General features: G+C 35.4%; 104 protein-coding genes and 1 pseudogene (2 of these 105 cut by a window edge). 6 read left to right on the top strand and 99 right to left on the bottom strand.

What is annotated here, in order from left to right; genetic code table 11:
• The 81 genes and pseudogenes from HZI73_RS13670 to lgt form a co-directional block, all read right to left on the bottom strand.
• On the bottom strand, window positions 1-915 hold the 5' portion of the coding sequence (locus HZI73_RS13670; RefSeq protein WP_212693948.1) for a polyprenyl synthetase family protein. Its footprint begins 48 nt before the window's first position; the window shows 915 of its 963 coding nt (coding positions 1-915); the start codon lies at window positions 913-915; its stop codon lies beyond the left edge, outside the window.
• 137 nt (window positions 916-1,052) lie between these two features.
• Window positions 1,053-1,538 carry a ribonuclease HI gene (rnhA, locus tag HZI73_RS13665; RefSeq protein WP_212693947.1) on the bottom strand — a complete coding sequence of 162 codons (486 nt, stop codon included), beginning with the start codon at window positions 1,536-1,538 and terminating at the stop codon, window positions 1,053-1,055.
• A gap of 263 nt (window positions 1,539-1,801) precedes the next feature.
• A complete protein-coding gene (locus HZI73_RS13660) occupies window positions 1,802-1,909 on the bottom strand; it encodes a MetS family NSS transporter small subunit (protein WP_212693946.1) in 108 nt (35 codons plus the stop codon).
• Window positions 1,899-3,413 (bottom strand): sodium-dependent transporter, encoded by a 1,515-nt coding sequence (locus tag HZI73_RS13655; RefSeq protein ID WP_212693945.1) that lies wholly within the window; start codon window positions 3,411-3,413, stop codon window positions 1,899-1,901. The genes HZI73_RS13660 and HZI73_RS13655 overlap by 11 nt, the downstream gene beginning before the upstream one ends.
• 418 nt (window positions 3,414-3,831) lie before the next feature.
• Window positions 3,832-8,166, bottom strand: a complete 4,335-nt coding sequence (locus tag HZI73_RS13650) for a PolC-type DNA polymerase III (protein WP_212693944.1) — start codon at window positions 8,164-8,166, stop codon at window positions 3,832-3,834.
• Between the two features lie 116 nt (window positions 8,167-8,282).
• The gene (gene ispG / locus HZI73_RS13645) at window positions 8,283-9,359 is read right to left on the bottom strand and encodes a flavodoxin-dependent (E)-4-hydroxy-3-methylbut-2-enyl-diphosphate synthase (protein ID WP_212693943.1); all 1,077 of its coding nucleotides are present in this window, start codon (window positions 9,357-9,359) and stop codon (window positions 8,283-8,285) included.
• A 555-nt stretch (window positions 9,360-9,914) separates the two neighbouring features.
• Window positions 9,915-10,943 carry an RIP metalloprotease RseP gene (gene rseP / locus HZI73_RS13640; protein ID WP_212693942.1) on the bottom strand — a complete coding sequence of 343 codons (1,029 nt, stop codon included), beginning with the start codon at window positions 10,941-10,943 and terminating at the stop codon, window positions 9,915-9,917.
• A 4-nt stretch (window positions 10,944-10,947) separates the two neighbouring features.
• Window positions 10,948-12,105 carry a 1-deoxy-D-xylulose-5-phosphate reductoisomerase gene (locus HZI73_RS13635; protein ID WP_212693941.1) on the bottom strand — a complete coding sequence of 386 codons (1,158 nt, stop codon included), beginning with the start codon at window positions 12,103-12,105 and terminating at the stop codon, window positions 10,948-10,950.
• 120 nt (window positions 12,106-12,225) lie between these two features.
• A complete protein-coding gene (locus HZI73_RS13630; RefSeq protein WP_212693940.1) occupies window positions 12,226-13,032 on the bottom strand; it encodes a phosphatidate cytidylyltransferase in 807 nt (268 codons plus the stop codon).
• A gap of 31 nt (window positions 13,033-13,063) precedes the next feature.
• On the bottom strand, window positions 13,064-13,771 hold the full coding sequence (locus HZI73_RS13625) for an isoprenyl transferase (protein ID WP_212698802.1): 708 nt from the start codon (window positions 13,769-13,771) through the stop codon (window positions 13,064-13,066).
• 267 nt (window positions 13,772-14,038) lie between these two features.
• Window positions 14,039-14,593 carry a ribosome recycling factor gene (gene frr / locus HZI73_RS13620; protein ID WP_212693939.1) on the bottom strand — a complete coding sequence of 185 codons (555 nt, stop codon included), beginning with the start codon at window positions 14,591-14,593 and terminating at the stop codon, window positions 14,039-14,041.
• A 60-nt stretch (window positions 14,594-14,653) separates the two neighbouring features.
• Window positions 14,654-15,358: a UMP kinase gene (gene pyrH, locus HZI73_RS13615; RefSeq protein WP_212693938.1), complete on the bottom strand. Its 705-nt coding sequence runs from the start codon at window positions 15,356-15,358 to the stop codon at window positions 14,654-14,656.
• Between the two features lie 258 nt (window positions 15,359-15,616).
• Window positions 15,617-16,537, bottom strand: coding sequence for a translation elongation factor Ts (tsf, locus tag HZI73_RS13610; RefSeq protein WP_212693937.1), 921 nt, complete (start codon window positions 16,535-16,537; stop codon window positions 15,617-15,619).
• Window positions 16,538-16,710: 173 nt separating this feature from the next.
• Entirely contained in the window at window positions 16,711-17,442 is a 732-nt protein-coding gene (gene rpsB / locus HZI73_RS13605) for a 30S ribosomal protein S2 (RefSeq protein WP_212693936.1), read from the bottom strand.
• 151 nt (window positions 17,443-17,593) lie between these two features.
• On the bottom strand, window positions 17,594-18,211 hold the full coding sequence (locus HZI73_RS13600; protein ID WP_212693935.1) for a hypothetical protein: 618 nt from the start codon (window positions 18,209-18,211) through the stop codon (window positions 17,594-17,596).
• Window positions 18,212-18,258: 47 nt separating this feature from the next.
• Entirely contained in the window at window positions 18,259-18,792 is a 534-nt protein-coding gene (locus tag HZI73_RS13595; protein WP_212693934.1) for a DUF6115 domain-containing protein, read from the bottom strand.
• 98 nt (window positions 18,793-18,890) lie between these two features.
• Entirely contained in the window at window positions 18,891-19,196 is a 306-nt protein-coding gene (locus tag HZI73_RS13590; RefSeq protein WP_212693933.1) for a hypothetical protein, read from the bottom strand.
• Window positions 19,197-19,252: 56 nt separating this feature from the next.
• On the bottom strand, window positions 19,253-20,854 hold the full coding sequence (locus HZI73_RS13585; RefSeq protein ID WP_212693932.1) for a DUF342 domain-containing protein: 1,602 nt from the start codon (window positions 20,852-20,854) through the stop codon (window positions 19,253-19,255).
• 12 nt (window positions 20,855-20,866) lie between these two features.
• Window positions 20,867-21,634 carry a sigma-70 family RNA polymerase sigma factor gene (locus HZI73_RS13580; RefSeq protein WP_212693931.1) on the bottom strand — a complete coding sequence of 256 codons (768 nt, stop codon included), beginning with the start codon at window positions 21,632-21,634 and terminating at the stop codon, window positions 20,867-20,869.
• A 20-nt stretch (window positions 21,635-21,654) separates the two neighbouring features.
• The gene (locus HZI73_RS13575; RefSeq protein ID WP_212693930.1) at window positions 21,655-21,960 is read right to left on the bottom strand and encodes a hypothetical protein; all 306 of its coding nucleotides are present in this window, start codon (window positions 21,958-21,960) and stop codon (window positions 21,655-21,657) included.
• Between the two features lie 14 nt (window positions 21,961-21,974).
• On the bottom strand, window positions 21,975-22,460 hold the full coding sequence (locus tag HZI73_RS13570; RefSeq protein ID WP_212693929.1) for a chemotaxis protein CheD: 486 nt from the start codon (window positions 22,458-22,460) through the stop codon (window positions 21,975-21,977).
• A gap of 3 nt (window positions 22,461-22,463) precedes the next feature.
• On the bottom strand, window positions 22,464-23,087 hold the full coding sequence (locus tag HZI73_RS13565; RefSeq protein ID WP_212698801.1) for a chemotaxis protein CheC: 624 nt from the start codon (window positions 23,085-23,087) through the stop codon (window positions 22,464-22,466).
• A gap of 75 nt (window positions 23,088-23,162) precedes the next feature.
• Window positions 23,163-23,606: a chemotaxis protein CheW gene (locus HZI73_RS13560; RefSeq protein WP_212693928.1), complete on the bottom strand. Its 444-nt coding sequence runs from the start codon at window positions 23,604-23,606 to the stop codon at window positions 23,163-23,165.
• 14 nt (window positions 23,607-23,620) lie between these two features.
• Window positions 23,621-25,705 (bottom strand): chemotaxis protein CheA, encoded by a 2,085-nt coding sequence (locus tag HZI73_RS13555; RefSeq protein WP_212693927.1) that lies wholly within the window; start codon window positions 25,703-25,705, stop codon window positions 23,621-23,623.
• A 1-nt stretch (window position 25,706) separates the two neighbouring features.
• Window positions 25,707-26,834: a protein-glutamate methylesterase/protein-glutamine glutaminase gene (locus HZI73_RS13550; RefSeq protein WP_246552150.1), complete on the bottom strand. Its 1,128-nt coding sequence runs from the start codon at window positions 26,832-26,834 to the stop codon at window positions 25,707-25,709.
• Window positions 26,791-27,462, bottom strand: a complete 672-nt coding sequence (locus HZI73_RS13545) for a flagellar brake protein (protein ID WP_212693926.1) — start codon at window positions 27,460-27,462, stop codon at window positions 26,791-26,793. Before HZI73_RS13545 ends, HZI73_RS13550 begins: the two co-directional genes overlap by 44 nt.
• A 12-nt stretch (window positions 27,463-27,474) precedes the next feature.
• Entirely contained in the window at window positions 27,475-28,362 is an 888-nt protein-coding gene (locus HZI73_RS13540; RefSeq protein WP_212698799.1) for a MinD/ParA family protein, read from the bottom strand.
• Entirely contained in the window at window positions 28,346-29,524 is a 1,179-nt protein-coding gene (flhF, locus tag HZI73_RS13535; RefSeq protein ID WP_212693925.1) for a flagellar biosynthesis protein FlhF, read from the bottom strand. Before flhF ends, HZI73_RS13540 begins: the two co-directional genes overlap by 17 nt.
• Window positions 29,521-31,563 carry a flagellar biosynthesis protein FlhA gene (flhA, locus tag HZI73_RS13530; protein ID WP_212693924.1) on the bottom strand — a complete coding sequence of 681 codons (2,043 nt, stop codon included), beginning with the start codon at window positions 31,561-31,563 and terminating at the stop codon, window positions 29,521-29,523. The genes flhF and flhA overlap by 4 nt, the downstream gene beginning before the upstream one ends.
• Window positions 31,564-31,568: 5 nt before the next feature.
• Complete coding sequence (flhB, locus tag HZI73_RS13525; protein WP_246552148.1) at window positions 31,569-32,702, bottom strand: flagellar biosynthesis protein FlhB; 1,134 nt, start codon at window positions 32,700-32,702, stop codon at window positions 31,569-31,571.
• Window positions 32,699-33,487, bottom strand: coding sequence for a flagellar biosynthetic protein FliR (gene fliR / locus HZI73_RS13520; protein ID WP_212693923.1), 789 nt, complete (start codon window positions 33,485-33,487; stop codon window positions 32,699-32,701). The genes flhB and fliR overlap by 4 nt, the downstream gene beginning before the upstream one ends.
• Window positions 33,488-33,497: 10 nt before the next feature.
• The gene (fliQ, locus tag HZI73_RS13515) at window positions 33,498-33,770 is read right to left on the bottom strand and encodes a flagellar biosynthesis protein FliQ (protein ID WP_212693922.1); all 273 of its coding nucleotides are present in this window, start codon (window positions 33,768-33,770) and stop codon (window positions 33,498-33,500) included.
• Window positions 33,771-33,808: 38 nt separating this feature from the next.
• The gene (gene fliP / locus HZI73_RS13510; RefSeq protein ID WP_212693921.1) at window positions 33,809-34,600 is read right to left on the bottom strand and encodes a flagellar type III secretion system pore protein FliP; all 792 of its coding nucleotides are present in this window, start codon (window positions 34,598-34,600) and stop codon (window positions 33,809-33,811) included.
• A 25-nt stretch (window positions 34,601-34,625) separates the two neighbouring features.
• On the bottom strand, window positions 34,626-34,991 hold the full coding sequence (gene fliO / locus HZI73_RS13505; RefSeq protein WP_212693920.1) for a flagellar biosynthetic protein FliO: 366 nt from the start codon (window positions 34,989-34,991) through the stop codon (window positions 34,626-34,628).
• A 3-nt stretch (window positions 34,992-34,994) separates the two neighbouring features.
• Window positions 34,995-35,357, bottom strand: a complete 363-nt coding sequence (locus HZI73_RS13500; protein ID WP_212693919.1) for a response regulator — start codon at window positions 35,355-35,357, stop codon at window positions 34,995-34,997.
• A gap of 23 nt (window positions 35,358-35,380) precedes the next feature.
• A complete protein-coding gene (gene fliY, locus HZI73_RS13495) occupies window positions 35,381-36,547 on the bottom strand; it encodes a flagellar motor switch phosphatase FliY (protein WP_212693918.1) in 1,167 nt (388 codons plus the stop codon).
• Window positions 36,548-36,549: 2 nt separating this feature from the next.
• Window positions 36,550-37,533: a flagellar motor switch protein FliM gene (fliM, locus tag HZI73_RS13490; RefSeq protein ID WP_212693917.1), complete on the bottom strand. Its 984-nt coding sequence runs from the start codon at window positions 37,531-37,533 to the stop codon at window positions 36,550-36,552.
• A gap of 61 nt (window positions 37,534-37,594) precedes the next feature.
• Window positions 37,595-38,116, bottom strand: coding sequence for a hypothetical protein (locus HZI73_RS13485; protein WP_212693916.1), 522 nt, complete (start codon window positions 38,114-38,116; stop codon window positions 37,595-37,597).
• A gap of 12 nt (window positions 38,117-38,128) precedes the next feature.
• Complete coding sequence (locus HZI73_RS13480) at window positions 38,129-38,941, bottom strand: flagellar motor protein MotB (RefSeq protein WP_212693915.1); 813 nt, start codon at window positions 38,939-38,941, stop codon at window positions 38,129-38,131.
• The gene (locus HZI73_RS13475) at window positions 38,934-39,731 is read right to left on the bottom strand and encodes a motility protein A (protein ID WP_212693914.1); all 798 of its coding nucleotides are present in this window, start codon (window positions 39,729-39,731) and stop codon (window positions 38,934-38,936) included. Before HZI73_RS13475 ends, HZI73_RS13480 begins: the two co-directional genes overlap by 8 nt.
• Window positions 39,732-39,857: 126 nt before the next feature.
• Entirely contained in the window at window positions 39,858-40,067 is a 210-nt protein-coding gene (locus HZI73_RS13470) for a flagellar FlbD family protein (protein WP_212693913.1), read from the bottom strand.
• A gap of 87 nt (window positions 40,068-40,154) precedes the next feature.
• On the bottom strand, window positions 40,155-41,468 hold the full coding sequence (locus HZI73_RS13465) for a flagellar hook protein FlgE (RefSeq protein ID WP_212693912.1): 1,314 nt from the start codon (window positions 41,466-41,468) through the stop codon (window positions 40,155-40,157).
• Window positions 41,469-41,547: 79 nt separating this feature from the next.
• Window positions 41,548-41,931: a TIGR02530 family flagellar biosynthesis protein gene (locus tag HZI73_RS13460; protein WP_212693911.1), complete on the bottom strand. Its 384-nt coding sequence runs from the start codon at window positions 41,929-41,931 to the stop codon at window positions 41,548-41,550.
• A gap of 41 nt (window positions 41,932-41,972) precedes the next feature.
• Window positions 41,973-42,536 carry a flagellar hook capping FlgD N-terminal domain-containing protein gene (locus HZI73_RS13455; protein WP_212693910.1) on the bottom strand — a complete coding sequence of 188 codons (564 nt, stop codon included), beginning with the start codon at window positions 42,534-42,536 and terminating at the stop codon, window positions 41,973-41,975.
• An 11-nt stretch (window positions 42,537-42,547) separates the two neighbouring features.
• Entirely contained in the window at window positions 42,548-43,867 is a 1,320-nt protein-coding gene (locus tag HZI73_RS13450; RefSeq protein WP_212693909.1) for a flagellar hook-length control protein FliK, read from the bottom strand.
• Window positions 43,868-43,884: 17 nt separating this feature from the next.
• Window positions 43,885-44,646, bottom strand: a complete 762-nt coding sequence (locus HZI73_RS13445) for a MotE family protein (protein WP_212693908.1) — start codon at window positions 44,644-44,646, stop codon at window positions 43,885-43,887.
• A 47-nt stretch (window positions 44,647-44,693) separates the two neighbouring features.
• The gene (gene fliJ / locus HZI73_RS13440) at window positions 44,694-45,140 is read right to left on the bottom strand and encodes a flagellar export protein FliJ (protein ID WP_212693907.1); all 447 of its coding nucleotides are present in this window, start codon (window positions 45,138-45,140) and stop codon (window positions 44,694-44,696) included.
• 9 nt (window positions 45,141-45,149) lie between these two features.
• Window positions 45,150-46,462, bottom strand: a pseudogene (fliI, locus tag HZI73_RS13435) (flagellar protein export ATPase FliI).
• Between the two features lie 10 nt (window positions 46,463-46,472).
• Window positions 46,473-47,240 carry a FliH/SctL family protein gene (locus tag HZI73_RS13430; RefSeq protein WP_212693906.1) on the bottom strand — a complete coding sequence of 256 codons (768 nt, stop codon included), beginning with the start codon at window positions 47,238-47,240 and terminating at the stop codon, window positions 46,473-46,475.
• Entirely contained in the window at window positions 47,221-48,237 is a 1,017-nt protein-coding gene (gene fliG, locus HZI73_RS13425) for a flagellar motor switch protein FliG (RefSeq protein ID WP_212693905.1), read from the bottom strand. The genes HZI73_RS13430 and fliG overlap by 20 nt, the downstream gene beginning before the upstream one ends.
• 4 nt (window positions 48,238-48,241) lie before the next feature.
• Window positions 48,242-49,834: a flagellar M-ring protein FliF C-terminal domain-containing protein gene (locus HZI73_RS13420; RefSeq protein ID WP_212693904.1), complete on the bottom strand. Its 1,593-nt coding sequence runs from the start codon at window positions 49,832-49,834 to the stop codon at window positions 48,242-48,244.
• 59 nt (window positions 49,835-49,893) lie between these two features.
• Window positions 49,894-50,193, bottom strand: a complete 300-nt coding sequence (gene fliE / locus HZI73_RS13415) for a flagellar hook-basal body complex protein FliE (protein WP_212693903.1) — start codon at window positions 50,191-50,193, stop codon at window positions 49,894-49,896.
• Between the two features lie 24 nt (window positions 50,194-50,217).
• Window positions 50,218-50,655, bottom strand: coding sequence for a flagellar basal body rod protein FlgC (gene flgC, locus HZI73_RS13410; protein ID WP_212693902.1), 438 nt, complete (start codon window positions 50,653-50,655; stop codon window positions 50,218-50,220).
• 78 nt (window positions 50,656-50,733) lie between these two features.
• A complete protein-coding gene (flgB, locus tag HZI73_RS13405) occupies window positions 50,734-51,108 on the bottom strand; it encodes a flagellar basal body rod protein FlgB (RefSeq protein WP_212693901.1) in 375 nt (124 codons plus the stop codon).
• 643 nt (window positions 51,109-51,751) lie between these two features.
• Window positions 51,752-52,522, bottom strand: coding sequence for a GTP-sensing pleiotropic transcriptional regulator CodY (codY, locus tag HZI73_RS13400; RefSeq protein ID WP_212693900.1), 771 nt, complete (start codon window positions 52,520-52,522; stop codon window positions 51,752-51,754).
• A 198-nt stretch (window positions 52,523-52,720) separates the two neighbouring features.
• On the bottom strand, window positions 52,721-54,820 hold the full coding sequence (gene topA, locus HZI73_RS13395) for a type I DNA topoisomerase (protein ID WP_212693899.1): 2,100 nt from the start codon (window positions 54,818-54,820) through the stop codon (window positions 52,721-52,723).
• An 11-nt stretch (window positions 54,821-54,831) separates the two neighbouring features.
• A complete protein-coding gene (gene dprA, locus HZI73_RS13390; protein WP_212693898.1) occupies window positions 54,832-55,932 on the bottom strand; it encodes a DNA-processing protein DprA in 1,101 nt (366 codons plus the stop codon).
• 15 nt (window positions 55,933-55,947) lie between these two features.
• Window positions 55,948-57,180: a lipid II:glycine glycyltransferase FemX gene (locus tag HZI73_RS13385; protein WP_212693897.1), complete on the bottom strand. Its 1,233-nt coding sequence runs from the start codon at window positions 57,178-57,180 to the stop codon at window positions 55,948-55,950.
• Window positions 57,180-58,283, bottom strand: a complete 1,104-nt coding sequence (gene alr, locus HZI73_RS13380; RefSeq protein ID WP_212693896.1) for an alanine racemase — start codon at window positions 58,281-58,283, stop codon at window positions 57,180-57,182. The genes HZI73_RS13385 and alr overlap by 1 nt, the downstream gene beginning before the upstream one ends.
• A gap of 531 nt (window positions 58,284-58,814) precedes the next feature.
• Window positions 58,815-59,405: a GNAT family N-acetyltransferase gene (locus HZI73_RS13375; protein WP_212693895.1), complete on the bottom strand. Its 591-nt coding sequence runs from the start codon at window positions 59,403-59,405 to the stop codon at window positions 58,815-58,817.
• Between the two features lie 44 nt (window positions 59,406-59,449).
• Window positions 59,450-60,985: a YifB family Mg chelatase-like AAA ATPase gene (locus HZI73_RS13370; RefSeq protein ID WP_212693894.1), complete on the bottom strand. Its 1,536-nt coding sequence runs from the start codon at window positions 60,983-60,985 to the stop codon at window positions 59,450-59,452.
• Window positions 60,986-61,298: 313 nt separating this feature from the next.
• Window positions 61,299-61,754, bottom strand: a complete 456-nt coding sequence (gene nrdR / locus HZI73_RS13365) for a transcriptional regulator NrdR (protein ID WP_212693893.1) — start codon at window positions 61,752-61,754, stop codon at window positions 61,299-61,301.
• A gap of 251 nt (window positions 61,755-62,005) precedes the next feature.
• Window positions 62,006-62,269, bottom strand: coding sequence for a YlmC/YmxH family sporulation protein (locus tag HZI73_RS13360; protein ID WP_212693892.1), 264 nt, complete (start codon window positions 62,267-62,269; stop codon window positions 62,006-62,008).
• 40 nt (window positions 62,270-62,309) lie between these two features.
• Entirely contained in the window at window positions 62,310-63,086 is a 777-nt protein-coding gene (gene sigG, locus HZI73_RS13355; RefSeq protein ID WP_212693891.1) for an RNA polymerase sporulation sigma factor SigG, read from the bottom strand.
• A gap of 245 nt (window positions 63,087-63,331) precedes the next feature.
• Window positions 63,332-64,033, bottom strand: coding sequence for an RNA polymerase sporulation sigma factor SigE (gene sigE, locus HZI73_RS13350; RefSeq protein WP_212698797.1), 702 nt, complete (start codon window positions 64,031-64,033; stop codon window positions 63,332-63,334).
• 164 nt (window positions 64,034-64,197) lie between these two features.
• On the bottom strand, window positions 64,198-65,115 hold the full coding sequence (locus HZI73_RS13345; RefSeq protein ID WP_212693890.1) for a sigma-E processing peptidase SpoIIGA: 918 nt from the start codon (window positions 65,113-65,115) through the stop codon (window positions 64,198-64,200).
• A gap of 252 nt (window positions 65,116-65,367) precedes the next feature.
• On the bottom strand, window positions 65,368-66,501 hold the full coding sequence (gene ftsZ, locus HZI73_RS13340; protein ID WP_212693889.1) for a cell division protein FtsZ: 1,134 nt from the start codon (window positions 66,499-66,501) through the stop codon (window positions 65,368-65,370).
• Window positions 66,502-66,685: 184 nt separating this feature from the next.
• Window positions 66,686-67,441, bottom strand: a complete 756-nt coding sequence (locus HZI73_RS13335; protein ID WP_212693888.1) for a cell division protein FtsQ/DivIB — start codon at window positions 67,439-67,441, stop codon at window positions 66,686-66,688.
• Between the two features lie 10 nt (window positions 67,442-67,451).
• Window positions 67,452-68,708 (bottom strand): UDP-N-acetylglucosamine 1-carboxyvinyltransferase, encoded by a 1,257-nt coding sequence (gene murA, locus HZI73_RS13330; protein WP_212693887.1) that lies wholly within the window; start codon window positions 68,706-68,708, stop codon window positions 67,452-67,454.
• A 239-nt stretch (window positions 68,709-68,947) separates the two neighbouring features.
• Complete coding sequence (locus HZI73_RS13325) at window positions 68,948-70,093, bottom strand: FtsW/RodA/SpoVE family cell cycle protein (RefSeq protein WP_246552146.1); 1,146 nt, start codon at window positions 70,091-70,093, stop codon at window positions 68,948-68,950.
• A 78-nt stretch (window positions 70,094-70,171) separates the two neighbouring features.
• Window positions 70,172-71,518, bottom strand: coding sequence for a UDP-N-acetylmuramoyl-L-alanine--D-glutamate ligase (gene murD / locus HZI73_RS13320; protein ID WP_212693886.1), 1,347 nt, complete (start codon window positions 71,516-71,518; stop codon window positions 70,172-70,174).
• 12 nt (window positions 71,519-71,530) lie between these two features.
• Complete coding sequence (gene mraY, locus HZI73_RS13315; protein ID WP_212693885.1) at window positions 71,531-72,505, bottom strand: phospho-N-acetylmuramoyl-pentapeptide-transferase; 975 nt, start codon at window positions 72,503-72,505, stop codon at window positions 71,531-71,533.
• Between the two features lie 17 nt (window positions 72,506-72,522).
• Window positions 72,523-73,923 carry a UDP-N-acetylmuramoyl-tripeptide--D-alanyl-D-alanine ligase gene (locus HZI73_RS13310; RefSeq protein ID WP_212693884.1) on the bottom strand — a complete coding sequence of 467 codons (1,401 nt, stop codon included), beginning with the start codon at window positions 73,921-73,923 and terminating at the stop codon, window positions 72,523-72,525.
• A 62-nt stretch (window positions 73,924-73,985) separates the two neighbouring features.
• Entirely contained in the window at window positions 73,986-75,446 is a 1,461-nt protein-coding gene (locus HZI73_RS13305) for a UDP-N-acetylmuramoyl-L-alanyl-D-glutamate--2,6-diaminopimelate ligase (protein ID WP_212693883.1), read from the bottom strand.
• 51 nt (window positions 75,447-75,497) lie between these two features.
• On the bottom strand, window positions 75,498-77,423 hold the full coding sequence (locus HZI73_RS13300; RefSeq protein WP_212693882.1) for a penicillin-binding transpeptidase domain-containing protein: 1,926 nt from the start codon (window positions 77,421-77,423) through the stop codon (window positions 75,498-75,500).
• A gap of 113 nt (window positions 77,424-77,536) precedes the next feature.
• A complete protein-coding gene (locus HZI73_RS13295; RefSeq protein WP_212693881.1) occupies window positions 77,537-79,519 on the bottom strand; it encodes a peptidoglycan D,D-transpeptidase FtsI family protein in 1,983 nt (660 codons plus the stop codon).
• A gap of 6 nt (window positions 79,520-79,525) precedes the next feature.
• A complete protein-coding gene (locus HZI73_RS13290) occupies window positions 79,526-80,035 on the bottom strand; it encodes a septum formation initiator family protein (RefSeq protein ID WP_212693880.1) in 510 nt (169 codons plus the stop codon).
• Window positions 80,028-80,981 (bottom strand): 16S rRNA (cytosine(1402)-N(4))-methyltransferase RsmH, encoded by a 954-nt coding sequence (gene rsmH, locus HZI73_RS13285; RefSeq protein ID WP_212693879.1) that lies wholly within the window; start codon window positions 80,979-80,981, stop codon window positions 80,028-80,030. Before rsmH ends, HZI73_RS13290 begins: the two co-directional genes overlap by 8 nt.
• Window positions 80,982-81,019: 38 nt before the next feature.
• Window positions 81,020-81,451, bottom strand: a complete 432-nt coding sequence (gene mraZ / locus HZI73_RS13280) for a division/cell wall cluster transcriptional repressor MraZ (RefSeq protein ID WP_212693878.1) — start codon at window positions 81,449-81,451, stop codon at window positions 81,020-81,022.
• A gap of 427 nt (window positions 81,452-81,878) precedes the next feature.
• Window positions 81,879-82,037, bottom strand: coding sequence for a Spo0E family sporulation regulatory protein-aspartic acid phosphatase (locus HZI73_RS13275; protein ID WP_212693877.1), 159 nt, complete (start codon window positions 82,035-82,037; stop codon window positions 81,879-81,881).
• 51 nt (window positions 82,038-82,088) lie between these two features.
• Entirely contained in the window at window positions 82,089-82,946 is an 858-nt protein-coding gene (lgt, locus tag HZI73_RS13270) for a prolipoprotein diacylglyceryl transferase (protein WP_212693876.1), read from the bottom strand.
• A gap of 407 nt (window positions 82,947-83,353) precedes the next feature.
• Between lgt and HZI73_RS13265 the strand changes: the two genes are divergently transcribed.
• Window positions 83,354-83,527 carry a hypothetical protein gene (locus HZI73_RS13265; protein ID WP_212693875.1) on the top strand — a complete coding sequence of 58 codons (174 nt, stop codon included), beginning with the start codon at window positions 83,354-83,356 and terminating at the stop codon, window positions 83,525-83,527.
• A gap of 241 nt (window positions 83,528-83,768) precedes the next feature.
• The gene (gene ychF, locus HZI73_RS13260) at window positions 83,769-84,866 is read left to right on the top strand and encodes a redox-regulated ATPase YchF (protein WP_212693874.1); all 1,098 of its coding nucleotides are present in this window, start codon (window positions 83,769-83,771) and stop codon (window positions 84,864-84,866) included.
• Window positions 84,867-85,213: 347 nt separating this feature from the next.
• On the opposite strand, the gene HZI73_RS13250 is transcribed toward ychF, so the two are convergent.
• Genes HZI73_RS13250 through HZI73_RS13230 form a run of 5 tightly spaced genes read right to left on the bottom strand, consistent with a single transcriptional unit; the run spans window position 85,214 to window position 94,347 of the window.
• The gene (locus HZI73_RS13250; protein ID WP_212693873.1) at window positions 85,214-88,402 is read right to left on the bottom strand and encodes a type III restriction-modification system endonuclease; all 3,189 of its coding nucleotides are present in this window, start codon (window positions 88,400-88,402) and stop codon (window positions 85,214-85,216) included.
• Window positions 88,403-88,426: 24 nt separating this feature from the next.
• Window positions 88,427-90,280: a site-specific DNA-methyltransferase gene (locus tag HZI73_RS13245; protein ID WP_212693872.1), complete on the bottom strand. Its 1,854-nt coding sequence runs from the start codon at window positions 90,278-90,280 to the stop codon at window positions 88,427-88,429.
• Window position 90,281: 1 nt separating this feature from the next.
• Window positions 90,282-90,887: a DUF4391 domain-containing protein gene (locus HZI73_RS13240; RefSeq protein WP_212693871.1), complete on the bottom strand. Its 606-nt coding sequence runs from the start codon at window positions 90,885-90,887 to the stop codon at window positions 90,282-90,284.
• An 8-nt stretch (window positions 90,888-90,895) separates the two neighbouring features.
• The gene (locus HZI73_RS13235; protein WP_212693870.1) at window positions 90,896-94,129 is read right to left on the bottom strand and encodes a helicase-related protein; all 3,234 of its coding nucleotides are present in this window, start codon (window positions 94,127-94,129) and stop codon (window positions 90,896-90,898) included.
• Between the two features lie 23 nt (window positions 94,130-94,152).
• Entirely contained in the window at window positions 94,153-94,347 is a 195-nt protein-coding gene (locus HZI73_RS13230) for a MerR family transcriptional regulator (RefSeq protein ID WP_212693869.1), read from the bottom strand.
• A gap of 931 nt (window positions 94,348-95,278) precedes the next feature.
• Here HZI73_RS13230 and HZI73_RS13225 point away from each other — a divergent pair.
• On the top strand, window positions 95,279-96,760 hold the full coding sequence (locus HZI73_RS13225) for a right-handed parallel beta-helix repeat-containing protein (RefSeq protein WP_212693868.1): 1,482 nt from the start codon (window positions 95,279-95,281) through the stop codon (window positions 96,758-96,760).
• Between the two features lie 152 nt (window positions 96,761-96,912).
• Here HZI73_RS13225 and HZI73_RS13220 read toward each other — a convergent pair whose 3' ends face one another.
• On the bottom strand, window positions 96,913-98,505 hold the full coding sequence (locus tag HZI73_RS13220) for a DUF4489 domain-containing protein (RefSeq protein WP_212693867.1): 1,593 nt from the start codon (window positions 98,503-98,505) through the stop codon (window positions 96,913-96,915).
• A 416-nt stretch (window positions 98,506-98,921) separates the two neighbouring features.
• Here HZI73_RS13220 and HZI73_RS13215 point away from each other — a divergent pair, with 416 nt between their 5' ends.
• Window positions 98,922-99,227: a TIGR04076 family protein gene (locus tag HZI73_RS13215; protein WP_246552139.1), complete on the top strand. Its 306-nt coding sequence runs from the start codon at window positions 98,922-98,924 to the stop codon at window positions 99,225-99,227.
• Between the two features lie 102 nt (window positions 99,228-99,329).
• On the opposite strand, the gene HZI73_RS13210 is transcribed toward HZI73_RS13215, so the two are convergent.
• The 4 genes from HZI73_RS13210 to HZI73_RS13195 all read right to left on the bottom strand — a co-directional run bounded on the left by HZI73_RS13210 (window position 99,330) and on the right by HZI73_RS13195 (window position 103,431).
• Window positions 99,330-100,334, bottom strand: coding sequence for a tripartite tricarboxylate transporter substrate binding protein (locus HZI73_RS13210; RefSeq protein ID WP_212693866.1), 1,005 nt, complete (start codon window positions 100,332-100,334; stop codon window positions 99,330-99,332).
• 95 nt (window positions 100,335-100,429) lie between these two features.
• Window positions 100,430-101,902, bottom strand: coding sequence for a tripartite tricarboxylate transporter permease (locus HZI73_RS13205; protein ID WP_212693865.1), 1,473 nt, complete (start codon window positions 101,900-101,902; stop codon window positions 100,430-100,432).
• A 12-nt stretch (window positions 101,903-101,914) separates the two neighbouring features.
• Entirely contained in the window at window positions 101,915-102,373 is a 459-nt protein-coding gene (locus HZI73_RS13200) for a tripartite tricarboxylate transporter TctB family protein (protein ID WP_212693864.1), read from the bottom strand.
• Window positions 102,374-102,444: 71 nt separating this feature from the next.
• A complete protein-coding gene (locus HZI73_RS13195; RefSeq protein WP_212693863.1) occupies window positions 102,445-103,431 on the bottom strand; it encodes a tripartite tricarboxylate transporter substrate binding protein in 987 nt (328 codons plus the stop codon).
• 260 nt (window positions 103,432-103,691) lie between these two features.
• On the opposite strand from HZI73_RS13195, the gene HZI73_RS13190 reads away from it, so the two are divergent.
• Both HZI73_RS13190 and HZI73_RS13185 read left to right on the top strand, forming a co-directional pair.
• Window positions 103,692-105,479: a sensor histidine kinase gene (locus tag HZI73_RS13190; protein ID WP_212693862.1), complete on the top strand. Its 1,788-nt coding sequence runs from the start codon at window positions 103,692-103,694 to the stop codon at window positions 105,477-105,479.
• Window positions 105,472-107,028: a response regulator transcription factor gene (locus tag HZI73_RS13185; protein ID WP_212693861.1), complete on the top strand. Its 1,557-nt coding sequence runs from the start codon at window positions 105,472-105,474 to the stop codon at window positions 107,026-107,028. Before HZI73_RS13190 ends, HZI73_RS13185 begins: the two co-directional genes overlap by 8 nt.
• A 31-nt stretch (window positions 107,029-107,059) precedes the next feature.
• On the opposite strand, the gene HZI73_RS13180 is transcribed toward HZI73_RS13185, so the two are convergent.
• The 8 genes from HZI73_RS13180 to HZI73_RS13145 all read right to left on the bottom strand — a co-directional run.
• Window positions 107,060-108,079 (bottom strand): 2-dehydro-3-deoxygalactonokinase, encoded by a 1,020-nt coding sequence (locus HZI73_RS13180; RefSeq protein ID WP_212693860.1) that lies wholly within the window; start codon window positions 108,077-108,079, stop codon window positions 107,060-107,062.
• A 142-nt stretch (window positions 108,080-108,221) separates the two neighbouring features.
• Window positions 108,222-109,529, bottom strand: coding sequence for an amidohydrolase family protein (locus HZI73_RS13175; protein WP_212693859.1), 1,308 nt, complete (start codon window positions 109,527-109,529; stop codon window positions 108,222-108,224).
• 24 nt (window positions 109,530-109,553) lie between these two features.
• Window positions 109,554-110,174, bottom strand: a complete 621-nt coding sequence (locus HZI73_RS13170) for a TetR/AcrR family transcriptional regulator (protein WP_212693858.1) — start codon at window positions 110,172-110,174, stop codon at window positions 109,554-109,556.
• 217 nt (window positions 110,175-110,391) lie between these two features.
• Window positions 110,392-111,675, bottom strand: coding sequence for an aminotransferase class V-fold PLP-dependent enzyme (locus HZI73_RS13165; protein WP_212693857.1), 1,284 nt, complete (start codon window positions 111,673-111,675; stop codon window positions 110,392-110,394).
• A gap of 214 nt (window positions 111,676-111,889) precedes the next feature.
• Window positions 111,890-112,672, bottom strand: a complete 783-nt coding sequence (gene speD / locus HZI73_RS13160; RefSeq protein WP_212693856.1) for an adenosylmethionine decarboxylase — start codon at window positions 112,670-112,672, stop codon at window positions 111,890-111,892.
• Window positions 112,669-113,727, bottom strand: coding sequence for a bis-aminopropyl spermidine synthase family protein (locus HZI73_RS13155; RefSeq protein WP_212693855.1), 1,059 nt, complete (start codon window positions 113,725-113,727; stop codon window positions 112,669-112,671). Before HZI73_RS13155 ends, speD begins: the two co-directional genes overlap by 4 nt.
• A gap of 367 nt (window positions 113,728-114,094) precedes the next feature.
• Window positions 114,095-115,162 (bottom strand): sulfite oxidase, encoded by a 1,068-nt coding sequence (locus HZI73_RS13150; RefSeq protein WP_212693854.1) that lies wholly within the window; start codon window positions 115,160-115,162, stop codon window positions 114,095-114,097.
• Between the two features lie 97 nt (window positions 115,163-115,259).
• Window positions 115,260-115,343, bottom strand: the end of a protein-coding gene (locus HZI73_RS13145; RefSeq protein WP_212693853.1) for an alkyl/aryl-sulfatase. The gene runs 1,836 nt beyond the window's last position; only the last 84 of its 1,920 coding nucleotides appear in the window; its start codon lies off the right edge, out of view; the stop codon is at window positions 115,260-115,262.

The raw sequence follows: 115,343 nt of genomic DNA, 5'->3' as shown, positions 1-115,343 counted from the left end.
TTTCCCAGATAGAACATCCAATCTAGAGGCAGCTTTTTGAATGTAGCGGTTGGATAGCTGTTTGGTTTGGTTAATGGCATCTGTTTTTTTTACCATGTTAAACAGGTCATCTAATTGTTGTTTTGTGATGTCTTCTCGTAGGTCAAGGATTGCGTTAATCATTGGACCGTAGTGATTATCCTTACAGGCCAGTAGGATGGGTAGTGTATAGTAGCCCTGCCTTACATCATTACCGATAGGTTTACCAATCTTTTTTTCTTCGGATGTGTAATCCAATAGATCGTCATAGATTTGAAAGGCTACGCCATAATGAATACCGTAATGAACAAGGGCTCTGCCGATTTTCTTAGAACAACGGCTTTCACTTGCTCCAGCTGATAGACTAAGGGCAAATAGTAATGCTGTTTTACGGTGGATACGTTTAATGTAATCGTAGGTGGTTATTTTTTTATATCGGTCTTCATATTGGGATATTTCACCTTCACAGATTGCTTTTACTGTTCTGGATATATACTGCAAACGGTCAATGGATGTGCGGTCTGATAGGATACAGAAAGATTTAGACAACAAATAATCGCCTACGTACACCGCCATATCTTTACCCCATTTTTGCTGAATACTTTCTTTACCTCGACGAAATTTTGATTCATCAATAATATCGTCATGGACAAGGGTTGCCGTATGTATTAGCTCAAGGGCTGCTGCCAAAGGTATAATCACATCTGGATTGTATTTTTTCCCACATTTTGCAGCTAATATTAAAAAAGCAGGTCTTAATCGTTTTCCACCTGCATCTATAAGGTCAAGGGATATATCCGTTAATATTTTTTTCTTGGATACAACCTTCTGTCTCATATAGTCTTCAACATATCGTAGTTCATTTTGTAATGCTGGATAATGTTCCCAATAACTCATGTCAAACTCCATTTCATATAGATTATAATGAATGAAACAATTACGCTAAGATGACAATGATTACACTTTCACCTAGAATCATCGTCAATTAATCATACACTTATCTTATTATTATCATGTCTGTGGTGTTAATCTTTCTACTCACTTGAACGCTTATCCTCAATTAGATGATTACCATCTGCGGCTGTTGTAGCAAGTACATCACAACGTTCATTTTGGGGGTGAGAAGCATGTCCCTTTACCCAGTGAAAGGATACATCATGCTTATCTTTAGCTGAGAGTATTTGTTTCCAGAGGTCCACATTCTTAACGTCTTCCTTTTTTTTGCCTCTTTTCCAATTGTTTTTCATCCAGTTGTTCAACCAACCTTCATTAAAAGCTTTCACAATATATTGTGAATCCGTATATAGTTTAACCTTACAAGGTCGTTTTAATGCTTCTAAGCCTTTTAAAACACCCATTAATTCCATTCGATTATTTGTTGTATGCATGTAACCACCGGATAATTCTTTTTCATGATGATTACCCTTATCATCTGTATATTCAAGCACAACCCCAAAGCCACCTGGACCGTCTGGATTACCTCTGCAAGCACCATCTGTATAGACATTTACTTCTTGCATCACGAATCCCTCCAATTTATTTTCATTTTTTATCATAGGTATTGGCTAGCACTAGCCTTATCCCTAATATTATACTTAAAAATGAACTTTTATTCAAATAAAAATCCGATTTGTTCATTTTGATAGGTATAAACAGGGCTATCTTATAAAAGCATGTCGTCATGCATAAGGCAGACAATTTTCCATAACAACACTTTTATAGGATAGCCCAGAACTTCTTACCATTATTTTATACTTTCAAGTAGCTCACAACCATGGACAAACTAATTGTCTTGCTTTTGCTTTTTCATAGCAATTCTTAAGCAAATACCAAATCCACCCCATAAAATCATTAAACTAAGGGCACAAAATACAGCTGACTCAAAACTCATTATTTTTCACCCCTTCATCCAATGCTAATTCATAGGTTTTAGAACCTTTAACAGACGATAAAATCAAGCCCAGTACAACAGTTAATACAATAACCCCTACACCATAAACCAGTAATGCAGCTATAGGATAGCCTTCATAGGGTTGCTTGATATCATCAATGACTTTTAGCACAACCATGATACCAAGAATTAAAGGTGTAACAAGCTTAATACATAGCTCCCACCAATTACCTACACCAAAATCCGAAAGGGGATTAACATAGTTTCGAATGCTTCTAACATTGAAGAACCAACCAATTAATAGGGCTTCTATCAATCCTGCAATAGCTACACCATAGTTATTCACAAAATGGTCAACAATATCAAGCACATAGACCCCTGCACCTGTAACAAACACAACGGATACAACAAAGCCAACACCACAGATAATGGATAATGCCTTCAGCCGATGCATGTTAAACTTATCAATGACCGCTGAAACAGTGGCTTCAATGATGGACATACTGGATGATAAGCCTGCAAAAAATAAACATAGGAAAAAGAGTGCACCAAATAATTCTCTAAAATTGGGTAACCCATTAATGGCTTCTGGAAACACAATAAAAGCAAGACCAATACCACCCTCAGCAACAGCTTCCACGGTCTTTCCACTGCTTAATGCCATGTTTCCTAAAATACTAAATACAGCAATCCCTGCAATAATACTAAAGCTACAGTTACCAAATGCTGTAATAAAGGCATTATTAACAATATCTGATTTCTTGGGTAAATAACTGGAATAAGCCAACATAATACCAAAACAGATACTCAATGAGTAGAATATCTGACCATAGGCTGCTACCCATACACGCCCCTCTAATATTTTACTAAAATCAGGTTTAAATAAATAATCCAATCCATTAAAGGCGCCTGGCAACGTTAAACCACGAATGGTAATAATAATAATGGATGCAAATAAGATGGGCATAAAAATTTTATTTGCTTTTTCAATACCACCTTTAATGCCAAATGCCAAGACAATATAGTTAATACCCCATACGATAATCAGTGGTATTAACCCGCCTAATCGAATACCATCAAAATCAAAAGGTGATGCTGTTCGTTTTAAATAGGCATGTTTAAAAAAATCTGCTGTGTCTATTCCCCAAGATAAATCAAGTGAGAATATGACATAACTAAGGGCCCATCCTATAATGGCAACATAATACACTGTAATAACAAAAGCAATAGCTGTTTGCCACCAACCTAATTTTTGCCACCTTTTATTTAATCGCCCAAAAATCCCTGGCGCAGATGTCCGCATCTTGTGTCCTAGACCAAACTCCAATATAAGTAATGGAATACCTGCTGTAAATAATGCCACTAAATAGGGGATTAGGAACGCGCCTCCTCCATTTTTAGCTACAGTATATGGGAATCTCCATATATTACCCAATCCTACTGCGGATCCAATAGCGGCTAGAATAAAACCTACTCTTGAACCCCATTGTTCTCTTTTTGCCATGTTGTTCTCCTTTCACTCACCCTTTATTTTTCTCAAATAATAACACGTTTGTTTTCTACATAAGGTGGTGCATATACGTTCCATTTAAACCTAATCACTATTTGGAATAGTCCAACTTTTGACATCAGGCAACATATGTTCCTAAATAATAGCATGTAAGGTTATCATACCTTTTCATGTATTATTTTATAGCTGAAGCACATGATAAATGTTGTATATAACCGTTTCCCAGTCATGATATGACAGAGAAATTTCTTTATGTAGCATTTTTATCGATTGCGAACCATATTATACACAAACTGTAAAAAAAATGCAAGTTACATACCATACCAAATGTAACATGGTTACTTTTAAATAATAAAAAAAGAAGCCAAAAGATCGACTTCTTTATGTTTACACCATTATTTTTTGTTTTATGCTATACTTCAAATAAACTAAGTTGATTTGATTCTGGCATGCCATCTAGAATTTTATTTTGCTTCATAATTTCAATAACCGTTTTACTGATTTTGGTGCGTTGCCGCAGTTCATCAATGGATAAGAAAGTACCATTTTCTCTGGCATTAACAATATTCTCAGCAGCTTTATCACCTAAACCTTGGATTGCACTTAGGGATGGCATAATACCAGCTTCCAGGACTTGGAATAATTTTGCTTTTACTTGATACAAATCAATGGGTACAAACTGTATCCCTCTTGCATACATTTCTTGTACAATACGCATATCTTTTAGGGTATCTTTCTCTTTTTTTGATAAGTCATTTAGTCGACTCTTGTAATCGTTAATATGACCATCCACCTTTTGCTTTCCGTGACACATCAATTCATAATCAAAATCCGAAGCACGTATGCTAAAATAGGCTGCATAGTAGGCTTCTGGATAGTAGACCTTAAAATAGGCAATACGATATGCCATCATAACGTATGCTACAGCATGTGCTTTTGGAAACATGTATTTGATTTGTTTACAAGACCAAATATACCATTCTGGTACACCTTGATCCAGCATAGCCTCTTCCCACTCTGGCTTTAAGCCTTTACCTTTACGAACACTTTCCATGATGGTAAAAGACAATTCTTTTTCCACACCCATGTTAATCAGGTATACCATGATATCGTCCCGGGATGATATAACTTCACCAATGGTGGCTTTGCCATCTCGAATAAGCTCCTGAGCATTGTTAAGCCATACATCTGTACCATGAGACAGCACGGATATCTTACATAATTCTGAAAATGTTTTTGGTTTGGTATCAAGAAGCATCTGTATAACAAAATCTGTACCGAACTCAGGAATGCCTAAGGACCCTAGAGGACAACCATCAATATCATCGGGTTTAATATGGAGTGCTTTGGTGCTTGTAAATAAAGATGCCACTTGGGGTTCATCAAACTTGATAAGCTTAGCATCAACACCTGTTAAATCTTCCAGCATCCGAATCATGGTAGGGTCGTCATGACCCAGTATATCCAGCTTCAAAAGGTTGTGATCGATGGAGTGATAGTCAAAATGTGTGGTGATAATCTTGGTATTCATATCGTTAGCCGGCCGCTGAACCGGTGTAAATTTATAGATTTCTTCACTCCTAGGTACAACAATAATACCACCGGGATGTTGACCTGTTGTTCGTCTGGCACCAGTACAACCTCCTATAAGGCGGTTAACCTCTGCATTACGCACGGTTATCTCTTTTTCATCGAAATACTTCTTTACAAAACCATATGCTGTTTTCTCAGCCAAAGTACCAATTGTTCCAGCTCTGAATACATAGCCCGTGCCAAAAATCTCTTCTGTGTAATCATGGGCCTTACTCTGATATTCACCAGAGAAGTTAAGGTCAATATCAGGCTCTTTGTTGCCCTTAAATCCAAGAAACGTTTCAAAGGGGATATCGTGACCTTCTTTTTCAAGATCTGTACCACACTTTGGGCATTTCTTATCTGGTAGATCACAGCCAGAATTACCTGCATTCTTTTTAACGATTTCTGATTCAAAATCGGAATACTTACAGTTAGGGCAGATATAATGTGGCGACAAGGGATTAACTTCCGTTATACCCGACATGGTAGCCGCAAAAGAAGAACCAACAGAGCCCCTTGAACCAACCAAATAACCATCTTCAATGGATTTCCACACCAATTTCTGTGAAATAATATACATCACAGCAAAACCATTGGAAATAATTGAATGGAGCTCTCTCTCTAGGCGCGTTGCTACAATTTCCGGCAATGGGTCACCATAAATGGATATGGCTTTATCCATGCAGATTTTACGCAATGTTTCGTCTGAACCTTCTATAATGGGTGGATACTTATCAGGTGGTACTGGATCAATGTTTTCAATCATATCTGCTATCTTGCGTGTATTGTCAATAACAACCTCTCGCGCTACTTCTTCTCCCAGATAAGCAAACTCCTTTAACATTTCATCGGTGGTTCTAAAGTACAAAGGTGCTTGTTGATCGGCATCTTTGAAACCTTGACCTGCCATAATGATACGACGATAAACTTCATCATCAGGATTAAGAAAGTGTACATCACATGTCCCAACGATGGGTTTGTTATGTGCCTTGGCTAAGCGTACAATTTTCTTGTTAATGTCTTGAAGTACTTGTATACTTTCTACAGAACCGTTTCTAATCATGAATTCATTATTCATGATGGGTTGAATTTCAAGATAATCGTAGAAATCCACCAATCTGTCAATTTCCTCTTTTGGTTTATCCTCTAATACAGCCTTGTATAATTCCCCTGCCTCACAAGCTGAACCAATCAACAGCCCTTCTTTTAACTCAAGGTATACACTTTTAGGCACCCTAGGTTTTCGGAAGAAATAGTCAATATGGGATTTAGATACAAGCTCATAGAGATTGCGTAGACCCACTAAATTTTTAGCTAATATAATAGCATGATAGTATTTCAGTTTCTTCACATTTTTAGTGGCTTCATGGGCGTATGTTTCAAGTTCTTCTAGGTTACTTATGTTTTTATTCCTTAACATATGTATAAATTCCATAAATATCTTGGCTGTTGCTAACGCATCGTCAACAGCACGATGGTGATTTTCAAGCTTAACCCCTAATTCTTTGGCCAGGGTATTCAATTTATAATTCTTTAAATCTGTTAATAAAACCCTGCCAAGTTCTAAAGTATCTAATACGGTGTTGTTAACTTCTCTATCCATCTCTTTACAAAAATAGCGTATGAAACGCATATCAAAATCTGCGTTGTGGGCTACGAGAACGGCATCACCAATAAATGTTAAAAAATTAGGCAGTGCTTGCTTAAATTTAGGCGCCTCAGCTACCATCTCATCGGTTATGCCTGTTAAAGCAGTTACTTCTTGGGGTATATGCCTTTCTGGATTAACAAAGGTACTAAAATTGTCAATGATTTCACCGTTCTTAATCTTCACAGCACCAATCTCAGTTATGCCATCTTTGCCTGGATAAAAACCTGTGGTCTCCAAATCAAAAATAACATATTCATCATCTAAACTTTGATGATGGGATTGGTGAACAATGGACTTCAAATCATCTACTAAATAAGCTTCTAAACCATAAATGATCTTTATCTTTCCATGAGCTGCATGAAAGGCTTCTGGAAAGGCTTGAACAACACCATGGTCCGTAATAGCAATGGCATCATGCCCCCATGCAATAGCCTGATTAACCAGTGCTTTTGCACTGACAACACTGTCCATATCACTCATTTGGGTATGCGCATGCAGTTCCACACGTTTTTCTTTACTAAGGTCCACTCTTTTAATGCGAAAATCATGGATTTCCATAATGGCACGGGTCATGACTGTCATCTCTTTGGAGAAGGTATCAAACTGCAAGTTCCCTTTTACCCGAACAGCCTTACCTTTTACTAAACGATCCTTTACATCTTCTTCGAACTGCTCTTTCTTAACAAAACACTTAGCTGTAATGGAATCCTTCTCATTGGTTAAATCGAAAGCAACAATGTACTTATTGTTCCGAATCTCCCGACTTTCAACATGAAAAATAATACCATCAAATATTATATCATCCACGTCATGGTCAATCTCATGAATAGGCGTAATTTCACCGTTGATTTTTCGACCAATAATCATACGCTCATCCACGTTATGGTTACTGGAACCGCCATTATCCTTCTTGGTGTTCTCAGTTGTGGATGTGGTTTGGACTGGCATCGCACTCATCACTTGTGTGACAAACGCTTTTTCTTTTTCATCCCGCTTTTTAAGGAACTTTTTGTTATTCTTTTCAGCTTCTTCATGTACGATAAAAGATACTTTCGCTTCCATATCGAAACGTTTTTTCATGATCTCCTCAATGCGTTTATCCACTTTTCTGGCATAGAGATAATTATCAATACTATCTTTTAAGGTAAAGGTAATGTTTCCCTCTGCAATATTTAGCTCTGCCTTTCTCAAAATACCAAAAACTACAGGGCTATGCTGTTTCAATTCATATAAAATACTATCTTGATACAACATGATGATCTTATTTAGATCATAGGCCACCTCATATCGGCATATAATATTGACAGCTAGACCTGAATCCTCACATATATTGGCTTCTAACATACGTTCAACTTGCTGTATAAACTTCATATGAACAATGGTTTTAAATATCATATGAACTTGTAATTCTTTATCCTGAGAGTTAATCACCACACGCTCTACTGTGGCATTACTAAAATAAACATCCAAACTCTCATCAAGCTCTATGTCATGAAATACATCTACGAAGCATCTGCTCATATTCATCTTCACCTACTTCAACTCTATTCAACCAAAACCTCTTGGCAAACGACCAACAAACTCTTTTTCCAAGTATAAAGATTATAGGGAATTTCACTTATCAACGACTATTCATTTTATAAAGAAGCTTCTCGTTCATGAATAATACTCTGAATTTCCTCTGCTAAACTATCCAGTAAGGCATCTTCTGTCACCTTCTTGACCACAACACCTTTTTTAAAAATAAGGCCTACACCTTTACCGCCAGCAATACCTAAATCCGCTTCTTTTGCCTCTCCAGGACCATTAACAATGCATCCCATCACTGCAATCTTTAACGGATACTTCAAGTGTCCAAAACGTTCTTCTACCATATTGGCTAATTGAATTAAATCGATTTGAGTCCGCCCACAAGTGGGACAAGATACAAATTCTATGCTGTTACGTCTTCTCAGTCCAAGAGTCTCCAATACCTTAATACCCACACGCACTTCTTCAACAGGGTCACCCGTTAAGGATACACGAATGGTATCTCCAACACCACCATGTAAAATAACACTTAAACCAGCTGTTGACTTAATCGTTCCAGACCATATGGTACCTGCTTCTGTCACACCCACATGGATAGGATACAAGGTCTGACTGGCAATCAGCTCATGGGCTTTTATAGCCATCATCACATCCGATGTTTTGATGGAAATAACCAAGTTATCATAATCCATATCTTCAATAAGTTTCACATGATTCAATGCACTCTCAACAAGACCTTCTGCTGTTACATGACCATATTTCGCTAAAATTTCCTTTTCCACCGAACCACTGTTAATACCTATACGTATAGGTATATTATCCTTTTTAGCCCGCTCTACGACTTGTTTAACACGATCCATTGAACCAATGTTGCCTGGGTTAATACGGATTTTGTCAGCCCCATTTTTCATGGCCAATAACGCCATCTTATAATCAAAATGAATATCCGCCACTAACGGTATATGAATCCGCTTCTTAATATCAGAAACAGCTTTTGCAGCAGCCTTAGTCGGCACCGTCACACGAATAATATCACATCCCGCTTTCTCCAATGCCAAAATTTGCTTAACTGTTTCATCCACATTTTCAGTTTTTGTATTTGTCATGGATTGCACCAAGATAGGATTACCCCCACCAATGACACGATCACCAATTCTTATCACTTTCGTTTTATCACGATGCATAACATGCCTCCTATATATCATCAATCAGTGCCTTCTATTCTTCTTTTATTTTATTCTTTTTATCCCAAAAAAACAATAGGTACTATAGCACTTACTCCATATTATTTAACATATCAATCATGATATGCCCTATACTCCACAATCTAATGCACATTTAAATCCTACTAAAACATCTACTACAACGATTACCTTCTTATAATCCACTTCCTACAAAACCACCAATACCCCCACAAACAACCTAGTAGGGGAATAGGTGTTATAAATCAGTGATGTTTAAATAAGAGTTAGAAAACCTTAGCACAGTGGAAAGATAGCTTCCGTTAAAAAACTTAATTTCTGAGCTTGCGAGTTTTAAGTTTTAGGAAGTTATCTTTCCACTGTGCTTAGATTTTCTTCTATTATTTAACCTGAACAGATTTATAACACCTATTCCCCTACGGATGTCTTGTATAATCCTATAAAATAACCACCAACAAAACAAAGCAGCCAAGTAAAAGCACTTCATTCATACCAAACAAAGACCTTTACCCAGCCACCATCATTACTTAAACACCATCAAAATACATTCGTAAAATCATTAAAAAACAAAAATACCATTAAAACCATCAATAACACAAAGCCTATAAAGTGCACATACCCTTCTTTTTCCCTACTTATCGGCTTCCGTCTAACAGCCTCAATCAACAAAAACAACAACCTTCCACCATCTAAAGCAGGTATGGGTAATAGATTCATAACACCCAAATTAGCACTTAATAAAACAATATAGGATGATATGGTTAAAAATACATTACGTACACCATATTTAACACTTTCCGTATACCCTTTACTGATTTCAGACATGATCCTTATTGGACCACCAACATCTTCTCTACCTACTTCACCACGGAAAATCATACCTAAACTAATAAATACAGTTTTAATCCAAAAACCTACTTTGATGAAACCATACTTAATGACCTCAAATATATTACCTTTATTAATACGATGAAAATTAGCTATACCAATAAAGTAATTCCCTTCAGCTTCCTCTGGGGTAATGGTTATACCTTGCTCCTGGCCATCCCGCTTATATACAATATCAACAGGCTCCCCTTTTTTAAGGTTAATATAAAGGGATATTTCACTACTGGACATAATACGATGCCCATCCACCTTCACAATGGTGTCACCAGGTTTAAGTCCTGCTTCATACGCTGGGGAACCCTCGCTAATATCTGATATTCTTGTGGTAAAATCACCAGCCATACCTACTAATATGCATGCAAAGATAAAAGCAAGTATAATATTAAATGCCGCACCCGCTATAACAACAACAATTCTTGCACCTACAGATTTATTAGAAAATGCCCGTTCGTCACCTTCTACTTCTTCATCCTCACCAAGCATTTTACAAAAACCACCCAATGGTAAAATACGAATGGTGTATAATGTATCTCCTCTTTGAAACCCTACTAATTTTGGTCCCATACCGATGGCAAATTCTTCAACAAGAATGCCGTTTTTTCTTGCAGCTAGAAAATGACCTAGCTCATGAACCAGTACAAGTAACCCAAAGATAAGGATTGCCACTACTATATTCATTCAATCATTCATTCCTTTCTGACATCCACTTTTTTTCAATCACCTCATAGGTTTGTTGTTCAGCGTCAAATATTTGCTGAAGAGTTGGATGTTGTATATTCTTGTGATGATCCATTGCAAAAGCAATTACATCGTATATTTCTAAGAATCCTATCTGTTGTTTTAAAAATTTATCCACAGCCCGTTCATTTGCTGCATTAAGGACCGTTAGGATTGAACCACTTTTTTGTAAGGCTTCATATGCTAACTTGAGTCCCTTAAACGTTTCCATATCCGGCTTTTCAAATGTTAACTGAGCGACTTTTGTAAGATCAAGCCTTGGTACATCATTAGGCAAGCGATGTGGATGATTAAGTGCATACTGAATAGGCGTACGCATATCCGGTACATCCAGTTGAGCCATGACGGAACCATCTTTATATTCCACCATGGAATGAATAATACTCTGGGGATGTATAACCACTTCTACTTGAGAAGGCTTTAGATTAAATAACCATTTTGCTTCAATAACCTCAAGACCTTTGTTCATCATGGTTGCAGAATCAATAGTTATCTTCTGACCCATTGACCAATTAGGATGATTTAGTGCATCCTTTACTGTCATATGCTGTAATTCTGTTGTGGTTTTGCCTCTAAAAGGTCCACCTGAAGCTGTTAAAAGAATTTTATGGACTTCTCTTATATTCTCTCCCTTTAAGCACTGAAATATAGCAGAATGTTCACTATCGACAGGATATAGTTGGACGCCATATTGTTTTATAAGGTCCATGATTAAATGCCCAGCTGTTACCAATGTTTCTTTATTAGCTAAAGCTATATCTTTGGATGCTTTTATAGCGGCTACTGTTGGTTTAATACCAATCATACCAACAACGGCTGTCACAACCATTTCCACCTGATCTAATGTGGCTACTTGAATAAGTCCATCCATTCCGCTGAGAACTTTTACTTTTGAACCCACACGCTTCTTGAGTTCTTTCGCCTTTTTTTCATCCATAACGGCAACAACTTCTGGATGTACTTGGTGAATCTGCTCCTCCAATAAATCGATGTTTTGATTGGCTGTAAGCCCTAACACGCGAATATCACCCTGTTTTACGACAATATCAACTGTTTGTGTGCCGATTGAGCCTGTTGATCCTAGAATTGATATAACCTTCAATTGTGTTCTCCTTTTTCTTATGCATACTTGTTATATACTATATATATTTTTTGTGATGTCCTATTATTAACTGATTTATTCCATTACAAAATTTTTCTTTGATGACTTGGTACTTTTATACTAAAGAATAAAAAATTTCATAATGTAGTAAACAAATGGTGCTGTAAAAATGATACTATCAAGACGGTCCAAAACACCACCATGACCCGGCATAATAGAACCAAAATCTTTTATCTTGTTCTGTCGTTTCATAGCTGAAGCAGCCAGATCACCAATCTGTGATAATACAGACCCGATGCCTCCAATAAAAAAGAATGGAATAATCTTAGCTGAATCCGTAATATGGCCTGTTTGATATAATATAACACCGTATAGCACTGATAAGAGCGTTGCTCCTATAATCCCAGCAATGGAACCTTCAACACTTTTTTTTGGGCTTAGATGTCTAGCCAGCTTGTTTTTACCAAATTTCACACCTATAAAGTAAGCACATGTATCACTACCAAACGCCACAATGAAAATTAGCCATATAAGCCATGGACCATAGGTAGGGTCTTCACGTACCATTAAAATGTAAGATAGCAAATAGGCAACATAAAAGAATCCAATAAGGACAAGCATAATATCTTTTAAATCATATTTTGGGTAAGTAAATACGTAGCCTATTAGCAGAATCAACATAAAAATGCCAAAGAATTCTTGAAGGTAACTAGTTTTATCCCATATAATCATCATGTAAAAGATTATGTTCCCTATATAGCCTAATATTTTCATGGGCAAACTGTCTATTTTATAAGCCCTGAAGAATTCAAACATACCAATTAAAGATACAATAATTAAAGCAACTTGTAAATAAGCTCCACCCAATAGCAATACAATCATTAATAGAGGTAGAGCGATAATTGAAGAGATTATTCTTGTTCTCAATTATCCCAACTCCTTCCTTACTGTTTCGTATCTAGACCCCACCATATCGACGATCCTTATTATTATAGTAAGCAATAGCTTGCTTTAAATCTTCTATTGTAAAATCAGGCCAATGTTTATCAAGAAAATAAAATTCTGAATAAGCTATTTGCCATAATAAGAAATTACTGATTCGCATTTCCCCACTGGTTCGAATGAGCAAGTCAGGATCAGGTATTTCTGCTGTATCAAGATATTTATTTATCGTATCTTCATTAATTGCATTTATATCAATTTTATTATTTTCATAATCAGTCATGATGCGTTTAGTCATACGTACAATCTCATCTCGTCCACCGTAGTTTAAGGCAATCTGTAAATTTAATCCTGTATTATCTTTTGAGTCTTCTTCTAGACTTTCAATACTTTTAATAATATCTTGATCTAGACCCGATTTATCTCCAATAACCCTAACACGCATATTATCTTTTCGAGCATTCTTAATACTGCTCTTTAAATAATGTCTTAATAAATTCATAAGGTTATTAACTTCTGCTTTTGGGCGAGCCCAATTTTCAGTTGAAAAGGCGTAAACGGTTATATATAAGACACCTAAATCACTTGCCTGTCTACATATATGTTCCAGAGTCTTAGCACCCTGTTTATGTCCAAACTGTCTGCTTTTTCCTCTGCCTGTAGCCCATCTGCCATTACCATCCATAATAAATGCTACATGTTTTGGAATTGTATACTGTCCCATATCTGCTTTCACTTATAATCATTCCTCTCGTATGGTAAAACTAGCATTTGAACAAAGGGGCTGTCTCATTATAGCAAAACACGTCAATATCATAGGAAACGATAAGAGATTAAGCCTAAAGCGCAGCCATGGACGGCGAAGCGCAGACCCTCTAAACACCGACGTTTAGGGGTCTGAAAAGCTTAACCTCTTATCGTTTCTAAAAAACTTATAGCCAACAAAATTGTTTTAATGAGACAGCCCCTTTGTTATGAAAGCCAATTTGTCCTATACAGTTAAAATATCTTTTGATTTAGCATCTACATGCTCATCAATAATTTTTATAAATTTATCTGTTATTTTTTGTATGTCCGCTTCATAATCTTTTAAATCATCTTCTGTCATTTCATGATTTTTTTCAGCTTTTTTGAAATGATCCATGGCATCTCTTCTTATGTTACGAATGGCTACTTTTGCATCTTCACCTTTTTTCTTCACTTCTTTGGTTAAGATCTTTCTGCGTTCCTCTGTCAGTTCAGGAAATACTAACCGAATGATTTTACCATCTGTATTTGGTGTAATACCCAAATCGGATGCTAAAATAGCCTTTTCTATATCTTTGATGATACTGGAATCCCAAGGTTGAATCTGGATCATCCTTGGCTCTGGAATGGATACATTACCTACTTGTTGAATAGGGGTAGGTTGACCGTAATAATCCATCTTAATGTTATCAAGTACATGAGGATTAGCTCTTCCTGCTCTAATACTGTTATATTCTGTCTCTAATGCGTGTATTGTCTTATGCATCTTGTCTTCGTATTTTTTCATCTCTTCAAACATGTTTTCTCCTCCTATATTTTGTATTGGTATAACTTTTAAAAAATGTCTTGTTGTTATACATTATATGGTTATAAAAGTACCATTAATCTTATCTTGCATAGCATTTTTTATACTGTCTTTTTCTGAAAGAGCAAAAACTAATAACGGTAATTCTTGTTCCATACACATAATGGATGCTGTAAGGTCCATAACCTGCAAACGTTTCTCAACAACTTCCGTTAACGTTAATGTGTCAAATTTGCTGGCATTTTTGTTTGTTTTTGGATCAGAATCATAAACGCCGTCAATGTTTTTAGCCAATAATATGATGTCACACTCTGTCTCTATTGCTCTTAATGCAGCTGCGGTATCTGTTGAAAAATAAGGGTGTCCTGTTCCACCAGCAAAAAATACAACCGTATTGTTGCTGAGATGTTCTAAAGCTCTGTCTTTTGAAAATTCTTCTGTAACATTTCCTACTTTAAAAGGTGTTTGTACAACGGCTTTCATCCCAATTGTTCTTAGAATTTCAGCCATATACAACGCATTCATAACAGTCGCCATTACCCCAATTTGATCGGATTTGGTTCTATCCATATTCTGACTGCTTCTTCCACGCCAGAAATTGCCACCACCGATGACGATTTCAACCTCTGCGCCTTGATCCACAATATGTTTTATTTGTTCAGCTACTTTTAATACTGTTTCTTCGTCAAAACCTGTACCTTTATCGCCAGAAAGAGCTTCTCCACTTAATTTAAGTAATATTCTCTTATACTTTGTCATTTAAACACCTCTATCTATTAATTTATCATAACTTAGAAATTTTTACTAGTGGTAATTTGGTAATTTTTCTATAAAAGGTCACTCTCTAACTTATAGAAGCTAACGTTAGTAATTTTCTCAAAAAAAGGAAACACATCGTGTTTCCTTTTATTATCTTATAAGTAAGTCTTGCATTTAGCATTTGCGCTAAGTAAAAAGACTTCTTAACACTTACTAGCTCAGAGGTAGAACTTCTTTTGTATTATATACTATATATATTTATTGCATTTGCTTGGCAACTTCTTCTGCAAAATTCTCTTCTTTTTTCTCCAAGCCTTCACCCGTTTCAAAACGTACATAACGTTTGATAGCTAATTCAGAACCTGTTTCTTTTGCTACAGAAGCAATGTACTTAGAAACTGTTAAATCGCCATCTTTAACATAGGGTTGGTCAAGTAAGCAAATTTCTTTTAACATCTTATTTACACGACCAATAATCATTTTCTCAATAATATTATCTGGCTTATCTGGGTTTTCATTCTTAGCTTGTTGTTTGAGCACTTCTTTCTCTTTCTCAATGAAATCGGCATCTACTTCGTCTCTAGAAATATACTTAGGTGTTACTGCCGCTACTTGCATAGCAAGATTCTTAGCACACTCTAGTGTAGCATCTGTTGCTTCACCAGTCATTTCAACGAGTACCCCAATTTTTCCACCTGCATGGATATAGGATGTAATGAAGCTGTCATCAGCAACAAATTTTTCAAATCTTCTAATGTTCATGTTTTCACCGATTTTAGCAATTTGATCTGTAAGTACTTCACTAACTGTTTTGCTTGGGTCGATTGACCATTTATCATTAAGAAAGGCATCAATATCTGCAGCCTCTGTCTTAACTGCCTGCTCAGCTACGTCTTTTACATAAGTTTTAAAGATATCGTTCTTTGCAACGAAATCTGTCTCACTGTTTACTTCTACAACAGAAGCACATTTATGATCATCGGTTACACAAGTTGCAACTAAACCTTCAGCAGCAATTCTACCAGCTTTTTTAGCTGCCTTAGCTAAACCTTTTTCTCTTAAAAATTCTATGGATTTCTCCATATCACCATTGTGTTCTACTAGTGCTTTTTTACAGTCCATCATACCTGCACCAGTTCTTTCTCTCAACTCTTTTACCATACTTGCAGTAATAGCCATGTGTAGACCCTCCATCTTCTTTTATTCTTCTCGTATAAAATTCTTTCCAATCTATCATGAACTTAACGGTAATCCATGATTTTTACAACGTTTAATGGCATATATCCTTTTTTGTTTTTCTTATGTGATAATATAAATGCTTCAACCAGTAGCTGGTTGAAGCATCCGTATGCTTATTCTGCTTTTTTTGCTTCTGGCGCTGCTTCTTCTATATGATTTTGTGCTCCTTGGTTCGCTTCTACAACAGCATCAGCCATCTTAGATACGATTAGTTTAACCGCTCTAATAGCATCATCATTACCAGGGATTACATAGTCTACTTCGTCTGGGTCACAGTTTGTATCAACGATTGATACAATTGGAATACCTAAAATATGTGCTTCTTGAATAGCAATCTTTTCTTTTCTTGGATCAACAATGAACATAACATCTGGCACGTCTTTCATTTCTTTGATTCCGCCGAGATTTTTCTCTAGTTTATCCATTTGAAGCTTTAACTTAATGACTTCTTTTTTAGGTAAGACATCAAAGGTACCATCTTCTTGCATCTTTTCTAAGTCTTTTAGACGCTTAATACGTGTTTGAATTGTTTTGAAGTTCGTGAGCATACCACCTAACCATCTTTGGTTAACGTAGAACATACCACAACGCTCTGCTTCTGTTTTAATAGCATCTTGAGCTTGCTTCTTTGTACCTACAAAAAGTACATTTCCGCCATCAGCAACCACGTCTTTGATTGCATTATATGCATCGTCAACTTTACCTACTGTCTTTTGTAAATCGATGATGTAAATCCCGTTTCTCTCAGTATAAATATACTCAGCCATTTTAGGGTTCCATCTTCTGGTTTGATGTCCGAAATGAACACCAGCTTCTAATAATTGTTTCATTGAAATTACACTCATGTTGTACCTCCATCATTTTGGTTTTTTTCTTCCGCATTTATCATCTTTTTAGAAAACCAGTTAAGGCACCTTTCTAAAAATCAAAAATACGTGTTTTTTCACGACTGCTAGTATATCATAAGTCCTTCAAATAATCAAGCCATTTTACTATCTAATTTGTAAAATTTTTCATAGCTTCTTTAAAACTACTGTTAACATGGAATATGTATGTACCGGTTTTGATTTTTTGTGCATAGCCTTGCATCATGAGATATCTGTCGAATTCGTCAATATCATGAACAACACCATTGTTATACAAAAGTGTTGCCACATCTTTAGAGGTCATGCCATAGTTAATGGTCAGTTCTACCGTCGCTCGTTGATCCGTCGTAACCTCTTCATCTGCTTTTCCTTCGGAATCCTTCTCCATTAACTCATCTTGTTCCTGATTATTTGATGGATCATCTTTTTCATCTTCATTCATTTGTTGATCTTCTGCCTCTAACTCTTTCATGATTTCCTGTCTCAGGCTTTGACGAAATTCAGTTTCCCATAAAGGTTTAGCATCTTTTTCAAAGATCATTCCAAGTTGTTTAGCTTGTTCAATCACTTGCTCACTAGCCATGGTTTGATCCATAGTACTTTTAATCATACCTAAATTTTCTGCCCTGGCAATAATGTCTTCGTCACTGAGGTCTTCTGACTTATTGGGAGTGGCTAGATAAAAAATAGAGGCTGTAAGAATCAAAGCCGTACCAAAACCTCTTAAAAAATACTTGTGTTTACTCATATAAGCACCTCTTTAACGTCTATTGATACATTCCTTTTCTCGAATGATTATTTTATGCCTAAATCCAATATTAATTTTACTTCCCCTTTACCAATATTTAATGATTGTGCAATCTCTGTCACACTATGACCTTCTTTATAGAGATCAAATATTTCTTTATTATTTTCTACTATCTTATGATTAAGGGTATGTGCAGGTTCACTAATGTCCGGTGTTGCACTTTTATGGTATGATACTGCCGCTTTTTCTTCTGCCTTACTGGACTTATCTGTTATATGTTTTAAGTTTTTTTCTTTCTCTGTAATAAGTTGATACAAAAATAATAGTTCTTTATGTTGATCACTGATTTCCTTTTTTATAAAAGAAGCATAATCGTTTAATTCTAGGATTTTCTGATTCACTTCATTCATGATATCGGCTTCATCCATGGATGCCATAGGTGGTGAAATAGGTACCATTGGTTCTGGATTATGAATCATTTCTTTATCTTTTTTATCTTTAATAAAAAAGCTTATACCAATAAACATAATACCAACCAAAATGGACAATATCACCAATATACTCATAGCTGTACCTTGCATGTTCATACCTCCAACGTTCAATGATTTAAACGCCACATCATAACGAAGGTATATGATATGATGTGATCATCCTTGAAATCCATTGAACTCAATCTGACTTATATTCTTATATCAATGTGATGTCTACTTGGACTCTTTCCAGATTCTTTTTTATTTTTATGCTTCCCGTTTCTTTTACCATGATAAGTATTTTTACCTTTTTTCCTTGCATCAGCCTCGTTATTAAATTTTTCATTCTCATTTGATTTAATGACTTGTTGGTTTTTATCCTTTACCTGCTGTTTTACCGTTTGAGCAATTTGATCTTGATTCACATGCGCTTTTTGTTGTTCAAGATGACGAATGCTAGCAACTTTTTGAGTCTTAGGTATCATAACCTGCATATCTAAAGGTTTAATTGACATAAGATTCCTCCCCTTTAGGGGCAAACGCATTCTTCCTCTAGCCCCTGTATCAACTTTTATAGATTGGTTACTTTGATATCTGCACCGTCTTGGTACATGACACAGTATTTAATGGGTTCTCTTACATAGTATTTTACATTACCAATGGATACACGTACCCCTGAATGAATATTACCAATGACTTTTATTTTACCCTGATTTTTGTGGCTGAGTTCTTCCGTCAATTCTTCCAATCTTTTTTGGTTGTTTTTTAGTTTATTGCTTACAAATATTTTGCTTCGTGTTGCGGATACGAGCATTTCTTTTTTATTATCATCTAAGCTGCCCTGCATATTTTTCCTTTTGCTGAGTAACGTAATAATCTGGGTAAGCTTAATTTCTTCTTCTAATAATGATTTGACATCTTTTTGTAGCTGATTGAGTTCATCCATATAAGCTGGGTCTACACCTACATCAAGATTCGTAATGGTTTCCATATGTGAGCCAATTACTTTTGCTCGAATTTCTATTCCTGAACGGACGGAGCCACCAGAAATTAATCCTTTTCTACCTTCTACAACCACTTCACCTTTACAGGATACATCACTGTGGAGTATGGCATCGCTATGAACACACCCGCCAGCTGTTACGTTACTATTTTCTATGTACTTAGCCATGACGTTACCACCAGCTTTAATCACTGCTCGGTCCATGCCTTGAATACCTCTATGTAATATAATATTGCCTTCTGCCTCAATATAAGCACCTTCAACAACACCACTTACTTCCACGTCACCTTTAGCTTTTATGGTATATCCTGTTAATACATTTCCTCGCACAAGTACTGTACCAAGAAATTCAATATCGCCTGTGGAATTATCAATATTCCCCGATATCTCTAAATAATTAAGAACGATTACCTTTCCATCATCAATTTTAACTTGACCATCCGTTAAGGCATACAAGGTACCTTCTTTTACTTTTGTGTTTTTACCAAAAAACAATTTTTCAGGTTTTACTTTTGCTGGAGGGATATCTTGATCAAAAATATTTTTACCAGGTATCCCTTCTTCTTCAGGTATTAACTTGGCTAAAGCATCACCTTGTTTCACATTAGTGATAATATTTAATTTGTGATAATCCATTGTACCGTCTTCGTTCATATGTGGCTTTATTTTCTTTTGGGTATCAAATAGGTACTCTATTCTTCCATTTTTACCTTCAACAGGTGCTAATCCTTTGGCTACTTCAATGTCTTTACAATAAATTTTATCTTCTATTAACCTATCAATGGCTTCATGGTCGATGCCAAAGGCAATGTTTCTTTTTTCCAATTCAGATAAAATATCTTCTTTTACAAGGGCTTCACCTTCACCTATGGCTGAAAAAAGCCTCACATATGCATGTAATCTATCTGATGATATATTAATTTCCATTGTCTCATCTGTGGACACAATAACTGCTTCTGATAGCTTAATTTCTTTTTCTTCTCTTAAGGTTCTTAATGTTGCAACCAATAAATCATAGTCGTAGTCCCTAATCTTCTTATGGTCTAATGTGCGCATAATATCGTCGATTTCAATTTTTTTCCCTTGCTCCGTAGGTGGACTCAATGTAACATATAGCCCATCCTCTTTGTTTGTTAAATAAAAATACCCATCATATACTTGATCTGACATCTTATCACTCCCCTAAAAACCTGCCAGTAACTCTACATTATTCCCCAGCCTCTTCTTCATTTTTTTTAATGCTTTTGTATGAATTTGAGAAATTCTTGACTCTGATACCCCGAGTATATGACTTATTTCTTTTAGTGTTAGTTCCTCATAATAGTAAAACATAATGACTTTTTTTTCATTATCTAATAAATTTTCTATAACTTGAGTCAAAATTTCTCTTAATTCATGTTTCTCAACAACCCTTTCCGGTTGTGTATAGCGAGAATTGTTCATGGGTTCAATTCTAAGTTCGCTTCCTTGTTCAATGTATTCCTCTAAAGATGTCAAAGTAAGTAATTTGGTCTGATTCATCCATTTTATGTATTCATCATCGGTAATGTTAAGTTCTTTTGCAATCTCTTCATCTGTTGCAGGACGACCCAGTGTATTCTCTAGCTTGGTCGTTGCATGATCGATTTGCTTTTGCTTTTTACGAAGGGATCTTGGAATCCAGTCCATACGTCTTATATTATCGAGTATGGCACCTCTGATTCGTAATGAGGCATAGGTTTCAAACTTGACTCCTTTGTCAAAATTATACTTATCAATAGCATCAATAAGTCCAAACACCCCATAGCCTACTAGGTCTTCGTATTCCACATTGTTACCTAGGTACATATTAAGTCTGCCAGCAACTAATTTAACAAGCCCTGCATATTCTGTTATGATTTCTTCTTTTAGTCCTGCTGACGGGCTTTTTGAATACTTTTGCCATAACATGGCTTTGCAATTATCATCCATTCTGGCCTCCGTTTACACGCTTATAGGGTGGTTTCATCGTCAATCTTTTGGTCTTCTTTGTCTACATCTTCAGCTTCTTCTAATTCTTTTATACGCAAGATTTCTTCATCCATCTCGCTGAGCTGCCTTGCTTTTTTATTGGTTTCAACCTGAACATATATCTTATTTAGTATGCCTTGAATGATAGAACCTATTATAAAAAAGATTAATAGAACAATCATCATTGTAATCGAAAGTTTTTTAAGGTCATAACCGTTAATTAGACCTAAGATACTGACAATAATCCCTGCTACAAGCATAATGATTATGTGAAAATTTCTTACCATACTACGTACCATCCTTATATGATTTTATTCTCTTTCCCTATTGTCTTAATAAATAAGTCACCGGTATCTGTATAAAACTCGATTGTTCTACCATAATTTTTTCCCGTATCTTGACCAAGTATCTTTATGCCTAACCGTCTTAATATTTTAACAGATGCTTCTACGTTTCTATCCCCTATTCTCATTAAATCATTACTTGTTTTAAACGAGAACATTTGTGCTCCCCCAGCTAATTTTGCTACAAGTCTATTTTTACTTGCTCCTAATCTTACCATATCATCAATTAATTTATTAATTCCTGTATCTGCAAACTTTGCTACATTGCTATTGTTTTTAATTTGAGTACTATCGGGTAGCATAATATGTGCTAATCCTCCTATTTTTTTTAGAGGGTCATAGAGCACGATGCCAACACATGATCCGAGTCCTAGTGTCGTTAAAATGCCTGGAGATAAGCATGCATTTAAATCTGCCATGCCTACTTTAATTTTGTCATTCATAGGCTAAGCTGTAATACCTAGTGATGTGAGAATTGTACCATAAGACTTCACGTCAGGAATCAATATAAAATTCCCAAAAACCTTATGTTCTCCTTCACCAAAGCCAGTTTGTATTAAAAGTGCTTTATCCCCAATTTTTCCAAACTCAATAGCTGGTACGCTTAATATTGCCCCTGCCATATCAATAGCCATATGTGGAACAGATGGATGAATTCTTAAATTTGTTAATGATGATAGTGATGATAAATAAGCCCCTGTAATGATATTCCCAATTTCCTGTAGTGCAGATAAATCCATTTCTGAAAATTCTTCAAAGGTATTGAGTGCTTTTCCCATAAGAAGATTCACAAGATTATGTGCCGAAGTGGTTTCAAGAACGAACATCATCATACCCTTTATTTCACCTTCTACGGCTAATAAGATACCAACCACTTGATTTTCCGCTCCACCTAATATATCGGATAATTCTTTGAATTCCAATATTCTAACTTTTGGAACGCTCATATCCACTTTTTTATTAATCATTTGAGAAAGGGCAGTTGTTGCATTTCCTGCCCCTATATTCCCAATTTCTTTTAATACATCCAGATGTATGTTATCTAACGTATCAATATTAATATTATCCATTGCTTTACTCATTCCCTTCATATAGACAAGCATCATGCCGTATTTTTCAGAATACCTTATTGATGTCTATATTGCCTAATCGTTGGTATTGATTAATCCATCAAGGTTAAGAAGTGTTACCAATTCTTGGTCTATTTTTCCAACACCTTGCACATAGATACCTTTCTCATCATTGGCATCTTTTGATATTTTTTCAATAGCATCATCCGTGAGATTAATCACTTCTTTCACTTCATCTACAATAATACCCATAGGATTGCCATCTAATTTAACAATAATAATACGTGTATTGTGGGTATATTCATCAGCTTCTAGACCAAATTTTAGTCTTAAACTCATAACTGGAATAATGTCGCCTCTTAAATTGATAACCCCTTTAATATAATAAGGTGCTTTGGGTACTCTTGTAATGCTTAACATTCTCTCAATGTTTTGCACATATTGAATGTTCACGCCATATTGCTCATGTCCAATTGATGCAACAATAAACTTTTTAATTGCTTGATTCATTTCTTCCATATTCGGCCCTCCAATTACACTAATGTATTAATGTCCAGAATTAAGGCTACTTCTCCATCACCAAGAATGGTTGCTCCTGCAATTAATTTAATATTGGATAAGTATTTTCCAAGTGTCTTAATAACAATTTCTTGTTGCCCAATTAAGGAGTCGACGACGATACCTGCTTGTTTTTCTCCTTTATTAACAATAACAACTGTCAGTGACTGTCTATCTGGATCAATTTCTTCAATATCTAATTTTTCATGTAGCCTCACAATTGGAATAACATGACCACGAAGATTAATCACCTCTTGGTTCTGAATGTATTTGATATGCGCTACCTCTACATCTTCAATGTTCTGGATTGTGTTAAGAGGTATTGCATATTTCTCATCACCTAGATTAACCATTAATGCTTGTATAATTGCAAGTGTTAGTGGCAATCTTATGATAAACTTACTACCTTTATTGATTTCTGTTTTAACCTCAATATCGCCACCAAGAGCTTCAATCTTCGTCTTAACTACGTCAAGACCTACACCCCTGCCTGATACATCTGAGATTTTTTCTGCTGTACTAAAACTTGGTCTAAACAGCAATTGGATAATTTCTTGATCGGTCATGCTGTCTGCTTGATCTTCTGAAATTGTCCCATTTTTAATGGCTTTATTTTTAATGTGTAAAACGTCAATCCCTTTTCCATCGTCATTGACTTCAATGATAACATTGTTGCCGTCTTGATAAGCTCTAAGGTGAATATTACCCACTGGGTCTTTACCAGATTGTACTCTTACATCAGGCGTTTCAAGACCATGATCCCCTGCATTTCGAAGTAAGTGCACTAATGGGTCGCCTATTTCGTCAATAACTGTACGGTCAAGCTCTGTTTCTTCCCCTGACATATGTAATTCAATATTTTTGTTTAGCTGCCTTGATAAATCACGTATTAACCTTGGGAAACGATTAAATACACGTTCAATAGGTACCATACGCACTTTCATAACAGCATCATGTAAGTTGGTGGTGATACGTTCCAAGTACTCAATTTGCTCATTAAAGTTCTGACTTGCATTTTTTAATTCAATGGTTTCTAGACCATTTTTAATTATAATCAGTTCACTTACAAGATTCATTAAGGTATCTAATCTTTCAATATCTACTCTTACTGTTCGATTGGTTTTAGGTTTAATACCTGTTGCTTTAGCATTACTATCTTTTGTGCCTGTTTTCTTTTTACGTGTTGATTTTTGCTGATTGTCTTCTTTTGCAGCTTCGACTGGTTCTATAGGAATAATGATCTCATCGGTTAGTACATCGGTTACCTCTGCTACTGAACGTAATTCAGAAGTGATTTTTTCCATATTTTCTTTTGTCACAATAAATGTTGTAAAACGATCATCAAATTTCTCATCTTCAATGTCTTGTACTGCAGGATGAGATTTAATGACTTGTCCTAATTTTTCTAAAGTCCTAAATACAATAAATGCTCGTGCTGATTTTAATACACAACCCTCACTGATAAAAATAGTGATGCCATATACTTTGAAATTTTCTAGGTACGCTTTCTGTATGGCATTCTTTTCAAAATCAGTAAAACTCATCTGCAAATGTTGACGTTTATCAGCATCGGATACAGCTGCCTCTACTTGGCTAGGTAAGCTGTCTTGAACAGGCTCAATGGCAATGGCTTCTGCCGTTGCAGCTACCTCTGCTGTTACTGTTGTATTATCCTGTCCACCTTCTAATATAGCATTCAGTTTATTAATAATCTTATGATTATCCTTATCGCCTTCTGAACCCGATTCTATAATGGATTCCACATATTGCTCTAATGCATCAAGACATTGGAATAATATATCAAGTAATTCAGCTGTTACAGCGATATTACCATTTCTAATTTCAGATAACACATTTTCCATATCATGGGTAAGCTTCTGCATACGTTTATATCCCATGGTAGCTGCCATACCTTTTAGTGTATGCGCAACACGAAAAACTTCATTGATGAGTTCTACATTTTCTGTGTTTTTCTCAAGTTCTAATAAGGATTCATTTAGGCTCTGTAAATGCTCTTTTGATTCTTCAATAAATATCTCTAGATATTGACTTATATCCATCTTAAAGCACCCCCACTTTCTTAAGTATAGCATCAGATATTGATTCTAATGGAATGACTTCATCCGCTATGCCTCCTTTGACAACAGCTTTTGGCATTCCATAAACAACACACGTTTCTTCATTCTGCGCAATAATATGAATGGCTTTATGATCCCTTATACGTTTAAGTCCTTCACTTCCATCAACACCCATCCCTGTCATGATAACACCTACCAAATCATTCGTATGTGCATCTACCAAGGAATTCATCATCACATCTACTGCAGGTCGATGTCCTTTTAATGGTTCCTCGTTTGATAGCTTAATCATCAATCGACACTGTCTATCTTGTACAATTTTCATGTGATAATTTCCTGGAGCAATATAGGCTTTACCTTTTTCAATGATATCATTATCCTCTGCCTCTTTTACCTCTATAGCACTTAATTGATTTAACCGATCAGCTAAGGACTTGGTAAAACCTGCTGGCATATGTTGTACAATAACGATGCCCGCATCTAAATTGGCCGGTAAATACGGTAATACATATTGTAATGCTCTAGGACCACCAGTGGAACATCCAATGGCAACTAGCTTGTTCATGCCAGGACAACCACTTTTCCTCTGATTGTTTAATGAACGTGATGTTTGCTTAAGGATACGGGTAACTGGCTTATTCTGAATCATCGGTGTTTGGGTATTGGCTGCCATAAGAAGCTTGGCAATTAATACTTCACGCATTTCTTCTGTATTTACCTTGAATATATTCTGGGGTTTTGTCACAAAATCAATGGCACCTGATTCTAACGCTTTTATGGTTTCTGCTTTTCCTTCCATAGCTAATGTACTCATGACAATAACAGGCACATGTATACTCTTTTGCTTAAGTAGTTCAAGCATTTCTAACCCTGTCATAATAGGCATTTCTATGTCTAATGTCACCACATCAGGTTGTAAGGTTTGTATTTTTTCTAAGCCATCTTTACCGTTTCTTGCCGTTCCTATTACTTCACATCTTGAATCACTTGTAATTATATCAGATATAACTCTTCTCATGAATGCAGAGTCATCAATCACCAATATTTTTTTCTTCATGTCCATCTTATCACAGTCCTTTTTGGCGTTTTCGTCGTTTACGCTGCTCTTCAAATATATATTTAATGATGATTTCCCTATCTTCATTGGCTATATCATCAAACATGACTCTGGTTTCATAGCGCATGGTCTCAAAATCAATAATTCTTGAGTCCACGACTTGACCAATGATTTCTAGCCTCTTAATCTCCTCATCAATGACTAAATCAAATTGACAGGTCACTTCTGGATTCGTTTCATAGTGAATCTTCGATGTGAAACGTAAGCCACCACCACTAATATCGACGACAAGACCATGGTGCCATTCTTCGCTTTCTTTTTCAGAAAAGCTGATGGGCATAATACAATCCAATCTAAAATATTGACGACGCTGACTTTTAATTAATTCTGACTCTATGGATAGGGTAATTAGGTATAATTGATTTTTTTTTGTACGTTTACTTACTTTAGCTTTACAATTAAATAAACCGCCCTTGGTGTAGATGGAAATCATATAGGATGTTCCTATTTCAAGGGGAATAATCTTACCATTTTCTACAGGAGCTGAAATAATAAGCTCATCATCGACAATATCTTGAATAATACTCACATATATTTTTTGATTTTCATAGGGTTCATTCCTATTAAACTTACTCCTGGATATTTCAATTTTGTCACCTAATGATAATGCTTTATGAATCATCGTAATACCACCTTACTTATTTCTGAATTTCATTAAATGATTAAATACACTGCGAAGTCCAACATCTTTCTTCGTTGAATAACTATTATTGGATAACACATTGTCTGAAACAACTTCAAAAGCTTTTGCTACTTTGGATTTTGGGTATAACATGGATACAGGTTTTTGCTCAATCACCGCTTTTGTTAAATGTTGATCCTGAGGTAAAAATCCAATATTTTTTAGTTCCATGTCCAAAAATTTGTTGGTCACTTTGTTGAGTTTTTTGTATATCTCTAACCCTTCAGATTCACTGGATACACGATTAACAAGTAAGTTGATATGCGCTCCTTGGTATTCTTTTCGTTTTCTGTTTCGTAGAGCTTTTAACACGGCATAAGCATCTGTGATGGATGTAGGTTCTGGGGTTGTGACAAGTATCACTTCATTGGAAGTAATGATAAAATCAAGAACAGAATCGGATATACCTGCACCTGTGTCAATGATAATAATATCTGCCAAGTGATCAAGTTCCAACAATTTCTCATTAAGGAAATTAAGTTGCGTTTTGGATAGATGAACTAATTCTTGTACACCAGAACCTCCAGACACAAAATTAATCCCGAGAGGACCAGAGGTTAATACATCTTCCATACTCATACCGTTGTAAATCATATCAAACAGATTGTATCTTGGTATAATGCCGAAGATTACTTCAATATTAGCAAGTCCAAAATCCGCATCAAATATAACAACCTTTTTGCCCTTTCGTCTAAAATTAATGGCAAGATTGACAGAAACATTGGATTTTCCTACACCGCCTTTTCCACTCGTTACGGTAATCACTTTGGCAGTGCTTTGTGGTGTCACGGCTTTTTGTTTTTGTCGCATTAAGTTTCTAAGATTAGTAGCCTGGTCCATCACTGCTGTGTCCTCCTAAAATGGATTTTGCAATGTCATGAGGATTCAACTCTGTAAAATCATCTGGTACATTTTGTCCAAAAGTTATGTACGACATGGTTGCCCCAATCCGGTGTCTAACATTCAGTATGTTACCCATACATGTGGATTCGTCTAGCTTTGAAAAAATAAGTTTATAATCTGCAATTTCTTGATACTTGTTAGCTATATGCATTAAATCCTTGTACTTGGTTGTTGCACTAAGTACAAGAAATACTTCCTTATCTGGTATACCATTAAGCAGTGCCTTAATATCTGCCTGCCATTCATTATTCTTATGTGACCGACCTGCTGTATCGATCATAATGAGATCTTTATCTCCAAAACCATCAATGGAACCTTGAACTTCTTCATTGGTATAAACCACATCTACTGGAATATTCAAGATATTCCCATATGTTCTTAATTGCTCCACAGCGGCAATACGATAAGTATCTGCTGTAATAAGACCTACATTCATGTTTTGGTTAATGCTATAGTGGGATGCCAGTTTAGCTATGGTTGTGGTTTTGCCAACACCTGTAGGACCCATAAATACGACAATCTTAGGCGTATTTCCTTCAAGATTGATGGGTTCAATATCCCCTATCTCATCAATGATACGCTGATAAATAATAGCGATCAAATCTTTCATCTGAACAGTGCCCTTGGATAACGATTCATTCAATCCAAACATCAATTTATTGATAACTTTTTCATCCACTTCATTCTCAAGTAATTGCTCATAAATGAGATTTACCAGTGGAAAATTCTGAGTGTGTATGGATGTCTCTACTTGTTGAGGTTCTGCTGCACTTACTTCGGTATGTCTTACATCATTCTTTTTCAATAACTGTTCTATTTTTGTTATTTTTTCTTCCATTTCAGATGTTTTTGATTGATAATGATAATCACCAAGAGCTTCTAATTGTGATTTGAATGTCTCTTTTTCTTTTCCATTCCCTTTGGCCGCTTTTTCGTCAAGAGCTGCTGTAATCTGAACATATGGTTTTTTGAACAACTTAACGATACCTTTTGGTCTCACAGTTTTAACACTAACAATCAAAGCATTTTTACCAAACTCTTCTTTTACTTGAAGCATGGCTTCTGTTTCTGTCCTTGCTTCGAATTGTTTTATTTTCAACTAACACTCACCATCCCTACTGATTGTATTTCTGCCTGAGAGTCTAACTCATTATAAGATAAAATAATCAAATCAGGAAACTGCTCTTCTGTTAAACGTCTAAAGTATATACGTACAATAGGTGATGTCAGTAGAATCGGCGATCTTCCTATGGATATGAGTTTATTTATTTCTTGTTCTACGCTTTCGTATACTTTAGCTGTTATTTCAGGGTCTAAGGCTAAGTAGGTACCCTGTTCTGTCTGTTTAACACTATCCATAATCATTTGCTCTAAACTAGGGTCCAGTGTAATAACACTGTTACTGTCATTTTCGTTTAAGAAACTTGATGATATAGCCCTTTTTAAGCTTTGTCTTGCATACTCCGTTAAGATATCTGTATCGCGACTGGTCACAGCATTATCGGCTAATGATTCAAATATCGTTACTAAATCTCTTATGGTTATGCCTTCATTAAGTAAATTCATGAGTACTTTTTGAACTTCACCAACACTTAATAGTTTGGGTACTAATTCGTCCACCAAAGTTGGATGGCTCTCCTTAACATTGTTAATAAGTGTTTGAACATCTTGTCTTGTGGTAAGTTCATCCAGATGCTTCTTAATGACTTCTGTTAAGTGGGTTGCGATAATTGAGGGTGGGTCAACAACGGTATAGCCTAATGTTTCAGCACGCTCTCTTTGGGTTTCTGTAATCCATATTGCTGGCAGATTAAATGCTGGTTCAACAGTTTCTATACCATCCATCTCTTCTTCAACAAAACCTGGATTCATGGCCATATAATGGTCAAAGAGTATTTCGCCTTCTGCTACCTTTACCCCTTTCACTTTAACAATGTATTGATTAGGATTAAGTTGAATATTATCCCTAAGCCGAATGATGGGAACCACTGCACCAAGTTCTATGGCTATCTGACGTCTAATCATCACAACACGATCGAGTAAATCGCCACCTTGATTAGCATCTGCTAGTGGTATTATACCATATCCAAACTCAAGTTCTATAGGATCAACATGGAGTAAGGATACTACATTCTCTGGTCGTCTAATTTCCTCAGCTTCTATGTCTTCCGTAGAGATTTCATGTTCCACTGCTTGAATCTGCAACGTATTTTGAATTTTCCATGCTGCAACAATGACCAATACACCTGTCCCAGAAACAATAAGTGTGGGTAATGGTGTGAAAAGGCCTAGAAAGACCAACACCCCACCCGTTAAAAATAATACTTTGGGAAGGGAAAACAGTTGACTTGAGAGTTGATCACTTAGATCAACTTCTTTGGATACTTTGGTCACAAGGATACCTGTTGATAAGGAAATTAACAAGGCTGGTATCTGACTTACAAGACCATCACCTATGGTTAGTATGGTGTACGTAGTCATTGCTTCTTCAATAGGTAAATTGAGCCTTGTGACACCTATAATTAAACCACCTGCTATATTAATAACTGTAATCAGCAGGCCTGCTATGGCATCACCCTTCACAAATTTACTTGCCCCATCCATTGATCCATAGAAAGACGCTTCATCCTGTATTTTCTGTCGTCTTTCCCTTGCTTGCATCTCATCAATTAGACCCGAATTCAAGTCTGCATCAATGGCCATCTGTTTACCAGGCATGGCATCTAATGTGAAACGCGCTGACACTTCTGCTACCCTTTCAGCACCTTTCGTAATAACCATAAACTGTACAATGACTAATATAATAAACATGACAATACCTACAACGATATCTCCGCCACCAACAAAACTTCCGAAAGTTGCTATGACATCACCAGCTTCACCAGACGATAAGATGGCTCTTGTGGATGAAAAGTTTAATGCCAAACGGTAGATGGTTATAAACAGTAATATAGTTGGAAAGGTAGACATACTCAAAGCTTCTTGTGCAAATAGTGCATTAAATAATATAATAAGCGCTAATGCTATATTGAGTGTAATTAGCAAATCAAGCATCCCCGTGCTCATGGGGATAATCATAATAACAACTGCAAGTATAATAAATAGGCCTAGGATAATATCTCCTACTTTTATCTTCATTGTGTCTAGCCCTCCTTGTTCTTCTTAAGATTGTAGACGAATGCTAATACCTCTGCAACTGTTTGGTACAATTCAGGAGGTATTTCGCCACCGATATCCACCGTATAGTATAGCGTTCTTGCAAGAGGCTTGTTTTCTACAATTTCTATCTCATGGTCTTTAGCAATGCTTTTTATTTTAGCTGCTAATACATCAACACCCTTTGCTATTACCATAGGGGCTAATGATTCTTCAGAATCATATTTTATAGCAACAGCAAAATGTGTTGGATTGGTAATAATCACATCTGCACTGGGTAAATCATGCATCATTCGTCTCATAGCAGCTTCTCGCATTTTTTGACGAATTTTAGATTTTATTTCTGGGTTTCCCTCTGTTTCTTTGTGCTCTTGTTTCACTTCTTGTTTGGTCATCTTTAATTGTTTTTCAAGGGAAAATCTTTGGTAGATATAATCAATGATTGCAATAATTATAAAAAAAGCACCAACTTTTATACCAATATCTAATGCAATATCAGTCATTAATTTGAATGCCTCTAACAAAGATAATTCGTACACATATAGGATAAACCCCTCTTTACCATTAATGCTTAGATAGACAATCACAATAATAATGGTAACCTTAAGCAATGATTTAACAAGTTCCATAACCGATCGTAATGAAAACAATCGTTTAAACCCTTGAATGGGACTCAATTTATTAAATTTAGGTTTCATGGTTTTTAAGGACGGTTTCCATCCAACTTGAAGAAAGTTGCCAATTAAGCCTATCCCTACCACAATGGCAAAAAACGGAAATAATATCTCCATCATGGACATAATGGCATGTTTTAGAATCTCACCAACAAGTTTAACAGATAATTCATTAACAGCTATATCAAAATTCTGATACATGTGATGATATAGTTTATGCAGTCTTTCATATACGTAAGGTATCAATAACTTAATAGCTGTAAACATCACCACAAGCATGAGAGCCGTTGTCACTTCCATACTTTTAGCTACTTGTCCTTCTTCTCTTGCTTTTTCCCTTTTTTTAGGTGTGGCTTTTTCTGTCTTCTCACCAGAATCACCATTAGCAAAAAATTGCAGATGATAAGCTAATGTAAGATTTTTATCTGTGAAATAGGATTTCATCATAGGCTACTCATTCCTTTTACGATTGTATCCACTAGCTTTAACATACGCTCAAAAATCCAATCACTCACATGTGGAAAAACAGCTAGAGTTATCAAGAGTACAACAAGCCCTACCATTAGTTTTAGTGGAAGACCTACAACAAACATGTTCATCTGAGGTGTTGCTCTTGCTAAGATTCCCAATACGACATTTATAATAAGCATGGAACCAATCATAGGCGCTGCAATTTGTAAAGCTATGATAAAAAAGTCCCCAAAAAAGTTAATGATTTCTGTATACAGACCAATTTTAAATGTGGATGTTCCTATGGGAATCCATTCAAAACTATTAACTAACCCTTTGATTAAAATATAGTGTGTATTGGTGGCTAACATCATCAATAATAACAAATAGTAATAGAGGTTACCTGTTATGGTAATTTGCACTTGACTTAACGGGTCAAAAACATTCACCATTGTAAAGCCTATCTGATAGTCAATGAGCTGTCCAGCCAAGGTTATAATGGAAAATGCTAAATATGCACCAAATCCAATAATCCATCCTACAATGAATTCTTTAACAACCAATATGGCATAGGGTATAATCTGAGCACTTGACACATCTAATGTCATCGGTTGAATACTAATCATAATAGCGGCAGTAAAAAACGCTATGGCTATCTTTGTGGTTCTGGGAATATTTCGAATACCAAATAAGGGTACAGCAATAAAAAAACTAATCATACGTACAAAAACAAGTAAAAAAGCATCTAAATATGTAAATGGTTCCTGTAGTAGTAAATCCATGTTTTATCCCCTAATTGACAATAAATGAACCAAAGTTAGCATATAAGTTAGTTATTAAAGTCATCAATTTATTTAACATCCATGGTCCTAATAGCATAAGACCTAAAAAAACAGCAAGAATTTTGGGCACAAAGGCAAGCGTTGGTTCTTGTATAGACGTAACCGTCTGAAAGATACTCACCAGCAAACCTACCGTTAGAGCCAGCAGCAACAATGGTCCTGCCACCATGATAACAGTCATTAATGCCTCTCTTGCCATATCAATAATCATCTCTTGATTCATGAAGAATCATTCCTTTCACAAACTACTTCATCTAAATATCAAAAGCGAAAGGTTTTTACCAACTGTCCAATAATCAGATTCCACCCATCTGCCAAAACAAACAACATCAGTTTAAAGGGTAATGAAATCATGACGGGTGGTAACATCATCATACCCATGGACATTAACGTAGAAGCTACAATCATATCCACCACAATAAACGGTATGTAGATTAAGAAACCTATGATAAATGCCGCTCTAAGTTCGCTAATAATAAATGCTGGAATGAGCGCACTTGTTGGTATATCTTCTATTTCATCAACACTTCTATTCTTGGCAATGTCTAAAAATAACGCCAAATCTTTGTCATTCACTTGTTTAAGCATAAATTCACGTATTGGCTCTAGTCCCTTATCAATAGCTTCTTCTTGTGAAATTTCCCCAGCTGAATAAGGTTGCAGAGCTGAATCGTTAACTTCAAGCATAACAGGTGCCATGATAAACAAGGTCAAAAACAACGCTAAACCTATTAAGACTTGATTTGGAGGCGTCTGCTGAGTAGCTAAAGCAGATCTAACAAAATGCAATACAACAATGATTCTTGTAAAAGACGTCATCATAATTAAAATAGACGGTGCTAATGAAATCAATGTTAAAATAAATAATATCTGTAAGCTTCCTACCACATCTTTACTATCTTCAGCTGCACTTACATTAAGGTCTACTGAAAAAGGAATAGGTGTTTCTGTAGCAAGCACCTTACTTGATGAACATAAGGTTATACCCATAATTATACTAATCAGCACAATTATTTTAAACTGTTTTCTGTATTTGTCCCATATATGCCTCATTCAATCTACTCCGATATGTACATTCTTATTTCTTTTTAAGAAATCGTTCCAACTGTTTATTAAAAGGGAGCACCTGATTCTTCTTATCTGTTGTGTAATGACTCAAATCAATATGCTCTGGATCGATTTCTTTCATAAATGTAATACGATCCTTGGTAATCCCAATTAGAAGATACTCCTCTCCAACCTTAATTAATTGGAGGACTTTTTGAGGACCAACAGAAATGGACTCCAGCTGTTGAATATTTCTGCTATTGCCTTTCTTAATCTGAAAATTACCAAATAATCTGGTTGCAAAATAAGCTCCAAATAACACTAGAATAAACAGCACTAACAGAACAACTAATTGCAACCAATCATTTTGCCCTACAAGAAGTAATGGATTTTTCATTCCTTAACCTATCGCCTTCGATACGGCTTCTATAACCCGTTCGGCTTGGAAAGGTTTCACAATGAAATCCTTTGCTCCAGCTTGAATAGATTCAATAACCATGGCTTGTTGTCCCATTGCAGAACACATAATAATCATCGCTTCGTCATTATTTCCTTTTATAGACTTCACTGCTTCTATACCATCCATTTCTGGCATGGTAATATCCATAATCACTAGATCTGGTTTTAATTCTTTATATTTTTCAACTGCTTTTACGCCATTTTCAGCTTCTCCAACTACGTCATAACCGTTTTTTGTAAGAATGTCCTTAATCATCATTCTCATAAATGCTGCATCATCAACGATTAAAATATTCTTTCCCATTAGCTCTCTCTCCTCTTAATATATTAATTAATTAGGCTGTGCCCGCTGTTTTTAATGATTTCTGTAATACGTATTGCAAAATTTTCATCGATAACAACTACTTCGCCCTTAGCAACATTCTTACCATTGACTAATACATCAATAGGTTCACCAGCAAGTTTTTTGAGTTCAATAATCGTTCCAGGTGCAAACTCTAATATTTCTTTGATTGGCTTACTTGTTCGACCAAGCTCCACAGTGACTTCTAATGGTACATCCATAATCAAATCGATATTTTCCTTCTGCTGAATAACGGCATTAAAGTCAAAATTTTGGAATTGTGCTTGCTGTACATCAATATTTCTAAACTGATTACCTGAATTGTTATACATGTTGTTACCTGCCATTTGATTAAAATTAGGCATTTGGTTAGGCATCTGGTCAGGAATATCCATACGAGGTGCCTGTTGTTGCACTTGCTCAGGTTGTGGCGTAGAAGCTTGCGCTGCTACAACTTCCTCAATACTTTCTTCTGCTTCTCGACTAGCCATAAAATTATCGGAGATTTCTTTTGCAAAATCAATAGGATAGAGTTGCATCATTTCACTATCGACCAGATCCCCTATTTGCATCTTAAAAGATACCTTCAAAAAATCTTTATTTAGAAATTCGATAAACTCTTCATTTTCATCCATATTAAAATCAATAATATTGGATGATGGTGGATTAATGTCAATTTTTTTACCAAACATGGATGACATGGATGTAGCTGCTGAACCAATCATTTGATTCATAGCCTCACTAATAGCACTTAAATGAAGGTCTGTTAATTCTAAATCGGTATTATTGCCTTCTCCACCCATCATAAGATCAGCGATTATCTTTACATCATCTTCATGTAACATGAGTAGGTTGGTACCCTCTAATCCCTCTTTATAAACAATTTGGATTGCTACACAAGGTTTAACAAAATCTTGAGATAGTTTCTCCCAATTACATACCGATACCTGAGGTGTGGTAATCACGACTTTATGATTAACCAAAGAGAACAATGTTGTAGCAGCTGTTCCCATGCTGATATTGGATATTTCACCAATTGCATCTTTTTCAACTTCACCTATTTGTTTGCTTGCATCATCACTACTACTGTCTGTATCATCTAATCCCTTCAGTAGGGCATTTATTTCCTCTTGAGATAACATTTCATCCATCTTTATTCCTCCTCTCTAAGAATAGAAGTAATCTTAACTGCATTTCTATGATTAAAAATACCTGGTTTTCCATAGAATTTTTTAATATTACCTACAAAAACTTCCATTTCTGAATCTACTTTGTTGGAAAGTTTAATAATATCACCTTTTTGAAGATTCACAAAGTCATTCACAGAAATCGTTGAACGTCCCAATACTGTTTTTAAAGGTATCTTAACATTATTGATTTGATGCTCTATGTACTCTTTGTACACCTCTTCATTGGTCTTTTGAATATTAGAAAACCAATATTTTGTATTCAGCTTATCCATAATAGGTTCCAGACATAAATAAGGTATGCAGAAATTCATTAGACCTTCAACTGGACCTATTTTTATATTTAATGTGATAAGTGCTACCACATCTGTTGGTGATATAACCTGAGCAAACTGTGAATTGGTTTCAATCTTTTCCAAACGTGGTGCTACCTTAACAACATTCTTCCATGGCTCTCTTAAATCTTGCAAACATATTACCAATATTTTTTCAATTAACAAAACTTCTATCTCTGAAAAGTCGCGTTCTCTATCTAGGGTGTCCCCTTTACCACCAAGCAATCTATCAATTATAGCATACCCTATATTAACTGATAAATCAACAACAAATGACCCCTTTAAGGGCGAAAAATCAACAACTCCTAACAAAATAGGATTGGATAATGAATTTGCGAAATCAAAGTATGATATGGCTTCTGAATTGATCACATCTACTTGTATTGCCGTTCTTAAATAAGCTGGCAAAGTGGTTGAAATCAATCGTGCATAATGCTCAAAAATAATCTCCAATGTACGAAGTTGCTCTTTAGAAAACTTAGATGGTCTTGCAAAGTCGTAATCTTTAATTTGTTTTTCACTGGCATTAGAACGATATTCATCAACATCTAACTCACCTGTATTCAGGGCGTTCAGCAGATCATCAATTTCGTTTTGAGATAAGACCTCACCCATACCTTCACCTCCTATCAGTAAGTAATCATGTGTTCATACTTCATTCAACTTATCCATATACCTAACGATATAAGAAATCACGAATGTACACATTATCCAGTGTATCCGTTTGTAATAATTCAATCATCAACACATAAATTTCCTTTGCTATTATATCTTGACTATCTGGCCTTAGCATTTCTTCAACTGATTTTGTTTTTAAGAGACCTGATATTTTAGATTTAATGACGTTTTTTTGTTCTTCAAGAAGCTCTTTCGTAGCTTCTAACTGCTTGTCTTTTTTATCCAACATAAAACCAACATAAAACGTAAAACTCATGGTTTTCTCAGGGTCACTGGTTGAGTTAAGCTGAAGTACAATGTTGTCTGTCTCATAAGATTCTATTTGTGTTAGAGGTAAATTGCCTGGCTCTCTTGTGGACTCCATGACTTCTGTTTTTTTATCCATGGCTTTCACAAGCATATATCCAGATATGATTGAAAGTATGATTGAACACACAATTAGAACGACACCTATCACTAAAACGGATTTACCACTAGCTTCATTTACTTTAGGTATTTTCTCTTTTTTTTCTTTAGCCATCTTTGTTCACCTCTATTCTTCTAGATCATTTAATGGATCAATGTTATTATATTCTTCTGTAATAAGCTTAATTTCAACACGTCTGTTGATACCTCTACCTACTTCCGTTGCATTATCGGCTATAGGACGATACTCTCCATACCCTGTTGCTGCAATCTTAGAAGGATCTATACCATGTTCACGAATGAGACGATAACCTACTGCTATGGCTCTGGCCTGAGATAACTCCCAGTTACTTGGATATCTTGCTGTGTTGATAGGGCGATTATCTGTATGTCCTTCTATTTGTATGGTCTTATCACTGATGTACTCCATAATCTTAAGAGAAACAACATCTACTAAGCGAACAGCATCCGTTGTTAACTTAGCATAACCACTTTCAAATAGAATTTCACCTTCTATGGTTAGTTTAATAATGTTTGAGTTATATTCAATCTTTACTACACTTTCATAGCCTTGTTTCTTCAAATACTCATTAATATCTTCTGCATCTTTTTTGGCTTCTTCTAACTTACTCTCAATTTCTATACTCTCTTCGCCCTCTTGTTCAAGAGGAATCTTCTTATCGAATATGATTTCAATACCATTAATCTGACTAATGCCATTGGATATAAGATCATTTTGGGTTACTGCTGTTCCCCCTGGCATGACATCTACACGGTTTTGAAAAGAGTTAAGCGCTGCCTTAAACTTAGCCACATCAATGCTCGACATGGAAAAAAGTAAAACGAAGAAACAAAGCAACAATGTTACCATATCCCCATATGTAGCCATCCATCCTGGTAAACCAACGTTACCGATTTTGGCTTTCCTTTTTTTAGGCATTATTTTCACCTTCTTGAGCGTCATCTTCGCTAATTTCATCTCTTAGACGTGGTGCTAAGAATGCTTTTAATTTTTCCTCAATAACACGAGGGTTTTCTCCAGCTTGTATGGATAATAAACCTTCAATGGCTACCTCTTTGAGTAATATTTCTGCTTCACTAATCACCTTCATTTTATTGGCTATTGGTAATGCTAAGAAGTTAGCAAGTACCGACCCATATAAAGTTGTCAGTAATGCTACAGACATACTGGGACCAATTGTACTTGGATCATTCATGTTCTGCAACATCTTAATTAAACCGATTAGTGTTCCAATCATACCCCATGCTGGTCCATATTCACCTACTTTATTCCAAAAACCTTGTACATATTTATGTCTTCCTTCGACAAAAATAATTTCTGTTTCTAGAATATTTCTCACTAATTCTGGATCGGTACCATCAACAATTAATAGAATACCTTTCTTCATGAACTCATCATCGATGGATTCTGCCGCTTCCTCTAGTGCAAGCAACCCTTCTTTTCTAGCAATGTTGGATAGTTCAATAATCTTTCGAATGATTTCTCCTTCATTTAACTGTTTATTCCTAAAAATCAATGTCACCGATTTAACAGAATTAATAAAATCAGCTAAAGGAAAAGAAATTAATGTTGCTGAAAAAGTTCCTCCAAATGTAATCATAACTGATGCTAATTGTCCAAAATCTGCAAGATTACCTTTATCTTGGAGAATGGCTGCTACGATGAAGAAAACCCCTGCAATAAGACCGCCTATAGTAGCTAAATCCAATGTTCTCACCTCGCTTTATTGCTTCTCATCTAAAGTACATACATTACTACTTCATCTTCTATAGCTATGATACTGCATCCATAAGGGTTTATCGCTTTCGCCATACACCCTATATGATGTATCACTTTAACCGTTATCATGACCTTCACGTAATCGCTTTGACAGATAGGTTTTGTAACGGATAATTTTTTCAATGATTTCTTTTGATGATTCTTTCGCAATGATCTTCTTACCAGTTGTTAACGTAATAATGGTATTGGGTGTTTCTTCTATGACTTCAATAAGATCACAGTTTACCACGACTTCTTCATCATTAAGCTTGGTTACATAAATCATGTCATCACCCTTTTTTATAGAATAGCGACTAGAACCTAGCCACTATTCTATCTATTGGTATTGCATAGGTTACAACTTATTTACCAGTTATCGCTTAAGGTTAACCAACTCTTGCAGCATTTCATCTGACGATGTAATGATTCTTGAATTCGCTTGGAAACCTCTTTGAGTGGTAATCATCTCGGTGAATTCTCTTGATAAATCCACATTGGACATTTCAAGAACACCGCCGTTAAGAGCACCACCATCGGATTGTGGGTCTGTTCCAATACCATCGAACTCACCTGAGTTAGTGGTTACTTGGAATAGGTTGTTTCCGACTTTTTGTAGACCTGCTGGGTTTTGGAATTTTGCAACAACTACTTGGCCTAATATTTTAGACTCGCCATTGGTATAGGAACCATTGATAATACCATCTGGACCAATGTTGAATCCTGATAAAGCTCCTACTTTATTACCAGCGTTTAAACCGTTTATGTCACCTGCTTTTCCAGTGGCAGTTGTCTCCTTGTCGAATAGGGTTAATTGGGTGACGTCAACTGATACATTACTAAATTTTGCACTACCACCATCAATATTAGTAATATCAAACGTGCTAAGTGCAGTAGTATCCACTTTACCATTATTATCAAAAGTTATGACAACACTCGCTGGGTTAAGCGTTGATGTTATTGAGTTACCATCAGAATCTTGTATTCCATGATTATTATCAATTGTCAAGACATACTCATCAGGAGTAACAGTACCACCTGGTGCATTCTCTTTTATTCTAGCATTAACGGTATAGCGATAGCCTTGAGAATCATAAATATCAAAGGTTACAAGGACACCGTCCTTTAAATGTGATATATTTGAATCATTTTTGTTGAGATTTCCAAAAACAGTCGCAGCAGATGTTTTTGATGGCTCGGAGTACAAATTCTCAGGCTTCATAATCTGTATCTTAGATACTTCACCTTTGTTGATGTTGCCTGTAGTAGAGTCCACTGGCCATCCCATCACATTAAGCCCTTCTGGATTAGCTAGATTACCTGCATTATCAATACGAAAAGCACCGGCTCTAGAAAAGCGATAGCCTCCAGGACCATGTAATACAAAGAATCCATCACCTTCTATCTTCATATCCAGTGGGTTATCTGTTCTCTGTGCCGCCCCTTCAGTCATTAATGTATCAATGGATGCTATATTAGCACCTAGACCTACTTGCATGGGGTTTCGACCACCTAATTTATCCGATGCTGCACTAGCACCTTGTAAGGTTTGACTAAAGATTTCATTGAATGTCACACGACCTGCTTTAAACCCAGCAGTGTTGACATTGGAGATGTTATTACCAATAACATCCATTTTGGTTTGGTGTATTCTTAAACCTGAAACACCAGAATACATTGAACGCATCATTGCGCATAACCTCCTTCATCTGTGCTGTCTTATCTCATCAATCAGTCAGAGATAAGAAACTTCCTCCTTGAGGTCCAGTTTATAAAATGACAGCACCATCAATATTCGTAAATACTTTGTTATCTTGCTCCGACTTTTCCATAGCTGTTACAACGACTTTGTTCTTCACATTGATTACGAGAGCTACATCATCAATCAGTACGAGAGATTCCTTAATGCCTTTTACGTCTGCTTGATGAATCCCTTCATTAATACGCTTTAATTGGTCATTGGACAATTGAATATTCCTAGCATGTAAGCGTGTATTCGCATGCTTTGAAAAGCTCACCTCTTGCCGCTTTTGTAATTGCTCTTGCAGTACTTGATTAAAAGCTTCTGCTTTTTTTGACGTACTCTTAGGCAATCCTGACTGTTTAATATTTACAGCATTATGTACCTTATACATGGATGGATTAATCTTCATGTTAGTCACCTGCTTCTATTTGAACATATTTATGCATGGGGTTATGGAGTCGTATTACCTGAATTATCGTTAGAATCATCATCTGAATCATCTTCATCCGGTGCAACTTTGTCTTGAATTTTTTCCAAATCTTTTTTAATTTCTTCAACACTCTTATAGAGTTCAATCATATCAATTGGTGCTAATACAGCTTCAACTTTTTCCAGTTGTAAATCAACAGGGGTCTCTACATCAGGCATTTTAACCTTTAAGAAGACTTTACCATTTTGCATAAAAACGCCCGTTACCATACCAGCCACTGGATTAACTTTGTTAGTGTTGGGGTCTAATACTGTCCCAAACACTTCTTTGTTCATAAGCGTATAAGCTTGTGATATGGATACACCCTTGTTCATGTTTTGCATTTGCTCCAGTGAAGAGAATTGAGCCATCTGAGCTAGAAATTGTTCATTTTTTGTTGGATTAAGGGGATCTTGGTACTGCATTTGTTTAACCAGAAGATTTAAAAATGCATCCTTATCCAAATCATTCCTCGTGTCTGTTTTATATGTGCTAACGCCAAACTTTGTCATGATATCATTTGTTACATTTTGTGGACCTGCCATCTTATCCCTCCTTATACAGAATAATCGATTACTGAGCTGGTTTCCATGGAATCTACAGAAGTGCTTGTATCAACAACTGGTGAATCCTCTAAATCTTCATCGCTTTGCAGCTGATTAATGGACATCATTTTGGCTGCACGCTTCTTTTTCTCCTGGTTGTTAGCAAACTGTTCATTCTCTTGTTGGTCACCCATGAGTTGGTTATCTGTTACCACAACTTCTAATTTATCAATGGTAATACCTTGTTCTTGCAATGAAAGCCTTAATTGTGCAAGGTTTGCTTCTATTAATTCTTTGACAGCTGGGTTATCTGCCATAAAATTAGCAGTAATAACGCCTTGCTCTGATGTCAGTGAAAAAGCTAATTTACCTAGATGTTCTGGTCGTAGTTGAATCAGCATTTCATTAGTATCATCTGACAAGTTTACTTTTACACTGGATACGATTTGCTCCATAATATCTTCTGTATGCATATTGTATGTAACAACTTCGCGTACACCACCTTGTTCAATAACTTCTACTTTTTGAACAGTTTGGTTGTTTACAGGGATATTAAATAGGTCATTGTTCTCTGGCTTACCTTGTTCAGGATTTACATCCGTTGTTGTTTCTGCTTTATCTCCTTCTGTCATAACCACTTCAGTTGTAGAACTGACTTCTTTTTCTGTCCGATTATCTGTTATGGTTATATCCACTTGAGATGTGTTCTCACTTGATTCATTTTTTGTGACGGCTTCTTGTTCAGGCAATGGTTTAGCTTCTTGAGTGACTACTGTTTTATTCTCTGTTGTTTCCTGATTGACAGCTTGTTTCTCAATGAAGTCTTTAACTTCTTCTAAGTCAATATTTAACGCTTTCATCATTTGCCCTAATTTTGTTTTAAGTTCTTTAATCTGACTGCTTTCTGGTAAGGTGAGTAACTGGATGGTATCATCAACATCATATAAGCTTGTAAGAAACATATTTAGTTTTTCTGGAATTAATAAATCAAATATGGTCATGTTCAATTGAGCAAGTACTTGTTGAAGTTCGTCTTCTGTTATACCCAACATCTGAGTGACTTCTTGAATAATATCTTTTTCAAGACCGCTAAGTTCTACTTTGGTTGTTTCATCTGCTATAGGCTTTTGCTCTGGCTGTTTGACAATTTTTCCAGATGATTTCTTCATATTACTAGAGGTTTTTTTAACATCTGGCTCTTTTGCTGATTGACCCGTTTGCTGATTAAGTACTTGATTAAAACTTTCTTTTGGTGATGAATTGTTTTGGGTCTTTTTCTGACTTCCCATACCCGTTACTGCTTGCATTGATTTCGTAACGACTGCTACCACTTTATCGCCTCCTTTCTTTATTCTTCTTTAGGAAACAGATACTCTGTTATTTTTGCTGCTGTTTTTGTTTCCATTGCACTGAGTATCGCTCCTTGCTGCTCACTATCTATATGATCTAGAATCTGAACAACCATTTTCATTTTTGAAGATGTTGTTGTCATCTTCATAAGTATTGCCGCTGCACTTGCGGGCTTCATGCTTTGATAAACTTGTGCTATATCAACAATTTCTTGATTATAAGCTTCTTTTTTTATAACCTCTCCATAGATTTCAGCTGCGTTATCTGGCTTGATTTCTTCATAGAAAGTCCTAAAATTCGATATATCCGGTACGCCTTTACCTAAGACAACCATTTCGTCAAATTCCTTTTTTCTTTCATCAAAAAGCAATTGATTTTCTTCAAAGACTTTTAATCGTGCATTTTCAGCTTCTAGCAACTTAATCTGTTCTTGTAAGTCTATAGCCTGAACTTCTTTATCTTTTAATAATGTTTCCGTTACTTTTAACCTTTCAACTGCCTCATCCACTGTTTCAAATGCATAAGCAGTGTCTTGGTTTTCAGCATCTGTCCCAGCTTCTACTACGACTTCAGGTAATATGATATTAAGGACGGGAATATCTTTTAAGAGTGGATAGGCATATTGGGTTCCAAAACCTGCAATATCCAATCTAATAACCGCTATAAGTGCTCCTAGTAAAACTAAGGCTGATATGATGATCCCTATAACAATACTAAGTGCAGAACCTTTTTCTTGCAGTTCTATGGTTTCATTTTCCATATGGAACAGTCCTTTCAATCCATGATCTATCCGATATGATTACTAATCTATCGAGCTATTTTGCAATACTTATAACTTACAATTTCATCTAATTTCTTTTGTTCTTCTTTATTAAATGCAACCTTGTAGGATTCGTAAGCATTGGCTTTTAATTTCTCATACATTTTTTTTTCCATTAAAGCTTCTGTTAACGCTACACGTTTGCTTTCCACCTCATAGGTTGCTTGTTCAACAACGGTGTTTTGTTCTCTGATACATGTTTGCATGTATTGGTTGATATGATTAAGGGTTCTTATTTCTCTAACTTTTATGGTATGACACACTCTGTCTCGAAAGGACCCATTACTTGCATCCAGTCGGTCATGTAAATGATTGAGTTTATCTTTTTGAACCTCTAAATGCTGATGTGCATTTTTCAAAGCCATCTTTTTTTGTTCTTCCATCTTTTCTTTTAAATTTAATATATTTTGTAAATCATATTTAAATTTCATCATGGTCCATCACTACACTTTCATCACATCATTCATCATGGTTAACATCTCATCAAACGTAAACTTTTCATCTGTTTGTTGTTTTAGAAATTCATTAACGCTATTGATCTTACTGATGGCATATCAATGGTCTCATTGCTTCCTTTAGCATATGCACCAATGTTAATTAAATCTTCTACGTCTCGATACGTTGCAACAATTGAACGCATATTATTTGCTAACGCTTTATGTTCTTGGTCAATGACTTCTGTCATAACCCTGGATACACTCTGTAAAATATCGATAGCAGGATAATGGTTCTTATAGGCCATTTTTCTAGACAAAACAATATGACCATCCAGTATACCTCGAGCAGTATCTGTAATAGGCTCATTCATATCATCACCATCTACCAGTACCGTGTATAACCCTGTTATGGAGCCATGTTCACTGTTACCAGCACGCTCCAATAACTTTGGCATAACTGCAAAAACCGATGGGGTGTATCCCCTGCTTACAGGTGGTTCACCTATGGCTAGCCCTATTTCACGCTGTGCCATGGAAAAACGTGTGAGTGAATCCATCATGAGCATGACATCTTTACCTTGGTCACGAAAATATTCAGCAATTGCTGTGGCTGTACTTGCTGCTTTTTGACGGATCAGTGCAGGTTTATCGGAAGTTGCAACGACAACGACGGATCTTTTCAGCCCCTCTTTGCCTAAATCCCTTTCAATAAATTCCCTTACTTCACGTCCTCGTTCCCCAATAAGTGCTATCACATTAATGTCAGCACTGGTATTTCGTGCAATCATACCAAGTAATGTACTCTTACCAACACCACTACCAGCAAAGATCCCTACCCTTTGGCCCTTGCCTATGGTTAATAAACCATCAACACTCTTAACACCAATAGATAAGACATCTTTTATACGTTTTCTTCTTAATGGGTCTGGTGGTTCTCGGTGAACAGGGTATTCTGTCTGGGTATACAACACGCCCAAATCATCAATGGGTACCCCTAATCCATCAAGGACACGTCCCAGTAACTTATCACCTACGGGAACAGATAATGCTTGTCCCATGGCTTCAACGGTGCTTCCTAAGCCTATCCCTTCTAAATCACCAAGGGGCATGAGTAAAATTCTGTTTTCTTTGAAGCCTACAACTTCAGCCAAGACAGATTTATCTTCTATATTTGAATGAATGCTACATAATCCTCCCATACTCACTTTTGGTCCTAAGGATTCAATGGTTAAACCAACAACCCGTGTTACACGACCCAAATGTCGAATATATGATTTTTCTGTAAGCATGTTGTATTTATTAAAATCAATCGTCACCATTTTACATCCTTTAGGCTTGCAAACCATTGGCAAGCAACTCTAAGTCAGCTTCTAAACTGTTAAGCCGTGTACTAAGACTACAGTCAATATTGCCTGATTTTGTTTCTATGACACACGCATTCGCGTCCAGTGCGTCATCACGGAGCACTTCAATTGTTACTTTGCTGCTCAGATTTTCACTTAACTGATGCAGGTGCTCATTAATGTAATCTAAATCATTAGTAGATACATGTAATATAACATGGTCAAGGGTCTCAACTTCCGAAAATCCTCTTTGTATTAAAGATAAAATAATATTTTCGTTCTTAACGATACAACCTGTTAGATTCATCGTTATTTTATGTAATAGTTCAACCATTTTAGGCTCAATATCCTTTAACATCTGTTCACGCTCTATGTGTGCATTTTCCAGTACTTGTCTAGCCTCTGCTTTAATACTCTCTGCTTCAGTTTGACCAGCTGTTAACCCTTCTTGATATCCTTTTTCTGAAGCTTCTTGGAACGCTTCTTGTTCAAGTGATATAGCTTTCATCTGAGCTTCTTGGATGATATGTTCTGCACTAAGGCGGGCTTGATTAATCATATCTTCTGCTATGCGTTTAGCTTTTTGTTTCTCTTCTTCTAGAATCTGAGCAATGGTTTTATCTTGTCTTATGTTATGTTTAGATTTATTGTTAATAATACTAGGATCATCAGCACCTATGCGAATAATTTTTTCATTAGGCGCAGCATAATTAATAAATGGTGATTTGATAATACTAGACAATAATCTCGTCACCTCCGCCTCTTGAGATAACAATTTCGCCTGCATCTTCTAATTTTCGGATAATGGCAACAATCTTTTGCTGAGCTTCTTCTACATCTTTCAGTCTCACAGGTCCCATGTATTCCATATCTTCGCGTATCATGGTTGCTAGACGCTTAGATAAGTTATTGAAGATAACATTTTGAACTTCTTCCCCAGCACCTTTAAGGGCTGTAGCAAGTTCGTTATTATCAACATCACGTAAGATAGTCTGAATGGAACGACTGTCAAGGGTAAGAATATCCTCAAATATAAACATTTTCTTACGAATTTCTTCAGCAAGTTCTGTATTCTCAATTTCAAGGGTTTCCATAATGTTCTTTTCTGTGGAACGGTCCACTGAATTCAATATCTGTACAATAGCGTCCACGCCACCAACAATGGTATAATCTTGTGTAACAAGTGAAGATAGTTTTCTTTCTAGCACATTCTCCACATCCTTAATTACATCAGGTGATGTACGATCCATCTCTGCAATCCTTCTGGCTACATCCGCTTGCTTCTCTTGTGGTAATGCTGCAAGTATCATAGCTGATTGAGCTGCACTTAAATAGGATAAAATAAGGGCAATGGTCTGATTATGTTCATCTTGTATAAAGTTAAGTAATTGGCTGGGTTCCGTCTTACGTACAAATTCAAAAGGCCGTACTTGTAATGATGCAGTAAGTCTTCCAATAACTTGCATGGCTTTATCTGAACCTAACGCATGTTCAAGTAGCTCTTTGGCATAGCCAATACCACCTTCTGCTATGTACTGTTGCGCTAAGCATATTTCATAAAATTCTTGAAGAACAGTTTCTTTATCTTTCGGTGATACACTTCGTGTATTGGCAATTTCTAATGTTAGTTGCTCAATCTCTTCTTCTTTTAGATGCTTAAATACTTCAGCTGATTTTTCTGGACCTAATGCAATGAGCAGTATCGCTGCTTTTTGCAATCCTTTTAGTGTTTTATCTTTATTTATCGCCATACGATCACTCCCAATCTTCATTCAACCAGTTTCTCAATAATTGAGCCACAGCTTCTGGTTTTTCATCAACAAATTTCTCGATTTGAACGCGTGTCTCAGATTTTTCATCGTATTCGATTTCTTCAAGATCTTGCTGCTCCTTGGTACTGGCTAACATATCTTCAACAGATAATTCTGGTTGAATTTCAGTCACTTCTACAGGTTCTGTTCCTCTATAAACAGCATATCCTAATAGAGCAATCATAATGGCTATAATGGCTATAAACAAATAGTCCATAATAGGCTTCTTTGTTGTTGTCATCGGTATGAATGTTGGCACTTCGTAACCAACTATTTTAACAGTTGCACCATTTGCTGCATTTTCAACAAGGGATACAAGGTCTGCATCTACCGCAACCTTTTTCCAGTCTTTATTTTGAGCTTTGAATTCTTCCCACGATAGTTCATCAAGAGCACCTTGCTTTTTCAGTAGCGTTTGATCATATATCACAAATTTCTTGGCCGATATGGATACGGTGGATTCGTTGTATTTTATATCACCAATGTTTTTTGTTTCTTCTGTAATTGTTTTGTTATTTTCATGCTCACTTTTTGTGATCTTCGTGGTGCTATTTGATGAGTTGTTCTGATCAATCATATAATCTGTTCCATCATTAGAGTCCGTTCCCGGAATTCCTGACGGGGTTTCGCTGGTACCTGAAGATTCATAATCATAAATGGAAGAAGGCATGCCTGTTGTACGACCCTCTGGTGCATTATATTCTTCTTTTAAAGATGATTTTGTATCAAAATCAATAATAAAGTCAGCTGTCACAACCGCATCATCAAATTCACCTAATAAAATACTGAGTACATCTTTTTTCATTTTATTTTCAAGAGCAACTTTATAATCTATTTTGGTATTAAGACTTGTTCCACCATGACTACCTTCTTCACCAAAATATAACAGTTTTCCTGTATGGTCGAGTATTCTAACATCTTTAATGGCTAAATTCGGAACAGATGATGTTAAAAAATTGGCTACACCAACAACTTGATCATCTGTTAGATTATTTGTTGTGGTTAATATCGCAGTTGCTTTTGACTCTTTTGAATCATCAAATATGGTACGGTCTTGGTCTGGCATGACGAGTTTTACATCCGCAGATTCAATTCCTTGAATAATAGCAATTTTCCCATTTAATTCATTTTCAAAAGCCAATTGTAGCATGGCTTTTCTATCTGATTCCGTAGTAGAAAGACTTGTTTTAAAAGCTTCTTGGTAACTCATGCCTATATTTGATATAATCCCCATACTATCAACTGCCATTTGTGCATCTTGCTTTCGTTTAGAGTCTACATAAACAGATGTAGCGTTATCCCTGACTTGATATGGTATACCATTTTCTTGTAGCAACGCTTTCACCTGTGATGTTGTTTTAGGTTCTAATCCAGCTACAAACGGAACCATCTTCGTTTGATTTAACACTCTCACTAAAATTGTGAGGGCAACAATAGCTATAACTAAAACTGAAATTATCTGCATCTTCTGTTTACCATTAAACTTATTCCAGAATCCAGTAATCTGGTCTGAAATTTTATTTAAAAAATCAGGCATATGTACACCCCTTTAACATATATAACACATCCATTTTCTAGTCTAGATTCTTGTCTTTTTTAGACTTGCATACGCATTATTTCATTATATGCATCCATTAGTTTATCTCTTAATCTGACTGTGTATTGTATCGCAATAGTTGCTTTTTTTGATGCTATCAAAACGTCAGCGATATTATCCGTCTTACCTGCTGCAAAATCGGTTGTCAACTGTTCAGATTGTTTTTGCAAAACATTGGTTTCCTCTAGCTGTCCAATTGCTGCTTTATATATATCTTCAAAAACTTGCTTGGATTCACTTTTTATGTTTTTTTCATTGGATAAAAGATGATTGACACTACTTATATCTCCAATTCTCATCGATCACACCTCTTTCATTAAATGTTATTTACCTATATCTAAAGCTTTTAAAGCCATGGATTTTGCCGCATTCATTGCTGTTACATTCGCATCATATGATCGGCTGGCCGATATCATATTCACCATTTCTTCAACTGTATTGACATTAGGCATCAGTACGTATCCATCACCATCTGCTTCTGGATGACTTGGGTCGTATATTCTTTTAAGAGGTTTGGTGTCTTCAATTATTTTTGAAACCTTAACACCTGATCCTTGATAATTTTCTATAGTGTCATTTAAGATATGTCCAAAATTAAGATTTGTTTGTTCTTCAAAAAGTAATACTTTTCTTCGATATGGACCGCCTTCTTTTGTTTTTGTGGTAGTCACATTGGCAATATTTTGAGAAATAATATCCATACGTAATCTTTGGGCGGTTAAACCTGTTGCACTTACATTCATTGAATTGAAAAATGACATTCACTTTTCCCCCTGATTCACTATTTTATTTTTCTTCATTATATAATACGAGATAGTTAAGTTATATCATCAGTTTGATTAGCGATTTAGTACTGTTTGAATTCTACTAAAATTCTTGGAAATTTCATCAATTAATACATTGTATTTTATCTGGTTTTTAGTAAGTTCAGTCATTTCGGTGTCTATGTTCACATTGTTTCCATCTAACCGATAACTTGAGCCTGTTTTATTGATTTGAATTTTTGGTGTTAATTTGCTCATATCAATATCTGATAGTTTGTCTTGTGCCATAAGTGCTTCTTGTAAGACACCTTCAAACAGAACTTCTTTTCTTTTATAACCTGGTGTGTCTTGATTAGCTATATTCTCTGATATCACTTGATGTCTTAATAAACTTGCATTTGCTGCTTTACCTACTAGATTTATATGGTTATACATGTTGTTACTTATCATTTCATACACCTACCTTTTTTAACCAATTAATCCATTAATAATAATTATAAGTTATATGTCGAAAATTGCAAGGCTTTTGGCATAAGCATTTAGACTTAATTTCTATTTATATCATATATAAGACTTAATTTCTAAATATAGCTATAAAAAATCCCAACTAGTTTTTACATATTATTACTTTTATCCTATATATTGTATCAGTTTATGTCAAAACATACAATATGTACTTGGAAATATTTGAAAAAAACACCTAAAATTCACATCTTTCTATCACCCAAAACCCCTTAAACATCAAAAAAATTCAACTTTTTCTGTTAAAAAGGTTATAAATATATACTTTTTTCAGGTAAGTACTCACTCGATAGGTACTAAAATAAATTCAATAAGCGGATAGTCCTAATATATGTATTGGTTAGTGTGATAAAATATAGGCCGTTTGCAAAATAACTAAAATATTCTATCAGAAAAATACCATGATGTCGCACCTTGTGAAGCAAGTTGATTCGTTAAGAAACATCCTTGACACACATATAAAAAAGCTTCTGTTTTATATGCCATATTAAGAGAACCTATCCTATAAGAGGGCAAAAAAGAAAGGAGAAGCCATAATCGCTTCCCCTCTCTTTTATTAAAATGATGCTTTTTAAGATAATTTCTTGATTTCTTCAATTAATACATTATTAAGTACTTTGATATAAGTACCCTTCATACCTAATGAACGAGATTCAATAACGCCTGCACTTTCAAATTTTCTAAGTGCATTAACGATCACTGAACGTGTAATACCAACTCTGTCTGCAATCTTGCTTGCAACTAGTATGCCCTCATTACCATCAAGTTCTTCAAAAATATGCGTAATTGCTTCTTGTTCTGAGAATGATAATGTACCAATTGCGGATTTAACAATCGTTGTCTTTCTAATTTCTTCAGTGTTTTCCTCGTTAATGGAACGCATAATCTCTAGCCCTACTACTGTTGCTCCATACTCGCTTAAAATAATGTCTTCAATGTCATACGTTGCATTATTCTTATATAAGAATAACGTCCCTAGTCTTTCACCTGCGATGTCAATTGGAATAATTATACCAATATAATTATTCACGTTTACATTTGAAGAGAATCCTAATGTTTCAAGATTAACATTTTCTTTTGTTGAAAGAACATTTAATAGTCTTTCATTTAAATTTTCATCAATACATGCGCCCAGTTGATCTTGTAACAACTCTTCAATGATACCAATTTCATCCCTGTTGTGAAGACCTAGTAATTTGCCCTTTTTACTAATGACTAACGCATTAGAATATAAAATCTCACTAAGCACTTCACAAATGTCTGTAAATATTACTCTCTGCGTACCTGTTCTTTGTAGCAATCTGTTGATCTTTCTAGTTTTATCAAGTAGTTGTACACTCATTAAATTTTTCCCTCCTAAAATATTATGCTATAAGTTAAAAGCATCAATACGCATACCTAATTATAGTACGAAGCTTCAAAATATTCAAGTATATATTTGAAATTGACGCTAATACCTTCATTTATTAATTGTTTCTTTGCCCTAATCCAACTAATAGTGATATGTTTTGGTTAATATTTAGAATTGATAATCATATGCCTAAGCCTTATTGACAACCTGCGAATCAGTTTCATCCTTTGACTCTTTTAATTGGCTATAATTACACTCATCATTGTTGCACTTTAGGTATTTGCCCTTTTCTACCATAATCGTGCCACATTTTGGACATTTTTCTTTGGTTGGTCTATTCCATGTCATAAACTCACATTCAGGGTTGTGTTCACATCCATAATATCTTCTACCCTTTTTTGTCTTTTTGACGAATACTTCGCCGCCACATATAGGACAATCCACATCATCTACTTTTTCAAACAATGGTTTAGCATTACGACAATCTGGAAATCCTGGGCATGCAAGGAATTTACCGTATTTACCAAGTTTAATAACCATGTTTCTACCACATTTTTCACAAATCACATCAGAGACTTCGTCTTTGATTTCAATCTTACCTATTTTTTCTTCAGCATAGTCAATTGTGTCATTAAAATTTGGATAGAATTTCCTTAGAACATCTTTCCAAGGTATTGCACCTGCTTCTACTTCATCCAACTCTTTTTCCAAACCTGCTGTGAATTTAACATTGACAATATCCTTAAAATATTCTTCCATGATGCCATTAACCACTTCACCAAGTTCTGTTGGGAAGAAGTTTTTCGTTTCTTTTGAGACATAGCCTCTTTTCTGAATGGTTGATATAATCGGTGCATAGGTACTAGGACGACCAATACCATTCTCCTCTAGCGTCTTGACCAAAGATGCCTCTGTAAAACGTGCAGGTGGCTGAGTAAAGTGCTGCTTAGGTGTCAACTCTTCTAAATCTAATTTAGAATCTTTATTGATGTTATCAATTTTTTGGTTATCTTCTACATCATCAGAAATATTGTATACCTTTAGGAATCCCTCAAAGACTAACACAGAACCTGATGCATTAAAGCGATAATCACCAACTTTAATTTTAATAGCCTTTGTGGCGTATTTCGCTGGCATCATTCTACTTGCTACAAATCGACTATGAATAAGTCCATATAGTCTAAACTGATCTCTGGATAGCGATTCTTTTAACGTCTGTGGTAATAACTCCACATATGTCGGTCGAATTGCTTCATGAGCATCTTGTACCTTGCCCTTTTTGTTTGTTTTGACGCCATCATGATTGACATATGCTTGCCCATAAGTTTCATCAATAAAGGATTTGACTGCATTATTTGCTTCATCGGATATTCTTGTTGAATCCGTACGTAAGTACGTGATTAAACCAACTGTACCATTACCTTTAACATCCACACCTTCATACAGCTGCTGTGCAATTCTCATGGTCTTTGAAGCTGTAAAATTAAGTTTCCTTGCTGCTTCTTGTTGAAGGGTACTTGTAATAAATGGCTTTGGCGATTTCTTTAAGCGAACACTTTCTTTTACATCTTCAACGATATATGGCTTATCTTTAATATGCTCCATGATATCGTCCATTTGTTCTTTAGATCCAATTTTGATTTTCTTACCTTTTCCATAAAAACTAGCTGTAAGCTCATCACCTGATTGCTTATCATGCAATCTAGCTTTTAAAGACCAATACTCTTCTGGGATAAAACGATTAATTTCATCTTCTCGGTCACATATTAATTTTAAAGCTGTGGATTGAACCCTACCTGCACTAAGACCTTTTTTTATCTTTTTCCATAGGAGAGGACTTATCTTATAGCCAACAATACGATCCAGTAATCGTCTCGCTTGTTGAGCATCAACTAAATCCATATCAATCTCCCTAGCTTGCTTAATTGAACTCTTTATTGCATTTTTGGTGATTTCATTAAAGGTAATGCGGTAAAATTTCTTATCCTGCAAATTAAGTGAAAAGATTAAATGCCATGATATTGCTTCACCTTCTCGGTCAGGGTCAGTCGCTAGATAAACTTTATTAGCTTTCTTAACTTCTTTACGAAGCTGCTTTAAAAGCTCCCCCTTACCTCGAATGGTAATATATTTTGGATTAAAATCATGCTCTATATCTACACCTAACTGACTTTTGGGTAAATCTCTTACGTGTCCCATTGAAGCTTCAACTTTGTAATTGCTTCCTAAAAATTTCTTAATCGTTTTAGCTTTTGCAGGCGATTCAACTATTACTAAATTCTTTGCCATTTTTACCTCCACTATAACTTTTTAATAAAATACTTGTTTGGCAGTTGTTTTATTACGCCCTTAAATTCCATTTTGGTTAGTGTTAATTGGAGTTCTTCCAAAGGTATCTTAGTCATCCTATGTAAATCATCAATAAATAAAGGCTCTAAACTTAAACAAGAATACACTATTTTTTCAATTTCTGCAAGTCCTAAAGTTATATTTTCTGAATTTTTTTGTTTTTTATTACTAAAATTTACCGATATTTCTTCTAAAATATCGTCAATTTTTGTTACCATCTTAGCACCCATTTTAATAAGCTTATTGGTACCTTCACTTAGCTTATCCGTTATTCTTCCAGGAACACTGAAAACATCCTTACCTTGCTCCAGTGCTTGGTCAGCCGTTATTAATGAACCACTTTTCTCAGCAGCTTCTACGACTAATATACCATCACTTATACCACTTATTATTCTGTTTCTTAGTGGAAAATATCCAGGTTTAGGTGACCTGTTAACTGGAAATTCAGAAATCAATGCACCATGTTGATAAATACTATCCATTAACGTGTAGTTTTCTTTAGGATAACATATGTTTACGCCACACCCAAGGACCGCATAAGTTTTTCCTCCACCTTCAAGTGCACCTCTGTGTGCGGCAGTATCTATGCCTCTTGCCATACCACTTACAATGACAATCCCTAATTTAGCTAACTCTCTTCCAAAAAATGTTGCCACTTCTTTACCATATTCCGTGCATTTTCTAGCACCAACAATGGCAATTTTGGGGGTATCTTGGTCCATTTGCCCTTTCACATATAAACCATAAGGATAGTCGTAAATGTTTTTTAAATTGATTGGGTATGTTTCATGTTCTGCTGAGCAAAAGTGAATGCCACTTTTTTCTAACTTTACATAGTAATCCATGACTTTTTTAGCATCTTTGGACGATATAATGGCTTGTTTATCAGCTTCGCTTAATCGCTTAACATCACTTAGTTCATCGTAAGTCGCCTCCCATACATATTGGGGTTTATCAAAATAATCTAAAAGGTACCTCATCTTCTTTAATCCAATACCTTTTACATTATTAAGCCATAACCAATAATGTTCCCTTTCCATCGGATTCCCCATAACATCCATCCTAACCTATTTTTTTATCTTTCTTATCATGCGTTTCATTCTTGGAACCCAAAATTCCCATAAATGATAGAAAAATTTACTAACAACTAAATCAAATTCGCCGATGTATTCTACGAAATGACCGTTAAATCCCTTTTTAAAACGATAAAGACCATATAAGTGATGGTTAGGGTCAAGATTGCCAGATATACCTCTAAAATCATACAATGTGCACCCACAATCCATAGAATATTTAATCATATGCCACTGCAATAAGTAATTGGGCATTAAATTACGATAAATATTATCACTGGCACCATACAAATACCAAGCCTTTTTCCCATTTAACAAGATAATGGCACCGGATACAACAATACCATCTTGATGTTCAAGCGCTAAGGTTTGCAGCTTAGGTATTTCTTTTTTAAGCTTCTTAATACGGTCTTCATTGGGTTTTTTGGATGTTTCTTCTTTATCTAAATCCATGATAGCCTTATCTAGAGCTTTTTTGACATTATATCTGGCCATAAATACCTTCATCTTGCCTGTTGGCTCCATGGATGTATACATATTTTTAAAATACGTAAGAGGACGTGTTATAAAACCATCTCTTGCCCCCGTTACACGCATGATGCGTTCAAATTCATTTAAATCATGGATACTGCCTTCATATATTTCTATTCCTTTTTTTTCACCTAATCGAATATTGTATCTTGTTTTATGATGAAAACTTTTAAATAATGCTTCTTTATCTTTATCCACATCTAATTTAAAAACAAATCGAGGTTGGATACCTTCAAAATCTAAATGTGTACCTTTATGATGATAGCCCATATGTTTAATGTCTTCTATGAGTTTACTATTATCGATACCATCATCCATCACATCACCATCTATGGTACGTTCCTTATATATAATACAAGGATCCATCTTAACAAAAATAGCCTTTGTTTTCTTTGCATATTCTTTCATGTTCTTGGTAAATGTTTGCAACAGATTGATATCTGAATAATCCAATACGTAACCTCTTGGTGCATATAAAATATAGCGTCGTAACCCAGGTAATTTTCTTCGAAGGAGCATTGCACTGGCTACAAGGGTATGATGACCATCCTCTAACCCAACTAATTCCATTGTCCATTCTCCAATACTTTTAAAATCACCCCACTCTATTGACTGCAATGCGTGTCCATTAGGATGGTTTTCATTAAACGTTGTAAAACGTTTTTTATCTATATGTGTCACAAACTTCATTCCCATTATACCTCCGCGATGTACGTTCTTCTAATATTCTCTTTTATAAATATCGGTGAGATTCTAATCTCTACTTCTATGGTTTCTCCTTGTACCTTATCTATATCTGTTATGTCAACAATGGTATATTGCATATTGGGACGCCCAAGAATCTCTAAAGGCTTACTATCATAGTAGATGGGTGTTTTACTCCGAAACATGTATCGGTATATTTCTTTTAAATAGTATATCCATAGTCCAAACATTTTAGAACCTATGGGCTTTTTCATGAGTCCTATACCATCATAAAACCCCATAGATACGATACCAATGATCATATCCTTCTTCGCCTTGTAACTACGTCCATACCCAATATTTTCACCAGCTTTTACGGGTTTCTCATAGCATATATTTCCTTTTAAACAAGCTACTTTTTTCAAGCCTATTCTTTTTTGACTATTACATGGACCATATAGAGCATTACCTAATCTTACCATATTATAGTGTGCATCTTTATAGTCTATGGTATTCTCACTGTTAGCCATATGAAAGATTAAGGGATCTTTATACGACTTGAAAAATTCAACAAATTGGTCAAATTTTCTTTTTTGCTGTCCAACAAAGTCTTTATCGCTTTTATAGGTGGTAGCAAAATGAGAATATACACCCTCTAATTTTCCATAAGTAGCTGCTTGGCATAGGTCTATAGCGGTCTTAGCTTCATTATAGGCAATTCCAAATCGATTCATACCTGTTTCAACTTTTAGATGATAACGAATGGTTTTTTGATGATTACTTGTCCACTTAACGACCTGTTCAAGATGATTAATTGAACATATGCTTATCATGATGTTATGCTTACAAACACGTTCAAAATCATAGGTAGGCCCCATTAATAAGATAGGTTTATCAATACCTGCTTCTCTAAGTTCAACAGCCTCTTCCAATAATCCTACACCGAAACATGCCACATCCTGCAATAAAGCTTTGGCTATTTCAACACTGCCGTGACCATAAGCATTACTTTTTACAACAGCCATGACTTGCGTGTCAGGATGCAAGTATTTTTTTACGCAGGTTACATTATCATATAAATGTTGTAAGTTAACCTCTAAAAATGTATCCGCCATGCTTGCCCTCCTTAACTTATGAATTTCACTTAATTTAACATTATAAACATATTGTGGAATAATATCAAGCATAAATCGGTTAAGTGAATTCAGTAAACAATTAAATTTTCATTAAAAAAAATAAATAGAACGAAATTTTTTTCTATTAACACTCCCCTGAATCATTTAGGTCTTATAAAAAGTATTAGATAGCTTTACAAAATATTTTTCTTCAATATTTGGCTTATTATCATAATCTGCAATGGTTCTAATTACTTTTCACATGGGATAATAAGCTTTTACAATGCGTCCCTACTTATTAAAAGGTAATTCTAACATTTTTTTAATTTATTTACCAAATGTACAATCTTTTTCAATTTGCGCGGCAGTTAAATGTACATTAAAAAACTACTGAAATTAAATCAATAGTTTTTATCAAACAGACATTTTATTGTTGATTTATGATTTAATCTACTAATATTGTTAAAAAATTAATAATATGTGTTACTATACCTTGATAACTCCATTATATATTCATTCTTCAACTAAATATTATAATTGCTTTCTCATAACGTAAATATTATCTAGTTCTTCGTGAACATAAAAACCACATTTTTTATACATTTCAAGAGGTCCTTCAAAATCGTCCAGTTGTTTTAATGTTTTTTGGGGATATGATTCAACAAAATTGAAACCATCTATTACTGCATCTTTACAGACACGCTCTAATAATTGGGTAGCAACGCCTTTTCTTCTCATTATGGGTGCAATTGTAAAGCAAAAAATAGATTTAACTTTTGTGTCCTTTGAAGATTCTGTTGTATTTACCTGATTCATAAATTTTAACCAACTTATACAATTAAGGCACTTTGATTTATTATTCGTATTGCACCATCCCACTACCTTGTCATTGTGATATGCCAGATAACCCTGTATCATGCCATTGTTAACATATTGTGCCGCAAGTTTTCTCCTCTTTTCAGCAGTTGACATCTTGTCCACACCTGTACGATGATCATCACTACACCAACAGACACAATAACATTTATGCTCATCTTGGTTATCTGAATGGTTTTCATTATCAAAAAACTGTAAATAATCTTTTACTAAATCTGGCGTTAATTTTCGAATGAACATATTCATGTTTACCTCCATCCCTACCTGCTCATAATTTTTTTCTCTTAGCACTACCCCCAATAATTTCGGTCCAATGAACGGTATTGTATAGCTTCTGCCAAATGTTTTTCTTCAATGTTTGGCTTATTATCTAAATCTGCAATGGTTCTAGCTACTTTTAAGATACGATGGTAAGCCCTTGCACTTAGCCCCAACTTATTAAAAGCTAATTCTAACATGTCTTTACCTTTTTTATCAAGTGTGCAATTTTCCGTTATTTGTGCGGCAGTTAAATGTGCATTAAAAAATATTGGACTTTCTTTATATCGTTCTTGTTGAATGACATGTGCTGCCATGACTCTTTTTTTTACGACTTCTGATGATTCAGGCTTTTTCTCTTGATTAAGATCTTCTAATTTAAGACTAGTTGCTTCCACATGAAGATCAATACGATCTAAAAGAGGTCCTGAGATCTTCCCCATGTACCTTTTTATTTGCAGTGGCGTACAAGTACATCTATCTATGTCTGGATAGTGCCCGCATTTGCACGGATTCATACTTGAAACCAACATAAAATTAGCCGGATAAGTAAGGGTAGCATTCACTCTTGATATGGTTACTTCCCCATCTTCTAATGGTTGTCGCATCACTTCTAATACATTCTTACTAAACTCTGGCATCTCATCCAAAAAGAGCACACCATGATGGGATAGACTTATTTCACCTGGTTTTGGAATTCGCCCACCACCTGTTAAAGCAGAATTGGATATGGTATGATGTGGCGAGCGAAAAGGTCTTTTTGTTATAAGGGCTTGACCTTTTTTTAACAATCCTGCAACACTATAGATTTTTGTAATTTCAATACTTTCTTCAAAAGTCAAGTCTGGTAATATTGTAGGTAATCGCTTGGCCATCATGGTTTTTCCTGACCCCGGTGGACCAATCATTAATATATTATGCGCCCCTGCTGCTGCAATCTCCAGAGCCCGTCTTACATTCTCTTGTCCTTTTATATCACTGAAATCTATGGTAGGTTGATTCTTTTCAGAATTTATAAATAATCTGTTTACATCTATTTTTGTTGGTTCAATTTTCACATCTTGATTAAGCAGTTTAACGACTTCCTTCAGATGGCTAACCCCAATAATATCTATTCCTTCAACAACTGCTCCTTCTTCTACATTTTCAGCAGGTATAATGCATCTTTTAAATCCATTTTTAAACGCACAATAAACAATTGGCAATATACCGTTAATTTTCTGTATCTCTCCATTAAGGGATAGTTCTCCAAGAATAAGTGTTTTTTCTAATGCCTTTTCTTCCACTAATTCCATGCAAGCTAGAATACCTATTGCAATGGGCAAATCAAATGCAGGACCTTCTTTTCTAACGTCAGCAGGTGCCAGATTAACCGTAATTCTTTTACATGGAAATTCATAATCAGAGTTATTAATGGATGTACGTACCCTCTCCACCGATTCCTTCACAGCCGAATCAGGCAACCCCACTAAATCTAATTTGGGAAACCCATTGGAAAGATCCACCTCCACACCTACCACATAGCCATCTATTCCCATAATAGCCGCGCTATATACTCGTCTAAACATGCTATTTCCCCCTAGTCCGTCTAAATCTTTATCCTTTTCTAGATTTTAGATTACTTTTTATCATTTAGCTATTTTGATTAGTATATCATAAAATAGTCACATTATTAATAAAAAATTTGTTTTTATGGGAAATAATGACGAATTATAGGAGTTTATTAACATAAAAACCATACAACATCCTTATACCTTCAAAACTGTTCATCCCCTTGACTAGCAAAGCAACAACATAAAAGAGTATTCGTATGTTATATGGTTTTGTTAGTAAAACACCATTTTTTGTTAATTAAATAACAACATTTATATAGGTCAACACCTATTTATCTTTCAGAATCTTCTTCAACTCGTCCATAAAAGTGTTAATATCTTTGAATTCACGGTAAATGGAAGCAAATCGAACATAGGCCACTTCATCCAGATGTTTGAGTTTTTCCATGACTTTTTCTCCGATTAGTTTACTCTTTATTTCTTTCTTTAATGAATTGTATAGGCTATTTTCTATTTCATCCACTAAAGCTTCTATTTCTTTCATTGAAACAGGTCTTTTATGACATGACCTGACAACACCGTTCATAATCTTATTTCGATTATAGGGCTCTCTTGTCTTATCCTTTTTAATGACTACCAATGGAATGGTTTCAATCTTTTCATATGTTGTAAAACGTTTTCCACAAGCTTCACATTGTCTTCTTCTTCGTATTAAATTATTCTCATCTGAAGGTCTTGAATCAACAACCTTCGTATTATCTTCATGACAAAACGGACATCTCATGCTATATCTCCCCACTTTATTAAATAATCATTACTCATTGACTTGTTACTCTCCCAAACGAACACTAAACCCTGTATCCATATAATATAGGTATGATTTTTTCATAACGTTTAACATATTCACTGAATAGAATTGTGCCATTTTTTTAATAGTCCCATTATAAAATAAAAGTCAGAAAAGGTCAATAAAAAACATAACCTATTCTGACAATTATTCTTTGTTTAACTTATATTGGTGGAGAGATTAACCCTCTAATACTCCGAATCAACTAAAGATTTTTCAACATCTACATCCACTAGAATAATATCTTCACCGATTTTTTTAATACTGTCCCAAGGCACTTGATATTCTTTGCCTCTACCGAACATGCCAAATAATTTGGCTGGTCCTGGAACAATTATTTTGAGTAACTTTCCTTCATCTAAGTCCACCTCTACATCGCTGATGAATCCCAATCGAATACCATCACCCGAATTAATAACTTCTTTCTGCTTCATATCATATATTCTAACCATCTATTATTTCCCCCTAGAGCAGTCCTTATATACGGATTCACTAATTTAGATATCGTTTCATATGCCTTATAGCTGATTTTTCCAAACGTGAAACTTGTGCTTGTGAAATACTGATTTCACTGGCTACTTCCATCTGTGTCTTACCTTCAAAAAATCTTAGCTTTAGTATATTATACTCTCTTCGTGGAAGTTTCTTCATGGCTTCACCAAGAGCAATGGACCTTACCCATGTCTCTTCTTTGTTTTTCTTATCGCTCACTTGGTCCATTATATATAAGGAGTCACCGCCATCGTTATAGACGGGTTCAAATAATGATACAGGGTCTTGTATTGCATCTAGAGCAAATACAACATCTTCTTTTTTCATGTCTAACTCTTTTGAAATCTCCATAATGGTGGGTTCTTTATTATTTTGTCTTAAGAGTCTTTCTTTGGCTTGAAGGGCTTTATACGCTGTATCTCTTAGAGATCTGCTGACACGAATACTATTATTATCTCTTAGATAACGTCTTATTTCCCCAATTATCATTGGTACGGCATACGTTGAAAACTTAACATTTTGAGTTATATCAAAATTATCTATTGCTTTAATGAGTCCGACACAACCCACTTGGAATAAATCATCTACCATTTCCCCTGAGTTACTAAATCGTTGAATAACACTTAAAACAAGTCTCAAATTACCATGAATGTAAGCATCTCTTGCTTCTAGATCCCCATCAAGAATCTTATCAAACAACACTTTCTTTTCATCATTTTTTAATATAGGTAATTTGGATGTGTTAACACCACATATTTCAACTTTGTTTAATGCCATACGCTACCTCCAGTAATCATTTAGTCATATGAATCCGCGGAATATTAATTTTCATCTCCACTTATCCTTTCATGATGATACCTGAGCAACATGTTCTGTTTCGATTGATTGGGTGTTAACCAACATGACAAATTGTCAATTTTTCTTAACACCATAACAAAACATTATCATGTGCTTAATAATCATTGTGAAATATAACTCATATATTAAAATGATTGCCAGTGGTCATATATTTATACCACAATTTATTGCATTCTAATAATTTCCTTCTGCAATCTTTTGATAATTTTCTTTTCTAATCTGGATATGTAAGATTGTGAAATCCCCAACATATCAGCAACTTCCTTTTGTGTTTTTTCTTCGCCATCTGCTTTTAGTCCAAATCGAAGCTCAACAATTATTTTTTCCCGACTAGATAATTTGTTTAATGCCTTTTTTAACAACTCTTTATCAACTTCTTCTTCAATATTGCGATAGATTACATCTTCCTCAGTTCCTAAAATGTCCGATAAAAGCAGTTCATTCCCATCCCAATCCACATTGAGTGGTTCATCAATGGATATTTCAAGTTTTGTCTTATTGTTCCTTCGTAAATACATCAAAATTTCATTTTCTATGCATCGTGAGGCATATGTAGCTAACTTAATCTTTTTATCAGGTTTAAAGGTGTTTATGGACTTGATAAGACCTATTGTACCAATGGAAATAAGATCTTCTACACCAATACCTGTATTTTCAAATTTCTTAGCAATATAAACCACTAGACGCAGGTTGTGTTCAATGAGGGTGGACTTCACTTTTATATCCTGTTCACTACCTAACATACCTATGATTCTGGATTCTTCTTCATTGCCAAGAGGAGCTGGTAAAATCTCACTACCGCCAATGTAATGAATTTCACCGTTATCCCATAGTAATAGTTTTTTAAATTTCTTAATTAAATTCATACTTAATATCTCATATACAAGATTGCTTTTGCAAGCCAATTCAATTCCCCCTATTCCTATACTTTTAACATGGATGACACCTCGTTAAAAATATTCCTTTGCTTTTTAGTTAATACTTAGTCTGTATGATTATTATCTTAAGCTCATACATTGCATACGATCACCTATAGTGCTTTTACCAGCTCTGGATGTAAAAGTACTTGATAGCTGTTGTCATTGGATAGCTTCTTATTATACATGGCAATAACCACATCATGAAAATCTTTTGTTTGGTCACCCAAATTAATACGAATATGATCCGCTACTATTCCGGGCAACATGCCATTATCATTTCCCAAAGAGGAAAAAGGAATAAGCCTTAGTTTTAGCTGAGTTTTCAAGCCTAATTCAGCAAACTCTGTAAGATCATACATATTTTCTGATATGGACTTCAGCAATTCTAGATTATCGTCTTTAAATAATTCACCTAATAAGTTACTTTCTGCAATAATGACAGGATTTTTTGTAATGGGGTCATATAGATTGTTACCTGTGTCCAAAAGACCATTCACATTAATACAATGTGCATTAATATGGATTTCAATGCCGAACAAATTTTTATTAACCAGCACAGTACTGGTCATGGTTCGACTAACAATCTTGATAATGATAATAGCAATCACGCCAAACACAATCAATAACCCAACTTTTAAATCCATATGATATGTACTATTGATGACTTTACTGAATGCGACACCAATTGAAGAATAATAATATAAAGCAAACATAATACCGCCTAGCATAACAGCGCTTAAATACATGATAATGGTTAATTTGATAAGTTCACTTATACGACGGGGTCTAAATGCGATATAGATCAACATTAGACTGGTTAATAAATACCCTACGATAACATTGGTAAAATAATTACTATATGGGATAAGAATAATTAAACATGTGATAACTGCCCCAACAACGGCAGCAATACCTAATCGAATTTTTTTCACATGTCGTTTGGTCCATACTTTTACAATCCAAAGAATAAAATAATCCATGATCAAGTTAATTAAAAAGACCATATCGATATAAACCTCTGTGTACACGCCCCCCCTCCTTTTCTTTATTATTTTCTTAGACTAGTGGATTTAACTAAAACCATTATATCACGACGAATTGGAATAATTTGTCAAAAATCATCAGACATAATTATTTTTTTATTTTTATTTTTCTGTTAGTTGCACCGTTGAAGTGATGGGGAAGGAAGGATAAATTTTTTATCTAGTATGCTATACAAGGGGGTCAATCATTGGCAAACTAAAAAAGCATCCCTATTGGAATGCTTTTTCTCTAAATACCTATCGATTACGTTTTCTTTGTAAGAAAGGTGGTATGTCGATTGGTTTTTCGTCAATATGTATATCTTTGTTTTCAGCACGAGGCTCTGTTGTTGCACTTGCCATGGTATTGGTCTTATGCATCTCTGCCGATCCATTAACACTTGTTGAACGTCGCATAGATGATTCCATGGTTGGTGTTGACTCAAATCCTGTAGCAATAACTGTGACAACAAGCTCGTCTTGAAGTGAATCATCAATAATTTGACCATAGATAATATTGGAATCATTACCTGTTGCTTCTTGAATTAATTGAATAGCATCATTGGCCTCAAACATGGACATGTTCGAATCACCACTTATGTTAATAAGAATATGGCGAGCGCCTCCAATGGTTGTTTCAAGCAATGGACTTGAAATCGCCATTTTAGCAGCTTCTTCGGATTTATTATCGCCTTTAGCTCGTCCGATACCAATATGTGCAATACCTTTACTTGACATCACCGTTTCTACGTCAGCAAAGTCTAAGTTAATAATACCAGGTGTATAAATCAAATCTGAAATTCCCTGAACACCTTGTTGTAACACTTCATCCGCTTTTTTAAATGCATCTCTAACGGTTGTTCTTCTATCAATAATGGATAATAACTTTTGGTTTGGAATAACAATCAATGTATCCACTGACTTCTTCAATGCCTCAATACCTAGTTCGGCATTCTGCATTCTGACACGCCCCTCAAAATCAAATGGCTTCGTCACAACACCGACAGTAAGAATACCCATTTCCTTTGAAATACTTGTTATCACAGGTGCAGCTCCTGTACCTGTACCACCGCCCATACCAGCAGTAACAAATACCATATCAGCGCCTTTAATTACTTCTGCTAATTCTTCTTTACTTTCTTCTGCGGCATTAAGTCCAACATCTGGGTTAGCTCCAGCGCCTAATCCCCTTGTGAGCTTCTCGCCAATTTGTATTTTAACAGATGCTTTTGAACATTGAAGTGCTTGTACATCTGTATTAACGGCAATAAATTCAACACCATTTAATTGATCTTCAATCATACGATTGACAGCGTTGTTACCACCTCCACCAACACCAATGACAATAATCTTTGCCACACTTGCCTTTTCATTCATTTTAATTTCGAGCAACGTATTTCCTCCTAACGAACTTTATATAATCTATATGTATTTCCCTCTTTAATTTTGTTGTATAAAACCTCTTACACATAATAATATATTTTTTTATTCAATTAATCAATAAAAAAATGAAAATAATTCATTATTTTTTTATGTAATTACGATAATAATCATTTTCTCTCCTGTCAACCCCGAATTATTTCCTATTGTCAGGTTGAAAAATAATTTCATTATCATCCGGCTTACGCAAGTCAAATACGCCCTTCACACCACTTGGTATTTTTTGCAAGTACTCCTTTAATAGTTCGAATTTCCTATTAATCTGTTGAATGTTGCCAATGCGTATAGATATATTGTCGATTTTTATCTCAATTTGGTCTGGGTCGTTGTAATTAAAGTCAATATAAGCAATTTTAAGGTCAAATTTTACCATCTTATGGGATATTTCCAATATGGCATCAAAGATATCCTCTCGGTTATGAAAGAGCTTGTCCCCTATGACGAAATGATCAAACGATAGACCACGTACAATGGGAATCTCTGGCTGAACGTCGTTGGTATAATCAATGACACGCCCATCTTTATCCAAGCAAAGGTATTTACCCATATACGGAATATACGATATGACGCTCTTCTCATTAACAATTAGCTGTACCTTATTAAACGAGGTATATTGGATATCTATATTCTCAATATATGGATAGTTTCCTAACTGTGGCTCTTTTTTAGCTAATTTATATATAAATAAATTGGTTTTCTCATGGATACCAACAATATCCTTGATGGTCTCTTCTGTATGTAGCTCATTACCCACAACACTTATTTGATTCTTATTGATGAGTTGGTACCCAAAGATAACACTTACACATAATAAACATAACATAAGGACAACATACTTGCCGGGTTTACCCCTGCGTTTTTTTGCTTTATCTATGGATATAATATTGGACATAATATCACCTTTAATCGGATGTGTATTTTATTTTTGCTCCTAACAAGCCCAAATCTTGATCAAGATTCTCGTAACCTCTAAGAATGTGGTGTGCATGATTAACGACTGTCTCGCCTTCTGCACCTAGGCCTGCAAGCACTAATGCGGCTCCACCTCTTAAATCTTCTGCAAAAACTTCTGCACCATTTAGCCGCGAGACCCCTTTTATAACGGCAATTCTTCCATCTGTAATGATATCTGCACCCATCTTCACTAACTCTGCAACATGCTTATATCTAGACTCAAAAATTGTTTCAGCGATAATACTCGTTCCATCTGCTATAACGAAACAATTCATAATCTGTGCTTGCATATCCGTAGGAAAACCAGGATAGGGCTGCGTCCTAAGTAAATCAATGGATTGAAGCTTTTTAGGTGCCTGAATTAAAATATTTTTGTCATATTCTTTCATGACACAACCCATTTCCTGCATCTTTGAGATTGTGGCATTCATATGACTCTTGCAGACATCTTTCAGTAATACTTCTCCACCTGCACTTGCAACGGCACACATATATGAACCTGCAACAATACGATCTGGCATAATCCTATATTCAACTGATTGCAGCTCAGATACACCTTGAATACTAATGGTATCTGTACCTGCACCGTGAACTTTTGCCCCCATTTTATTTAAGAACTCTTGAAGCTCTAAAATTTCAGGTTCTTTCGCCGCATTATTAATGACGGTTGTTCCTTCTGATAAAACTGCTGTCAACATGATGTTTTCAGTGGCACCAACACTTGGATAATCAAGACTTACATGATTGCCAATAATTTTGTTGGTATGGCACTCAATAAAGCCATGCCGATCTTTTATAGCCACATTCATTTGTTTGAGTGCTTTCAAGTGTAAATCAATAGGCCTGGTTCCTATAGAACAGCCTCCTGGAAAGCAGATCTTCACATTTTTCAAACGGCTTAATACAGAACCTAAAAGAATAATGGAGGACCTCATCATTTGAACGTATTTTTCTGGAATAATGTGCGTGGTTATAACGGAAGAGTCAATAATGAGTACATCATCTTCCCATTCAATCATACACCCTATTCCAGCTAATATGTTAAGCATATTATAAACATCAAGTATCTTAGGGCAATTATAAAAATACGTTTTCCCTTTATTTAATACAGTAGCTGCAAGCAATGGGAGAACCGCATTCTTAGACCCTTGTACTTTGACTTCGCCACTTAGACTGTATCCACCTTCTATTATAAATTTACCCATGTACTGCGACCTCCGCACAAATAGCAATTCTATATAATTTATAGTATTCATTTATTTCTTTTATGTTACTGTTAGACCCTCGTACTTTTCACATTAAAAGAAGCTTTTATGCCCTCTTAAAATGCTTCTGGCCTCGTACATATCCGAAATATTTTCGGTGCAATATACACCCTATATAACATATGAATCGACTGAATTAAATGTTCCACTCTTCGTGGGGAGTATCATTTGTAGTTACACTAACCTGCTTTACTTATTTTGGATCTTCTAGCTATACCAAGGACTACACCTATCTCAACCATTAGAAATAGAAGGGATGACCCACCATAGCTAATGAAAGGTAACGGCATACCTGTTGAAGGTATACTATTGGTTACAACAGCAATATTAATGATGACCTGCATACCAATCTGTGCCATCACACCAACAACGATGAGTAGCCCATTAAGGTCTGAACAATTGCTTGCAATAACCATACAGCGCCAGATAAGGAGTATAAACAATATAATTAATAACCCTGCACCAAATAATCCCAACTCTTCACATATAATTGAAAAGATATAATCATTCTGGGCTTCTGGTATAAATCCTTGCTTTTGTAGACTCTGTCCAAGTCCTCTTCCAAAGAGTCCACCTGTCCCTATAGCGTATAGCGATTGAATGGGTTGATATCCCGTCCCCAGAGGGTCGGTCCATGGTCCATTTAACCATGTTGTAATCCTGGTAGAACGATAACTTGCTGTCAGAACAAGTGCAACCACACCTATAATGCTAGGTACACCTGTAAGTAATATGAGCTTATGTACTTTAGGAACTGCTACAAATAAGACTGCAATACCTACAGCAAATACAACAATAGCAGTACTCATATTTTCAACACCTACTAGCCCAGCTGGAATAGCAATAATGAGAAGTACGAACATCATCATACGGTATTTATCAAGATGATTTACAATCTTAGAACAAAGATAAGCCACCACAAAGATAATAACCAGTTTCGATAATTCAGATGGTTGAAAACCAGGTCCAATATCTAACCATCTTTTAGCTCCTTTTTTCTCTACACCTATTAAGAGAACCAAAATTAAAAACCCTACTGAAGCAATATACATAAGTCCAATAAAACGATTAAAAATACGGTAGTCAATTCTTGATACAACAAACATAACAATAAGGCTTAATCCGCCCCAGAGCAGCTGTTTTTTAAGGTAATGCATACTATCGTTATAATCCTCAACTCCTGCATAGTAGCTGGAACTATAAATCATAACAATGCCAAAGATGATAAGTATAACCACGATGGCTACTAGGGTAAAGTCAGTCTGTTCTTTTTTTTGCCTAAAATACCCTTTTTTTCTCACATGTTCTCGACTTGCTTGCTGCACGAATCAGACCCCCTCCCATTAATGTAAGATGTTAACAACGGATAACTTCCTGCTTTAATATCTCTTATAACCCATGTTTTATACCAATGCTCGGACATAATCTTTGAACATATCGCCTCTTTGCTCATAATCTTTAAACATATCCCAGCTTGCACAAGCTGGAGAAAGTAACACACTATCACCTTGTACAGCAAGCTGCGACGCCTTAAGTACAGCTTCTTTCAAATCACCAACTTGATATACTTGATTAAAGTTATACTTCCTAGCTGTTTCTTCAATAATGGATGCCGTTTCTCCAAAGAGAATAAGTGCTTTCACCTTGCCATTAAATGAATGTATCCATGAGTCATATGAACTCCCCTTATCCATACCACCACCAATTAAAACGGTTGTAGACTTCATGGATTGTATACCATTAATAGCAGCATCTTCATTGGTTGCTTTGGAATCATTAAAATAGCGCACACCATTAATTGTCTCCACGTATTCTACACGATGGGCAACACCTCTAAAGGCCTTTATCGTATCCAATATAATATGTAAAGATACACCATAACAAATGGTTATGGCTATAGCAGCCATGATGTTTTCAACATTATGTTCCCCTAAGTCCTGCGTGTGTATAAGTTTTTTTTCTTCATTATATAAGTTCGTACACACCCATTCATCCCTTATGTAAACACCTTTTTCTTCTATAGGATGTTTGCTAAAGAAAATCACTTGACTTGGTACTTTATGTGCCAGTGATTGACATATGTCATTATCATAATTTAGTATACAATAATCATGTGGACGCTGATTTTCTGTAATTCTTAACTTAGCATTTATGTAATTTTTCATGGTTTTATGTCTGTTAAGGTGATCCGGTGTAATATTCAGTATTGCACTTATCACAGGTGAAAATGTATGGATTGTTTCAAGTTGGAAACTGCTTATTTCAGCAACAACCTGACTATCTCGGTCTATTTGATCCACGACTTCTGTAAAGGGTGTACCGATATTGCCCACGACAAAAGTATGTTCACAATAAGCACCCATAATTTCCCCCACTAATGTGGTGGTTGTGGTTTTACCATTGGTCCCTGTAATGGCTATGATTGGGGCTTCACACAATTGATACGCCAACTCCATTTCACTCCATATAGGTATGCCCATAGCTTCTGCTTTTTTAATGAATGGAAGATCAAGTGGTACCCCTGGACTCATGACAATAAGCTCTACTTGTTCCAACACTTGATCATGAAATGAACCAAAAGCAAATGTCGGTTTCTTGTCACCAAACAATTGCATACTGTCCTTTAATTCTTCTTTTGTTTTTCCATCATACAGTGTTACACGACCTTGCTTTTCCATACATAATTTGGCTGCACTGATACCACTTCGCGCCATACCAATCACCAATATGTTTTTATCCATCAACTCCATCTAAGCACTCCTTTAGAAAAATCCATTAAAAGCTAATAAACCCACCAAACATAAAATAGCTGTTATGATACAAAATACAACCACAACTTTCGTTTCATTCCAACCGGATAGTTCAAAATGGTGATGAATCGGCGCCATCTTAAAGAATCGCTTTTTAGTGACTTTATAGTATCCTACTTGAATGATAACGGAAATGGTTTCCATAACATAAATGAACCCAACTATTAATAAGAAAATGGGCATCTTGAGATAAATCGCTGTAGCAGCAACAAAACCACCAAGTGCTAAGGACCCTGTATCACCCATAAATACCCGAGCGGGATAAGTATTAAATAGCAAAAATCCAAGTAAACTACCTACGGCAGCACAAGTAATGGGCGTTATGTTACTATCAATACCTATACTCACCACCGTGAAGAAAGTGGCTACAAGAACGGTTACCCCTGATGCTAAACCATCTAGTCCATCCGTTAGGTTGACACTATTGACTGTACCAATCATGATGATGAATACAAGAGGAATATATAACCATCCCAAGTCAACAATGATACCATTGGAAAATGGGATATACACTTCCGTTGAAAACTTGAGATATCCAAAAAGGTAGTAGCAGTACATACCTGTTATGACCAATTGTGCTATAATTTTTTGATACGCTTTTAGGCCCAGTGATCTTTTCATAACCACTTTTATAAAATCATCTAAAAATCCAATAATACCAAAACCAACGGTAATAAACAGTATAGGTATAATATCTGGATTGGTTCCTACATAAATAAGGGATGTTAGTAACATACCTGCAAGAATGACAACACCACCCATTGTAGGTGTACCTGCTTTTTTCAAGTGTGACCTTGGACCATCATCCCGAACAAATTGACCAAATTTCAGTCTCGTTAAAAACGGTATGACCACAGGACATAGGACCACACTGATAAAAAATGATATAAGAACAGGTATGATAAAGGTTGTAGATGTATTTGTCATAAGTTCCACCTCTTGATTTATTTAACATTTGTAGCTTCTTTAATTGCTTCTATTACATTTTCCAGATACATACCTCGAGAAGCTTTAACAATAATTGTATCCTTTTCCTTAAGCACATCCTCAAGGTCATTCATCAACTTTTCTTTGGATGGATAATACCGTATTCTTAAGTTGTCTATGCCATGTGCTAAACCACTTTCATAGATATATTTAGCATCTTTTCCAACACACACCAATAAATCCAATGGATGTTTTGAAGCAATTTCACCAACTTGTTCATGAGCCATCTTTGCATGATCCCCCATCTCAAACATGTCGCCTAAAATTGCAACTTTTCTTCCATCCGTATCTAAGGCAGCTAAAGTTTCCATAGCAGAACGCATGGAATCGACACTTGCATTGTAGGCGTCATTAATCACAACAATACCTCTATTTAATAATAGTTTATTCATCCGCATCTTAGCTGGTTTATATTTTGTAATACCCGTTTCAATCTGTGAGACATCCATACCAAGATAATGCCCAATAATAATACCCGGTATAACATTATACAGCATATGTTTACCTAAAGTGTTTATCCTAATCGCATACCTTTCTATTGGTGATGCAATATGCGCACATATCCCTTCCCAACCCAGTACACGATAGTCTTTAATGTAATAATCGTTTTGTTTATTGAACCCAAAGGTTACTGTCTTAAAACGTATTTTACGCATAAGCTTTCTTAGATAAGGGTCATCGCCATTTAATATGACTAACCCATCGTCTTTTAAGAAGTCTAAAATTTCACTTTTGGCTTTTAGAATGCCATCTTTAGAGCCAAGATTCTCAATGTGCGCCTCACCTATATTGGTAATAACGGCTATATCAGGCTTTGCAATCTCACTCAAACGATGTATCTCGCCATAATGGTTCATACCCATTTCAAGAACAACACATTGATGATAATCTTCCAATTTAAAAAGGGTTAACGGCAGACCAATTTCATTATTAAAATTACCACGGGTTTTATGCACTAGAAATTTTGCACTGAGTACCGAGGCAATCATTTCTTTACAGCTTGTTTTACCCACACTACCTGTTACGGCTATGACGGGAATTTGAAACAACGTCAAATAGTACATGGCAAAATCTTTTAAGGCCTGCTTCGTATCTTTTACATGAATACCACATCTATCTGGAGGAATCTTCGTCTCATCCTCTGTGAACGACAGATAGGCACCTCTTTCATATGCTGCCTTTATAAAATCATGACCATCAAAATTTTCTCCAACAATCGGTATAAAAATATCATGATTCTCTATGGTTCTTGAATCGATGGAGACATTGTTTACCTGTATATGCCTGCTTAACACATCTTTGTGTATGAGGTTGCCATTAACAGCTTTAACCAATGCCTCTATATTAAACTGTCTCATGAACTAATCATTTCCTTTCTTAAAAGCTGATCAACAAAACACTTGAACGATTAGGCATACACTTATATACGCTCAGTCTCAAAATATCCTAAAACAACCTCTGCATCATCAAAATGAATGATTTCATCCCGAAGAACTTGGTAATCTTCATGACCCTTACCAGCAATAAGTATCAGGTCACCTTCTTTAGCCATAGCAAGAGCTGTATGAATACCTTTAAGTCGGTCTACCACTGTTTCATAGGCACAGTTCGTTCCTTTAACACCTGCTTCAACCTCTTGAACAATACTTAAAGGATCTTCTGTTCTTGGGTTATCCGATGTAATCACACAGTAATCCGAATGCCTGCCAGCGATTTCACCCATAACAGGTCGTTTACTCCTGTCACGGTCACCTCCACACCCAAACACGGTGATAATACGTCCTTTTACAAACTCTTTCATGGATTTCAAGACATTTAAGAGTCCATCTGGAGCATGGGCATAATCAACGATAACGTTATAGCCTTTTTTGCTGGCAAAAGATTGAAACCGTCCTCGAATACCCTTGTTTTTTTCTAGTCCTTCTTTGATGGTCTCCATAGGTATGGCCAGAGCAAGGCAGCCACCCATAGCTGCTAACGCGTTATAAACGCTGAATTTACCTGGTGTAGCTAATTTTATGGCATACGTGGTTCCTTGATAGGTCACCTTAAAAGATGCACCACCTAAGTCCATCTTTAACTGAACTGCATTAAGGTCTGCCTCATCATTATCAATACCGTAGGTAAGGTACTTTTTACAGCTGCTATTATCAATCATATAGGAAGCATAGTTATCATCTAAATTAATGACGCCCGTATCACACATGTTGAATAGTTTCAGTTTGGCATCCCGATAATTTTCCATGGTCTTATGAAAATCAAGATGATCAAGGGTTAAATTTGTATAAACCCCTACATCAAATCGACACGCATCAACCCGATGCAAATCAAGGGAGTGAGACGATACCTCCATCACAACATCGTTGACATTCCTCTCCACCATGTTATAAAAAAGCTCCTGCAAGTCCAGTGATTCTGGTGTGGTGCGATGAGCCTTAAGTATCTCATCACCAATTCTATTTTCAATGGTGCCTATGATGCCTGTTTTCTTCCCATAAGCCTCTAATATACTCTTGGTTAAAAAAGTAGTGGATGTCTTACCATTCGTTCCTGTTACACCAATTAAACGAAATTTATCCGAAGGATGATTATAATAGCGATCTGCAAGAGCTGCAATGACTTTCCTTGTATTACTGACTTTAACGATGGTTATATGCTCATTAATGCCTTCAATGTTCTCTTCAACCAATAAGGCCTTTGCGCCATTAACAACAGCACTAGAAGCGTAATGATGCCCATCTACATTAAATCCGACAATACATACAAACAAACTACCTTCTGTGACTTTCCTAGAATCATACTGTATATTTGAAATATTAATATTATCTGTTCCTTGTAATACTTCATAACTAACATTTTTCAACAATCCCTGTAATTTCAACTTCATCTCCTCCAAACAATAATTTTCCATGTTAATATTACCACAATTTTTCTAATCTGCAAAGAGGATTAATTTACTGCCTCTATTCACTTTATCATTTGGGAGAGGAAACTGTTCTATAATCGTCTCACCCTCGCCTAGAGAGACGATTTCTAGTTCTAAATCTTTTAACAATTTCTTGGCTTCATTGGTGTTAAGACCTGTTAAATTAGGAATGGTTATTTCACCTATCTTAAATTCATCAAAATCCCTTTGTTCATACTTTGGATTAATACCCATATAGGGTAGTATATTTTCGTACACTTCACGAATAACCGGAGCTGCTACAGTACCACCATAATAGATGCCAACAGGCTCATCAACTAATACAAGAGCAATAACACTTGGATTATCTGCAGGAGCAAAACCTAAAAATGAGGAAATATATTTGTTGCTGCTTCTTGGCAGTTTCTCTGATGTAGCTGTCTTCCCCCCTACTTTATAGCCTGGTACATAACATCTTCTACCTGTACCTTGTGAAACAACACTTTCCAAAATCTGTGCCATGGTCTCAGAGGTCGCCTCGCTGATGGCTCTTTTTGAATGGTCATATGTTAACACTTCCTCCACATCACCATCTTGGTTGAGTATCTCCACACCAAAGTGAGGTGTTACAAGCTTTCCACCATTAATAACGGAAGCACCTGCTCGAATAAGTTGAAGAGGTGTTATCTGAAAGGACTGACCAAATGACATGGTAGCAAGTTCCACAGGACCTATTTTATCCTTCTTATGCATGATACTTACAGCTTCACCTGGCAGGTCAATACCTGTTTTTGTCATTAAACCAAATTGTTTAAAATACTTGAGAAAGTTATCGACGCCAAGGCGCTCAGCAACAGCCATAAACACAGGGTTACATGAATTACGAACCCCTTCTACAAAGTTTTCAGAACCATGGCCACCTGCCTTATGACATCGTATCCGCCTATCTGCCACAATACTATAACCGGGACAATGAAAACGATCATCTAAGGCTACAACCTTCTCTTCAAGACCTGCGGAAGCCGTAACCACTTTGAAAGTAGAACCGGGTTCATAGGTATCATTAATGCAATAATTACGCCATATACCATTTAATAACTTCTGATTCTCTTCACTACTATTCGTCTCAAGGTCACCGAGAAAAAAAGGATCATTTAAGTCAAAATCTGGTTTATTAGCCATGGCATATATTTCACCATTTTGAGGGTTCATTAGTATGATGGAACCTCTTTTGGCATTTTTAGAAATGAGTACTTTTTCTAGAGCCTGTTCTGCATATTTTTGAATGTTCACATCCATACTGGTTACAAGATGAAAACCTGGTACAGGTTCTTTTCTACTCTCAGCTATATTTTCTAACTCAATCCCTTTAGCATTTGTTTGAGTCAATATTTTACCCACTTCACCTTTTAGGTATTTATCATATTTAACCTCTAAACCTATAATACCTTGATTATCTTTTCCAACAAATCCAACCACATGAGAGGCAAGATTTGAAAAAGGATATATTCTTTTGTGATCTTCATCAATGACGACACCATCAAGGTCAAAAGCTCGTATCTCATCAGCAATAGCTTTATCCACATTGGTCTTAATGCGTTCTAGAGCCACACGGTTGTTGACTTTTTTCTCCACATAAGCACGATCCAACTCTAGCTTATCACACAAAACCTGTATGACTTTTTCTTTATCGGTCATTTGATTATGGATAACAGATACACTGGTTACGGATTTATTAACGGCTATTGGTACACCATTGCGATCCAGGATGTTACCTCTTTCAGCTTTGATGACACGTTCTCTATTATGAAGGTCTTCCGCCTTCTCTTGTAAAAAATCTGCCTGAATTATCATGATATGACCCACGCGAATAATTAGCAGAAATAACAGTGTTCCATAAACTGTACAGATTAAAAAAGTGCGTTTCCTATTATGTGTTTTTGGTCTTAGCATACATTCACCATATACCTACTTTTATATAATTCTATGAATTTCCATGAAGGTTATGCTAAATTTAAAGGAAACTTAATATTTCATATGATCGGTTTATGATACAGGGAAAGGTGTTATTCACCTGTTGCTGTATTACTGTCCCCTTCTGTTCTATTTTCATTGGTATCATTTGAGGTGTCATTGCTATCCTCACCATCTGACCCATGACCGTTTTCACCCTCTGCATCATTACCTTGTGTAGGACTATTTTCACCTTCAACACCTTCATGCTCCGTATCCCCATCTAGTTCAAAAATTAAAGGCTCTACTGTCTCACCTGTTCTTGGGTAGAGGTTCATGTAAGGTAAAGCATCTTCCATTATTTGCTTGACGATCTTCTGAGCATAGATACTTCTTGGTTTTTTGACATCAGGTTCATCCACAATGACCAATAACAATAATTCTGGATTGTCCACTGGAGCAGTTGCCATAAATGAAACCATATGCTTTTCTGCATCACGAGGTAATTTTTCTGCTGTACCTGATTTACCGCCAATATCATATCCTGCTATCTGGACACCTTTGCCCGTACCATTTTCTACAACGGAACGCAAAGCATCTTTTATCATTTGGGCTGTCTCTGTGGATATGGGCTGTCTTAGCTGCCTTTTTGAGGTTGCAGAAACAACATTACCATTTGGATTAACAATCTTCTTTACAATATGAGGCTCATAGATATATCCCCCATTAACTAATGACCCAAATGAAGTCATTAACTGGATAGGTGTAATGTTAAATGACTGGCCGAAAGATGATGTGGCTAACTCAACTGGCCCCATACTCTTTTCTTCATGCATTTGCGGCTCTGCTTCACCAATAAGATCAATATTCGTTCGGTTAGTGAAACCAAACAACCCCATGTACTTCTCAAAGACTTCTCCACCAATGGCTACAGCTATATCCATCATGGCTACATTACATGAATTTTCTAAAGCTTCAACCCAAGTCTGTTCACCGTGTCCGCCACGCTCCCAGCATGCAATGTTCCATCCTCCAACATACTTAGAACCTTTACACATGTATTTGGTATTCAATGAAATTTTCTTCTCTTCAATGGCCATGGCCATGACAAAAGGCTTAAATGTTGAACCTGGTTCATATGTACCACTGATATTGAAATTATTCCATAATCCATATAAAAAATTGGTTTTTTCTTCTTGTGTCATGTTATTTTGCTCTTCTTCTGTTAAGAAAGCATCCAAATCATAAGGATCATTTAAGTTAAAATCAGGATAACTTGCCATAGCCAATATTTCCCCGTTTTGTGGGTTTGTCGCTATAGCATATACATTCTTAGGCGTGGTCTCTAAGTTCTCTTTAATGGCTTTTTCTACATAATATTGAAGGGTTTGATCGATCGTCAACACAACATCATTACCGTTTTGGGGCTTTACATATTTATTCTGAATGTAATGCCCGTCGTTAATAACGCCGAACGCTCTACCTTCTTCACCCTTTAGCTCGTTATCATACGTTTCTTCTACGCCCCAGCTACCCTGATTGTTCTTGTTTACAAAGCCCAGTGCATCGGATAGCATGTTATCACCTGGGTAATAACGATTATATACCTCTTGAAGGTACAAGCCTTTATACGTCCCCTTTTTAATAATTTCGTACTCTTCCTCAATATCGTTATAATCAAGGTTCTTGGCTACAAGTTCATAATTACTGTAGCTCTTGTTTTCAACTAAATCCTCTAATTTCGTCTTCAAAACACCAAAACTATCCACTAAGAAATTAACCGTTTCGTCCCTGTCTTCTTCATCACAACGTGAAAGCACACCAGGGTCAAAGATGATGTGATATACCTTTTTACTCTCGGCAAAAACACGACCATTGCGATCATATATGGTCCCTCTTTTAGGATCAATCAACTGATTATATCGGACACTATTATTGACTTTTTGACTTAATACACTTTTTCCATATGTAGAGCCTTCACTTGTTACAATAGAGTATATGCGTACCGTTAGCGCTGCAAGGCCACATATAAAAACAAAGAAAAGGAAAACCAACTTCCTTTTCATAGGATATGTTAAAAACTTTTTACTCTTCATCTTTCATCACCTTTGATTGGATAAAATAAAACCAAGTATATTGCTAACAGCTTCTTGTTCTTGAGCAGGTGCTTCTATATCTGCAAACTGTTGTGTATAGCTGCCTTTTTTTACGCTTATTTTACTGATTTGGTTTTGGTTAGGCATAACCATACCCAGTCTTGTTGTCGCAATTTCATAAACAGTTTCTAACTTCACATTATTGCTTATGTTTTCGGTAATAAGACTATTTTTCTTTATGTAACTATTTAAGTCATTTTGTAAGTCTGCTATGTCTTCACTTATTGCAGTCACTGTTAATTGGGATTTCACCATGACAATGCACATGACCATGGTGACAGCCAACAAACAGACCAGTTTCATTTTGTACTTGTATGGACGTCTTACTTGGCGAGGACTTACTTTTCTTACAACGTGTTCTTCATTTGTTGTGTGAGATTCTGTATAGGTGTTTAACTTGGTAGCGTTACTACCAACAATGTACATTTGATTGCTTCTACGGTTTTCGTTACGCATTTACATCCCCCTCATTTTTTTCAAATATTCTCAACTTAGCACTTTTAGAGCGTGAATTATTGTCAAGTTCTAGCTGAGTTGCTGTTATGGGTTTTCTTGTTATCATTTTACCCTTCGGCTTCTTATTGCATACGCAAATAGGAAAGTCTGGCGGGCATGTGCAAGGATTCTGATGGTTTTTGAAAATATTCTTTACTATTCTATCTTCTAGGGAATGGAAAGTAATAACGCAAAGTCTTCCTCCATCATTCAGTCGTTCTACCATGTCGTCCAGGGTGTCTTTAATCACTGTTAATTCACGATTTAATTCAATTCTTATGGCTTGAAAAGTCCGTTTTGCTGGATGTCCACCTTTGACAGCTGCTTTTCTAGGTATTGACTTTTTTATGATTTCAACAAGGTCATACGTGGTTTTAATTGGTTTTTCTTCCCTTGCCTCTATAATGTTCTTAACGATTCTTGAAGCCCATTTCTCTTCACCGTATGTTCGAATAACTTTGAAAAGTTCTTCCGATGAATAGGTGTTAACAATATCAGCGGCAGTCTTATCTTGCCTTCTATCCATACGCATATCCAGTGGTGCTTCCTGCATATACGAAAATCCTCTTTCAGCTGTATCCAGTTGATGGGATGATACACCTAAGTCTAACAAAATGCCATCAACCTTCTTAATATTTTCTTGCTCTAACACGTCTTCAAACTCTGAGAAATTAGCACGGTGAATTCTAACAATGTCTCCAAATGGTTCTAAATGTTTTGTGCTTGCTTCAATGGCATTTTCATCTTGATCAATTCCAATAAGTAATCCTTCCTTACTAAGATGTCTGCATATGGCATAGGCATGTCCAGCTCCACCTAAAGTTCCATCCATATAGATACCGTCTGGTTGTATGTGTAATCCTTCTATGCATTCGTCTAGTAGTACTGATTTGTGTTCAAATGCCATGTGAAACCCTCTCTTCTAATCTTCATAAATGATTTATTTTATATATCTAGATCTTCCATGTCTTCAGCTAAATCACTAATATCCAAATCATCATCTTCATTATAAGCTTCCCAATTTTCCTTGGACCATATCTCTACACGATTAGATACACCAATGAGTATCACTTCTTTTTCTATCTCGGAATAGTCTCTAAGATGCGAAGGAATGAGTATTCTACCTTGCTTGTCCAACATACACTCTGTAGCTGATGCAATAAAGAAACGTTGAATCCTTCTTGCATCTTTTTTCTTCATAGGATTATTATTTAGTTTTTCAATGAATTTATTCCATTCGTCTTCTGTATAAACAAAGATACATTGATCGAAACCTTTTGTGATATAAAAAGCCTCACCAAGTAGAGACCTGAATTTTGCAGGCACAATTAATCGTCCTTTATCATCAATGGAATGTTTATATTCGCCTATAAACATAATCTTCACCTGCACTTTTAGGGTGTTTTAGGAATCTACCACTTTCCTCCACTATCTACCACTTTCTACCACCCATACCCATATTTTAGTATATAGGAGAAAATTTTTCAAGTATTTGGACAAAAAAAAATAACAGATTATACGAATTAATCTGTTATTCCACACGCTTTAAATTCACTTTTTTATGCATTATTACTTATTCTCATTAATTACTAATCATGTTAAACGAATGCTTTGACAAAAAAAATAAGATACAGCCCCTATTTATTGTATAAATCATACAATATTTTTCTCATCAAACCCATAGTATTTATATATTCTTCAAACATATAGTTATTAACGCTTACACTATTGTCACTTTGTAAGCCTTAAGACCTATAGTCATTATCAATAGAACTTTTATTCGAGATTCTTACGGTAATGCGTATCACAGATATTGTTTTTCACCTATATTTGCTTCTACATAATACCCTTCGATTAATTTATCAAGTTCTACACTTACCTTATATATTTCTTGTTGATCGGCCTTGCAAGCAATTAATTCGTCAAGAATTTCCCTTAGCTTTTCGATATTGTAATTCTGCATATCTCATTCCCCTTAGCTATTTGCTTTCTTTCTCTAAGATGCATGCATTCGTTATCTAGTACATTTCCTCCTCATGATTATGATATACACTAATGATACTACTATAAGTACGCCTGCTAGCAATTGTGATGCTGGAATACCAGTGTTTCCAATAAGCAGTTGGTCCGTGCGTAGACCTTCAATCCAAACTCTTCCTAAACCATAGCCAAGCAAATACAATGCGAAAATTTCCCCTTTAAATTTTCGATGTTTGTAATAAACAAGCATTAGAATTAACACCGCAAGATTCCATACTGACTCATATAAGAATGTAGGATGCACTTGTATGTACTCTACGCCACTTACTGTTTTAATCTTCTCTAATACTTGCATTGGTACATATTTGGCTTCCGATCGTTTTAACATCATCGCCAATGGATTCTCTGTATATCCACCAAAGGCTTCCATGTTTACGAAATTTCCCCATCTACCAATACTTTGGCCTAGTATTAAGCCTGGTGCAGCTGAATCGGCAAAATTCCAGAAATCAACTTTTTTAAACTTAGAAAATATGATCAGAGTAATGACTGCTCCAATGACCGCGCCATAGATGGCAAGCCCACCTTCCCTGAAAGCAAATATCTTCATCAAATCGTTCTTATACTCGTCCCAAGAAAAGGCAACATAGTACAACCTTGCAAAGACAACAGAAACGATTAATGCATAAATTAAAAAATCAGGGTATAAGTTCTCGTCAATACCTACTTTTTTTCCCAAATGTCGTGCTATAAATAATCCTGCAAGTATTCCAAGCCCAATAATCAAACCATACCAATATACATCTACGCCAAATACACTAAATGCAACTGGATTAATATCATTGATTTCAATACCTAAGCTTGGAAACATGATGTCCGGTGCTACGTTCATTTTCATTCCTCCATAAATAATCATATTACAAATATAATATAGTATATTCTTATAAAATGCAAACTTTTCGCCTACATTTATCATAACATTTTTTTATACGACATATATAGACAGGATGCTGTAGAATGCGCATTTAGCCCATTCTGACATCTTGCTTAATTGTGCCATATAGCATGACAATACCTATAATGTATTGAGCTTAATGATTAATACCTCGTGTTACATTACACCGAACTCAAAACTCTCTTGCATCTGTTCATTTATTAATTACGCATCCAGATATTGTATATTAGGTTATATCTGTATTTCCTTAATATGCAATGTTCGTGATTATTTTTAATAGGTTTGTGTCATACTAGTATAAGCAAGTAATTGGTTCGTAAAACATAGACTGGAGGAAAATATTTATGAAAAGATCTAAACATCGTCGTCCCCATCATCGGGTTGGAGAAAAACACACATCCAAAGATTCAGAAGAAACAAGTTTACTGGAATTTGATATTAAGAAAACAACACTAATCGTGGCATTTGCATGCTTTTTACAAGGTTGGTTAATCGGTAAAGCCATGAGTAAAAAATAATGAGTACACAAGAGCTGTTAAACATATTGGTTAGCAGCTCTTTTCTTATCTTATAAGACCAGCCTTCTCTTTGTAACTTTGTAGAGTACATATTGACTTTCGTTGAATATAAATTTGTGTTGACAACATGACCATAAAAAATTTATAATAACAGCAGTGTGAAGCGTTTTATCGTATGCAAAACATAAGAGAAGAGCATGAATTATCCCCTCTCTTATTTAAATAGGAAGGAAGACAACATATGAAGCTAGGAATAGTAGGTTTACCAAATGTAGGTAAGAGTACCTTATTTAATTCATTAACAAAAGCAGGAGCAGAATCGGCCAATTATCCCTTCTGTACCATTGATCCAAATGTTGGTATTGTAACAGTGCCTGATTCCCGCCTTGAACACTTAGCAGCCATCTATGATTCAGAGAAAATTATACCTGCTGCCATTGAGTTCGTTGATATTGCTGGACTCGTAAAAGGAGCAAGTAAAGGTGAAGGTCTCGGTAATAAGTTTTTATCCAACATCCGTGAAGTTGACGCTATCGTTCACGTTGTTCGTTGCTTTGAAGACGATAATGTGGTGCACGTAGACGGTTCTGTAGACCCCATTCGTGACATAGAAACCATTAACCTTGAACTTATTTTCTCCGATGTGGAGATTCTTGAGCGTCGAATCGCAAAAACAACCAAGTCTCTAAAAGGTGATAAATCTTTAGCCGCTGAACTGGTTATATTAAAAAAATTAAAAGACACATTGGAAGAAGGTATGCCAGCCAGAGCTCTTGAATGGCATACGGTAGAAGATGAGCGATTTGTCCAATCTCTTAACTTGCTTACATATAAGCCAGTCATCTATGCTACCAACGTGACAGAAGATGACCTTGAGGACGATGGCGCAAGCAACAATCATGTACAAGCTGTAAGAGCTCTAGCCAAAGAAGAAAAATCAGAAGCCTTTGTTGTCTGTGCTAAAATTGAAGAAGAAATCTCCGAACTTGATGACGATGAACGTGCCATGTTCCTAGAAGATCTTGGGATTACAGATGCTGGTCTTGAGAAATTGATTCGAGCTAGTTACAGCCTTCTTGGTCTCATTAGTTATTTAACTGCTGGTCCAAAAGAAACAAGAGCCTGGACCATCACAAAAGGTACCAAAGCACCTGGAGCCGCTGGTAAAATTCATACAGACTTTGAGAAAGGATTTATCCGAGCTGAAGTGGTAAAATATGAAGAACTTATGGCGTCAGGCACTTATACAGCTGCCAAAGAAAAAGGGTTAGTCGGTGTTGAAGGTAAAGATTATGTGGTTCAAGATGGGGATGTAATGTTGTTTAGATTTAACGTGTAAATGAAATCGTAGAGATTAAAATAAAGAAAAATGCTAGAACCCAGTATAGACAGGGTTCTAGCACTTCTTTTATTTGTAGATTTTCTAATTATCCTTTAAAATACTGCAGTTTTACTGCAACAAGGGAAAAAGGGGCGGTCTATTTTCCGACTGCTGAGTGTTGCAAACTTTATTTACTTATGAACCGAAAAAGGGACTGTAAACACCTCATTAATTGAGATTATCTAGGGTAAAGTTAAATATCCATCTCATTTAATATTTTCTTTAAAGCTTGGGCTTCTTCTAGTGATAAGGTAACACCTTTACCCATCTTTTTATCTTCTGGTGCCCACTCTTTAAAATTGTGACTATTCTTCTGCTACTTTACTTATATCACCATTATTAGGCTCATTAACGTACTCAAACACATTATCTTTCTTGTGATCAAAGATATCTGAATTCACAATCTCCATTAATGTTTCATAACTATCTACATCATGGTACTTCACATTATCAGTAGATATTTCATTAAACAACTTTTTAGCACAAGATATTTTAGCCTGTTCAATCGGTCTTAATTGAAGACTTTCCATTGTTCCTTTTGTCTCTGCTATGAAATAGACATGCTTAACAGCACCCTCATTGAAGGCTATAGCCCAGTCTGGAGAGTAATTACCTACCGGTGTAGGTATTGCAAAACCTTTTGGTAACTTTGCATATACACATACTTCCTCAGCACCTTCTAAATCTTCTGCAAAACGTTTCTCAACGCTCTTTTCTGCAAGTCCATCAGTAAATACATAGTCCTGGATATGCTTCGTTGATTTAAAGGCTTTATCAACACTATGTGAGTGCTTTTCTGCCGTGAAGATCGATGCATCATATTCACCTTCTGTTTTATTGTATTGAATATGTTCAACAATCATGGTAGCTTTCTGCTCATTAATTAATAGGATTGCCTTAGAAATGAATTCCTCTGGATTACGTTTAAACATATATAACTTAATTTGATCAATGCCTTTAAGAATCTCAACAACCGTTCTTCTTGTTAAAACTGTACCAGCTGCAATCTTGCCAACCAAATCATATTTAATGTCACTAGACAAAGCTCTCTCCAATTTTTGAGTTCTTGTCCTCGGTCCAGAGAATGATGTACCTCCATGAACCTGATTCCTATTCAGTTCTTCATGTTGCTGTCCAATTGCTGTTGTATACTTCAATTCAGACACGAACATTTTCTCATTAATATGCTTTATCGCATTCCTTATCAACTCTTCACTTTTAAAATGCGCAGTATATGCATACTTGTGATTAATGCTCTTCCATAGCGTCTGAAACTCTTTCTTAAAGAAATTCTCATTCAGCTCGTTCTCGTCAATTTTAGTCTTATTTGCATCTTCAATCATGCTGTCAAGAACGCTTTCATTAAACACCCCTTGAATCAAAGTGTGTATTGCTATTGACTTTTCTTTGATACTCTCAGGCAACACTGCAAGCGTATTATTTTCAAGGTCAGTTCTATAAGCATCAGTTACAGAGTCATCTTCGTCGATATATTCATTTCTTACCAGGTACTGATATATTGCAGTAGCTTCTTTAGAATTTATTGTTACTTGCTCACCGTCAACATAAATGCTCCTATTTGTGAAATAGTCGATAGAAGCCTTTGAAGGCCTTTCATAAAGCACATCTTTAATTTGTTTCTGAAGATCCGTGACAAAATCTTTATAGCTTTCACTTGCAATGACTGTGAGTTTATTAATATCGTGAACAGCATCACCTAAATTATCTTTATCCATCCTTGTACCGGAACTGTCTACGCATAATCTCAGACCTCTACCAACCTCTTGACGCTTTAAAGTGGTTGATTCTGAATGCTTCAAAGTACATAATTGGAATACATTGGGGTTATCCCATCCCTCTCTTAATGCAGAATGAGAAAAGATAAATCTTGTTGGCTCTTGGAAACTCAGCAACCTCTCCTTATCTTTTAAAATCAAGTCATATGCTGAAATATCATCAGAATACTCCTGTCCACGCTTTACTTTACTATCGATGCTATATCCTTTTTTATCTATACTAAAATAGCCATTATGCGTTTCTGATGTCCCTATTTCTTTAAGATATTTCACATAGGCTTCATCACCATCAAGTCTGATATATTCACTAACTAAAGAATTATATTCTTCCTCAAACATTCTTGCGTACTCGCCTGCAGCTTCTTCTCCCACTTCATCGTATTGCCTATATTTTGCCACTTCATCAATGAAGAATAAAGAAAGCGTCTTAATCCCCAACTTAAAAAGTTTTTCTTCTTTCTCGAAATGAGATTGTATAGTTTCTCTTATCTGAATTCTACGAATATCTTTTTCTGAAACATCACCGACCACATTACCCATTCGGATAACATTACCATTAAGAAATGTCACTGTACCGTCAATTGGATCTATAGATTGTACCGTATACCCTTCCTTATACTGTTCCATTTCATTAGAAATGAAATATAAATCATCACCAACACCTAATATACGAGTCTCTCTGTTGATAGACTTCTTATATAATATCTCAAGTTCAATTCTAGCCATTGGCGGCTTTTTACTAGATAGAATTATATTTTCTAAATAGAGATACTTATCAGTACCTCTGAAGTTTTTCACTTCAAATCCTTTAACTTCAATCTTTTTAACCAATTTATTATTGTATGCATCCAGAGCATCTAACACATAAATAAGGTTATTTTTCTTTTTATGCGTCGCAGAATAATTCAATGTGAATAGTGGATTAAAATTCTTCAAAGCACTTTGAGTCGCTTTACCTGTCATCTTCTGGGGTTCATCCAATATGAGAATTGGATTAGTTGCTTTAATTACATCAATAGGCCTTCTTGAAGCAAACTCATCTCGTTTAGAATATATAATCCTGCTATCCTTACTTTTACCACCTTCTTTTAAGGATGATGTAAAGGCTTGAGTATTTATAATCATTACATTAATCCCTGCACTACTAGCGAATTCATCTATTTGATGCAAGTTTGAGCTATTGTATATGAAAAACCTAGCCTTTTTACCGTAATGTTCCATAAAGTGATCTTCTGTAATCTGGAATGATTTATTAACCCCTTCACGTATGGCAATAGATGGTACGACAACTATAAATTTGCTCCATCCGTATCTCTTATTTAGTTCAAACATAGTTTTAATATATGCGTATGTTTTACCTGTACCAGTTTCCATCTCAATATCTAAATCACATCGACCAATATCACTAACTAAACTTGAATCTTGTTTGATATTTCTTGTGTTCTGAACTGCGATAATATTGCTAAACAAGTCACTCTTAGAAAGTTGAACTAATTCATTCTTATATCCATAGTCATCCAGTTCTTCATAATCATCTTCTAAACCAAATGTCATCTGAACAGGATCTTGTTTTTGAATAACTCTTCCTATATCACGTATATACTTAGCACCAGAGTTATAACTTTGTCCGTTAAATGTATCAACAACTGCACTAACAGCATCAGTCTGGTATTGTTGTATCTTAAAATTAAACTTCATAGCGTATCTCCTCCAAACTAATACTTATAGTACTTTTCTGATTGTATCTGGACTATACATCTGAAATATTTGATTAAAGTTGGTTGCAACGTTATCATTGGCTAATGAAAAATCACGCATTACAAAATAGTATGGCTTTTTCTTAGCAACTGCTTCTATTGTCTTCTCAGAGACATCTTTGTCGAAGCAGGCCATTAGATAGCCTGCAGCAACATTGAATACTTTTTTACCTTCTACTATTTCTTCTTCAATCTTGCTAGATAGCAGCACTCCAAGTTCTAACATGACTTGAAATAATAGGTCTTCTGAAGTTCTATCAGACTTTATGTTATCGAGTACATCATTAAATAACGTCTGCTCATACTGATTTGGATTATAATAAACTTCTTTCATATTTGTGCCATCTATTTTAAGGACTCTAAAACCTCTATCAAAATTTAAGGAATCATATTTCCCATCAAGTCTAGTTATTGCTCTCTTTATTCTTTCTTTACCAATATCACAAATAGTATCAAAACTACTTCCTTTTTTCTTTCCATCAACTTTTTCAGGTAGTTGTACTAGTATAAATCTGTGATTTGTTTTGTTTCGCGCATTATACCTAATAACTGCATCAGCCGTTGTGGCACTTCCTGAAAAGAAATCTAGTATAAACTCAGATTCATTATTATCAATCGTAATATCAATAATTTTCTCAATAAGTTTTGTAGGCTTAACAGTATCAAAAACTGCATCATCAAACAACTCCAATACTTCCTTTTTACCTTCCTTATTTGTAGCTACATCATCCCAATAATTAGTAGTTGATTGCCCTTTACTGTCAGCAGCATACATTACCCTTTGAGGAACACCATTACCATCTTTGCCAAAGTAAATTCTACCTTCTTTAAGTAATTTCTCATAACTCTTTTGAGGATATGCCCATAATCTATTATGCACTTTCCCACCAGGCGTTACAATTTTATACTCATATCCACCACCGCTCAACCCTTTTGATACAGTTATAGGAACCGGTCTCCATTCACCATTAGGAAAATCTTTAGTAGCAGGCTTATAACTTTTCTTAATATACTCGGAAGATAACGATTCAAAATTCAAGATTGCTAATGGAGATTTTCCGTATATAAGGATATATTCCCCTTGTATTGATATGTTCTTACTATCGTTTGACCTTTCTTTTTTTCTTTTCCACATAATCTGAGATACAAAGTTAGTCTCTCCAAAAATCTCATCACATATTTTTCTGAGATTAGCTACTTCATTATCGTCAATACTTATAAAAATAAAACCATCATCTCTTAATAAATCAGCAGCCAACTTAATTCTTGGATAAATCATATTCAACCAATCCGTATGGTACCTACCGTTTCTTTGAGTATTTTGATATAACCTATTGCCGTCTTCATCTAGTTGTCCATTCGCATTAATAAAGTCCTCTGTTGTCATTTTGAAATCATCTTCATATAAAAAGTCATTCCCAGTATTATATGGTGGATCTATATATATCATTTTTATCTTACCAAGATATGTCTCTTGCAACAACTTCAAGACTTCAAGATTATCACCTTCAATGTATAAATTCTTTGTATTCTCGAATTGAACACTTTCCCCACGTATAGGTCTTAAAGTCTTGTTTATTGGCGCATTAGCAGCCAAGATAGCATTTCGCTTATCAGGCCAATTGAACTGATAACGTTCTTCCCTGCCTTCAACAACATAATTCGAAAGTTCTTGTTTCAACATATCAAAATCAACAATTTGAATACTCTTACCTTCTTCATCTTTCCCCTCTGTAACACAATTTGGAAACAACTCTCTAATCTTCTTAACATTTTCATCCACATTATTGACACTTTGCATTTTTAGCTTATTATCCATCTTATAGTTCTCCCAATTCTTTTTTAAGTTCGTTTATTTTTTCAACCATTTCAAATTTCTTTCTCGGTTGTCTTTCACTTCTTGCTTTTCTATCCAAAGATTTAATATTCGCAAGAATCTTTTCTTTCATATCATTCACCTGTATTTGTTCATCAAGAGTGTTCTGAGGCTCAACATGAATATCACCTATCTGGATAATCAGCTGCTTCCACACTTCATCCAAAGTCAACCCTTGAATTTTCATTGGCTCTGATTCATCATCACGCCAATCAGAAGTAATCAACTTTCCACGGTATACAGCAAAAGATTTCTTATCTTCATATCTCAATTCAAAAATCATATTCTGATTAATTAATTTAGTAATCTTGATAATATTACTTTCATCATATTTCTTGTTTTTCAACATTATCTGAACTACGAAAAACGAATCAATCTCTAGTCCTCTTTCAATAATCATTGTACGTGTAGATACTTCGTTAACTATATAAATCCGGCTGATATCATTATCAAATTTCTCTCTTGCTTTACTATCCATACCATATTTTTTATATATGGCAGATTTCGGAATCTGTTTTTTCATCATTGTACTTTTTGGTAATCCACTCAATGTCTCACCTACCTTATCACTAAGAACCCAATAAGTTCAAAGTCATCCAATCCTTTTATCTCATTAGATATGAAACTGACTTGTCCACCCGATAAAAAGTTATCCATATCGCTCTCATCTTTGACATCAATAATGGTATGAATCGCTTCTCCTAAAAGTTCTGAAAATCTCACCATATCTTTTCCATCTTTAGTATCTTTGTTAAATGACTTATAGAGTTCTGGTATAGGTTCTATTTTGCCTCTACAAGCAAAACGCATCTTATCTAACATCTCTTTAGGTGATAAATGATCACAAACTACCTCACCATCATTACTAATATAAACCATATAAAATGGATGCAAGCGATTTTGATTATCTACATTAATATTTCCATTGATATTCTTGAGCACATATATAATACCAGGTGGCGTATCTTCTCCACTTGCAGTTACAGCATGAAGTCCAAATGGCATTTTATCTAGCTCTGGATGTTCTTTCACATACTCCAATAAATCAAGTCTGAACTCATTTAATCCAAGATCCATAATTGATATACCACTTGACATATCTTCAATATCCACAACTTCTTCTTGAAGTCTTTTCAACTGTTGTTTTCTATATTCTAAGTCAGCTTTTTCTTCGCTGCTAATTATATTTTCGTCACCAGTTGCTGTCATATTGACAATTTTCATTCTGGTTTCAACTCTTGATTTAAGACTTATATATTCATCAAGGGTGATATTGGGCCAGAAGTTAACTAGCTGAATACAATCATTTCTGCTACCAATCCGGTCAATACGTCCGAATCTCTGAATAATTCTTACAGGGTTCCAATGAATATCGTAATTTATCAAATAATCACAATCCTGTAAATTCTGGCCTTCAGAAATACAATCTGTAGCAATAAGAATGTCTAGTTCTGCAGGGTTATCTGGCATCAATAAATTCTTATCTTTAGAAATTGGCGAGAAACAAGTTAATACCGTATTCAAATCCGTTGGCAACTTTGGTATCGTCGTTCTTCCCTCAACTGATCCAGTAATCATAGCTGTATCAAGTTCAAACTCCTTTTTCATTGTTTTACTGACGTTACTATATAGATACTCAGCAGTATCAGCAAATGCAGTAAAAATAATAACTTTCTTATTCATATTATTGATTGGCTCTATTTGCTTAACTCTTATTACATCAAATAGCTCCTGCAATTTTGTATCATGATCCGGGGTAATATCCCCAACCATAAGTGTAATAAGTTCAAGGATTTCTCTATCCTTATCAAGGTAATTTCTCCAACTTACATAATCCATATCAGCTAAATCAATCTTGACTTTTTTCCCAATAGAGAACATGTCTGTCGAATTCAAGTCATCATCATCTAGTTCATTTACATTTGAAAAGTCAGTCATATTTAAGCTTAGTCCAGAGTGTTTATCATATTGATCGATTGAATTAATTGTTTCTTCAATTAGAGTTTTAATACGCTTCAAAGTTAAATTAAATGAGTAAACGGAACTTTCCATACGTTTCATCAAGTTAATTGACATCAATCTTCTAATACCTTCTTCTCTACCAACTTGAGTCAATCCAATTTCTTTTTCATCACCATATAACTCTATATACTTCGACATTCTACTAGGAAGAATATATTGTGATGGTGTATAAATACTTAAGTTAAGCAACATTAAATTATCGAATATTTCATTGTAACTAATAGCATCTTCTAGATCAGTTAACTGAGGGTGTTTCGAAATTGGTTTTAATCTTGTTGGAAACTTCCCAACACTACTAGTGTCATAGTACTTTTCTATATGCTTTCGAGATCTGGCTATTGTTACACTGTCTAACACTTCAAAGAAATCAAAATCTAGCATTTTCAGCAATCTGTTTGTAGTTCTTTCTTCAGGCACAGATTTACTCCATGTATTAAATGCACTTTGAGCGCTTCTAAATATATCATCAATAGATCTGTTGATATTAAGCTTCTCATCAATCAGGGTACTATCACCTTCATATGCAAGCTGTAACTGATTTTTCAGATCATTAAATCGATTATTTACAGGTGTAGCCGATAGCATTAGGACTTTAGTTTTTACACCTTTTCTTATCACTTTATTAAGTAGTTTCAAATAACGGTTTTCTTTTTGATCTGATTCGCCGGTTATCTTACCACCATTTCTAAAAATATGAGATTCATCTATAACTACAAGATCATAATTCCCCCAATTCAATCGGTCTAAATCCAAACCATTAGATGGCCCTTTAGTTCTATTTAAATCAGTATGGTAAAGCACATCATAACGAAGTCTATCGGTTGCAATAGGGTTATTTACGTAGTTATCTTTATAAGTATTCCAGTTATTAGATAACTTCTTTGGACATAATACAAGAACAGACTTATTCCTGTTCTCATAGTATTTAATTACTGCCAAAGCTGTGAATGTCTTACCAAGACCGACACTGTCAGCAAGTATACAGCCGTTATATTTCTCAAGCTTATTAATGATTGCTAACGCAGCATCTTTTTGAAAATTGTAAAGCATGTCCCATATTTTACTATCCTTAAAACCGGTAGCATCATTGGGTAAAACATCCTCGGAGATATCCTCCAAAAATTCATTGAAAATATTATATAGTGTAATAAAGTAAATGAACTCAGGTGAATTTTCATTATATGCTGCTGTCATATTGTCTACGACCTCATCAGTAACTACCTGCAGCTTCGCGTCATCCATCCAAATGGAATCGAATAGATGTAGGTACGCACTGGAAAAAGGAGTATCCGTCTTTTGAACCATATTATAGGCATTATTTCCTCTTTCACACCCTAAATCTACTGTTGTAAATCCTGCGATTGGCATATAATTCTTATCATCAATGTTAATGAAACCCATCATATTATCATTTGTAATATTAGACTTAAATACAGCTTTTGCTTTTATCCAGTCAGCACACTCTTTAGCTATAGATTTTTGAGTAAGTTCGTTACGCAATTTCACTTCAAATTCAGTGCCGTAGATACTACGCTCTCTTGACAATCTTGGAATATAGAATTCTCTTTTCTCTTTTTTCGCTTTTTCAGTTGTAAAGGTCGGGGATGTAAAAATAAACCTTAGTTCATCAATATGCTTCAATTGACTTTTAAGTTCCTGGAAAGCATACATCGAAAAGTATGCTGCTGCTATTGAAACCTTGCTGTCTTTCTTAATTTCTTCTGCTAAATCATCTTTTAACGTTTTATTGACGTTATCTATTAACTGCATCTTAATATCCCTTCTCCACAAAACTATTTATCCTTGCCTACCCCCATTGTCTTTGGTCCACGTTTTTTTTGTAATGGCTTAACTGCCTTATCTGGTATAAACCATGCATTGCCATGCTTAAATGCACCTTCAACCCTACCTTCATTACACAAAACCTGAACCCTACGTGTTGATATACTCCACTTTACGGCTGCTTCTTTTATAGTTATAAATTCCATCGAAACCTCCTAAAAACTCGCTATTATAATTATATTCCTAATTGCGAACAAAATCAAATTAAATATGTACAACTCATAATCATCATTTAAACTGATTGAGAAATCTACTGCCATTTGACTGCAGTTACACCAATACTATTAAAAACACCATGGATTTAATGGATATATCGTAAACCCAATACCACTAAAAATCAGCCTTTAAAAGCCACTAATTACCCTAGACTGGATTTAACGTGTAAAAAATATCATACTAATTATAGATAAACACAACAGGTCTTTCATTACAGACTTGTTGTGTTTTTTTATGTTTGAATTAAGCTAAAGACCCATCTTTTTAAAGGTTTAATTCTTCTCTGAAATTACCTTCTATCATTTCTCGGACAAACAATCACAGTTTACATAAAATTGCATATGCTGTACTAAAAAAATCTATAGTAGTGGAAAAGCTAATTTTAGATTTTTCTAGTATGCAAAATTAAAGCGAAAGGAAGTGAAAAACAATGAGTAGCTATCTAAAAGATTCATGTGAAAAGAACTGTAAAAAAGCAACATGTTGTGGCTGTGATGGCATAGCGATTGCTTTAGGGTTGTTTACTTTAGGTCTTTCTATTGTTATTGCAACTGCACTCGTTTTATTCGTTATATTTTGTCCATGCCCACTTACGATTATTGTAATAATTATTAGCACAATAATCGCCCTGTTCCTATTGTCCTTGATTTGCAAATTAGTTAACATCTGCATATCGTCACATTATTCATGCTGCAGTGATAGGATAAAATAAATGCGGTTTAGAAGAAGTTGTTCAAAAATATTTTTTGATAAGGTATGACTCGTTATGCTGAATATAGGTTGTTTTAATATATCAGTAATATAGATTTATCAATTATATTTTAGACAAAACTGTATTATAAGGGGGTTTTGATTTGTAAAATGAGTCAAAATTTATGCAGAAACATTCGCCTATTGGGTCTTTGCCTCATAATCATCATAGGCATGCTTATTTTATTATTGTTCTTTCAAGGAAGGGTGTTGGTTGTCGGACCCGATAATGAATTTACTACCATTCAAGCTGCTGTAGACGCAGCTGACTCAGGGGATATCATTTTAGTTACGGGAGAAGGAAGTCCCTATGTGGAAGAAGTCTCAATAATGAACAAGAACAGACTCAAAATCATAGGCATCATGAAACCTGTTTTAGATGGTATGGATGCTCTCACCTTTGCTATAACCATTGAAGACTCATCAAATGTTAAAATAAAAGGTTTTGTTATTCAAAATTATCTTAGTAATGGTATTCGGTTAATTAATGCAGAGTCCAATACCATTTCATGTAATACCATACAAAATATTGGAAGTACAGATATAGAACCAGCAGGCATATCTGCTCTAAACTCTTTAGAAAACGTTATGACACGAAATGTTATTATGAATACATTGAGAGGTATCGTCGTTGCACAAAATTCGGATAGTACCCTCATTGAACTCAATCGATGTATTTCCTCTGAAGAGGACGGCATTTTCATTGATGGTTCAAATAATTGCACCATTAAAGGCAACAAAACAACTAGAAATGGTGACGATGGTATTAATATTATTGCCAGTAACAACAACGTTATTAAGTGTAATACAATAACTAAAAATGATGACGATGGTATTGATCTTACAGATAGTAGCAACAACCTAATTAAAGGTAATACAATAACGAATAATGATGATGATGGGGTCAGTCTAGAAAGAGATATAACGAACTTTAATCAAATTATTGGGAATAACATATCTAACAATATGGTACATGGAATTTTTTTAGTTTCGGATACCAATAATAACATCATTAGAAAAAATAAAATTATGCGCAATGGTGATGACGGCATTTTAGTCGATACAGAGTCCAATAATCATACCATTGAAAGTAATTTAATTCAAGGAAATATAGGCGACGGTATTTTATTAGATGGTGATAATATAGAAGGTCCATCCTTTAATATTATCATCAGAAAAAATAACATTCATGAAAATACAGGAGATGGTATCGAGGTAAATACTTTCTCGAACAATAATACCATCACGAAGAATAATGTACTTAGAAATGGAGAAAATGGCATCCTATTGGATGCAAATCCAGAATCTGGAGCTTCATTCAATAATCTTGTGAATAAGAATACGGTTAACCACAATATCCGTGACGGTATTCGAGTACAAGGGGCATCCAACAATAACATACTAGAAGCTAATAAAGTTACTAGAAATGGCGCAGATGGTATCTTCTTAGACCTGGACTCTTTTGACAATCAAGTAGACTTTAATTGTGTATTTTTTAATATCAATTTTGATATAGAAGATCTAGACAGTAATACCTTTAATGGAAACAGGTGCGGAAACTCAGTTGGAACAAACGTAGATTGTGGGAATTAATGGATAAGCAAAACCGCTACATGCCTATCTTAACTGACATGAAGCGGTTTCTTATATTGAAATCATACATTTAAACTTAGTTTTAATGTGTCAATAGCCTCTACTTTCTAACATTTTACTGGATAGTAGCGGTCTATTATTAATACCCCTTACTATCCCTCTTGAGCCAGTGCAGCTATTCTACCATCACCAACTGTTACAGTGCCATTAATATCGGGTAATGTGCCTTCAGATGTAAATGTTATCGGCATAACCGTTACAAAGTAATCACAACAACCAGGACAGGTTGTGCAATCACAATAATTAAAGCTAAAGGTTTCTATAGATGCAACATTTAGTATTGGCAGTTTATCCAATATCCATAAACCTATTGTTACAGGTGTTCCATCAGCACAGACTCTGACTAATTCGTACCGTAGTTGAGCTGCTGAACCTATATTCTCTAATGCCTCAAATCTCACCGTGCTGGAGAATTCAATATCCACTACCGGCTTACATAAACAAGATGTGTCAACGGTAACATGGGCTAATTGGAAGGGTGTATCATCGGATGATGACGTGAAGGTTGTGTTTCCACTACCACTACCACATGCTAACAAGCTTTTTTTAGGCTTGGGATGTACAGGTTTACAGACAGCACCATTACTTTTATCTTCATAGATTTTGCGTTCATTAGACTTGAAATCATAGTCTTCTGTTCCTTGAGCATAACCATTCATTAGAACATTACATACTTCCCAAGTTGCAAGTGCCCCATCATCATCGCCTAAATCTGTTTGTAATGGTGTTACCCTTACAAAATAAACACAGCAGTCCGATATATGTGAGCATTCACAATATATAAAACCAAAGGAATTCTGTACTTGAACAAATGTAATATCCACTTCTGTTCCAACAGTTTCCTCAAATGTCCAAATACCACAGGATACTGGCTCACTATTACCACATACTTTGAACAACTCAAACTGAAGAGCAATCTCTGTGAAAACTGAATTGGACATTTCAATAATACTCGAAAATTCTATTAAAACCTTTGGCTTCTTTAAGCAAGTGGTGTCAACTGTAACTTGGGCTATGTCTTCTGGTTCCTGGGGAGAAGAAAATTGTGCAATGAGTGTTTGCCCCCCTGTAGATCCTTGACCACATGCCAATATCAGCTTATTTGATTCTCTATCAGCAGGTTTCTTCATGTCTTTTTTCTGTCTTTTATTTACGTCATCCCACCAATCCTGTGCGAAAGCTGCCATTCGTCCATTACTAACTGTAGCAGACGCATCCTCGCCGGTTATTTCAATTGGTGTTACCGTCACAAAATAATCACAGCATCTACTCATTGTTTGATTGCCACAAAAGATGAAATTAAATGACTCTTGAATGCTTTCAACAAAGCCTTGACCTTGCGTATCTTTCTCAAACATCCACGTTCCTAACGATAATGGCTGTCGGCCATCACAGGCTTCAAATAATTCATATTGCAATCGAACGACTCCGGTGTTCGTTGAATTCACTCTAACAAGACTAGAGAATTTTATAAGCACTTCTGGTTTTTTCAAAGAGCTTGTATTAACCGTTACATGAGCTAATTGAAAGGAATCATCCTCCGTTGATGTAAAGGTTGTCATTCCAGTTCCCTGACCACATTCTAATTGTATTTTCTTTGGCTTAGGACTCTTTGGTTTACACTTACTAAAATCTATATCTGGCTTACAAGCCATACACTCTGCGTTGACATCACTATAATTCATTTTTAACCTCCATCTATATATTTTACCGTCATATGTGATTGAAAACAGTTTGTACATTATTTCACCACATTTAATGTGGCTTAAAGATACTTGTCTACTAATTCATGTTATTAGATTTACATTTGGTACAGGCTTATATGATTCACAGGCTTCAAATCTTTATATTTTACTATATAATATGTAGTTTTTAACTTATTGGACATACATTTTGTATTTTAATGTAATAGGATTCATAGAGCTTCAATGTTATGGGTATCTTACCATTATCTATATGGTAAAGACCCCTAAATTTAACTATTTAGCTGTGACTTTACATCATATGTTGTCGTCTTTTTACAATTATTCACATTGGTCTTCATTTACAATTGTATTAACATGTTAAATGCTATTAATAAACTATATACGAAAGAGGTTTTATGATGTCCAAATGTAGAATCACAGTCATTAAAAGAATGCTCAATGAAGATCTCGCTAATGCATACTGCAAACGTCCTGAAATATGTAGCGTGTTTACGGATAATCAAACGTTTATGGTAGATTCCCCACAAAAGCCACTTGGGTTTTGCGATGGCGCTTGGGATTGTATTTCACATTATGTTTTTGCTTTTCTTCATGGAGGAGGAGATTTTTACACAGGTTGGATGAAAGATGAAAATACCATGATCGCTTGTTGCAACGATGGCGTTAGACCCGTTGTTTTCAAGTTGGAAAGAGTCGATTAAGCGTGTAAAATAAATATATCGTCAATTTAAAAAAACCGCTATACGCCATTTTAACTGGCATGTAGCGGTTACATGTTTACGCTCCTTTTTAATTGAAACAGCCTATTCTTCACTAGTCATTTCTATTTCAAGCAATTTCCTATACACTTCTAAATCCTCTTGTATAAATTCAAGAAATGCTTCTTGAGGTCTATAATCATAATGTAAATTCAATTCTTTGAGCAAAGAGATAAACTGTTCATCCTTAGCAGCTTTCGTCAATCTTTCTAACAAATATTCCTTAATTTGATGATCTGTGTCCTTCGGAATGGCAAGCCCTCTCCAGGTATAGATACTGAAGTCATAACCACTTTCAGTAAATGTTTTAAGGTCTGGTAAAGCATCCAGTCTATCATCTGCTAATACGGTTAATACTTTAATTTCCCCAGCCTCTATATGTTCAATGACTTCTGAAACACCTGAAATAACCATATCCGTTTTACCTTGTAGTACATCCAGCACTGCCAGGGATGTCCCATCATAATAACGGTCTTCAAATTGAAGGTCTGTATGTAAAGCTATACCTTTAGCAGCAAAGTTCCATACACTTCCTTTACCTGCACTACCAATCGTATAAGTCTTATCATTTTTATGATAATCGGCAATTAATTCTTCTATGGTATCAAAAGGAAAATCCTTTGATACCACGAGGATGCCTGGTTCTGTGTTTAACAGCATCAAAAGCTCCATATGCTGATAATCAAAATCAATTAATCCATATGACGATAATGAGTTAATCTCTGATGTGATGACTGTAATCGTATAACCGTCATTATTTGAAAAAATGCCTTCACGTAAACCTCTAGAACCACTATCACCTAGTTTATTAACGGGTATAATGGGCTGTTCAACATACCCTTCACAAGATAATGCTAACGCCCTACCAACACCATCTGTTCCGCCGCCTGGGGCAAAAGGAATAACCAAACGTATGGCTTTTGTAGGAAATGTATCTGTTTCGTTCTCTATTTCCATTAGCTCTTGACGATCATTAATCAAACGAAAACACCCTGTAAACATGATAAGGGTTAACAAGAATACCGTTATTTTTATCCTTATATTTTTCAAAATCAGGACTCCCTCACGACTATTTTTCTCATAATATCAAAATTATCATTCTTTGTAAAGTGCTATCCTACGAATACAAACAGTCTGATTTTAGCTTATCCTGAAATTTTATTAAGTTTTCTTTGTTTCAATAAAGCGCTTACAATAGACAAGATAGCTAATACGATTAAAACGACGCATATGGGTCTGGTTACAAATATTGACCAGCTTCCTTCCGAAATCAGTAGTGCCCTCCGTAAGTTACTTTCTGCCATTGGCCCTAATATAAGCGCTAGCAGAATGGGTGATACTGGAAAGTTATATCGTTGTAAAAAATAGCCTATAACACCAAATACAATAGCCACCCATAAATCAAAGGCACTGTTTCGCATGGAATATGCACCCACCAACGATAGAACAAAAATGATTGGAATGAGTATGTTACGATTGATGGTAATCACCTTTGAAAAAAACTTGACGCCTAAAGTGCCAACCATAAACATGGCAACATTGGCAACCATCATCGCTGAAAAAACGCCATAGACAACATCCATATGGTCCCGATATAACAGGGGTCCTGGCTTAAGTCCCTGCATAATGAATGCTCCTAATAATACTGCTGTCACTGCATCCCCAGGTACACCTAATGACAATAATGGTATCATAGCACCACCTGTACAAGCATTATTAGATGCTTCTGCCGCTGCAATGCCCTCGATCACGCCTGTGCCAAATTTTTCTGGATGTTTGGACGTTCTTTTAGCTTCACTATACCCAACAAAAGCAGCTATATCACTTCCTGCACCTGGAATAGAACCAATAAATGTTCCCATTATACTTGATTTACCTATTACCTTCCAAGATTTTTTTATATCTTTAAAACTTGGTAATAATTGGTTGATTTTATTATCAATCTTCTCTTGCTTTTTAATGGTCTCTACCCCTTTAAAGACTTCAGATAGTGCAAATAATCCAATGAGTGTTGGTATAAATGTTGGACCTTCAAAAAGATCCACAATACCATAAGTAAATCTTGCATAACCACTGATTGGGTCAAGACCTATTGTGGCAATAATAAGACCGAAAAATCCAGACATCAATCCTTTAACAATGGAACCTCCTGATACAGAAATAATAATACTAAGACCAAATAAAGCCAAAGCAAAATACTCGGCTGGGCTGAACTCCAATGCCAGCTTTGAAATCTGAGGGGATAAAAAGGTCATGATAAGAGCCCCTGTAAATCCCCCTATAAAAGATGCAAATGCGGACATACTTAAAGCCCTTCCAGCTTCACCTCTTAGTGTCATGGGATAACCATCTAATAATGTGGCTGCTGCTGCGGGTGTACCTGGTGTTCGGATTAATATTGCCGATATAGAACCACCATAGATGGCTCCACTAAAAATACCTAATAGCATAGCCATACTCTGCTGAATCTCTAATCCAAAAGTAAATGGTACTAAAAGTGCAATGCCCATTGTTGCTGTTAACCCTGGCAACGAACCAACGATAATCCCTCCTGTTACACCTAAAAAAACCAATACCAACACTTCTGGCCGCAATACACTTAAAAATCCATCGATCATGTTATATACCTCCTATGAGAAAAAGCCTAATGGCAACGTTAAATTCAATGCATGACTAAAAATCAAATAGACACTCACTGAAACACCTACCGAAACAATAGCCATCTTAATGTATGCTCTATTTAGTAGAAGATACATCAAGAAAAATAAATAGATGACTGAAGCCAATATAAAGCCTAAATACTGCATAGCAATGGCATATATCACTGTAGCGAGCAAGGACACCATGAATCGAATGACCTCAGGAGACTTCATGTCAAACTTTTCAAATGTTTCTTTACCTGCCTTTAATAATGTTTGAATAAGCAAAATGGCACTTAGGACAAGTAATCCGATTGATAAAAGTATGGGATAATAACCAGGTCCCAGGGTATTTCCTGGAGGTGTAGGAAAAGAACTTGCTGTTACAAATACATATATACTAAGGATTAAGCCCAATATACTATAGATTAAATTAGGTTTATTCATCATAACCTCTTCTCTCTAATGTTGGGGTTATCTTATCAACGTAAAATAACCCCTTATATTTTCTTATGTTTTTATTATTCAGCTGATAGTCCTAAACCTTTTAGCACTTTTGCAACATCGAGTGAATTCTTAGCAAGGAATTCTCTAAAATCTTCAGCATTTTGATAAGCTATATTTAACCCTGTTTTTTCAGCATAATCTTTAAATCCATCGGACTCTATACCCTTTTTAAATGCATCGGATAGTACATCAACTACATCTTGTGGTGTATCCTTTGGCACTGCAAGACCTCTCCAAGTCCCAAAGACAACATCATAGCCTTCTTCATACATTGTAGGAACATCCGTAAACACTTTTGAACGTTCTTCATCCATAATAGCTAATATTTTAAGTTCTTCTGCTTCAACTTGAGCCTGTACTTCAGATGCACTAACTGCAACAGCATCAATATGCCCACCAATAAGAGCTGTAACCGCTGGTGCGGCACCATCAAAAGGAACATGCCCTAACTCCACTTCTGTGACTTGCTCAAAAAGACCAGCCGCAACATGCCAAGTTGCTCCTATACCCGAATTACCCACTTTAACTTCTCCAGGATGAGCCTTTGCGTATTCAATAAAATCATGAATGGTCTCATAAGGTGCATCCGCTGGTACAGTAATAGCTGCTGATTCCATATTGACGCGCATTAAGAGACTGAAATCTTCATGTGTATAATCGATAATGCCTTGAGCTGGTAATGAACTTAATTCGAATGTGATCATCCCAACAGTATAACCATCATTTTTTGCATTTTTAATGGCTGTATGTCCTATTGCGCCACCACCACCTGTCTGATTGGTTACCGTAATCGTTTGCCCTAAAAATTCTTCTGTCTCTTTCGTAAGACCTCTGAGAACAGTATCTGTTCCTCCTCCAGCAGACCATGGACATATGGCTGTTAACGTCTTATCTGGAAATGCACTCTTCTTTCCACCTGTTGACGTTGCCTTACTGCACCCAGATAATACAAGTACCAACATAATCATTGTTAGGATAACTAACCTATTTCTGTGTTTCATATGTATCCTCCTTTTTATATAGAAAATGTATTTTAAGTATATTGAAAAAACATCATTTATAACATAGAGGCATATGATATGTTACTCCCCACCTATTAAAAAAAACATAAGTATAGCGATTGAAACTTTTACAAAGCAAAATTTCTTTGAATTTTTTTACTTAATTTTTGTTTTATTGACATAACAAATCTTTTTTATTACAATTATTTAAATATCCTGTATAATAATCATAACGATTTAGGTCATTGGAGGATTTATTCATGCATGTTTTCAAAAACAGCAGCAGGTCACAACACAAAAATATAACCAGTAAAGGCTTGCTTAGAGATAAAATTATACTTATCGTATCATTATCTATCGTTGTACCTACATTTTTCTTCCTCTTTTACATCTATACTTTTGTTAATGATTATATCTATAATAATTATGTTAATGATACAATAGAACACACCATGAGCCATCTTGAGGACAGTGTTATCCATCATTTGCGTATTATTGAAAACAGTTACCGGGTTATAACGTCTAACCAATACATACGAGAAAACTTATATAATCACCAGGTATTAGAACCTTCTTATTATCACGACCAACTGACTAAACTCAATATTGAAACAGAACTAAACTATATGATGAGTAATGATATTGCCCACACAAGGAACCTGATTGATTCCGTTTTTATCATATCCGACCCTCATCATTATTATTATATTCTGTCCAGCTATCTTCCTAATAAGCCCCTTATTGAATCAACCATGACTTTCTATAAAAATCACATGGAAGATGCATCTATTATTCGCTATATCCCTGAGTATAACGCTCTATATTATATGAAATCATTAGAAGACTATGTAACGGGCGAACACCTTGGCAAAGTGATTATCGGTATAAACATGGACGAGTTGTCAGGCTCTTTTGGCTCTTTAAAACATGATAATTGGCATACCATGATTTTTGATGCCAATAATACGTATTATTTTAATACCCATAAGAACCTTATAGGTACTGCTGCTAATACCACCCATAAAAAGCATGCTTTACTTAAAAAGGCAACAGCTGTTAAATATAATAGCAAAAAATACTTAGCGACATCCCATCATATTAAAGATTTAGACTATAACTTGCTGATGTATATACCTGCAACTTATTTTGATAGAAATTTATGGAAGTTTTTCCCAAGTTATGTGTATTTTATTGTATTTACACTTTTATTATCCACCATTGTGGGTATTTATGCCATTAACCATATCACAATCCCCTTAGGACAACTCACAAAAAACATTGCAGATATTAGTGACAACAACTTCAAAAGCAAAATGCCAAGCTTTAAATATAAAGAACTTAACGATCTCAGCATTGCATACAACCGTATGATTGAACAGATACAATATTTGTTTAATGAAGTTTATGAAAAGCAATTGCTCATTAGAGAAAGTGAGTTAAAGGCTCTCCATGCCCAGATTAATCCTCACTTTATATTTAATGTCCTTGAATCCATTACATGGGAAGCCAGAAGCACGGATAATGAAACCATTGAAAAAATGGTGACAGCCCTTGGTCAATTACTTAGAAATAACCTTTCATTTACTGACCAGCAAATGTTTACGATCGAACAAGAGTTAGAATACATAAGCTTTTACCTTTATTTACAGCAAGTAAGATTTAGTGATCGACTATCTTATACTATTCAAATTGAATCCGATGACCTGTTGGCATACACCCTACCAAAGTTCACTATTCAAACCTTTGTTGAAAATGCTGTCATACATGGATTAGAGAAGCAGTCCAAAAAAGGGATAATTACCATTAACCTCACTACTTCTAATGACGAACTTGTTATTACAGTCAAAGATAATGGTGTAGGCTTCCATGTGAATCAGCTTGACTTAAATAACCCTCAACATAATAGCCACATAGGATTAAAAAATGTTCGTCAAAGAATGACATTATTATACGGAGCCACCTATGGTTTTACCCTTGAGAGTTATCCTAACAAAGGAACCACTGCAACAATTAAACTGCCAATAGATAGGAGGATAACACATGATTAAAGTAATGGTTATCGATGATGAAGCTAAAATTAGAAAGGGCCTAATGGGGTATATCGATTGGACTTCTTTAGATTGTGACGTTGTAAAAGATTTTGAAAACGGTCGGTTAGCCATTGACTATCTTGCAGACCATCCAGTAGATCTTATTATTTCAGACATTAAAATGCCTGGTGCAGATGGACTTGAGGTTTCTAAATTCATCCATCATCATGCTCCAAATACAAGAATTATTCTATATACTGGCTATTCAGATTTCAAATATGCACAATCAGCTATCGCATTTGGTGTAGCTGATTTCATTGTTAAGCCTTCAAGCATGGAAGAAATCATAGGTATTCTTAAGAAAAACATTGAGAAAATAAAAAAACAGCAGGAAAAAGAACGACATTTAGATACATTAGAAAACCAATTGGAAAACGTTAAAGAATATAAAAAACAATCCTATATAAAGAAATTTATCGTTGGGGAAGATGTTGATCGTCAAACCGTAAAAAAAGCTCTGGAGGCATACAATTCCAATATGGAAAGTTATTGTCTATTACTATATCAAATTAAGCGTAAGAAAACTATCTTACATCATCAAACGCTTCAATTTATAAATTTATCTTTAAATGATTTTAATCAATATACGTTTACCCTTAATGACTCCACTTACGGCACATTGGTCTTTTTTGATAAACCTAGCCAAAAGAACCCAATCCGTGTCCTTGAAGCAAAATGCAATGAAATCAACGACTTTGTTATTCATTATATTAAAGGCTCAATCTTTATCGGTCTGAGTGACATACATTATTCCCTTGAAGAAGCGCCTGTTGCTTATACGGAAGCTCAAAGATGTCTTGATTATTCCTTTTATGGCGATAATCCACTTATCCTCTACCATCAATTGAAAAACACACAAAATAATCCAACTTACGTGGCGTATAACTTAGAGAAAATATCGCAGTATTTAATTAAAGGTGATGCAGCCCAGTCCACCACTACCATAACCTCCATGTTAAAAATCATGGCCGATAATCGTGAACCGGTAGACTATATCAAGTCCATGGGCGTTGCGATCTACACCGTTGCTATGAGTGTCGTAAAAAAACATAATCTGACGTTCAGTGATATTTTTAGTGAGGAAGAACCTTATAGGGCTATATTAGAAGCTGAATGCATCGATGACTTAATTGACACCTTAAATGATATGGTTAATACCATCATACACTACTTATCCATAGGCAATAATAATTACATTATTAAACAAGCCATGAATTATATCCATAACCACTATAATACGCCCATTAAGTTACAGAATATTGCCGATCATATACATATCAACAGCTCCTATTTAAGTCGACTTTTTAAAGACAAAACAAAACAAACCATAACCCAGACACTCCGTGATATACGTATAGAAAAAGCAAAAGCATTACTAAAAGATTATACCAATAAAACCTATGATGTGGCTTCAATGGTAGGTTTTGATGATGCTGCATATTTCTCCTATGTATTTAAGAAAGAAACGGGCTATTCCCCTAGTCAATATAAAAACTTAAATAGCTAAAAGTTGGTCGTCCAACTTTTAGCTATTATTTTTAAAGAAAATTCTTGCTAACTTCCTTCGAAATGGCTATTGCACCTTGTATGCCTAACATATCAATTTCTCTCTTATCTGTAATCTTCGTAATAGCCCCACGATGATTTAATTTATTTTTTAGTAAATACGCATATAAAGCACATCTATCTTCTGTACCAATCATCACATAATCAGCAGATACATCAAATCCCATGGTTTTTTCAGCTTCTTTGAAAACATTAACATCGTCAGCTGCAATAGCACTACTTACAAAAAATTCTCTTTCAAACCATGTAGAAGGCAATACTATTTCACTAAACCTTGTTAACAATAGTGTTCGGAGTAATCCACCATTTTCAACACAGTTAAAAGCTGTATTAAATATTGTTTCAGAAAAATAGTGCTCTGTGTCATCTTGTCTTTTAACGCATTTTCCAATAAACGTTTCTTGAATGACTGCACCATATACTTGCCCACTCATGGAGGTTATGCTGCCAGCAATTCTACCTTGTTTATCTATACTGATGAATTTAGTGGTTGACCCAAGTTCAAGTATATTAATGGGATATTCTAAGTCATATGTGTATAAGACACCAGCAGCCTGCGCTTCCTCACCTCGCATTAAATCCGCTTTTCCTATGTTCTCAATGCTGCTATGCTCAAATGGATTTTTAATACCAGGAATTAAAATCAAAGGTATATCAATTGGGAACAAGCTTTCATCTTTCACAACAACAACATGATCCGCTAATGCTTTCATACTTACGGGTGCTACAATATGCGGCACTTCCAATATACCCATTTCTGAAGTAATCATACCATAGGCTACAATAACCTCTACATCTTCTTTAGCCACACCACTTTCACCTAAAACGGATGCAAATGCTTTAAGAATACCTGCTTTCAATCTTCCATTATGACCATCTTTTGCTGTTTGTGTTACCCCTACATTCACTCTGCTTTTTGATAAAATCGCATCGTTTTTATCCACAAGATAAAAAGTTAAGCCTGTGTTACCACAGTCAATTATACCTATCATATCATGCTCCTAACTGCCCAAAGGGGCTCTTTATTTTTGTTAGTGTTATTATATATGACAAGTGAGCGATTCACCATTTGTTCCTATTACTTAATTTCTGAGGGATATCAAAATTATTATAGTTTCATATTAATCGCATGGGTTACAAAGGTTTCTTAATTCCTTTCAACAGCGCATCACACGTTTCTCTAGAGTAGAATTTTCCATTTTTAATGACGCCCATATGGTTGAATATTGTATGGATGTCAGATAGTGGGTTATCATGGGTTAAAATCAAATCTGCTTTCTTACCAATTTCTATGGTTCCGATTTCTTTTTCTTGATTTAAACACGTTGCAGCGTTTATGGTTGCCGCCTGGATCGCCTCATAATTACTTAAGCCAGCATCCATTAATAATTTCATTTCAAGGTGTTCAGAAAAACCAGCTACAACATATGGAACCGCTTTATCCGTGCCTAATAGAATACCTGCTCCTTCTTCTTTTAACACTTGGATAATGTGATACAGTTTATCCATATAGTCATGATTTCCTTTAACATTCTTTTTTACATAAAGTTCATTTGATTTTTTTATTAGGAATCTCATTGCTTTTTTATTTCTTTTTGACACATAGTTCATCTGATGTTCATGTTCAAATTCTTCCTGTCGTTTAACATTAGCCAAACGTTCGTGGGCTACTAGGGTTGGACAATTCCAAGTCCCTGTCTTCGCCGCAAGACTTGCCATGGCTTGAATATTATCTTCTTTCACATTAGATTCTGGGTGATAGGGGTTAATAAAACCATATAAATGTTCAATGGATCGAACGTTTGATTCCAAGACTTTCTTAATCCCTACGGCATCTGGCACATGTCCCGCTACAGGGATATGATGTTTTTCTGCTGCCTTTATAATCTCTTGAAAATTCTGCATGGAAAGCATATGGTATATTTTAATAAAGTCATACCCTTTGGCTACTTGTTCCTTAATAATGTCTTCAACGATATCGGTGTTTTTCAAACTACGAAGGGGCATAAATTTGGGTAGAAACGGCTTTTCTCCATCTAATAGGGGTCCAGCGGTGAATATTCTTGGGCCTATGATATCACCTTTATTAATTTTTCTCTTTAACTCAAGGTGATTAAATACTCTTATTCCAAATAACCAATGCTTTAACTTAAATCCTCCATATCCCCACATATTTCTGATAGTGGTGACCCCGTTTACAAGATATAAGGTTAAATCATCTGGATTATCGCCTAAGTGTGTATGCATATTAATTAAGCCTGGCATAAGATACTTCCCTTTTCCATCCATAACATTTTTATACCTTGTCGTATCTATATTGCTATCGTTAATGCTTCTAATGATGCCATTATCTATAATAACTGTTTTATTTTTTTTGATTTTATGATCTGTCATGGTTACTAAATGCACATTTTTTATAACCAGTGAATTGCTTTTATTCATGTCCTATCTCCTCGCTCTTTTATTTTACTCATATGAACCATTCACTTGGAAGTCACTGTAATCCATAAAAATGTTACTCCAAATGAAGGTCATAAACGCTTTGCTAAATGTTAGGTCTGTGGTTATTTTATGCCTGTATTCTAGGTTGCATTGAAAGTAATTTAACCCCATATCTATATAGTGATAGATTACGTCATCACTTAGGTCAGAACGCACTAACTTTAATGTTTTTCCTTCTTTAATTTGACTTATTAATATCTTTCTTATTTTTGCATTAAACATCTCATGCTCTTTTTTTACTTGTTCATTTAACTGACTTAACGCCAAACATAGCGATAGATTTTGCGACGTAATAAAGTCAATTAATACATGGGTACAGTTAATCATTCTTTGTGTCAACGTTTCTTTCTCATGGTGATGGTTTTCTATTCTACTATAAAATCGATCAAAAATCGTCTCCCCAATGGATGCATAAAAAGATTCCTTATCACCAAAGTACTTATAAATCGTTACCTTGGAAACATGAGCTTGTCTAGCTATATCATCCATTGTTACTTTTTTTACCGTATGCGTTAAAAATAAACCTATAGCACTATCAAGTATTTTACTTCGCTTATTCAGCGACCGTTGTTCAGCTTTATCCATCAAATCACCTCTGTACTTTTTTTATAATTTTAGTACATTTATTAACTTATGTCAAGAAAAATCTCATCTTTTTTTGATGCTTACATATTTCAAAACGACTCTTGATAAGCATATAGCCATAAAATGTAACACCTCCGAAAATATTCGGAGGTGTCTAATAAAATCACTACCACATGATTTTTATGTATATGAAAGCTAATGCAATTGTAAAGTCATATCAACGGGTGCTCAATGCTATTTCTTTCAGCGCATGGATAAACACATCAATCTCCTCAAAGGTATTATACATACCTAAACTTACACGATTAACACCATATCCCATACCGCTTTTATAGCATTCATAAGCCTCTTCATTAGATAACCCCAATAAAAACTGTACATATAAATCAGCTCCTAATGTACCATTGCCAATTTCAATACCATGGTCTAAACCAAGTTTAGCAGCAACCGTTTTAAAATGAATGCCTTTTAATGAAAAAGAAATGTAAGGAATATGTACAAAGGGAGAATGACTATCGTATATGGTGATATCTGGCACTTCTTCCATCCTATATAACAAATATTTATAAAGTTTCCTCTCATATTTTGCAATATTATCTAACCCAACCTTCTTCAAGAATTGAAGCGCCTTACTCATGGTTATCACACCTAATACATCAGGATATCCTGTTTCATATTTTTGGGGAGGATTATCATAGATGATTTTTGAAGAATCAATGAATTGGGTGATACCCGAACCAAAATCTAATGGCAGATATTTCTCTAACACATCATAAGGCCCAACGAGTGCACCACCATCTAATCCTGAATAAGCTTTATGGGCACTAAAAGCCACAAAATCAATATGTTCATCATAACCATGAGGTTTCATGGTAAATGGTAGATGCTGAATCACTTGAACAATATCAACAAATATCTTAGCGCCATATTGGTGGGCAAGTCTAGCCATCTCATAATATGGAGGAACGACGCCTGTGATATTCGAAGCCCCTGTTACCGCTACCAGCTTAACTTTACCCTGATATTTTTCAAGTTTTAATACGTAGTCTTCCAAATCTATATTGCCATTTTTACCGATCGCAATAAGTTCCGTTTGCATCCTTGCTTTGTAAGGAAGATAATTGGCAAGGTGTTCCATGGTAGTGGATAGAACAACTTGTTCAGGGTCAGCTTCAAGGTATACGTCTGCCAATACATTCATAGCCTCTGTTGAATTTTTTGTGAATATGGCCACATCCCTATTGGCATCTGCACCAACCATTTCAAGAATCACATTCCTGGTTTCCTCATACATTGTGGTAATATACTTAGAATTAGAAGGAGGTACGTTGATATAGGTATATATGGGAAGAAGGTTAAAGAACTTCTTCATTGCCGGTTTTAGTATTAACGTAGTAGCTGAATTATTAAAGTAGACTCTTGGGATAAAACCCTTTGTGGTTTCAATAGGTGTATTGGGTCCAATGATATACTTCTTTAAATTAAGATTTTTGATAGACATCACCTATAAAATCTGAGTTATTGTAATATATGATTGAGAAAATGCTAATATTACATCTTCACAACTTGTAAAAATAGATGAATAAAATCCTCTTAATAGCTAGTAATCCTTATGGATATCATTTTTAATAGCTCTCCTATCCCTATGAAAAATTAATATCCTATTTTAAACCACAAAAAGACATCTTAATCTACGATTAAGATGTCCCTTTATTTTATCTTGCCTCTATAATATCTTGCATTTCCTGACGGATGCTATCCAATACGTGCCTCTCTTTTTCTTCTTCCCGTATTTCTTTATCTTTAAGAAACAGACATTTCTCAACATCCAACTTATGCAACATCATCTTGGTATAAAATAAATGCTCGTTGATTAAATTAGAATCCTTCATGTGATAGTGCTGTTTATACGATTCTTCCACAAAATCTTGGATGCTATTAATCTTGTGATCCAGATAGCACTTGTGTCCATGTGTATCCCTTGTAAAGCCCCTTATTCGATAATCAACCGAAATGACTTGGGAACGAAATATGCCCATTAAATAATTGAGTGCATGAATGGCAGATATCTCACCACAAGTACTTACCTCTATATCTGTCCTAACAGAATATAGATGCCCATGAGGATGACTTTCCGGATAAGTATGGACCGTGATATGGCTTTTATCCAAGTGCCCCAACAGATAGTGCGGTTGTATAACACCGCCATTACAAGATTCATCGATGGATAGATCGCTGCTATCCCCCTCTGCTATAAGCAGATTAACGCTTGCTCCTTGGGGTTCGTAATCTTGTTTCGCAATGTTTATCACATTTGCTTCAATCTTCTTTGCAACTGTTTTTAATATGTCCGTTAACTTATCGGCACTGTACTTTTCATTGACATAATGGGTATAGGCTTCTTGACATCTTTCCTCAACATAATAGATATCATAGAAATTAATACCCAGGGTTTTGGTCAAATTATTAAATCCATGTAATTTTATTTTCTTGCTCAAGAATTCACCTTCTCTCTTGAGCCCCTTTTTACTTCTCTCGTATACAAGTTGTCCTCATAATACGCATCTTCTTTAATAACTGGCGTAGTATAAGAAGTCGTATTCAGTATCATAATCTGCCCTATGTTCCCTATAATACTTGCTCCTTCATACTCATTAAACTTTGGCATAATACGATATAAACTAAGCCCCATTTCGTAGAACTTACCCATCATATCAAAAGAATAATCGTATGACTTATGAGCAAAAGAGAAAAATATAGGAAGTCCTTTCCTTTTTTTCAGACCGGCTATTCCTCTTGATAAAAACAAGCTCAGACCATTTATGGTGTATGGTGGGTCCGTATAAAAACTGTCAAAGTTACCTATGAGCTTCTTGTCCATGGCTTGTCTAAGATTCATTTTATGACAAATAATGGGTAATCCATATTGATTAGCTATCTCTTTTATATAATCAAGGTAACGGTCATCCACGTCAATGACATGAATTTCAGATTTACTTTGATTGGTGCCACCATAGAGTTTTCTTAATAAAAGACCTAAGGAGATACTGACAAGGTCATCGTCACCTACACATAGTATCTTCTTATGAATAAGGGTGTTATACTGTAATGCCAACAAGCTTCTTTTTAAGCTTGTTATATAGGTACAATGGGCTTGGTCAACACGCATGTCCGCAGTGGGCCTATTGTCAAATATATCTTCCATGATCTGTAGTTCTTCTGAAAATACATCTTCTAAGTCATATGCCTGATTAAGCAGCTTATTATATAATACCTTGTCTAACCCTCTATACCCTAGATAGTCTTCCACATAGTCATAACCCTTTGATGTCATGGTTATGCCCCGTTCTTGTTTGACGACGCCAACCTTAATAAATTCTTTTTTAATAGCTGTTACAAGTGGTATAGGCAGATATAGTTTTCTAGCTAATTCTTTATTGGATATGGGGTTCTCAAAATATACTTGTATAAGAAATTGCTCAATGGCCATAATACCTTCATCTATGGATACTTGCTTCTCGATTTCTTCTATATAATTAATAATTTTTATCACTCTCCGTTATCATTATAATAATACAGGCTCTCCTTGATTTCTCATGACAACAATGCTTACATCACTATATTCTTTCGCTACAATTAACATATTATTCCTCCTTCATAAAATTAAAGCCATAGGTAAGTAGAATACACCTATAGCTTAACATATACTTTCCTATAATTTTTAGTTCACAAATCTGTATGATCTTTATACGCATAGTTTTACATAAAAAAACCGTGCATGAACACGGTATAAACATTCCTTTTTCATGCAATTTCATATTTATTATACATGAACGGCCTGGAAAAAACAAGTCCCATCTTTATAACCATACATCCTCATCAGCATTTAATGACCTGCGTAATATCTTGATTTTTAACACTTAAACAATTTGTAGATTTATGGTGGATATCCCATTATACCCATAACCAAGTCTATTCCAAGTCACGTGAGCAGGTTGCTCTCTACCTGTGGTGTCTGTTGCCCGCACCATAACGGTATACTTTCCTTTCTTATTCACATCCCATATATAAGACCAAACGGTCCATGAATAGGTCTCACTCTGGTCTTGCCTTAATTTAGTTTTTAGCCAGCTTGCTCCCTTATCAAAACTAATGTCAACTTTGTCAATGATACCTTCTCCAGTCCAGGCAATGCCATAGATAAGGTGTATACCAGGATCTAAACTGGATTGAGGTAAGGGCTGCTGAATAATCGTATTCACCTTCATTGTTGTTACAGGGACTTTATCTTCATCACTATCTTCATATGGAAAATAGTGATAATCCAATGCTTGATAAGGACCATCAAATGGCTCATCAAGAATTGTTATTTTTTTTAGCCATTTCACCGATGCCATGGCATACCACTTAGGTACAATTAACCGTAAGGGATATCCATGTTTGTACGTAATGGGTTTGTCATTTAGTGCATAAGCAATAAGGGTATCTGGATGCAGTGCCACGTCAATTGGTATACTTCTAGCAAAGGGATGGTCGCCTTCTAAACCTACAATTTTACCAGAATCATGCCCTTCAAAAACAATGTCACAAGCGGATGTCTTTAAGCCAGAAAATTGAAGTAAGTCCCGAAGAGGTACTCCTGTCCAAACCCCTTGGCTTATGGCCCCATCATCCCATTGCGTACCAAATGTAGGCGGTTGAAATTCTTTTCTTTTATTGCCAGAACACTCTAACGGCAACACAATTGTTTTAGAGGGCATCTGCAACAATTGTTCATAATTAAAATATCCGGGTTCTTCTACCTCCCCACTTACTGTAAGTTTAAAGGATTCCGGTGTTATAGGTGGATAAGGATAATGGTTCCTAAGGAAAAAAAGAGGTTCTGGCGTAATCCAATCATCTGAAAAATGAATAGGAGTACCTTGATTTTCTGGGTCTAAGGAAATGGTGGTTAAATATGGTTTTATTATGACTTTCTCTCTTTGCATACGACATCCCCTTTCTTAAATCTGTGCACATGGTTGCATTTACACATATAAAGCATTAACGCTCATACATAACATGTTAGCATGTTATAACACAATATTATCTCGGATATTTAGGTAATGGCGTCATAATATTGAATACTTGATTAATGGTATCCTGTGTACATAGAAACATCATCCACTT

The organism is Vallitalea pronyensis, assembly GCF_018141445.1.
Classification (GTDB): domain Bacteria; phylum Bacillota; class Clostridia; order Lachnospirales; family Vallitaleaceae; genus Vallitalea; species Vallitalea pronyensis.
The sequence above is the reverse complement of the archived record's forward strand: the minus strand, read 5'-3'. Positions and strand labels throughout refer to the sequence as shown.

Excerpts from the sequence above, each read along its gene's own strand:
- fliE (WP_212693903.1), bottom strand. The coding sequence starts at position 50,193 with ATGAGAATTGGAGATATAAGTAGTGTCAATCATCTTTTATCCAATGAA.
- HZI73_RS13600 (WP_212693935.1), bottom strand. The coding sequence starts at position 18,211 with ATGAGTAAACACAAGTATTTTTTAAGAGGTTTTGGTACGGCTTTGATT.
- HZI73_RS13300 (WP_212693882.1), bottom strand. The coding sequence starts at position 77,423 with ATGCTAAGACCAAAAACACATAATAGGAAACGCACTTTTTTAATCTGT.
- HZI73_RS13195 (WP_212693863.1), bottom strand. The coding sequence starts at position 103,431 with ATGAAACACAGAAATAGGTTAGTTATCCTAACAATGATTATGTTGGTA.
- HZI73_RS13220 (WP_212693867.1), bottom strand. The coding sequence starts at position 98,505 with ATGAATTATAGTGATGTCAACGCAGAGTGTATGGCTTGTAAGCCAGAT.
- HZI73_RS13585 (WP_212693932.1), bottom strand. The coding sequence starts at position 20,854 with ATGTCAGATCAAGTATATGATGGGTATTTTTATTTAACAAACAAAGAG.
- HZI73_RS13650 (WP_212693944.1), bottom strand. The coding sequence starts at position 8,166 with ATGAGCAGATGCTTCGTAGATGTATTTCATGACATAGAGCTTGATGAG.
- ispG (WP_212693943.1), bottom strand. The coding sequence starts at position 9,359 with ATGCATCGTGATAAAACGAAAGTGATAAGAATTGGTGATCGTGTCATT.
- HZI73_RS13580 (WP_212693931.1), bottom strand. The coding sequence starts at position 21,634 with ATGGATGATAATTGCAAAGCCATGTTATGGCAAAAGTATTCAAAAAGC.
- HZI73_RS13190 (WP_212693862.1), top strand. The coding sequence starts at position 103,692 with ATGCATGTTTTCAAAAACAGCAGCAGGTCACAACACAAAAATATAACC.
- ychF (WP_212693874.1), top strand. The coding sequence starts at position 83,769 with ATGAAGCTAGGAATAGTAGGTTTACCAAATGTAGGTAAGAGTACCTTA.
- codY (WP_212693900.1), bottom strand. The coding sequence starts at position 52,522 with ATGAGTGTACAACTACTTGATAAAACTAGAAAGATCAACAGATTGCTA.
- sigE (WP_212698797.1), bottom strand. The coding sequence starts at position 64,033 with ATGAATTTAATTAAGAAATTTAAAAAACTATTACTATGGGATAACGGT.
- flgC (WP_212693902.1), bottom strand. The coding sequence starts at position 50,655 with ATGTCATTTTTCAATTCAATGAATGTAAGTGCAACAGGTTTAACCGCC.
- HZI73_RS13225 (WP_212693868.1), top strand. The coding sequence starts at position 95,279 with ATGAGTCAAAATTTATGCAGAAACATTCGCCTATTGGGTCTTTGCCTC.
- fliQ (WP_212693922.1), bottom strand. The coding sequence starts at position 33,770 with ATGAATCAAGAGATGATTATTGATATGGCAAGAGAGGCATTAATGACT.
- sigG (WP_212693891.1), bottom strand. The coding sequence starts at position 63,086 with ATGGCATTAAACAAAGTTGAAATATGTGGTGTTAACACATCCAAATTA.
- HZI73_RS13555 (WP_212693927.1), bottom strand. The coding sequence starts at position 25,705 with ATGGATATAAGTCAATATCTAGAGATATTTATTGAAGAATCAAAAGAG.
- HZI73_RS13385 (WP_212693897.1), bottom strand. The coding sequence starts at position 57,180 with ATGGGAATGAAGTTTGTGACACATATAGATAAAAAACGTTTTACAACG.
- HZI73_RS13445 (WP_212693908.1), bottom strand. The coding sequence starts at position 44,646 with ATGGAAAATGAAACCATAGAACTGCAAGAAAAAGGTTCTGCACTTAGT.
- HZI73_RS13170 (WP_212693858.1), bottom strand. The coding sequence starts at position 110,174 with ATGGATAAAGCTGAACAACGGTCGCTGAATAAGCGAAGTAAAATACTT.
- HZI73_RS13230 (WP_212693869.1), bottom strand. The coding sequence starts at position 94,347 with ATGGAATTTATAACTATAAAAGAAGCAGCCGTAAAGTGGAGTATATCA.
- HZI73_RS13370 (WP_212693894.1), bottom strand. The coding sequence starts at position 60,985 with ATGTTTAGACGAGTATATAGCGCGGCTATTATGGGAATAGATGGCTAT.
- HZI73_RS13335 (WP_212693888.1), bottom strand. The coding sequence starts at position 67,441 with ATGTCCAATATTATATCCATAGATAAAGCAAAAAAACGCAGGGGTAAA.
- HZI73_RS13205 (WP_212693865.1), bottom strand. The coding sequence starts at position 101,902 with ATGATCGATGGATTTTTAAGTGTATTGCGGCCAGAAGTGTTGGTATTG.
- HZI73_RS13455 (WP_212693910.1), bottom strand. The coding sequence starts at position 42,536 with ATGGCAGGTCCACAAAATGTAACAAATGATATCATGACAAAGTTTGGC.
- rnhA (WP_212693947.1), bottom strand. The coding sequence starts at position 1,538 with ATGCAAGAAGTAAATGTCTATACAGATGGTGCTTGCAGAGGTAATCCA.
- frr (WP_212693939.1), bottom strand. The coding sequence starts at position 14,593 with ATGTTTGAAGAGATGAAAAAATACGAAGACAAGATGCATAAGACAATA.
- rsmH (WP_212693879.1), bottom strand. The coding sequence starts at position 80,981 with ATGGCATTTGAACACAAATCAGTACTACTAGACGAATGCATAGAAGGA.
- lgt (WP_212693876.1), bottom strand. The coding sequence starts at position 82,946 with ATGAACGTAGCACCGGACATCATGTTTCCAAGCTTAGGTATTGAAATC.
- HZI73_RS13485 (WP_212693916.1), bottom strand. The coding sequence starts at position 38,116 with ATGGCTAAAGAAAAAAAAGAGAAAATACCTAAAGTAAATGAAGCTAGT.
- HZI73_RS13575 (WP_212693930.1), bottom strand. The coding sequence starts at position 21,960 with ATGGTAAGAAATTTTCACATAATCATTATGCTTGTAGCAGGGATTATT.
- HZI73_RS13460 (WP_212693911.1), bottom strand. The coding sequence starts at position 41,931 with ATGAAGATTAATCCATCCATGTATAAGGTACATAATGCTGTAAATATT.
- HZI73_RS13655 (WP_212693945.1), bottom strand. The coding sequence starts at position 3,413 with ATGGCAAAAAGAGAACAATGGGGTTCAAGAGTAGGTTTTATTCTAGCC.
- alr (WP_212693896.1), bottom strand. The coding sequence starts at position 58,283 with ATGGCGGATACATTTTTAGAGGTTAACTTACAACATTTATATGATAAT.
- mraZ (WP_212693878.1), bottom strand. The coding sequence starts at position 81,451 with ATGTTTATAGGCGAATATAAACATTCCATTGATGATAAAGGACGATTA.
- HZI73_RS13540 (WP_212698799.1), bottom strand. The coding sequence starts at position 28,362 with ATGGACCAGGCTACTAATCTTAGAAACTTAATGCGACAAAAACAAAAA.
- fliJ (WP_212693907.1), bottom strand. The coding sequence starts at position 45,140 with ATGATGAAATTTAAATATGATTTACAAAATATATTAAATTTAAAAGAA.
- HZI73_RS13560 (WP_212693928.1), bottom strand. The coding sequence starts at position 23,606 with ATGGAAGAAATGAATCAAGCAATTAAAAAGTTTATTGTTGCATCAATT.
- fliG (WP_212693905.1), bottom strand. The coding sequence starts at position 48,237 with ATGGCGATAAATAAAGATAAAACACTAAAAGGATTGCAAAAAGCAGCG.
- HZI73_RS13500 (WP_212693919.1), bottom strand. The coding sequence starts at position 35,357 with ATGGGAAAGAATATTTTAATCGTTGATGATGCAGCATTTATGAGAATG.
- rpsB (WP_212693936.1), bottom strand. The coding sequence starts at position 17,442 with ATGAGTGTAATTTCAATGAAACAATTATTAGAAGCTGGTGTTCATTTC.
- HZI73_RS13290 (WP_212693880.1), bottom strand. The coding sequence starts at position 80,035 with ATGCGTAACGAAAACCGTAGAAGCAATCAAATGTACATTGTTGGTAGT.
- fliO (WP_212693920.1), bottom strand. The coding sequence starts at position 34,991 with ATGAAAAATCCATTACTTCTTGTAGGGCAAAATGATTGGTTGCAATTA.
- fliM (WP_212693917.1), bottom strand. The coding sequence starts at position 37,533 with ATGGGTGAGGTCTTATCTCAAAACGAAATTGATGATCTGCTGAACGCC.
- HZI73_RS13375 (WP_212693895.1), bottom strand. The coding sequence starts at position 59,405 with ATGAATATGTTCATTCGAAAATTAACGCCAGATTTAGTAAAAGATTAT.
- HZI73_RS13250 (WP_212693873.1), bottom strand. The coding sequence starts at position 88,402 with ATGAAGTTTAATTTTAAGATACAACAATACCAGACTGATGCTGTTAGT.
- HZI73_RS13660 (WP_212693946.1), bottom strand. The coding sequence starts at position 1,909 with ATGAGTTTTGAGTCAGCTGTATTTTGTGCCCTTAGTTTAATGATTTTA.
- topA (WP_212693899.1), bottom strand. The coding sequence starts at position 54,820 with ATGGCAAAGAATTTAGTAATAGTTGAATCGCCTGCAAAAGCTAAAACG.
- HZI73_RS13565 (WP_212698801.1), bottom strand. The coding sequence starts at position 23,087 with ATGGATAATATTAATATTGATACGTTAGATAACATACATCTGGATGTA.
- fliR (WP_212693923.1), bottom strand. The coding sequence starts at position 33,487 with ATGGATTTACTACTACAGGAACCATTTACATATTTAGATGCTTTTTTA.
- HZI73_RS13165 (WP_212693857.1), bottom strand. The coding sequence starts at position 111,675 with ATGTCTATCAAAAATCTTAATTTAAAGAAGTATATCATTGGACCCAAT.
- flgB (WP_212693901.1), bottom strand. The coding sequence starts at position 51,108 with ATGATAAGTAACAACATGTATAACCATATAAATCTAGTAGGTAAAGCA.
- fliY (WP_212693918.1), bottom strand. The coding sequence starts at position 36,547 with ATGGATGAAATGTTATCTCAAGAGGAAATAAATGCCCTACTGAAGGGA.
- HZI73_RS13180 (WP_212693860.1), bottom strand. The coding sequence starts at position 108,079 with ATGATAGGTATAATTGACTGTGGTAACACAGGCTTAACTTTTTATCTT.
- HZI73_RS13480 (WP_212693915.1), bottom strand. The coding sequence starts at position 38,941 with ATGCCTAAAAAAAGGAAAGCCAAAATCGGTAACGTTGGTTTACCAGGA.
- HZI73_RS13465 (WP_212693912.1), bottom strand. The coding sequence starts at position 41,468 with ATGATGCGTTCAATGTATTCTGGTGTTTCAGGTTTAAGAATACACCAA.
- nrdR (WP_212693893.1), bottom strand. The coding sequence starts at position 61,754 with ATGAGATGTCCGTTTTGTCATGAAGATAATACGAAGGTTGTTGATTCA.
- fliP (WP_212693921.1), bottom strand. The coding sequence starts at position 34,600 with ATGAGGCATATATGGGACAAATACAGAAAACAGTTTAAAATAATTGTG.
- pyrH (WP_212693938.1), bottom strand. The coding sequence starts at position 15,358 with ATGACAAAGTATAAGAGAATATTACTTAAATTAAGTGGAGAAGCTCTT.
- HZI73_RS13215 (WP_246552139.1), top strand. The coding sequence starts at position 98,922 with ATGATGTCCAAATGTAGAATCACAGTCATTAAAAGAATGCTCAATGAA.
- HZI73_RS13420 (WP_212693904.1), bottom strand. The coding sequence starts at position 49,834 with ATGCCTGATTTTTTAAATAAAATTTCAGACCAGATTACTGGATTCTGG.
- murD (WP_212693886.1), bottom strand. The coding sequence starts at position 71,518 with ATGGAGTTGATGGATAAAAACATATTGGTGATTGGTATGGCGCGAAGT.
- HZI73_RS13310 (WP_212693884.1), bottom strand. The coding sequence starts at position 73,923 with ATGAGACAGTTTAATATAGAGGCATTGGTTAAAGCTGTTAATGGCAAC.
- HZI73_RS13595 (WP_212693934.1), bottom strand. The coding sequence starts at position 18,792 with ATGCAAGGTACAGCTATGAGTATATTGGTGATATTGTCCATTTTGGTT.
- HZI73_RS13275 (WP_212693877.1), bottom strand. The coding sequence starts at position 82,037 with ATGCAGAATTACAATATCGAAAAGCTAAGGGAAATTCTTGACGAATTA.
- HZI73_RS13235 (WP_212693870.1), bottom strand. The coding sequence starts at position 94,129 with ATGCAGTTAATAGATAACGTCAATAAAACGTTAAAAGATGATTTAGCA.
- HZI73_RS13360 (WP_212693892.1), bottom strand. The coding sequence starts at position 62,269 with ATGGTTAGAATATATGATATGAAGCAGAAAGAAGTTATTAATTCGGGT.
- HZI73_RS13570 (WP_212693929.1), bottom strand. The coding sequence starts at position 22,460 with ATGAATGACAAAATTAAAGTAGGCATGGCAGATTTAAATGCATGCTTA.
- HZI73_RS13295 (WP_212693881.1), bottom strand. The coding sequence starts at position 79,519 with ATGAAGAGTAAAAAGTTTTTAACATATCCTATGAAAAGGAAGTTGGTT.
- HZI73_RS13175 (WP_212693859.1), bottom strand. The coding sequence starts at position 109,529 with ATGAATAAAAGCAATTCACTGGTTATAAAAAATGTGCATTTAGTAACC.
- HZI73_RS13150 (WP_212693854.1), bottom strand. The coding sequence starts at position 115,162 with ATGCAAAGAGAGAAAGTCATAATAAAACCATATTTAACCACCATTTCC.
- rseP (WP_212693942.1), bottom strand. The coding sequence starts at position 10,943 with ATGAATATAGTAGTGGCAATCCTTATCTTTGGGTTACTTGTACTGGTT.
- flhA (WP_212693924.1), bottom strand. The coding sequence starts at position 31,563 with ATGAAGATAAAAGTAGGAGATATTATCCTAGGCCTATTTATTATACTT.
- HZI73_RS13625 (WP_212698802.1), bottom strand. The coding sequence starts at position 13,771 with ATGGGACAGTATACAATTCCAAAACATGTAGCATTTATTATGGATGGT.
- HZI73_RS13590 (WP_212693933.1), bottom strand. The coding sequence starts at position 19,196 with ATGTCAATTAAACCTTTAGATATGCAGGTTATGATACCTAAGACTCAA.
- HZI73_RS13245 (WP_212693872.1), bottom strand. The coding sequence starts at position 90,280 with ATGGATAATAAGCTAAAAATGCAAAGTGTCAATAATGTGGATGAAAAT.
- tsf (WP_212693937.1), bottom strand. The coding sequence starts at position 16,537 with ATGGCTATTACTGCAAGTATGGTAAAAGAGTTGAGAGAAAGAACTGGT.
- HZI73_RS13545 (WP_212693926.1), bottom strand. The coding sequence starts at position 27,462 with ATGATTCATAAAGCATTATCATTAGGTGACAAAATTGAAATATCCAGG.
- dprA (WP_212693898.1), bottom strand. The coding sequence starts at position 55,932 with ATGGGGAATCCGATGGAAAGGGAACATTATTGGTTATGGCTTAATAAT.
- HZI73_RS13200 (WP_212693864.1), bottom strand. The coding sequence starts at position 102,373 with ATGATGAATAAACCTAATTTAATCTATAGTATATTGGGCTTAATCCTT.
- mraY (WP_212693885.1), bottom strand. The coding sequence starts at position 72,505 with ATGACAAATACATCTACAACCTTTATCATACCTGTTCTTATATCATTT.
- HZI73_RS13185 (WP_212693861.1), top strand. The coding sequence starts at position 105,472 with ATGATTAAAGTAATGGTTATCGATGATGAAGCTAAAATTAGAAAGGGC.
- flhB (WP_246552148.1), bottom strand. The coding sequence starts at position 32,702 with ATGATGAAATCCTATTTCACAGATAAAAATCTTACATTAGCTTATCAT.
- HZI73_RS13470 (WP_212693913.1), bottom strand. The coding sequence starts at position 40,067 with ATGATTTATGTAACCAAGCTTAATGATGAAGAAGTCGTGGTAAACTGT.
- murA (WP_212693887.1), bottom strand. The coding sequence starts at position 68,708 with ATGGGTAAATTTATAATAGAAGGTGGATACAGTCTAAGTGGCGAAGTC.
- HZI73_RS13265 (WP_212693875.1), top strand. The coding sequence starts at position 83,354 with ATGAAAAGATCTAAACATCGTCGTCCCCATCATCGGGTTGGAGAAAAA.